Annotated in this window: 111 protein-coding genes and 3 pseudogenes (2 of these 114 cut by a window edge); 87 read left to right on the forward strand and 27 right to left on the reverse strand. The window is 69.1% G+C overall.

Going from position 1 to position 113349, the window contains the following annotated elements; all coding sequences use genetic code 11:
- Positions 1–72 (forward strand): annotated as a pseudogene (locus tag ACXYX3_RS11165) (IS110 family transposase); its annotated part reaches 399 nt to the left of the window's first position; the annotation flags it as partial.
- A gap of 350 nt (positions 73–422) precedes the next feature.
- Here ACXYX3_RS11165 and ACXYX3_RS11170 read toward each other — a convergent pair.
- On the reverse strand, positions 423–1628 hold the full coding sequence (locus ACXYX3_RS11170; RefSeq protein ID WP_458611722.1) for a serine hydrolase domain-containing protein: 1206 nt from the start codon (positions 1626–1628) through the stop codon (positions 423–425).
- 140 nt (positions 1629–1768) lie between these two features.
- Here ACXYX3_RS11170 and pyrR point away from each other — a divergent pair, with 140 nt between their 5' ends.
- From pyrR to metK, 12 genes are all read left to right on the forward strand, one after another.
- Positions 1769–2311 carry a bifunctional pyr operon transcriptional regulator/uracil phosphoribosyltransferase PyrR gene (pyrR, locus tag ACXYX3_RS11175; protein ID WP_241203875.1) on the forward strand — a complete coding sequence of 181 codons (543 nt, stop codon included), beginning with the start codon at positions 1769–1771 and terminating at the stop codon, positions 2309–2311.
- Positions 2308–3255 carry an aspartate carbamoyltransferase catalytic subunit gene (locus ACXYX3_RS11180; protein ID WP_241203769.1) on the forward strand — a complete coding sequence of 316 codons (948 nt, stop codon included), beginning with the start codon at positions 2308–2310 and terminating at the stop codon, positions 3253–3255. Before pyrR ends, ACXYX3_RS11180 begins: the two co-directional genes overlap by 4 nt.
- Positions 3252–4532, forward strand: coding sequence for a dihydroorotase (locus tag ACXYX3_RS11185; protein ID WP_458611723.1), 1281 nt, complete (start codon positions 3252–3254; stop codon positions 4530–4532). The genes ACXYX3_RS11180 and ACXYX3_RS11185 overlap by 4 nt, the downstream gene beginning before the upstream one ends.
- On the forward strand, positions 4529–5032 hold the full coding sequence (locus tag ACXYX3_RS11190; protein ID WP_458611724.1) for a PH-like domain-containing protein: 504 nt from the start codon (positions 4529–4531) through the stop codon (positions 5030–5032). The genes ACXYX3_RS11185 and ACXYX3_RS11190 overlap by 4 nt, the downstream gene beginning before the upstream one ends.
- Positions 5029–6153, forward strand: a complete 1125-nt coding sequence (gene carA, locus ACXYX3_RS11195; RefSeq protein WP_458611725.1) for a glutamine-hydrolyzing carbamoyl-phosphate synthase small subunit — start codon at positions 5029–5031, stop codon at positions 6151–6153. The genes ACXYX3_RS11190 and carA overlap by 4 nt, the downstream gene beginning before the upstream one ends.
- Positions 6154–9492, forward strand: a complete 3339-nt coding sequence (carB, locus tag ACXYX3_RS11200; protein ID WP_458611726.1) for a carbamoyl-phosphate synthase large subunit — start codon at positions 6154–6156, stop codon at positions 9490–9492. It abuts the gene before it with no gap.
- A gap of 3 nt (positions 9493–9495) precedes the next feature.
- On the forward strand, positions 9496–10311 hold the full coding sequence (gene pyrF / locus ACXYX3_RS11205; RefSeq protein ID WP_458611727.1) for an orotidine-5'-phosphate decarboxylase: 816 nt from the start codon (positions 9496–9498) through the stop codon (positions 10309–10311).
- Positions 10312–10678: 367 nt separating this feature from the next.
- Positions 10679–10996 carry an integration host factor, actinobacterial type gene (mihF, locus tag ACXYX3_RS11210; RefSeq protein ID WP_003932123.1) on the forward strand — a complete coding sequence of 106 codons (318 nt, stop codon included), beginning with the start codon at positions 10679–10681 and terminating at the stop codon, positions 10994–10996.
- Between the two features lie 9 nt (positions 10997–11005).
- Positions 11006–11617, forward strand: coding sequence for a guanylate kinase (gmk, locus tag ACXYX3_RS11215; RefSeq protein ID WP_241203763.1), 612 nt, complete (start codon positions 11006–11008; stop codon positions 11615–11617).
- 44 nt (positions 11618–11661) lie between these two features.
- Positions 11662–11976, forward strand: a complete 315-nt coding sequence (gene rpoZ / locus ACXYX3_RS11220) for a DNA-directed RNA polymerase subunit omega (RefSeq protein WP_057146494.1) — start codon at positions 11662–11664, stop codon at positions 11974–11976.
- 15 nt (positions 11977–11991) lie between these two features.
- Positions 11992–13236: a bifunctional phosphopantothenoylcysteine decarboxylase/phosphopantothenate--cysteine ligase CoaBC gene (gene coaBC, locus ACXYX3_RS11225; protein ID WP_241203762.1), complete on the forward strand. Its 1245-nt coding sequence runs from the start codon at positions 11992–11994 to the stop codon at positions 13234–13236.
- A gap of 121 nt (positions 13237–13357) precedes the next feature.
- Positions 13358–14566, forward strand: coding sequence for a methionine adenosyltransferase (metK, locus tag ACXYX3_RS11230; protein ID WP_241203761.1), 1209 nt, complete (start codon positions 13358–13360; stop codon positions 14564–14566).
- A 1-nt stretch (position 14567) separates the two neighbouring features.
- Here metK and ACXYX3_RS11235 read toward each other — a convergent pair whose 3' ends face one another.
- Positions 14568–15485 carry an alpha/beta hydrolase gene (locus ACXYX3_RS11235; RefSeq protein WP_241203760.1) on the reverse strand — a complete coding sequence of 306 codons (918 nt, stop codon included), beginning with the start codon at positions 15483–15485 and terminating at the stop codon, positions 14568–14570.
- Here ACXYX3_RS11235 and ACXYX3_RS11240 point away from each other — a divergent pair.
- From ACXYX3_RS11240 to ACXYX3_RS11280, 9 genes are all read left to right on the forward strand, one after another.
- Complete coding sequence (locus tag ACXYX3_RS11240; RefSeq protein WP_458611728.1) at positions 15484–16236, forward strand: lysoplasmalogenase; 753 nt, start codon at positions 15484–15486, stop codon at positions 16234–16236. The two genes, ACXYX3_RS11235 and ACXYX3_RS11240, sit on opposite strands and share 2 nt — an antisense overlap.
- A gap of 50 nt (positions 16237–16286) precedes the next feature.
- On the forward strand, positions 16287–18233 hold the full coding sequence (locus tag ACXYX3_RS11245) for a primosomal protein N' (protein ID WP_458612047.1): 1947 nt from the start codon (positions 16287–16289) through the stop codon (positions 18231–18233).
- Positions 18234–18238: 5 nt separating this feature from the next.
- Entirely contained in the window at positions 18239–20062 is a 1824-nt protein-coding gene (locus ACXYX3_RS11250) for a DUF2207 domain-containing protein (protein ID WP_458611729.1), read from the forward strand.
- Positions 20056–20592, forward strand: a complete 537-nt coding sequence (locus tag ACXYX3_RS11255) for a LemA family protein (protein ID WP_458611730.1) — start codon at positions 20056–20058, stop codon at positions 20590–20592. Before ACXYX3_RS11250 ends, ACXYX3_RS11255 begins: the two co-directional genes overlap by 7 nt.
- Positions 20593–20612: 20 nt before the next feature.
- On the forward strand, positions 20613–21551 hold the full coding sequence (fmt, locus tag ACXYX3_RS11260; protein ID WP_458611731.1) for a methionyl-tRNA formyltransferase: 939 nt from the start codon (positions 20613–20615) through the stop codon (positions 21549–21551).
- Entirely contained in the window at positions 21548–22960 is a 1413-nt protein-coding gene (locus ACXYX3_RS11265) for an RsmB/NOP family class I SAM-dependent RNA methyltransferase (RefSeq protein WP_458611732.1), read from the forward strand. The genes fmt and ACXYX3_RS11265 overlap by 4 nt, the downstream gene beginning before the upstream one ends.
- Before the next feature lie 4 nt (positions 22961–22964).
- Positions 22965–23651 carry a ribulose-phosphate 3-epimerase gene (gene rpe / locus ACXYX3_RS11270; RefSeq protein WP_241203753.1) on the forward strand — a complete coding sequence of 229 codons (687 nt, stop codon included), beginning with the start codon at positions 22965–22967 and terminating at the stop codon, positions 23649–23651.
- Positions 23648–24649, forward strand: a complete 1002-nt coding sequence (gene ribD / locus ACXYX3_RS11275) for a bifunctional diaminohydroxyphosphoribosylaminopyrimidine deaminase/5-amino-6-(5-phosphoribosylamino)uracil reductase RibD (protein ID WP_458611733.1) — start codon at positions 23648–23650, stop codon at positions 24647–24649. The genes rpe and ribD overlap by 4 nt, the downstream gene beginning before the upstream one ends.
- Positions 24650–24826: 177 nt before the next feature.
- Positions 24827–25009 (forward strand): hypothetical protein, encoded by a 183-nt coding sequence (locus ACXYX3_RS11280; RefSeq protein WP_241203751.1) that lies wholly within the window; start codon positions 24827–24829, stop codon positions 25007–25009.
- Here ACXYX3_RS11280 and ACXYX3_RS11285 read toward each other — a convergent pair.
- A complete protein-coding gene (locus ACXYX3_RS11285) occupies positions 24976–26565 on the reverse strand; it encodes an MFS transporter (protein WP_458611734.1) in 1590 nt (529 codons plus the stop codon). The genes ACXYX3_RS11280 and ACXYX3_RS11285 overlap by 34 nt on opposite strands.
- Positions 26565–27269 carry an LppX_LprAFG lipoprotein gene (locus ACXYX3_RS11290; protein WP_241203749.1) on the reverse strand — a complete coding sequence of 235 codons (705 nt, stop codon included), beginning with the start codon at positions 27267–27269 and terminating at the stop codon, positions 26565–26567. Before ACXYX3_RS11290 ends, ACXYX3_RS11285 begins: the two co-directional genes overlap by 1 nt.
- A 61-nt stretch (positions 27270–27330) precedes the next feature.
- Between ACXYX3_RS11290 and ACXYX3_RS11295 the strand changes: the two genes are divergently transcribed.
- The 16 genes and pseudogenes from ACXYX3_RS11295 to ACXYX3_RS11370 all read left to right on the forward strand — a co-directional run bounded on the left by ACXYX3_RS11295 (position 27331) and on the right by ACXYX3_RS11370 (position 38980).
- Positions 27331–27969, forward strand: a complete 639-nt coding sequence (locus tag ACXYX3_RS11295; protein WP_458611735.1) for a riboflavin synthase — start codon at positions 27331–27333, stop codon at positions 27967–27969.
- A 28-nt stretch (positions 27970–27997) separates the two neighbouring features.
- Positions 27998–28213, forward strand: a pseudogene (locus ACXYX3_RS11300) (phage integrase N-terminal SAM-like domain-containing protein); the annotation flags it as partial.
- A gap of 18 nt (positions 28214–28231) precedes the next feature.
- The gene (locus ACXYX3_RS11305; RefSeq protein ID WP_458612048.1) at positions 28232–28897 is read left to right on the forward strand and encodes a tyrosine-type recombinase/integrase; all 666 of its coding nucleotides are present in this window, start codon (positions 28232–28234) and stop codon (positions 28895–28897) included.
- A complete protein-coding gene (locus ACXYX3_RS11310) occupies positions 28897–29319 on the forward strand; it encodes a hypothetical protein (RefSeq protein WP_458611736.1) in 423 nt (140 codons plus the stop codon). Before ACXYX3_RS11305 ends, ACXYX3_RS11310 begins: the two co-directional genes overlap by 1 nt.
- Positions 29320–29567: 248 nt before the next feature.
- The gene (locus ACXYX3_RS11315; RefSeq protein WP_458611737.1) at positions 29568–29693 is read left to right on the forward strand and encodes a hypothetical protein; all 126 of its coding nucleotides are present in this window, start codon (positions 29568–29570) and stop codon (positions 29691–29693) included.
- Positions 29690–30244 carry a hypothetical protein gene (locus ACXYX3_RS11320; protein WP_458611738.1) on the forward strand — a complete coding sequence of 185 codons (555 nt, stop codon included), beginning with the start codon at positions 29690–29692 and terminating at the stop codon, positions 30242–30244. The genes ACXYX3_RS11315 and ACXYX3_RS11320 overlap by 4 nt, the downstream gene beginning before the upstream one ends.
- A gap of 92 nt (positions 30245–30336) precedes the next feature.
- Complete coding sequence (locus ACXYX3_RS11325) at positions 30337–31293, forward strand: AAA family ATPase (protein ID WP_458611739.1); 957 nt, start codon at positions 30337–30339, stop codon at positions 31291–31293.
- Between the two features lie 403 nt (positions 31294–31696).
- The gene (locus ACXYX3_RS11330) at positions 31697–31873 is read left to right on the forward strand and encodes a hypothetical protein (protein ID WP_458611740.1); all 177 of its coding nucleotides are present in this window, start codon (positions 31697–31699) and stop codon (positions 31871–31873) included.
- Positions 31866–32117 (forward strand): hypothetical protein, encoded by a 252-nt coding sequence (locus ACXYX3_RS11335; RefSeq protein ID WP_458611741.1) that lies wholly within the window; start codon positions 31866–31868, stop codon positions 32115–32117. Before ACXYX3_RS11330 ends, ACXYX3_RS11335 begins: the two co-directional genes overlap by 8 nt.
- A 287-nt stretch (positions 32118–32404) precedes the next feature.
- A complete protein-coding gene (locus tag ACXYX3_RS11340) occupies positions 32405–32512 on the forward strand; it encodes a hypothetical protein (protein ID WP_458612049.1) in 108 nt (35 codons plus the stop codon).
- A 2-nt stretch (positions 32513–32514) separates the two neighbouring features.
- Positions 32515–33081 carry a hypothetical protein gene (locus tag ACXYX3_RS11345; RefSeq protein WP_458612050.1) on the forward strand — a complete coding sequence of 189 codons (567 nt, stop codon included), beginning with the start codon at positions 32515–32517 and terminating at the stop codon, positions 33079–33081.
- Between the two features lie 15 nt (positions 33082–33096).
- Entirely contained in the window at positions 33097–33483 is a 387-nt protein-coding gene (locus tag ACXYX3_RS11350; protein ID WP_458611742.1) for a DUF2190 family protein, read from the forward strand.
- Between the two features lie 13 nt (positions 33484–33496).
- A complete protein-coding gene (locus tag ACXYX3_RS11355) occupies positions 33497–34381 on the forward strand; it encodes a major capsid protein (protein ID WP_458611743.1) in 885 nt (294 codons plus the stop codon).
- A 16-nt stretch (positions 34382–34397) separates the two neighbouring features.
- Positions 34398–34874, forward strand: a complete 477-nt coding sequence (locus ACXYX3_RS11360; RefSeq protein WP_458611744.1) for a hypothetical protein — start codon at positions 34398–34400, stop codon at positions 34872–34874.
- A 162-nt stretch (positions 34875–35036) separates the two neighbouring features.
- Complete coding sequence (locus tag ACXYX3_RS11365; RefSeq protein ID WP_458611745.1) at positions 35037–38591, forward strand: phage tail tape measure protein; 3555 nt, start codon at positions 35037–35039, stop codon at positions 38589–38591.
- A gap of 14 nt (positions 38592–38605) precedes the next feature.
- Positions 38606–38980, forward strand: coding sequence for a hypothetical protein (locus tag ACXYX3_RS11370; protein WP_458611746.1), 375 nt, complete (start codon positions 38606–38608; stop codon positions 38978–38980).
- Positions 38981–38984: 4 nt separating this feature from the next.
- Here the strand turns inward: ACXYX3_RS11370 and ACXYX3_RS11375 are convergent, their stop codons facing one another.
- The 3 genes from ACXYX3_RS11375 to ACXYX3_RS11385 all read right to left on the reverse strand — a co-directional run bounded on the left by ACXYX3_RS11375 (position 38985) and on the right by ACXYX3_RS11385 (position 41167).
- Positions 38985–39857 carry a tyrosine-type recombinase/integrase gene (locus tag ACXYX3_RS11375; RefSeq protein ID WP_458611747.1) on the reverse strand — a complete coding sequence of 291 codons (873 nt, stop codon included), beginning with the start codon at positions 39855–39857 and terminating at the stop codon, positions 38985–38987.
- Positions 39854–40309: a hypothetical protein gene (locus ACXYX3_RS11380; RefSeq protein ID WP_458611748.1), complete on the reverse strand. Its 456-nt coding sequence runs from the start codon at positions 40307–40309 to the stop codon at positions 39854–39856. Before ACXYX3_RS11380 ends, ACXYX3_RS11375 begins: the two co-directional genes overlap by 4 nt.
- Positions 40310–40474: 165 nt before the next feature.
- On the reverse strand, positions 40475–41167 hold the full coding sequence (locus ACXYX3_RS11385; RefSeq protein ID WP_458611749.1) for a DJ-1/PfpI family protein: 693 nt from the start codon (positions 41165–41167) through the stop codon (positions 40475–40477).
- Positions 41168–41279: 112 nt separating this feature from the next.
- On the opposite strand from ACXYX3_RS11385, the gene ACXYX3_RS11390 reads away from it, so the two are divergent.
- The 7 genes from ACXYX3_RS11390 (at position 41280) to whiA (ending at position 48557) form a co-directional block, all read left to right on the forward strand.
- Complete coding sequence (locus tag ACXYX3_RS11390; RefSeq protein WP_458611750.1) at positions 41280–42551, forward strand: bifunctional 3,4-dihydroxy-2-butanone-4-phosphate synthase/GTP cyclohydrolase II; 1272 nt, start codon at positions 41280–41282, stop codon at positions 42549–42551.
- Positions 42548–43030 carry a 6,7-dimethyl-8-ribityllumazine synthase gene (gene ribH, locus ACXYX3_RS11395; RefSeq protein ID WP_458611751.1) on the forward strand — a complete coding sequence of 161 codons (483 nt, stop codon included), beginning with the start codon at positions 42548–42550 and terminating at the stop codon, positions 43028–43030. The genes ACXYX3_RS11390 and ribH overlap by 4 nt, the downstream gene beginning before the upstream one ends.
- The gene (locus ACXYX3_RS11400) at positions 43027–43503 is read left to right on the forward strand and encodes a PH domain-containing protein (protein WP_458611752.1); all 477 of its coding nucleotides are present in this window, start codon (positions 43027–43029) and stop codon (positions 43501–43503) included. Before ribH ends, ACXYX3_RS11400 begins: the two co-directional genes overlap by 4 nt.
- A 113-nt stretch (positions 43504–43616) precedes the next feature.
- Positions 43617–45668: an excinuclease ABC subunit UvrC gene (gene uvrC / locus ACXYX3_RS11405; protein ID WP_458611753.1), complete on the forward strand. Its 2052-nt coding sequence runs from the start codon at positions 43617–43619 to the stop codon at positions 45666–45668.
- Positions 45665–46555 (forward strand): RNase adapter RapZ, encoded by an 891-nt coding sequence (gene rapZ / locus ACXYX3_RS11410; protein ID WP_241203742.1) that lies wholly within the window; start codon positions 45665–45667, stop codon positions 46553–46555. The genes uvrC and rapZ overlap by 4 nt, the downstream gene beginning before the upstream one ends.
- Positions 46552–47583 carry a uridine diphosphate-N-acetylglucosamine-binding protein YvcK gene (yvcK, locus tag ACXYX3_RS11415; RefSeq protein WP_241203741.1) on the forward strand — a complete coding sequence of 344 codons (1032 nt, stop codon included), beginning with the start codon at positions 46552–46554 and terminating at the stop codon, positions 47581–47583. Before rapZ ends, yvcK begins: the two co-directional genes overlap by 4 nt.
- On the forward strand, positions 47580–48557 hold the full coding sequence (whiA, locus tag ACXYX3_RS11420; protein ID WP_221361351.1) for a DNA-binding protein WhiA: 978 nt from the start codon (positions 47580–47582) through the stop codon (positions 48555–48557). The genes yvcK and whiA overlap by 4 nt, the downstream gene beginning before the upstream one ends.
- Before the next feature lie 2 nt (positions 48558–48559).
- Here the strand turns inward: whiA and ACXYX3_RS11425 are convergent, their stop codons facing one another.
- Positions 48560–49204 (reverse strand): hypothetical protein, encoded by a 645-nt coding sequence (locus ACXYX3_RS11425; protein ID WP_458611754.1) that lies wholly within the window; start codon positions 49202–49204, stop codon positions 48560–48562.
- On the reverse strand, positions 49201–50445 hold the full coding sequence (locus tag ACXYX3_RS11430) for a threonine/serine exporter family protein (RefSeq protein ID WP_458611755.1): 1245 nt from the start codon (positions 50443–50445) through the stop codon (positions 49201–49203). The genes ACXYX3_RS11425 and ACXYX3_RS11430 overlap by 4 nt, the downstream gene beginning before the upstream one ends.
- A 32-nt stretch (positions 50446–50477) precedes the next feature.
- On the opposite strand from ACXYX3_RS11430, the gene ACXYX3_RS11435 reads away from it, so the two are divergent.
- From ACXYX3_RS11435 to secG, 5 genes are all read left to right on the forward strand, one after another.
- Entirely contained in the window at positions 50478–51080 is a 603-nt protein-coding gene (locus tag ACXYX3_RS11435) for an ABC transporter substrate-binding protein (RefSeq protein WP_458611756.1), read from the forward strand.
- 104 nt (positions 51081–51184) lie between these two features.
- Complete coding sequence (gap, locus tag ACXYX3_RS11440; protein ID WP_458611757.1) at positions 51185–52207, forward strand: type I glyceraldehyde-3-phosphate dehydrogenase; 1023 nt, start codon at positions 51185–51187, stop codon at positions 52205–52207.
- A 4-nt stretch (positions 52208–52211) separates the two neighbouring features.
- A complete protein-coding gene (locus ACXYX3_RS11445; RefSeq protein ID WP_458611758.1) occupies positions 52212–53420 on the forward strand; it encodes a phosphoglycerate kinase in 1209 nt (402 codons plus the stop codon).
- 20 nt (positions 53421–53440) lie between these two features.
- The gene (gene tpiA / locus ACXYX3_RS11450; RefSeq protein ID WP_046361927.1) at positions 53441–54226 is read left to right on the forward strand and encodes a triose-phosphate isomerase; all 786 of its coding nucleotides are present in this window, start codon (positions 53441–53443) and stop codon (positions 54224–54226) included.
- Positions 54227–54350: 124 nt separating this feature from the next.
- Complete coding sequence (gene secG / locus ACXYX3_RS11455; RefSeq protein WP_046361928.1) at positions 54351–54584, forward strand: preprotein translocase subunit SecG; 234 nt, start codon at positions 54351–54353, stop codon at positions 54582–54584.
- On the opposite strand, the gene ACXYX3_RS11460 is transcribed toward secG, so the two are convergent.
- Complete coding sequence (locus tag ACXYX3_RS11460; RefSeq protein WP_458611759.1) at positions 54571–55815, reverse strand: NAD(P)/FAD-dependent oxidoreductase; 1245 nt, start codon at positions 55813–55815, stop codon at positions 54571–54573. The genes secG and ACXYX3_RS11460 overlap by 14 nt on opposite strands.
- A 60-nt stretch (positions 55816–55875) precedes the next feature.
- Between ACXYX3_RS11460 and ppc the strand changes: the two genes are divergently transcribed.
- Positions 55876–58680 (forward strand): phosphoenolpyruvate carboxylase, encoded by a 2805-nt coding sequence (gene ppc / locus ACXYX3_RS11465; RefSeq protein ID WP_458612051.1) that lies wholly within the window; start codon positions 55876–55878, stop codon positions 58678–58680.
- 10 nt (positions 58681–58690) lie between these two features.
- Here the strand turns inward: ppc and ACXYX3_RS11470 are convergent, their stop codons facing one another.
- On the reverse strand, positions 58691–59065 hold the full coding sequence (locus ACXYX3_RS11470; RefSeq protein WP_458611760.1) for an ATPase: 375 nt from the start codon (positions 59063–59065) through the stop codon (positions 58691–58693).
- 55 nt (positions 59066–59120) lie between these two features.
- On the opposite strand from ACXYX3_RS11470, the gene ACXYX3_RS11475 reads away from it, so the two are divergent.
- The 3 genes from ACXYX3_RS11475 to ACXYX3_RS11485 are packed head-to-tail and all read left to right on the forward strand — an operon-like array spanning position 59121 to position 61940.
- Positions 59121–59861, forward strand: a complete 741-nt coding sequence (locus ACXYX3_RS11475; protein WP_241203874.1) for a (Fe-S)-binding protein — start codon at positions 59121–59123, stop codon at positions 59859–59861.
- Positions 59858–61327, forward strand: a complete 1470-nt coding sequence (locus ACXYX3_RS11480) for a lactate utilization protein B (RefSeq protein ID WP_458611761.1) — start codon at positions 59858–59860, stop codon at positions 61325–61327. The genes ACXYX3_RS11475 and ACXYX3_RS11480 overlap by 4 nt, the downstream gene beginning before the upstream one ends.
- Positions 61320–61940, forward strand: coding sequence for a LutC/YkgG family protein (locus tag ACXYX3_RS11485; protein WP_458611762.1), 621 nt, complete (start codon positions 61320–61322; stop codon positions 61938–61940). Before ACXYX3_RS11480 ends, ACXYX3_RS11485 begins: the two co-directional genes overlap by 8 nt.
- Here ACXYX3_RS11485 and pgl read toward each other — a convergent pair.
- The 5 genes from pgl to tkt are packed head-to-tail and all read right to left on the reverse strand — an operon-like array spanning position 61937 to position 68346.
- The gene (pgl, locus tag ACXYX3_RS11490) at positions 61937–62668 is read right to left on the reverse strand and encodes a 6-phosphogluconolactonase (RefSeq protein ID WP_458611763.1); all 732 of its coding nucleotides are present in this window, start codon (positions 62666–62668) and stop codon (positions 61937–61939) included. The two genes, ACXYX3_RS11485 and pgl, sit on opposite strands and share 4 nt — an antisense overlap.
- Positions 62665–63576 carry a glucose-6-phosphate dehydrogenase assembly protein OpcA gene (opcA, locus tag ACXYX3_RS11495; protein ID WP_241203729.1) on the reverse strand — a complete coding sequence of 304 codons (912 nt, stop codon included), beginning with the start codon at positions 63574–63576 and terminating at the stop codon, positions 62665–62667. The genes pgl and opcA overlap by 4 nt, the downstream gene beginning before the upstream one ends.
- Positions 63573–65102 (reverse strand): glucose-6-phosphate dehydrogenase, encoded by a 1530-nt coding sequence (gene zwf, locus ACXYX3_RS11500; RefSeq protein ID WP_241203728.1) that lies wholly within the window; start codon positions 65100–65102, stop codon positions 63573–63575. Before zwf ends, opcA begins: the two co-directional genes overlap by 4 nt.
- 10 nt (positions 65103–65112) lie before the next feature.
- Positions 65113–66228: a transaldolase gene (gene tal, locus ACXYX3_RS11505; protein WP_458611764.1), complete on the reverse strand. Its 1116-nt coding sequence runs from the start codon at positions 66226–66228 to the stop codon at positions 65113–65115.
- Between the two features lie 24 nt (positions 66229–66252).
- Positions 66253–68346 carry a transketolase gene (gene tkt, locus ACXYX3_RS11510; RefSeq protein ID WP_458611765.1) on the reverse strand — a complete coding sequence of 698 codons (2094 nt, stop codon included), beginning with the start codon at positions 68344–68346 and terminating at the stop codon, positions 66253–66255.
- Positions 68347–68539: 193 nt separating this feature from the next.
- On the opposite strand from tkt, the gene ACXYX3_RS11515 reads away from it, so the two are divergent.
- The gene (locus tag ACXYX3_RS11515; protein WP_458612052.1) at positions 68540–69478 is read left to right on the forward strand and encodes a heme o synthase; all 939 of its coding nucleotides are present in this window, start codon (positions 68540–68542) and stop codon (positions 69476–69478) included.
- A gap of 1 nt (position 69479) precedes the next feature.
- Here the strand turns inward: ACXYX3_RS11515 and ACXYX3_RS11520 are convergent, their stop codons facing one another.
- Positions 69480–70457 carry a quinone oxidoreductase family protein gene (locus ACXYX3_RS11520; RefSeq protein WP_241203725.1) on the reverse strand — a complete coding sequence of 326 codons (978 nt, stop codon included), beginning with the start codon at positions 70455–70457 and terminating at the stop codon, positions 69480–69482.
- 19 nt (positions 70458–70476) lie between these two features.
- On the opposite strand from ACXYX3_RS11520, the gene ACXYX3_RS11525 reads away from it, so the two are divergent.
- A complete protein-coding gene (locus ACXYX3_RS11525; protein WP_458612053.1) occupies positions 70477–71421 on the forward strand; it encodes an ATP-grasp domain-containing protein in 945 nt (314 codons plus the stop codon).
- Here the strand turns inward: ACXYX3_RS11525 and ACXYX3_RS11530 are convergent.
- A complete protein-coding gene (locus ACXYX3_RS11530; protein WP_374238330.1) occupies positions 71371–72306 on the reverse strand; it encodes a COX15/CtaA family protein in 936 nt (311 codons plus the stop codon). The genes ACXYX3_RS11525 and ACXYX3_RS11530 overlap by 51 nt on opposite strands.
- A gap of 54 nt (positions 72307–72360) precedes the next feature.
- On the reverse strand, positions 72361–72948 hold the full coding sequence (locus tag ACXYX3_RS11535) for a TetR/AcrR family transcriptional regulator (protein WP_241203724.1): 588 nt from the start codon (positions 72946–72948) through the stop codon (positions 72361–72363).
- Positions 72949–73045: 97 nt separating this feature from the next.
- On the opposite strand from ACXYX3_RS11535, the gene ACXYX3_RS11540 reads away from it, so the two are divergent.
- On the forward strand, positions 73046–73687 hold the full coding sequence (locus ACXYX3_RS11540) for a hypothetical protein (protein ID WP_458611766.1): 642 nt from the start codon (positions 73046–73048) through the stop codon (positions 73685–73687).
- On the opposite strand, the gene ACXYX3_RS11545 is transcribed toward ACXYX3_RS11540, so the two are convergent.
- The 3 genes from ACXYX3_RS11545 to mptB are packed head-to-tail and all read right to left on the reverse strand — an operon-like array spanning position 73655 to position 77078.
- A complete protein-coding gene (locus ACXYX3_RS11545; RefSeq protein WP_458611767.1) occupies positions 73655–74470 on the reverse strand; it encodes an ABC transporter permease in 816 nt (271 codons plus the stop codon). The genes ACXYX3_RS11540 and ACXYX3_RS11545 overlap by 33 nt on opposite strands.
- Positions 74467–75402, reverse strand: coding sequence for an ABC transporter ATP-binding protein (locus ACXYX3_RS11550; protein WP_241203721.1), 936 nt, complete (start codon positions 75400–75402; stop codon positions 74467–74469). Before ACXYX3_RS11550 ends, ACXYX3_RS11545 begins: the two co-directional genes overlap by 4 nt.
- Positions 75399–77078, reverse strand: a complete 1680-nt coding sequence (mptB, locus tag ACXYX3_RS11555; RefSeq protein WP_241203720.1) for a polyprenol phosphomannose-dependent alpha 1,6 mannosyltransferase MptB — start codon at positions 77076–77078, stop codon at positions 75399–75401. The genes ACXYX3_RS11550 and mptB overlap by 4 nt, the downstream gene beginning before the upstream one ends.
- Positions 77079–77126: 48 nt before the next feature.
- Between mptB and ACXYX3_RS11560 the strand changes: the two genes are divergently transcribed.
- Genes ACXYX3_RS11560 through ACXYX3_RS11590 form a run of 7 tightly spaced genes read left to right on the forward strand, consistent with a single transcriptional unit; the run spans position 77127 to position 83447 of the window.
- Positions 77127–77957, forward strand: a complete 831-nt coding sequence (locus ACXYX3_RS11560; protein ID WP_458611768.1) for a helix-turn-helix transcriptional regulator — start codon at positions 77127–77129, stop codon at positions 77955–77957.
- Positions 77954–79393, forward strand: a complete 1440-nt coding sequence (gene sufB, locus ACXYX3_RS11565; protein ID WP_458611769.1) for a Fe-S cluster assembly protein SufB — start codon at positions 77954–77956, stop codon at positions 79391–79393. Before ACXYX3_RS11560 ends, sufB begins: the two co-directional genes overlap by 4 nt.
- Positions 79394–79407: 14 nt before the next feature.
- A complete protein-coding gene (gene sufD, locus ACXYX3_RS11570) occupies positions 79408–80574 on the forward strand; it encodes a Fe-S cluster assembly protein SufD (protein WP_458612054.1) in 1167 nt (388 codons plus the stop codon).
- A 2-nt stretch (positions 80575–80576) separates the two neighbouring features.
- Positions 80577–81347, forward strand: coding sequence for a Fe-S cluster assembly ATPase SufC (gene sufC / locus ACXYX3_RS11575; protein ID WP_241203717.1), 771 nt, complete (start codon positions 80577–80579; stop codon positions 81345–81347).
- A gap of 17 nt (positions 81348–81364) precedes the next feature.
- Positions 81365–82639, forward strand: coding sequence for a cysteine desulfurase (locus ACXYX3_RS11580; RefSeq protein WP_458612055.1), 1275 nt, complete (start codon positions 81365–81367; stop codon positions 82637–82639).
- Positions 82636–83106, forward strand: coding sequence for a Fe-S cluster assembly sulfur transfer protein SufU (gene sufU / locus ACXYX3_RS11585; protein ID WP_458611770.1), 471 nt, complete (start codon positions 82636–82638; stop codon positions 83104–83106). Before ACXYX3_RS11580 ends, sufU begins: the two co-directional genes overlap by 4 nt.
- Entirely contained in the window at positions 83103–83447 is a 345-nt protein-coding gene (locus ACXYX3_RS11590; protein ID WP_458611771.1) for a metal-sulfur cluster assembly factor, read from the forward strand. Before sufU ends, ACXYX3_RS11590 begins: the two co-directional genes overlap by 4 nt.
- Here the strand turns inward: ACXYX3_RS11590 and ACXYX3_RS11595 are convergent, their stop codons facing one another.
- Positions 83448–84116, reverse strand: coding sequence for a haloacid dehalogenase type II (locus ACXYX3_RS11595; RefSeq protein WP_458611772.1), 669 nt, complete (start codon positions 84114–84116; stop codon positions 83448–83450).
- A gap of 102 nt (positions 84117–84218) precedes the next feature.
- Between ACXYX3_RS11595 and ACXYX3_RS11600 the strand changes: the two genes are divergently transcribed.
- The 6 genes from ACXYX3_RS11600 (at position 84219) to ACXYX3_RS11625 (ending at position 90107) form a co-directional block, all read left to right on the forward strand.
- The gene (locus ACXYX3_RS11600; RefSeq protein WP_241203712.1) at positions 84219–84935 is read left to right on the forward strand and encodes a flavodoxin family protein; all 717 of its coding nucleotides are present in this window, start codon (positions 84219–84221) and stop codon (positions 84933–84935) included.
- Positions 84936–85384: 449 nt separating this feature from the next.
- Positions 85385–86875 carry a glycoside hydrolase family 16 protein gene (locus ACXYX3_RS11605; protein WP_458611773.1) on the forward strand — a complete coding sequence of 497 codons (1491 nt, stop codon included), beginning with the start codon at positions 85385–85387 and terminating at the stop codon, positions 86873–86875.
- A gap of 40 nt (positions 86876–86915) precedes the next feature.
- Complete coding sequence (trxA, locus tag ACXYX3_RS11610) at positions 86916–87278, forward strand: thioredoxin (RefSeq protein ID WP_241203709.1); 363 nt, start codon at positions 86916–86918, stop codon at positions 87276–87278.
- A 32-nt stretch (positions 87279–87310) separates the two neighbouring features.
- Positions 87311–88123, forward strand: a complete 813-nt coding sequence (locus tag ACXYX3_RS11615) for an enoyl-CoA hydratase (RefSeq protein ID WP_458611774.1) — start codon at positions 87311–87313, stop codon at positions 88121–88123.
- A 91-nt stretch (positions 88124–88214) separates the two neighbouring features.
- Positions 88215–89843 (forward strand): ABC-F family ATP-binding cassette domain-containing protein, encoded by a 1629-nt coding sequence (locus ACXYX3_RS11620; RefSeq protein ID WP_458611775.1) that lies wholly within the window; start codon positions 88215–88217, stop codon positions 89841–89843.
- Positions 89844–89906: 63 nt separating this feature from the next.
- Positions 89907–90107 (forward strand): helix-turn-helix domain-containing protein, encoded by a 201-nt coding sequence (locus ACXYX3_RS11625; RefSeq protein WP_255729998.1) that lies wholly within the window; start codon positions 89907–89909, stop codon positions 90105–90107.
- Here ACXYX3_RS11625 and ACXYX3_RS11630 read toward each other — a convergent pair.
- Both ACXYX3_RS11630 and ACXYX3_RS11635 read right to left on the reverse strand, forming a co-directional pair.
- A complete protein-coding gene (locus tag ACXYX3_RS11630; protein ID WP_458611776.1) occupies positions 90104–90682 on the reverse strand; it encodes a TetR/AcrR family transcriptional regulator in 579 nt (192 codons plus the stop codon). The genes ACXYX3_RS11625 and ACXYX3_RS11630 overlap by 4 nt on opposite strands.
- Before the next feature lie 11 nt (positions 90683–90693).
- Positions 90694–93513, reverse strand: a complete 2820-nt coding sequence (locus ACXYX3_RS11635) for an aconitate hydratase (RefSeq protein ID WP_458611777.1) — start codon at positions 93511–93513, stop codon at positions 90694–90696.
- Between the two features lie 167 nt (positions 93514–93680).
- Here ACXYX3_RS11635 and ACXYX3_RS11640 point away from each other — a divergent pair, with 167 nt between their 5' ends.
- The 10 genes from ACXYX3_RS11640 (at position 93681) to ACXYX3_RS11685 (ending at position 103477) form a co-directional block, all read left to right on the forward strand.
- Positions 93681–94220, forward strand: coding sequence for an Rv1476 family membrane protein (locus ACXYX3_RS11640; RefSeq protein ID WP_241203704.1), 540 nt, complete (start codon positions 93681–93683; stop codon positions 94218–94220).
- A 175-nt stretch (positions 94221–94395) separates the two neighbouring features.
- Positions 94396–95805, forward strand: coding sequence for an NlpC/P60 family peptidoglycan endopeptidase RipA (ripA, locus tag ACXYX3_RS11645; protein WP_458612056.1), 1410 nt, complete (start codon positions 94396–94398; stop codon positions 95803–95805).
- Positions 95805–96491, forward strand: a complete 687-nt coding sequence (gene ripB / locus ACXYX3_RS11650) for an NlpC/P60 family peptidoglycan endopeptidase RipB (protein ID WP_374238327.1) — start codon at positions 95805–95807, stop codon at positions 96489–96491. Before ripA ends, ripB begins: the two co-directional genes overlap by 1 nt.
- 143 nt (positions 96492–96634) lie before the next feature.
- Positions 96635–97780 (forward strand): chaperone MoxR1, encoded by a 1146-nt coding sequence (moxR1, locus tag ACXYX3_RS11655; protein ID WP_241203702.1) that lies wholly within the window; start codon positions 96635–96637, stop codon positions 97778–97780.
- Between the two features lie 46 nt (positions 97781–97826).
- Positions 97827–98744, forward strand: coding sequence for a DUF58 domain-containing protein (locus ACXYX3_RS11660; protein ID WP_241203867.1), 918 nt, complete (start codon positions 97827–97829; stop codon positions 98742–98744).
- 34 nt (positions 98745–98778) lie between these two features.
- Positions 98779–99786 (forward strand): VWA domain-containing protein, encoded by a 1008-nt coding sequence (locus ACXYX3_RS11665; protein ID WP_241203701.1) that lies wholly within the window; start codon positions 98779–98781, stop codon positions 99784–99786.
- Positions 99783–100793, forward strand: coding sequence for a VWA domain-containing protein (locus ACXYX3_RS11670; RefSeq protein WP_241203700.1), 1011 nt, complete (start codon positions 99783–99785; stop codon positions 100791–100793). The genes ACXYX3_RS11665 and ACXYX3_RS11670 overlap by 4 nt, the downstream gene beginning before the upstream one ends.
- A gap of 87 nt (positions 100794–100880) precedes the next feature.
- Complete coding sequence (fabG1, locus tag ACXYX3_RS11675; RefSeq protein ID WP_241203699.1) at positions 100881–101612, forward strand: 3-oxoacyl-ACP reductase FabG1; 732 nt, start codon at positions 100881–100883, stop codon at positions 101610–101612.
- A gap of 20 nt (positions 101613–101632) precedes the next feature.
- Positions 101633–102442, forward strand: coding sequence for an NADH-dependent enoyl-ACP reductase InhA (gene inhA, locus ACXYX3_RS11680; RefSeq protein WP_241203698.1), 810 nt, complete (start codon positions 101633–101635; stop codon positions 102440–102442).
- Positions 102443–102454: 12 nt separating this feature from the next.
- Entirely contained in the window at positions 102455–103477 is a 1023-nt protein-coding gene (locus tag ACXYX3_RS11685) for a ferrochelatase (protein ID WP_458611778.1), read from the forward strand.
- Here ACXYX3_RS11685 and ACXYX3_RS11690 read toward each other — a convergent pair.
- Positions 103474–104331: a hypothetical protein gene (locus tag ACXYX3_RS11690; RefSeq protein WP_458611779.1), complete on the reverse strand. Its 858-nt coding sequence runs from the start codon at positions 104329–104331 to the stop codon at positions 103474–103476. The two genes, ACXYX3_RS11685 and ACXYX3_RS11690, sit on opposite strands and share 4 nt — an antisense overlap.
- A 59-nt stretch (positions 104332–104390) precedes the next feature.
- Here ACXYX3_RS11690 and ACXYX3_RS11695 point away from each other — a divergent pair, with 59 nt between their 5' ends.
- The 3 genes and pseudogenes from ACXYX3_RS11695 to ACXYX3_RS11705 form a co-directional block, all read left to right on the forward strand.
- Positions 104391–104825, forward strand: a complete 435-nt coding sequence (locus ACXYX3_RS11695) for an NfeD family protein (protein ID WP_458611780.1) — start codon at positions 104391–104393, stop codon at positions 104823–104825.
- Positions 104826–104837: 12 nt separating this feature from the next.
- Positions 104838–106055 (forward strand): SPFH domain-containing protein, encoded by a 1218-nt coding sequence (locus tag ACXYX3_RS11700; protein WP_241203694.1) that lies wholly within the window; start codon positions 104838–104840, stop codon positions 106053–106055.
- Positions 106052–106405 (forward strand): annotated as a pseudogene (locus ACXYX3_RS11705) (DoxX family protein); the annotation flags it as partial. The gene ACXYX3_RS11700 and the pseudogene ACXYX3_RS11705, both read left to right, overlap by 4 nt.
- Here ACXYX3_RS11705 and ACXYX3_RS11710 read toward each other — a convergent pair.
- The gene (locus tag ACXYX3_RS11710; RefSeq protein WP_458612057.1) at positions 106299–107033 is read right to left on the reverse strand and encodes a TVP38/TMEM64 family protein; all 735 of its coding nucleotides are present in this window, start codon (positions 107031–107033) and stop codon (positions 106299–106301) included. The pseudogene ACXYX3_RS11705 and the gene ACXYX3_RS11710 overlap by 107 nt on opposite strands.
- Positions 107034–107165: 132 nt before the next feature.
- Between ACXYX3_RS11710 and mutA the strand changes: the two genes are divergently transcribed.
- The 4 genes in view from mutA to lipL are tightly spaced (at most 59 nt apart) and all read left to right on the forward strand, a layout consistent with a single transcriptional unit that may run on beyond the window.
- Positions 107166–109028 carry a methylmalonyl-CoA mutase small subunit gene (gene mutA / locus ACXYX3_RS11715; RefSeq protein ID WP_458611781.1) on the forward strand — a complete coding sequence of 621 codons (1863 nt, stop codon included), beginning with the start codon at positions 107166–107168 and terminating at the stop codon, positions 109026–109028.
- Positions 109025–111289: a methylmalonyl-CoA mutase gene (gene scpA, locus ACXYX3_RS11720; protein ID WP_458611782.1), complete on the forward strand. Its 2265-nt coding sequence runs from the start codon at positions 109025–109027 to the stop codon at positions 111287–111289. The genes mutA and scpA overlap by 4 nt, the downstream gene beginning before the upstream one ends.
- The gene (gene meaB, locus ACXYX3_RS11725; protein ID WP_458611783.1) at positions 111290–112276 is read left to right on the forward strand and encodes a methylmalonyl Co-A mutase-associated GTPase MeaB; all 987 of its coding nucleotides are present in this window, start codon (positions 111290–111292) and stop codon (positions 112274–112276) included. It abuts the gene before it with no gap.
- A 59-nt stretch (positions 112277–112335) separates the two neighbouring features.
- Positions 112336–113349: the 5' portion of an esterase/beta-lactamase LipL gene (gene lipL / locus ACXYX3_RS11730; protein WP_458611784.1), read on the forward strand. 255 nt of this gene lie beyond the right edge of the window; only the first 1014 of its 1269 coding nucleotides appear in the window; the start codon lies at positions 112336–112338; the stop codon falls past the right edge of the window.

The following is a 113349-nucleotide window of genomic DNA, read 5'->3' on the forward strand; positions in this document are numbered from 1 at the left end:
GTGTTGGCCGGCCACAGCCTAGCCGTGCCCAAAGACCCCCACACCGGGGCGCTCAAAGCTCTATTGGTCGCCCGCCGCGGCGCGATCAAAGCCCGCACTGCAGCGATCAATCAGATCAAAGACCTCCTGGTCACCGCTCCGGCCGAGCTCCGCGAGCGTTATCGCCGCTACCCCACGACGCTGCGCCTGATCGACGCGCTGGCGCGGTGTCGCCCCACCGCGCACGAGGACCCTACCGCCGTATCGGTGCTGATCGCCTGCAAAGCACTGGCACAGCGCATCGAGTTCCTCGAGCGCCAAGACCGCGACCTGGCCGCCGAGCTCGATTCCCTGACCACAGCGCTCAACCCCGCCCTGCGGGCGGCCTACGGCGTCGGGCCCGATACTGCCGCCCAACTGCTTATCACCGCCGGCAAGTGGCCCTACAGTTCGAACGCCTCGTATGTCCGTCGCACGAACTTCGGCTGCGCGCTGGCGAGCTTGGCCAGCGACGTGTTGCCCGCGACAGCGGCTGCCGCATCCGTCGATAGGCTCGGCATGTTCTGGATCAGATAGATCAGGATGGCATCGGACGTCGGGTCAGCCTGCCACCACGTGCCGTACGCGCCGGGCCACGAGAACGTGCCCTCCCCGCCCGGCCCGAACAGCTGTCGTGACTTGGCAGGATCCGTCACCACCGACAGGTTCAGGCCGAATCCACGGCCGATCCAGAACGGGGCCCCGAGGAAGTCGTAGCGCTTCTGCTCGTCGGTCAGTCGGTCGGTGCGCATCGACCGCACGGATTCCTCCGACAGCACCCGCACCCCTTCCACCGTCCCACCGGCCAGCAGCATCCGAGCGAACGCCAGGTAGTCGTCGACGGTCGACCACAGGCCCGCCCCGCCCATACAGAACGGTGGGTCCACGATCGGCGCCGGACCCATCACGTCGTGGCGCAGCTCGTTGTCCGGCGTCAGCTGGTACATCGTCGCCGCGCGCCGACGACCCGTGGGTCCGACGTGAAAGGCGGTGTCCGACATGCCCAATGGCTCCAGGATGCGCTCGGCGAGCACCTGGCTCAGCGGCTTGCCCGTCAGGCGGGACAGCACGATCCCGAGAACATCGGTGGCGTGGCTGTAGGTCAGCCGATCGCCGGGTTGATGAACCAGCGGCAGCGCCGCCAGCTCGGCCAGCCAGCGATCCTGATCCTGGCGGGCGGGAAGTTTGCGGTAGGCGTCGGCCAGCGGCCCGCGGATCGAGAACATGTACGCCAACCCGCTGCGGTGGGTCATCAGATCCTCGATCGTGATCGGCCGCTGAGCCGGCACCGTGCGATCCAGCGGCCCGCCGGGGTCGGTGAGCACCCGCATGTCGGCCATCTCCGGCAGCCACGTCGCTACCCGATCGGACAGGGCCAGGGCCCCCTCCTCGACGAGCGTCATCGCCGCGGCCACGGTCACCGGCTTGGTCATCGATGCGATGCGGAAGAGCGTGTCGCGCTGCATCGGCAGCTTGGCGTCGACGTCGCGGTAGCCCAACTCGTTGACCTGCAGGATGTCGCCCGCCCGCCACACCAGCGTGACGGCTCCGGCCAGCAGTCCTGCGTCGATCGCCTCGACGATGGAGGTCTGATTACGGTCGAGGTTCATCGCGCCAGAGTAGGTCAGCGGTGCCGAGGGCAGCGCACAGTGATAGCCTTGCCGCGATTTGACCGTCCTTTAACGACCGTCCCGTGAGGCGGAGAAGGAGGTCCGGGTTACCCGTGGCTGCCACCAGTGACCGGGAGTTGATGTCCGCGGCGGACGTGAGTCGAACGATCGCCCGCATCGCCCACCAGATCATCGAGAAGACCGCGTTGGACGCGCCCGACGCTCCGCAGGTAGTCCTTCTCGGAATCCCCACCCGCGGCGTGACACTCGCCACGCGGCTGGCCTCCAACATCGCCGAATTCAGCGGAACCGACGTCGCGCACGGTGCACTCGACACCACCCTCTACCGCGACGACCTGATGTCGAAGCCGCCCAGGGCACTGGCTCCGACGTCGATCCCGCAGGGCGGCATCGACGGCGCCCTGGTGATCCTGGTCGACGACGTGCTCTACACCGGGAGGTCCGTGCGGTCGGCGCTGGATGCGCTGCGCGACCTCGGCCGGCCCCGCGCCGTGCAGCTGGCCGTCCTGGTGGACCGCGGTCACCGCGAACTGCCGATCCGCGCCGACTATGTCGGCAAGAACGTGCCGACCTCGCGCAGCGAGAACGTCAAGGTGCGGCTCACCGAGAACGACGGCCACGACGGCGTTTCCATCGCACCGCAGGGAGGTCCGCAACGGTGAAACATCTTCTGACGGCGGCAGACCTGAGCCGCGACGACGCGACCGCGATCCTCGACGATGCCGACCGGTTCCGTGAGGCCCTGCTCGGCCGCGAGGTCAAGAAGCTGCCGACGCTGCGCGGCCGCACGATCATCACGATGTTCTACGAGAACTCCACCCGCACCCGGGTCTCGTTCGAGGTCGCGGGCAAGTGGATGAGCGCCGACGTGATCAACGTCAGCGCCTCGGGATCGTCGGTGGCCAAGGGGGAGTCGCTGCGCGACACCGCTCTGACGCTGCGCGCGGCCGGGGCCGACGCTCTGATCGTCCGCCATCCCGCCTCGGGCGCCGCCCAGCAGCTCGCCGCGTGGACCCTCGACGAGGCCGGCGGACCCAGCGTCATCAACGCCGGCGACGGCACCCATGAGCACCCCACCCAGGCGCTGCTCGACGCGCTGACCATCCGGCAGCGGCTCGGCTCCGTCGACGGCAAGCGCGTCGTGATCGTCGGCGACGTCCTGCACAGCCGGGTCGCCCGATCGAATGTCGCGCTGCTGCACACACTCGGCGCAGAGGTGGTACTCATTGCTCCGCCGACCCTGCTGCCCGTCGGGGTCGACGGGTGGCCCGTCACCGTCTCCCATGAGCTCGACGCCGAACTGCCGCTCGCCGATGCCGTGCTGATGCTGCGCGTGCAGGCCGAGCGGATGAACGGCGGCTTCTTCCCGTCGTCGCGGGAGTATTCGGTGCGCTACGGCCTGTCGGAGAAGCGGCAGGCGCAGCTGGCCGAGCACGCCGTCGTCCTGCACCCCGGTCCCATGCTGCGCGGCATGGAAATCGCACACTCGGTCGCTGACTCGTCGCAATCGGCTGTGCTGCAACAGGTTTCCAACGGCGTGCATGTGCGCATGGCGGTGCTGTTCCATCTGCTCGTCGGTACCGAAGTGGAGGCGATCAGCGCATGACGGTTCTCAAAGGTGTGCTGCTGTACGGCGAGGGTGACCCGGTCGACGTGCGCGTCGACGACGGCCAGATCGCCGAGATCGGTACGGGTCTCACCGGTGACGACACCATCGACGCGCCGGGTCAGATCCTCCTGCCCGGCTTCGTCGACCTGCACACGCATTTGCGCGAACCAGGCCGCGAGTACGCCGAGGACATCGAGACCGGTTCGGCGGCAGCGGCACTGGGCGGGTACACCGCGGTGTTCGCGATGGCCAACACCGACCCGGTCGCCGACTCCGCAGTCGTCACCGACCACGTGTGGCACCGCGGGCAGCAGGTCGGGCTGGTCGACGTGCATCCCGTCGGCGCGGTCACCGTCGGGCTGAAGGGCAAGCAGCTCACCGAGATGGGGCTGATGGCCGCAGGTGTGGGCAAGGTCCGGATGTTCTCCGACGACGGGGTGTGCGTCGACGATCCGCTGGTGATGCGCCGCGCGCTCGAATACGCCTCGGGGCTCGGCGTGTTGATCGCCCAACACGCCGAGGAGCCGCGGTTGACGGTCGGTGCGGTGGCGCATGAAGGACCCACCGCGGCGCTGCTCGGCCTGGCCGGCTGGCCCCGCGCCGCCGAGGAATCCATCGTGGCCCGCGACGCCTTGCTCGCCCGCGACGCCGGCGCCCGGGTGCACATCTGCCACGCCTCGACGGCGGGCACCGTGGAGCTGATCCGGTGGGCCAAGGAGCAGGGCATCGCGATCACCGCGGAGGTGACTCCGCACCACCTGCTGCTCGACGACAGCCGGCTGTCCTCCTACGACGGCCGCGACCGGGTCAACCCGCCGCTGCGCGAGGCCGCCGACGCCGTCGCACTGCGTCAGGCGCTGGCCGACGGCGTGATCGACTGTGTGGCAACCGATCACGCCCCGCACGCCGAACACGAGAAGATGTGCGAGTTCGCCCACGCGCGGCCGGGCATGCTCGGACTGCAGACCGCGCTGTCGGTGGTCGTCGACACGATGGTGCGGCCCGGCCTGCTGACCTGGCGCGACGTCGCCCGGGTGATGAGCGAGGCGCCCGCCCGCATCGTCGGCCTGCCCGACCAGGGCCGCCCGCTCGAGGTGGGCGAGCCCGCGAACCTGACCGTCGTCGACCCCGATGCGCGCTGGACGGTCACCGGTGCCGCACTGGCCAGCCGCTCCGACAACACCCCGTACGAGGCAATGGAGTTGCCGGCCGTCGTGACGGCGACCCTGCTGCGCGGCACCGTCACCGCCCGTGACGGGAAGGCGGGCGCATGAACACCGCGACGCTGGTGGCCTCGCTGATCATGGCCGCGACCCTGGCGCTGCTGATCGCGGTGCTGATCGGCGTGATGCTGCGCGGCTGGCGGCGCCGCGCCGAACGGCAGGCGCAACTGCTCGGCACGCTGCCGCAGCTCCCCGACACCGTCGGAGCGGCGATCGTCTCACCCACCAAGGGCCTCTACGTCGGGTCCACCCTGGTGCCGAACTGGAACGACCGGGTCGCCGCGGCGGACTTGGGCTTTCGCGCCAAGGCCGTGTTGACCCGGTATCCCGAGGGAATCATGATGCAGCGCACGGGCGCCGGCCCGATCTGGATTCCGGACGAGATGATCACGGACATCCGCGCCGAGAAGAGTCTCGCCGGCAAAGCTCTCACCCACGACGGCATCCTGGCGATCCGGTGGCGGCTGCCCACCGGGGTCGAGATCGACACCGGCTTCCGCGCCGACAACCGGCGCGACTATTCGAAATGGCTCCCCGAGGAGGTGGCATGACGGCGAACGTGGCCGTGCTCGTGCTCGAAGACGGCCGGGTTTTCACCGGCACACCGTTCGGTGCGGAGGGTGAGACGCTCGGCGAGGCGGTGTTCTCCACCGGCATGTCGGGATATCAGGAAACCCTGACCGACCCCAGCTACCACCGCCAGATCGTGGTCGCCACGGCGCCGCAGATCGGCAACACCGGCTGGAACGACGAGGACGGCGAGAGCCGCGGCGACAAGATCTGGGTCGCGGGCTACGCGGTCAGGGATCCCTCGCCGCGGGCCTCGAACTGGCGGGCCACCGGCACCCTCGACGACGAACTGCGCCGCCAGGGAATCGTGGGCATCGCCGGCATCGACACCCGCGCGGTGGTGCGACATCTGCGCAGCCGCGGGTCGATGAAGGCCGGGGTGTTCTCCGGCGACGCGCTGGCGGACACCGAGGAACTGCTGGCCCGGGTGCGCGGCCAGGCCGCGATGCTCGGCGCCGATCTGGCCGGCGAGGTCAGTACCGACGACCGCTACGTCGTGGAACCTGCCGGCGCGCAACGGTTCACGGTGGTGGCGCTGGATCTGGGTATCAAGACCAACACCCCCCGCAACTTCTCCGAGCGTGGCATCCGCACCCACGTGCTGCCGTCGTCGGCCGGTTTCGCCGAGATCGCCGATCTGCGCCCCGACGGGGTGTTCCTGTCCAACGGACCGGGCGACCCCGCCACCGCTGACCACCTGGTCGAAGTCACCAAACAGGTGATCGACGCCGGCACACCGCTGTTCGGGATCTGCTTCGGCAACCAGATCCTCGGCCGGGCGCTGGGCCGGGGGACCTACAAGATGACGTTCGGGCACCGCGGCATCAACATCCCGGTGATGGACCACGCCACCGGCCGCGTGTCGATCACCGCGCAGAACCACGGTTTCGCCCTCGAGGGGGAGGCCGGCGAAGAGTTCGACACACCGTTCGGCGCCGCGGTGGTCACCCACACCTGCGCCAACGACGGGGTGGTCGAAGGCGTGGCGCTGGCCAACGGTCGGGCGTTCTCCGTGCAGTACCACCCGGAGGCCGCCGCGGGCCCCCGCGATGCGAACTACCTGTTCGACCAGTTCATCGACTTGATGGCGGGAGAGAAATAGATGCCGCGCCGTACCGACCTCAACCACATCCTGGTCATCGGGTCCGGGCCGATCCTGATCGGTCAGGCCGCCGAGTTCGACTATTCGGGCACTCAGGCCTGCCGCGTGCTGCGCGCCGAGGGGCTGCAGGTCACCCTGATCAACTCCAACCCGGCGACGATCATGACCGACCCCGAGTACGCCGACAACACCTATGTCGAGCCCATCACCCCCGCGTTCGTCGAGAAGGTCATCGCCCAGCAGGCCGAGCGCGGCAACAAGATCGACGCCGTGCTGGCCACCCTCGGCGGTCAGACCGCGCTGAACACCGCGGTCTCGCTGTACGAGAGCGGCGCGCTGGAGCGCTACGACGTCGAGATGATCGGTGCCGACTTCGACGCCATCCAGCGCGGTGAGGACCGGCAGAAGTTCAAGGACATCGTGGCCAAGGTGGGCGGTGAATCCGCCCGCAGCCGAGTCTGTTTCACGATGAACGAGGTGCGCGAGACCGTCGCCGACCTCGGGCTGCCCGTGGTGGTGCGGCCCAGCTTCACGATGGGCGGGCTGGGCTCGGGGATGGCGTACTCGGCCGAGGACGTCGAGCGGATGGCGGGCGACGGCCTGGCGGCGTCCCCGTCGGCGAACGTGCTGATCGAGGAATCGATTTACGGCTGGAAGGAATACGAGCTCGAGCTGATGCGCGATCACCACGACAACGTGGTGGTGGTGTGCTCGATCGAGAACTTCGACCCGATGGGCGTGCACACCGGCGACTCGGTGACCGTCGCGCCGGCGATGACGCTGACAGACCGCGAATACCAGACCATGCGCACCCTGGGCATCGAGATCCTGCGCGAGGTCGGCGTCGACACCGGCGGGTGCAACATCCAGTTCGCGGTCAACCCGAAAGACGGCCGCCTGATCGTCATCGAGATGAACCCGCGCGTGTCTCGCTCGAGTGCGCTCGCGTCGAAGGCCACCGGCTTCCCGATCGCCAAGATCGCTGCGAAGCTGGCCATCGGCTACACGCTCGACGAGATCGTCAACGACATAACCAAGGAGACGCCGGCCTGCTTCGAGCCGACCTTGGACTACGTCGTGGTCAAAGCTCCCCGCTTCGCGTTCGAGAAGTTCCCCGGCGCCGACGCCACGCTGACCACCACGATGAAGTCGGTGGGTGAGGCGATGTCGTTGGGCCGCAACTTCGTCGAGGCCCTCGGCAAGGTGATGCGATCGCTGGAGACCACCAGGCTCGGGTTCTGGACCGGCCCTGACGACGACGCCGACGTGGATGAGGTGCTCGAGCGCCTCCGCACCCCGACCGACGGGCGGCTCTACGACATCGAATACGCGCTGCGACTGGGCGCCGACGTCGAACAGGTCGCCGAGGCCTCCGGCGTCGACCCCTGGTTCGTCGACCAGATCAGCGGACTGGTCGAGCTGCGCGCCGAGATCATCGATGCGCCGGTGCTCGGCGAGGAGCTGCTGCGGCGCAGCAAGCACAACGGGCTCTCGGATCGCCAGATCGCCGCGTTGCGACCGGAATTGGCGGGCGAGGTGGGCGTGCGCGCGCTGCGGCGGCGCCTCGGCATCCATCCGGTGTACAAGACCGTCGACACGTGCGCCGCGGAGTTCGAGGCCAAGACGCCCTATCACTACAGCAGCTACGAGCTCGACCCCGCCGCCGAGACAGAGGTCGCGCCGCAGGCCGAGAAGCCCAAGGTGCTGATCCTCGGCTCCGGGCCCAACCGCATCGGCCAGGGCATCGAGTTCGACTACAGCTGCGTACACGCCGCGACCACGCTGAGCCAGGCCGGCTTCGAGACCGTCATGGTGAACTGCAACCCGGAGACGGTCTCGACCGACTACGACACCGCCGACCGGCTCTACTTCGAGCCGCTGACGTTCGAAGACGTGCTCGAGGTCTACTTCGCCGAGCAGTACTCCGGGCGCGGCGGCCCCGGCGTGGTCGGGGTCATCGTGCAGCTCGGCGGCCAGACCCCGCTGGGGCTCGCGGAGCGTTTGGAGAAGGCCGGGGTGCCAATCGTCGGCACGCTGCCCGAGGCGATCGACCTGGCCGAGGACCGCGGCCGCTTCGGCGAGGTCCTCACCAACGCCGGACTGCCCGCGCCGCGCTTCGGCATGGCGACCAGCTTCGAGCAGGCCCGCCGCATCGCGGCCGAGATCGGCTACCCCGTGCTGGTGCGGCCGTCCTACGTGCTCGGCGGGCGCGGCATGGAGATCGTCTACGACGAGGACACGCTCGAGGGCTACATCACCCGGGCCACGCAGCTCTCACCCGAGCATCCCGTGCTGGTGGACCGCTTCCTCGAAGACGCCATCGAGATCGACGTCGACGCGCTGTGCGACGGCACCGAGGTCTACATCGGCGGCATCATGGAGCACATCGAGGAGGCCGGCATCCACTCCGGCGACTCCGCCTGTGCTTTGCCGCCGGTGACGTTGGGCCGCAGCGACATCGAGGCGGTTCGGCGCGCCACCGAGGCGATCGCGTTCGGCGTCGGCGTGGTCGGTTTGCTCAACGTGCAGTACGCCCTCAAGGACGATGTGCTCTACGTGTTGGAGGCCAACCCGCGCGCCAGCCGCACCGTTCCGTTCGTCTCCAAGGCCACGGCGGTGCCGTTGGCCAAGGCGTGCGCACGGATCATGCTGGGCGCCACGATCGCCGGGCTGCGCGACGAGGGTCTGCTGGTCGCCGAGGGCGACGGTGCGACAGTGCCGCGCAACGCCCCGGTGGCGGTCAAGGAAGCGGTCCTGCCGTTCCACCGCTTCCGCAAGCACGACGGCAGCCAGATCGATTCACTGCTGGGCCCGGAGATGAAGTCCACCGGCGAGGTGATGGGCATCGCCCACGACTTCGGGAGTTCGTTCGCCAAGAGCCAGACCGCCGCCTACGGCTCGCTGCCCGCCCAGGGCACCGTGTTCGTGTCGGTGGCCAACCGCGACAAGCGGTCCCTGGTGTTCCCGGTGAAACGTCTCGCCGATCTCGGCTTCCACATCCTGGCCACCGAGGGCACCGCGGAGATGTTGCGCCGCAACGGCATTCCGTGCGATGAGGTGCGCAAGCACTTCGAGGAGCCCAGCCCGGACCGGCCCGCGGTGTCGGCCGTCGACGCGATCAAGGCCGGTGACGTGCAGATGGTGATCAACACCCCCTACGGCAACTCCGGCCCCCGCATCGACGGCTACGAGATCCGCTCGGCGGCGGTGGCGATGAACATCCCATGCGTCACCACGGTGCAGGGCGCATCGGCGGCCGTGCAGGGCATCGAGGCGAGCATCCGCGGAGACATCGGTGTGATGTCGCTGCAGGAGCTGCACAGCGCGCTGGGGTCCTGACCGGTGGGCGGGTTCGGCGACCGGCTGTCCGAGGCGATGGCGCGTCGCGGACCGCTGTGTCCGGGCATCGACCCGCACCCGCAACTGCTCGAGGCCTGGGGGCTGAGCACCGACGCCGACGGCCTGGCCCGATTCAGCGACATCTGTGTGCGGGCGTTCGCCGGCTTCGCGGTGGTCAAGCCGCAGGTGGCCTTCTTCGAGGCCTACGGATCGGCGGGCTTCGCCGTGCTCGAGCGCACGATCGCGGCTCTGCGCGCCGAGGGCGTGCTGGTGCTCGCCGACGCCAAGCGGGGCGACATCGGGTCGACGATGGCGGCGTACGCCGCCGCGTGGGCGGGGGAGTCGCCGCTGGCCGCCGACGCCGTCACGGCCTCGCCCTACCTGGGGTTCGGATCCCTGCAGCCGCTGGTGGACACCGCCCTGGCCCACGGCCGGGGCGTGTTCGTCCTCGCGGCCACCTCCAACCCCGAAGGCGCCTCGGTGCAGCGCGCCGATGCGGGCGGGGGGACGGTCGCGCAGTCGATCGTCGACGCTGCCGCCGCGGCCAACGCGGACACCGGGGCGGGTTCGATCGGGGTGGTCGTCGGCGCCACGGTGGCCGATCCGCCGGATGTGAGCGCGCTGGGCGGGCCAGTCCTGGTGCCGGGGGTCGGCGCGCAGGGTGGCCGTCCCGACGCGCTGGCGGGCCTGGGAGGGGCCAGGCCGGGGCAACTGCTGCCCGCGGTCTCCCGGGAGGTGCTGCGGGCGGGCCCGGACTGCGTGGCGGTCCGCGCGGCGGCCGAACGCATGCGCGACGCGGTCGCCCATCTGCAGGGTTGAGCGCCTCCGCGCGACACGCCCGACAGCGATTGACCTGCGAAAATTTCTCGAGACACCCGGGTGTGGCGGGTGTGACGGGCGCCCATCGACGGCGCAGCGACGACCGTCATGCCCGCGTGGCGGGAAAACCGCCGATATGCAGGGCTTTCCGTCGCAGGACACGATTTCGGCAAGCGCGGGCCCAGTGGGCGCGCCGATCGCGCCGCGCGCCCCTCCCGCGCCCTACACGCTGGGCTTTTGGCCGCAGAACTCGGGGGTGGGGTTAGCTTTCGTCAGCCCGCGTGGGTACGGTCGTCCACGCTGGCTGGTTCGCGATCCACCACGACCGGCCGAGAGAAAAACAGATGGTGACGATACGGAGGAACCCGTGGCCCTTCCCCAGTTGACCGACGAACAGCGCGCGGCAGCGTTGGAGAAGGCTGCTGCCGCACGTCGAGCGCGTGCCGAACTCAAGGATCGGCTCAAGCGCGGCGGCACCAACCTCAAGCAGGTCCTCAAGGACGCCGAGACCGACGAGGTCCTGGGCAAGATGAAGGTCTCCGCGCTGCTGGAGGCCCTGCCCAAGGTCGGCAAGGTCAAGGCCCAGGAGATCATGACCGAGCTCGAGATCGCCCCGACCCGCAGACTGCGTGGCCTCGGTGATCGCCAGCGCAAGGCCCTGCTGGAAAAGTTCGACTTCTCGTAAGGGAGGTCGGTGAGCGAAGGCGGCCGGCCGGATACGCACCCACGGGCTCCGGTCCTGGTGCTGTCCGGCCCGTCTGCCGTCGGTAAGTCGACCGTGGTCAGGTGCCTGCGGGACCGGGTCGCCGACCTGTACTTCAGCGTCTCGGTGACCACCCGGGCGCCCCGACCGGGTGAGATCGACGGCATCGACTACTCGTTCGTCACGCCCGAGCGCTTCCAACGCCTCATCGATGACGGTGAGCTGTTGGAGTGGGCGGAGATCCACGGCGGTCTGCACCGCTCCGGCACACCGGCCGCCCCGGTCCGGGCCGCGACAGCCGAGGGTCGTCCGGTGCTCATCGAGGTCGATCTCGCCGGGGCGCGGGCGGTGAAGGCGGCCATGCCGGAGGCGCTGACCGTGTTCCTCGCGCCGCCCAACTGGGAGGCCCTCGAACACCGACTGACCGGCCGCGGCACCGAGAGCGCCGAGGTGATGGCCCGCCGGCTGGCGACGGCCCGCACCGAATTGGCCGCCCAGGGTGACTTCGACGAGGTCGTCGTCAACACGGAAGTGGAATCGGCGTGCGCTGCGTTGGTATCCTTGCTGGTGGCCCACACACCGGTGCGGCCCGATCAGTCTTGATCAGACGTGAACTTCTCGATTCGAATCGCCAGGAGACCTTTTTCGTGAGCACCCCGCACGCCGACACGCGGCTGGCTGCCGTGGACCTCGATCCGTCCGCCGCCAGCTCCTACGACACGCCGTTGGGCATCACCAATCCGCCCATCGACGAGTTGCTGGACCGCGCGTCGAGCAAGTACGCGCTGGTGATCTACGCCGCCAAACGTGCACGTCAGATCAACGACTACTACAACCAGCTCGGTGACGGAATCCTCGAGTACGTCGGTCCGCTCGTCGAGCCCGGTCTGCAGGAGAAGCCTCTGTCGATCGCGATGCGCGAGATCCACGAGGACCTGCTCGAGCACACCGAGGGCGAGTAGAAGCGGCTGCGGCCCATGGCCGATCGCAAACGGATCATCGTCGGGGTCGCCGGCGGCATCGCCGCCTACAAGGCGGCGACGGTGGTCCGTCAGCTCACCGAGGCGGGCCACTCCGTGCGGGTGGTTCCCACCGAATCGGCTCTGAAGTTCGTCGGCGCGGCCACCTTCGAGGCGCTGTCGGGTAATCCCGTCCACACCGGCGTCTTCGACGACGTCCACGAGGTTCCGCACGTTCGCATCGGCCAGGGCGCCGACCTCGTCGTCGTGGCGCCGGCCACCGCGGACCTGCTGGCACGCGCCACCATCGGACGCGCGGACGACCTGCTGACCGCCACCCTGCTGACCGCCCGCTGCCCGGTGCTCTACGCACCGGCGATGCACACCGAGATGTGGTTCCATCCGGCGACGGTCGACAACGTCGCGACCCTGCGCCGGCGCGGGTCGGTGGTGATGGAACCCGCGTCGGGCCGGCTCACCGGCGCCGACACCGGTCCCGGGCGGTTGCCCGAGGCCGAGGAGATCAGCACCCTGGCCCAACTGCTGCTGGCGCGCGGCGACGCGCTGCCCTACGACATGGCCGGGGTGAAAGTGCTGGTCACCGCCGGCGGCACTCGCGAACCCATCGATCCGGTGCGGTTCATCGGCAACCGCAGCTCGGGTAAACAGGGCTACGCGCTGGCCAGGGTGATGGCGCAACGCGGCGCCGATGTCACGCTCATCGCCGGACACACCGCCGGGCTGATCGACCCGGCCGGCGTGCACGTCGAGCACGTCGGGTCGGCCACTGCGCTGCGCGACGCGGTGTCCAAGCACGCCGCGGCGGCCAACGTGCTGGTGATGGCCGCTGCGGTCGCCGATTTCCGGCCCGCCAACCCGGTGCTCACCAAGATCAAGAAGGGCCCGGCGGGCGAGGGCGAGCCGACCATCGAGCTGGTCCGTAACGACGACGTGCTGGCCGGCGCGGTGCGGTCCCGCGCCGACGGGCAGCTGCCCAACATGCGGGCCATCGTGGGTTTCGCGGCGGAGACCGGCGACGCCAACGGCGACGTGCTGTTCCACGCGCGGGCCAAGCTCGCCCGCAAAGGGTGCGATCTGCTCGTCGTCAATGCGGTGGGGGAGAACCGGGCTTTCGAGGTCGACCACAACGACGGCTGGCTGCTGTCCGCCGACGGCAAGGAGGCCGCACTGGAGCACGGTTCGAAGACCGTGATGGCGAGCCGTATTGTGGACGCGATCGTCGGCTTCCTGCAGAGCAGGTGAGCGGCGAACGACGGAGGTACGACGCGTGCGCGTAAAGGTTGCGCGCCGCAGGGGGACACGCTTGGGTGCCAGTGGCGCCGCCGTGTGCCGGCACAGACAGTGGAAGTGAAAGGGATCGCACGTGAGTGATGCTCGGCTGTTTACCAGTGAGTCGGTGACCGAAGGGCACCCGGACAAGATCTGCGACGCGATCAGCGATTCGGTGCTCGACGCCCTGCTGGCCGGCGATCCGAAGTCCCGTGTGGCGGTCGAGACCCTGGTCACGACCGGCCAGGTGCACGTGGTGGGCGAGGTGACCACCACGGCCAAGGAAGCGTTCGCCGACATCACCAACACCGTGCGTGCGCGCATCCTCGACATCGGCTACGACCATTCCGACAAGGGCTTCGACGGCCTGACGTGCGGCGTCAACATCGGCATCGGTGCGCAGTCGCCCGACATCGCCCAGGGCGTGGACACCGCCCACGAGACGCGCGTCGAGGGTGCGGCCGACCCGCTGGATTCGCAGGGCGCCGGCGACCAGGGCCTGATGTTCGGCTACGCGATCGCCGACACGCCTGAGCTGATGCCGCTGCCGATCGCGCTGGCGCACCGCCTGTCGCGCAAGCTGACCGAGGTCCGCAAGAACGGCACGCTCGACTACCTGCGTCCCGACGGCAAGACCCAGGTCACGGTGCAGTACGACGGCACCACCCCGGTGCGCCTGGACACCGTGGTGCTGTCCACCCAGCACGCCGACGGCATCGACCTGGACAGTCAGCTGACTCCCGAGATCAAGCAGCACGTCATCGACGCCGTGCTCACCGAGCTCGGCCACGACACCCTCGACACGTCCAATCCGCGCATCCTGGTCAACCCGACCGGTAAGTTCGTGCTCGGCGGCCCGATGGGCGACGCGGGCCTGACCGGCCGCAAGATCATCGTCGACACCTACGGCGGCTGGGCGCGCCACGGTGGCGGCGCGTTCTCGGGCAAGGACCCGTCCAAGGTGGACCGCTCGGCCGCCTACGCGATGCGCTGGGTCGCCAAGAACGTGGTCGCCGCCGGCCTCGCCGAGCGCGTCGAGGTCCAGATCGCCTACGCGATCGGCAAGGCGGCCCCGGTGGGTCTGTTCGTGGAGACGTTCGGCTCCGAGACCGTCGACCCGGTGAAGATCGAAAAGGCCATTCTCGAGGTGTTCGACCTGCGTCCCGGCGCGATCGTTCGCGACCTCGACCTGCTGCGGCCGATCTATGCGCCGACCGCGGCGTACGGCCACTTCGGTCGCACGGACATCGAGCTGCCGTGGGAGCAGCTGAACAAGGTCGACGACCTGAAGAGCGCCGTCTGACCTATTTCAGCGCGTCGCGCAGCGCGTCCAGCGCCCGGTCGGTGACCTCCGTCGCGGCAGGTACGACGCCGTAGTAGCCGAGGAATCCGTGCACGAGCGTGTCGGCGGTGTGCAGCGCGGCGTCCACCCCGGCGCTGCTCAACAGCTGCGCGTAGCGGGCGCCGTCGTCACGCAACGGGTCGTGGCCGGCGACCACGATGTGGGCGGGCGCCACGCCGGTGAGGTCTCCGACTGCGGGCACCAGCGTGGCAGGCGGCTGCGTCAGATCGGTGTCGCCGACGTACCAGCGGGTGAACGCCTTGCACTCCGCCACACCGAGGATCGGCGCCTCGGCGTTCTCCGTGAACGACGGTAGCGACGTGTCGAACGTCGTCGACGGATACCACAGCAGCTGCAGCCGCAGCGGGATGCCGGCGTCGCGGGCCTGCTGGGCGACCACCGCGGCGAGATTGCCACCCGCCGAATCACCGGCCACTGCGACGCGCGCGGCGTCGCCGCCGATCTCGTCGGCGCGCTCGGCCACCCACTGCGTCACCGCCCACACGTCCTCGACGGCCGCCGGGTACGGGTGCTCGGGGGCCAGCCGGTAGTCGACCGACACCACCAGGGCCTCGGCGCGCACGGCGTGCAGGCGCGCCGCCGCGTCGTAGGTGTCGAGGTCACCCACCGACCACCCGCCGCCGTGGATGAAGACCACCACTGGAAGCGCCGATGCCTCGGCAGGGGGCCGGTAGATGCGCACGGGCACCGGGCCGGCCGGACCGGAGACGCTCTGCTCGGCGGTCGTCACCTCCGGGAACACCTCCGCCCGCGGGAGCTCGGCGAAGCGTTGCCGGGCGAGCTCGGGCCCGCCGTCGGTGGTCAGTCGGAACGGCACCGCGTCGAGCACCTTCGCCAGCACGGGATCGAGGTCAGCCATGGCCCACACGGTAGCGTCCGCGGGTTTTAGTAGGTTCGCCCCTGTGATCACCCGCCGGATTGCACTGTGGGCAGCCGCGGCCGCCGTGGCCGCGACCTACGGGGTGTTTCTGATCGTCACCGCGACGCACGTGCCTGCAGGCGCCGAGCTCACCGGCCGCTTCGGCGCCCAGCCCGCGGTCAAGGCGCTCGCGGCCGTGCTCCTCGCCGCGGCGGCGTGGGCGCACCCGATCGCTCGCGAGCGCCGTTGGCTGGTGGGCGCGCTGCTGTTCTCCGCCGCCGGCGACTTCCTCCTCGCGATGCCGTGGTGGGAGCCGTCGTTCGTGCTGGGTTTGGCGGCGTTCCTGGTGGCCCACGTGTGCTTCCTGGTCACGCTGTGGCCTCTCGTGCGGCCGACTCCGGCACGGCTGCTGGCCGCCGCGGTGACCGTGCTGGCGTGCGCGGGTCTGCTGGTGTGGTTCTGGCCGCGGCTGGTCGCCGACGGGATGGCGGTTCCGGTCACGGCCTACATCGCCGTGCTGGGCGCGATGGTGTGCACGGCACTGCTGGCCGACCTGCCGACGCCGTGGACCGCGCTGGGTGCGGTCTGTTTCGCGGTGTCCGACGCGATGATCGGCATCGGCCGGTTCGTTCTCGGCGACGAGACGTTGGCGGTGCCGATCTGGTGGGTCTACGCGGCATCGCTGCTGCTGATCACCGCGGGCGTGCTGTTCGGCCGGTCGTCTGAGCCCTCTGCTAGACCTGCGGGGTGACCGTCGGACGGGAGGCTGCCGAACACGAGCCCATCGCGCGGGTGCTGCCGATGCTGACGGTGCCGCACCTGGATCGGGAGTTCGACTACCTGGTCGCGTCCGAGATGTCCGACGACGCGCAACCCGGGGTCCGCGTCAAGGTGAGGTTCAACGGCCGGTTGGTCGACGCGTTCGTTCTCGAACGGCGTTCGGAGACCGATCACGGCGGCCGCCTGGGGTGGCTGGAGAAGGTGGTCTCCGCGCAGCCGGTGTTGACGCACGATGTGCGCCGGCTCGTCGACGCCGTCGCCGCGCGCTACGCCGGCACACGTGCCGACGTGCTGCGGCTGGCGATCCCGCCGCGGCACGCGACCGTCGAGAAACGGCCTGCGGTCCCGCTCGACCCGCACGTCCCTGCCGATATCGATGCCGCCGCGTGGTCGGCCTACAGCGGCGGAACACAGTTCATCGCCGCGCTGCGCGACGGTCGCGCCGCCCGCGCGGTCTGGCAGGCGCTGCCAGGCGATGACTGGCCGGCCCGGCTGGCCGAAGCCGCGGCGGTGACCGTGCGCGCCGGCCGCTCGGTGCTCGCCGTGGTGCCCGACCAGCGCGACGTCGACCGGCTCTCGGCGGCATGCGGTGCGCTCGTCGACACCACGCGAGTGGTGGCGCTCTCCGCGGGGTTGGGGCCTGCGGAGCGCTACCGCCGGTGGCTCGCGGTGCTGCGCGGAGACGCCCGCGTGGTAATAGGCACCCGCAGCGCCGTGTTCGCCCCGGTCGCCGACCTCGGTCTCGTGCTCATGTGGGACGACGGCGACGATTCGCTGGCCGAACCCCGCGCCCCTTATCCCCATGCCCGCGAGGTCGCGATGCTGCGTGCCCACCAGGTGCGCTGCGCCGCGGTGATCGGCGGCCACGCGCGCACCGCCGAAGCGCAGGCGCTGGTACGTAGCGGGTGGGCTCACGACCTGACCGCCCCGCGGCAGACGGTCCGGGCGGCCGCTCCGCGGATGATCGCGCTGGAGGACAGCGCCTATGCCCAGGAGCGCGACCCGGCCGCGCGGACCGCGCGGTTGCCGTCGGTGGCGCTGGACGCCGCCCGCGCCGCGCTGACCGCCGGCGCCCCGGTTCTGGTGCAGGTGCCGCGGCGCGGCTATGTGCCCGCGCTGTCCTGCGCCCGCTGCCGCACCGTCGCCCGCTGCCGGCACTGCACCGGGCCGCTGTCATTGGCCAGCCGCGACGCGGCCGGGGCGGTCTGCCGATGGTGCGGACGCGAGGAGCTCGCACTGCGCTGCGCCCGGTGCGGCTCGGACGCGGTGCGCGCGGTCGTCGTCGGGGCCCGGCGAACCGCCGAGGAACTCGGCCGGGCCTTTCCGGGCGTCGCGGTGGTCACCTCGGGCGGCGAGGCCGTGGTGGAGTCCGTACCGCAGCGCGCCGCAGTGGTGGTCGCCACCCCGGGCGTCGAACCCGTCGCCGACGGAGGCTACGGGGCGGCGCTGCTGCTCGACAGCTGGGCACTGCTCGGGCGGCAGGACCTGCGCGCGGCCGAGGACACGCTGCGCCGGTGGATGTCGGCGGCGGCCCTGGTTCGCCGCCGCGACGACGGGGGAGCGGTGGTGGTGGTCGCCGAGTCGGCGATCCCGACCGTGCAGGCGCTCATCCGGTGGGACCCCGTCGGCCACGCCGACGCCGAATTCGAGGCGCGCGCGGAGGTGGGGCTCCCGCCGGCCGTGCACATGGCTGCCGTCGACGGCACCGCCGACGCCGTGCACGCGCTGCTCGACGATGCGGCCCTGCCCGCCGGCACCGACCTGCTGGGGCCGGTCGACCTGCCGGTGGGTGTGCGCCGCCCGCCCGGCGTCGCGCCCGAACACCCGGTGATCCGCATGCTGGCGCGGGCAGCGCGATCCGACGGCCTGGCGCTGGCCGCGGCACTGCGCAAAGCGACCGCCGTGCACAGTGCCCGCCACGACCACGAGCCGGTGCGTGTCCAGATCGACCCATTGCACATAGGGTGATGCCCATGTCCGTGCGGCGGGTGGCCAAGGCGTCGATCCCGCTGCTGCTCATCGCATTCGGACTGCTGTGGCCGCTGCTGTTCACCGGCGGCGGCGCCGGCGGACCCGTGCCCGAAGATCCCGTGGTGATCAGCGACTACCGGATGACCGCCACGGTCGACCCGGCGGGGGACATGACCGCGGTCGAGACCATCACCGCGCAGGTCTACACCACCGATCGTCACGGCATCTTCCGGTACTGGGATGTCGCCAACCGCAACGACTCTCACGTCCGCCAGCTGCCCGAGATCACCTCCATCCAGCTGGATGGAGCACCGGTGCCCTACCAGATGCTGTGGGAAGACGGCAGACGCTTCCGCGTCGCGAAGATCGGTGACCCCGACCGAACACTGTCCGACGGAGGGCACGTGTTCGAGATCGCCTACCGCATCCGCGGGGTGCTGGATCCCGGCTCCACCGGGGCCGACCGCCGGTTTGCCCAGACCGTGGGAGCACCGGCCGACTCACCGTCGGTGTTCTTCTGGAACGTCATCGCCCCGTCGTGGAACAACCGCATCGACCGCGCGGAGATCGACGTGACGCTGCCCGGCGCCGTCGGAGCGGTGCAGTGCTCGGTCGGTGCGGGCGTCGGACGCGCATGCGATGAGCTGCGCGCGAGCGGCAACAGCGTGGCGGCGACGGCGTCGCAGCTGCCGCCCCGTACACCGGTGACCCTGCGCGCGGGTGTGGACGTGCCGACGCCTGCGCGCGCCACGCTGCCGTGGCCCTACACGTGGGACCGCATCCTCGGCCAGTCGGTCACCGGCGTGCTGTGGCTGCTCGGGCTCACCCTCGCCGCCGGCGCAGGCGCCGTGCTGTGGCTGCGCAGCGTGACCGAACCGTCGCCGGGATTCCCGCTGCAGTACGCCCCGCCGCCGGGCCTCGGGCCGGTGCAGGTCGAATACATCCGCACCGAGGCGGTCCCCAAGAACGGGCTGACCGCGACGCTGTTCTACCTCGCCGAGCGCAAACTCATCACGCTGCAGCAGCTCGGCGACAAGGAATGGAAGCTGCGCAGCATCGCCCAGCCGGGCCAGTGGGCGGGCCTCGACCCGGTCACCCTGGCCGTTGCCTCCCGGCTGAAGCTGATGAGCACCGGCAGCGAGTTCACGGCCAAGAAGACCAAGACGTCGGGACAGAAGCTGAGCAAGGCCAAGGAAGACATGACCAAGGCCGTGCAGGCGTGGGCGCGCGATGAGGCACTGGTGGAGCCCCGCAAGAAAGAACTGTGGCTGCGCGCGGCGAACGCGGTCGCGTTCCTGTTGATGGTCTGCGGATTCTTCCGTTGGGGCTTCCCGATCACGCTGTGGGCGTTGCCCTTCGCGGTGTTCTTCCTGCTGACGGCAATGTCATGGCGGGACGGGGTGGGTTCGCGGCGCACCGCAGCGGGGCGTGACCTGTGGTCTCGGGCCGGCGGATTCCACCGTGTGCTCGCGACGGACTCGGCGGAGACCCGCTTCGACTTCTCTGCCCGCCGGGATCTCTACACGGCGTACGTTCCGTTCGCGGTGGCCGGTGGAGTCGCCGCGGCCTGGGCTGCGAAGTATCAGACCTCCATGAACGTTGCAGCGCCGCAACCCGATTGGTACGTCACGTCGGGGCCGGCGACGTCGCGGGCGGTGGACAGCGGGGGCGGGGCGGACTTCGACAGTTTCGAATCGGCGTTGTCGTCGTCGATCGGCGCGTACACCGCCTCGCAGTCGTCGTCCTCCTCGTCCTCGTCGAGTGGCGGCGGCTTCAGTGGCGGTGGCGGCGGCGGTGGCGGCGGCGGAGGAGGCGGATCGTGGTGAGCGTCGTGCTGGCCATCGTGCTGGTCGTGGTGCTGCTGATCGGTGCCGGATATGTGGTCGGCTACAACAAGATCCGATCGGCCGACGTGCGGGTCGCCGAGGCGCTGGCCGGTATCGACGTGGAACTGACCCGGCGTGCATCGCTCATCCCCAGCCTGGTCCACGCCGTGGCCACCTTCGCCGCCCACGAGAAGGATGTGCTGGACCGCGTCACCGACGCCACGCAGGCGCTGACCGCGGCGACGGCGGGTCGCTCGGTGGCACAACGCAGCGACGCCGAGCGGCAACTCGACGCCGCGCTGACACCGCTGCTGACCCTCGGACAGGGCTCGCCGCAACTGAGTTCGTCCGCGAACTTCCTGGATCTGCAGCGCAACCTCGCCGACACCGAGGACAAGCTCGCCTTCGCGCGCCAGTACTACAACGACTCCGTGGCCACCCTGAATCGGCTGATCGGCACGATTCCGTGGATGTTCGTCGCACCGTTGAGCGGCGTCAGCGAGAAGGAGTACTACCGCCAGCCCCAGTAGGCGGTTCCTAGACTGGCCCGGTGCGTCTCGTCTTCGCCGGTACCCCGGAGCCGGCCCTTCCGTCCCTGCGTCGCCTCCTCTCGTCGCCGCGCCACGAGGTGATCGCCGTCCTGACGCGCCCCGATGCCGCCGTCGGCCGGCGCGGCACCCCGATCCCGTCCCCGGTGGCTGCGCTGGCCCTCGACGCCGGCATCCCGGTGCTGCGGCCAGCGCGCCCCAATTCGCCGGAATTCGTCGCCGAACTCGCTGCGCTGGGGCCGGAGTGCTGCGCCGTCGTGGCCTACGGCGCCCTGCTCGGCGACGGCCTGCTCGACGTGCCGGCGCACGGCTGGGTCAACCTGCACTTCTCGCTACTGCCCGCATGGCGCGGTGCGGCACCGGTGCAGGCCGCGATCGCCGCCGGGGACACCGTCACCGGGGCGACGACCTTTGAGATCGAGCCGAGCCTGGACTCGGGTCCGGTGTACGGCGTCGTCACCGAGACCATCACGCCCCGTGACACCGCGGGTGAGCTCCTGGCGCGGTTGGCCGACTCCGGCGCCGGTCTGCTGGAAGCCACCATGGACGGGATCGCCGACGGCACGCTCACCCCGGTGCCGCAGCCGACCGAGGGCGTCAGCGTCGCCCCGAAGATCACCGTCGAGGACGCCCGCGTCCGATGGGACCTCCCCGCCCACGTGGTCGACCGGCGGGTCCGCGCCGTCACGCCGAACCCGGGAGCATGGACGATGCTCGGCGAGCAGCGCGTCAAGATCGGGCCGGTGTCCGTGGTCGACGGTGACTCGGGCCGCAGCGACCTGGAACCGGGCCGGCTCGGTGTCGAGAAGAAGCGGGTGCTGGTGGGTACCGGCACCGACGCCGTCGAACTGCACACCGTGCAACCGCCGGGCAAGAAACCGATGAACGCCGCCGACTGGGCGCGCGGTGCGCGCCTCGCCGAGATCGGCTCACTGCAGTGACGCGCCCGCACCGACCCCGGCGACCCCAGGGGGCCCGGCGGCCCCAGCGGCGCACCCCACTGGATCCGGCCCGCCGGGCCGCGTTCGACGTGCTGCGGGCGGTGTCGGAGCGCGACGCGTATGCCAACCTCGCGCTGCCCGCGATGCTGCGTGACCGCGGGATCACCGGCCGCGACGCCGCGTTCGCCACCGAGCTGACCTACGGCGCCTGCCGCGCGCAAGGGTTGCTCGACGCGATCATCGGTGCCGCGGCGGGTCGCCCGGTCGAGCGCATCGACCCCGTGCTGCTCGACCTACTGCGGCTGGGCGCCTACCAGATTCTGCGCACCCGGGTCGAAGACCACGCTGCGGTGTCCACGACGGTGGAGCAGGCAGGCATCGAATTCGACACGGCGCGAGCCGGTTTCGTCAACGGCGTGCTACGCACCATCGCCCGCCGTGACGAGGCGTCGTGGGTGGCAGAACTCGCCCCGCCCGCCGCCACCGACCCGATCGGCCACCTCGCCTTCGTGCACGCCCACCCCCGGTGGGTCGCGCAGGCCTTCGCCGACGCGCTGGGTGCCCGCGCCCACGAACTGGGAGCGCTGCTGGCCAGCGACGACGCCCGGCCCGAGGTGCATCTGGTCGCGCGCCCAGGCGAGATCACCGCCGGCGAGCTGGCCGCGGAGGTCGGCGGGACCGTCGGCCCGTTCTCGCCGTACGCGGTCCACCTGACCGAGGGGGACCCGGGCGCGTTCGCCGCGGTGCGCGACGGTCGCGCCCTCGTGCAGGACGAGGGCAGCCAGCTTGTCGCGCGGGCTCTGACGATGGCCGAGCTCGACGGTCCCGACGGTGGCCGGTGGCTGGATCTGTGCTCGGGCCCCGGGGGCAAGACCGCGCTGCTCGCGGCTCTGGGCCGACCCGTCGGCGCCCAGGTCACGGCGGTGGAGCCCGCGCCTCGCCGCGCGGAACTGGTCGAGCAGAACACCGCGGGGCTGCCCGTCGAGGTGCTCCGGGTGGACGGTCGCGACCCCGGCCTGACCCCGGGCTTCGACCGGGTGCTGGTCGACGCCCCCTGCACCGGGCTGGGCGCGCTGCGCCGCAGACCCGAGGCGCGGTGGCGGCGCCGGCCCGGTGACGTGGCTCCGCTGGCCAAGCTGCAGCGAGAGTTGCTGGCCTCGGCGATCCGGCTGACGCGGCCCGGCGGGGTCGTGCTGTACGCCACCTGCTCCCCGCATCTGGCCGAGACCACCGGCGTGGTGGCCGACGCGTTGCGCCGCCACCCGGTCGAAGCGCTGGACACCCGTGCTCTTTTCGCCCCGGCCACCGACGCGGGCGAGGCGTCATCGGTGCAGCTGTGGCCGCACCGGCACGGAACCGATGCGATGTTCGCCGCCGCCCTTCGCGTCACCGCGGCCCCGATAGGCTGACCCCATGCCAGGAGAGTCCGCCCGCACCGCCCCGATGATCGCGCCGTCGATTCTGGCCGCCGACTTCGCCCGGCTCGCCGACGAGGTGGCCGCGATCGAGGGTGCCGACTGGGTGCACGTCGACGTGATGGACAACCACTTCGTGCCGAATCTCACGCTCGGCTTGCCGGTGGTCGAGTCGCTGCTCGAGGTCACCGCCATTCCGATGGACTGCCACCTGATGATCGAGGACCCGGCGCGCTGGGCCCCGCCCTACGCCGAGGCCGGTGCGCACAACGTCACCATCCACGCCGAGGCCACGGACGACCCCCGCGCCGTGGCACGCGACATCCGGGCTGCCGGTGCGAAGGCCGGGCTCGCGATCAAGCCCGGCACACCCGTCGACCCCTATCTCGAGATCCTGCGTGATTTCGACACGCTGCTGGTGATGTCGGTCGAACCCGGGTTCGGCGGGCAGAAATTCATCGCCGAGGTGCTGCCCAAAGTCGGCATCGTGCGCCGCCTGGTCGACTCCGGTGAACTCACCGTGCTCATCGAGATCGATGGCGGCATCAGCGCCGACACGATCGACGCGGCGGCCGAGGCCGGCGTGGACTGCTTCGTCGCGGGTTCGGCCGTCTACGGTGCCGAGGATCCCGCGCGCGCTGTCGCGGCGCTGCGCGCTCAGGCGGCCAGCCACCTCGCACCGTGAATCTCGACGCCGCGATGGCCGCGGCTCTCGAGCAGGCCGAAAAGGTCAAGGGCACAACGTATCCGAACCCGCCCGTAGGTGCGGTGATCCTGGACGCCGACGGTGAGATCGCCGGCGTGGGTGCCACCGAACCGCCCGGCGGCCCGCACGCCGAGGTGCTGGCACTGCGGCGGGCGGGGGAGCGCGCCGTCGGCGGCACCGCGGTGGTGACACTCGAGCCGTGCAATCACGTCGGCCGCACACCACCGTGTGTGGACGCCCTTCTCGCCGCGCGGGTGGCGAATGTCGTCTTCGCCGTCGCGGATCCGAATCCCGTCGCCGCAGGCGGCGCCGCCCGACTGGCTCGCGCGGGCGTCACGGTGACCGCGGGGGTCGGTGCCGACGCTGCGGCGGGTGGTCCGCTTCGGGAGTGGCTGCACAAACAGCGCACTGGAATGCCGCACGTGACATGGAAGTCCGCGACGAGCGTGGACGGTCGCAGTGCGGCAGCGGACGGCACGAGTCGGTGGATCACCGGAGAAGCGGCCCGCGCCGACGTGCACCGGCGACGTGCGATCGCCGATGCCATCGTGGTGGGCACCGGCACGGTGTTCGCCGACGATCCCGCGTTGACCGCGCGCCGCCCCGACGGCACCCTGACCGCTCAGCAGCCGCTGCGCGTGGTGGTCGGCATGCGTGAGATCTCCCCTGATGCAACGGTTCTCAATGACGACTCGCGCACCATGGTCATCCGGACCCGAGACCCGCACGAAGTGGTCCAGGCGCTGTCGGACCGCACCGACGTGTTGGTGGAAGGCGGTCCAACCCTGGCCGGAGCGTTCCTGCGGGCCGGCGTGGTCGATCGAATCCTGGCCTACGTGGCGCCGATTCTGCTCGGCGGGCCGATCACTGCGGTCGACGACGTCGGCGTGTCCAGCATCGGTCAGGCGCAGCGGTGGCGCTACGACGGCATCCATCCGGTCGGTCCGGATGTGTTACTCAGCCTCATCAAAGCCTGATCGTCGTCGTTATCGGATCGTTACCCATTGTCCATCAAGGGTTTCCACAGGCGCCTGCGAGCGGCGCGCCCGGAGAAGGTGCGGACCCCACCCCGTGGATCCCTCGTTAGACTGACGGGGAATATCGCGCTTTCACCGACGAGTTGCGCATGGTGAGCACGAACAAAGGAACAGAGCATGACTGCACTGCAGGACTGGCTCAGCTACAGCCCGGTCACCCCGGAGACGATCAAAGCGGTGATCCGCGATGCGTGGCGGGGCCTGACCATGGATGAGACCTCCCGGATCGACGACGTCCCCGACCTCGACGACCTCTCCGCCGCGCCTCAGCTGATGGGCCGCGGGCTCGAGCGCTGCTGAGGCGCCGCATCGGAGCGCTCGGCGGGGTCGTCGGCGCGCTCGTGCCTGGCGCTGATCAACAACCCCAGAAGCGCCCCGACGACACACACCACCGCGGTGATGACGAAGATCTCGCCGTACTGCAGCACGTAGGCTTCGCGTGTCGCCTGGAGTTGGCGCCGACCCTGCTCGAGGAGCATCTGGCCGGGTGACACCCCGGTGGGCGCAGGGATCGCGGCCAGGCGCTCCTGGAAGTACTGGTTGAACCGGTACAGCCCCCACGCCGACAGCGACGCGATGCCGATCAGCATGCCGACCATTCGCGCCACGACCACCGCGGCCGAGGCGATGCCGTGCTGTGCCGCCGGCACCACCCGCAGGGTGGCCGAGGTCAGCGGCCCGATCACGAGCCCCAGGCCGATACCGGCGATCGCGAGGTCGGTGTCGAAGGTCGGCAGCCGCACGAATCCGAGGTCGTGGTGGGCGCTCAGCACGTCGACCGTCCACGTCGAGATCAGCCAGTACCCGCCTGCGGCGATGAGCAGCCCGAGGAAGGCGACGATCCGATCGCCGACCTTCGTGGCGAGCCATCCGCCCGCCAGCGCGCCGATAGGCAGTGCACCGAGGAACCAGACCAGCAGGAACACCGCCTCCTGCTGCTCTTTGCCCAGCACGCCCTGTGCGAACAGCTCGATGTTGACCAGCGTCACCATGAGCGCGGCGCCGGCGCACAGTGACGCGCCGAGACCCGCCAGGAACGGCCGGAAATGCACTCCGGCGGGGTCGATCAGCCGTGTGGTGGCCAACCTCTCCCAGACGAAGAACGCGGCCGCCACGACCGCCGCGGCGATCAGCACGGGCAGGCCATAGCTCGGCAACACCTGCTTGCCGTCCGGAGCCTGGTTGTACAGACCGACCACGGCGAGTCCGAGGGCGACGGCGAGCAGCAACCCGCCCACGACGTCGACCTTCTCCTTCACCCGGTCCTTGTCCGCGGCAGGCAGGCTGAAATGGATCATCACCATCGCCACCGCAGCCAGCGGCACATTCACCCAGAACACTGCCTGCCAGTGACTGAAGGCGGCCACCAGGGCCACCCCGTAGAGCGGTCCGAGGACGCTGCCTAGCTCCTGGGCCGCGCCGACACCGCCGAGGACGGCGGCGCGATTGCGGCTGGCCCACAGATCCGCCGCCAGCGCCAGCGTCACGGGTAGCAGGGCCCCGCTGGCGGCGCCCTGGATGGCGCGGCCGATCACCATCATCGTCAGATCGGTCGAGAGCGCGGTGACTACCGAGCCGACGGCGAAGCCCGCCAGACTCACCTGGAGCAGCAGCTTGCGCCCGAACCGGTCCGAGGCCCGGCCCAGCAGCGGCATCGCCGCGATGTAGCCCAGCAGGTAGCCGGTGATGATCGGGGTGACGCGCTGGATCTGGTTGATGGCGATCCCGACGTCGGCCATGATGTCGCGGATCACCGAGACGACGACGTAGGTGTCGAGCGCTCCCAGCAGGACCGCGAGGCCACCGGCGGCGATCGCGATGCTGCGGTTCGCCGCGGGGGCGGGTGCGTTGTGCATCACACCGCCGGTTTGTCGACCGTCACCGGCTCGCCCCACTTCGACAGCGTCATCGTCACGCTGTTGCCGGGGGTGGGCTCCAGGCGGGCCTGCATCAGCTCGTGGTTGCCGTCCTCGGCGACCCACGCGGTGCCCGGGACGGGCCCCTTCGCGGCGATCTGCGGCGCGATCTTGTTGACCGCGTCGGCCCGCACGTTGCCGGTGATGCGGATCGTCTTGACACCCTCGATCGTCTCCCGGCCCTCGGACTTCGCATCGGAGAAGTTCTCCAGCACGTTGGCCAGGCCGCTGTCGGGGCTCAGGATCGCGGCGACGTCGTAGATGTCGGCCGCCGGGCCGAAGTTCGACAGGCTGCCCCCGGCGGTGATCGCGGCATACAGGTCGCCGTCGGCCACCACGAACTCGACGCCCTCCAGCTTCTGGCCCAGGAACACGATGTCGGCGGTGCCCTTGGCGGCCACCGTCGGCTTCTGGGTGAGGTCGCCCTCGAGGGACTCCACCGGTAGCTCGGCGATCTGCCCCTGCACGGCGAGCTTCAGATGTGCGCTGGTCTGGGCTTTCGTGGTGTCGGCGGACTCCCGCAGCAACGTGGTGGCATCGGGCAGGTCGGTCCCGGAATCCTGGGACGACGAGCCGGAGCACCCCGCGATGAGGGTGACGACAGCGAAGAGGGCGGCGACGAGCGCCAAGAGGCGGGTCTGCATGCCTGCATCGTAGAGGGTGCGCCGGGGGAGGACCGTCCGCCGGTGGGCCTAGGCTGGACAGGTGTTCACCGGAATCGTCGAAGAACTGGGCGAGATCGTCGGCAGGGAAAACCTCGGCGATGCCGCACGTTTGGTCATTCGTGGCCCGATCGTGACTTCAGATGCCGGGCACGGAGATTCGATCGCCGTGAACGGGGTGTGCCTGACCGTGGTCGACGTGCTGGCCGACGGATCGTTCTCCGCCGATGTGATGGCCGAGACGCTGAACAGGTCCAGCCTGACCGGAGCCGACGTCGGCACCCGGGTGAATCTCGAGCGTGCGGCGGCGGTCAGCAGCCGGCTGGGCGGCCACATCGTGCAGGGGCACGTCGACGGCACCGGCCGCATCGTCTCCCGCACTCCCTCGGAGCACTGGACGGTGGTGCGCATCGGTCTGCCCGAGGCACTGTCGCGCTACATCGTCGAGAAGGGGTCGATCACCGTCGACGGGGTGTCGCTGACGGTGTCGGCGCTGGGCCCTGACTGGTTCGAGGTGTCGCTGATCCCCACCACGCTCGACATGACGACACTGGGGCGTGCCGAGGTCGGTGCGCCGGTGAATCTCGAGGTCGACGTCATCGCTAAGTATGTTGAACGGCTACTATCGCCGAATCTGGGTGTGAACAGCAGAAACGCTGAACAGATCGAAGATAACACATAAGCACAGCGCTGTATGTCAAAATAACTGCGTGCCGCCGAGTTTGCCCGATCTTGCCGATCTGCTGACGTCCTGGGAGCTCTCCCTCAAGGCGGAGCGCAAGTCGCCGCAGACTATCGAGGCCTACACCCGGGGCGTCATCCTGTTTCTTCGCTGGTGTGATCAATCGCACACCCGACCTGAACTGAAGCGGCAGACAGTCCAAGCCTTCATCGCGTCCCTGCTCGACAGCGGAGCCGAGCCCGCCACCGCGCGATCTCGACACATGGCACTGCGCCGCTTCGCCGCCTGGCTGGTCGACGAGGGCGAGATCGACGCGAACCCGCTGATCGACCTGAAGCCGCCCAAGCTCGACACCAAGGTCACCGACGCGCTGACCGATGAACAGCTCAAGCGGCTCATCGCGGCGTGCAAAGGCAAGGAACTCATCGACCGCCGCGACGAGGCGATCGTCCGGCTGATGAGCGAGACCGGGCTGCGGGCCGGCGAAGTCCTCGGCATGGGCACCGATGACGTCGACCTCGGCCGCGGGCTCGCGACCGTGCGTCGCGGCAAGGGTGGCAAGGGGCGCGTGGTGCCGTTTGGCCCGCAGACCGCCAGCGCGATCGACCGCTACACCCGGGCGCGCCGCACACATCGGCTTGCCGCGACCGGTGCACTGTGGCTCGGCGGGGGCGGCCAGCAGTTCGGCTATCACGGCCTCAATACGGCGCTCAAGCGGCGTGCGCAGGCGGCCGGCATCGAAAAGTTCCATCTGCACCTGATGCGCCACACTGCTGCGACGCGCTGGCTGCGGGCCGGGGGCTCCGAGCAAGGACTGATGTCCGTTGCGGGCTGGTCAACCCGGTCCATGCTCGATCGATACACCGGCGCCTCTGCGGCCGAGCGAGCGGCCGATGAAGCACGGAAGCTCGGACTGGGGGAGTTGTGATGGCGGCGGCCGGATGGCTGGAACGCGGGTGCTTCGATGCCAATCTCGACCAGATCAGCGTCGAAGTGCGGGCCATTTTGCAAGCTAAAGGACTGAGCCGCAAGCGGTTTCGAGTCCTTGCCCTCTATGAGGTGGGCACGAGCTTCCTGCTCGGCGAAGTTCTCCGGACAAGCTTCGGGCCGGTTTTCGTCTACAGAACGCACACCAGGAACATCGACGGCCGGATCAGCAACTTCCGCTTGCGGGATGAGCCGTTGATGCGTCCGCTGACCGGTAACGCCGACGAGTGGTTCCGTCTCGGATCCGAATCGACGCAGTACCTCTTGCGTGGACGCGATCTGACCGGCCCGATTTCACGGGGTGATACCAAACTGCTAATCGACGGAGCGTTCGCCTCGCGGCGTGTCACGCCGTCGACCTAGCACAATGCTTGTTACGTTGTGCTTGGTCATTCCGCTGGGCCGGAAAACGCTCGCCACGACTGGGCCGCGAGCCGTCACCCGAAGGGGGACGGCCCATCATGCCCGAACTCTCACCGGAGCTCCGATCGCTCCGATCCCAAATTGCGGCTCACGAATCGTGGGCACGCACCCCTGACCGAGCTGCGCGCACAGCGAAGGCCCGCAGAGCTCTTGAGGACAAGTGGCTCGCTGAAGCCAACGGCGATCCGGTGGCTGCGGAGCATCTCCGCAAGGCGCACTACGCCAGGATGGCGCTGAAGAGCGCCCAGGCTCGTCGGCGTCGGTCTGCGGTCAAATCGCGACTGGCCGAGCTCGACAGCGGTGAGGCCTCGTGAACGGCGAAAGGCCGGCCCCGCCACAGGACCGGCCCTCACACAACAACACCGATGCCGCCATCATAAGCCAGATCCCGCCGGTCGGTCCGCATGTCAACGCTGACGCGCTGTTCGTCGGCGCACTTCTGTGGTCCGCGCCTGCCGACGCTGCGGCGGTCCTCGCGCTGGTGCACGACGATGACGTCGAAAGCGTTGCCCTGGCAGAAGTTCTCGGCGCCATCCGCCGTCTGAACGGCGCACGCAAGCCGCATGGACCGGCGCTGGTGCTCGACGAACTCGAGCGCACCGGCCGCCTCCGAGCGCACAACGGGGTCGCCGGTCAGCTCCAGGCGGCAACGACGTCGGGCGCCGATGCGGCCGCGGCGTGGGCGTATGCCGGCGCGGTTGTCGCTCGCTCACTGCGTAGGCGCATCGAATCCGCCGGAATCGCCCTCCAGTCGGCGGCGCGAGAGGCGGCCGAACCCGAGCTGTCATCGCACGTCTCGCTGCTGACGCGGGTGCTCGGCGACTGTGCGACGAGGCTTGAACAGCTGCGGGGCGTCAGCGGGTGAGCGCTCAACTATTCGACGACCGGGTGTTCGAGCCACCTCCTGATGACGAACACGACGACATCCGCCAGACGGACACCAGGGGTGTCCAGGAGGTGGACACCCCTGGTCGCCTCAAGTCGGCCTTGCTGTCGCGGGCTGCGCTGCGCGATCTGCCCGACCCCGAGGCGCTGATCGACAACGTCTTGGATCGGGGCACCATCGCTCTGCTCTACGGGCGGTGGGGGACCGGCAAGTCGTTCATCGCCCTCGACTGGGCGGCCAGCGTGGCCACAGGCAGGCAGTGGCAGGGTCGGCCAGCCGAGCGGGCCCGGGTGCTGTACGTCGCCGCTGAGGGCGCACACGGCATGAAGCAGCGCATCGACGCATGGGAGACGGGTTGGCAGAGGACGATTCCCGATCGCGAGGCCCTCGATGTGCTGCCCGAGCCGGTCAACCTCACCCGACCAGCAGACGTGCACGAGCTACAGGATCTCGTCGCCGACAACGGTTATGGCCTCGTGGTCGTCGACACGCTTGCGCGCTGCATGGTCGGCGGCGACGAGAACAGTGCCCAGGACTGCGGCCTCGTGGTCGACGTCCTGCATCGACTTCGACGCCACACAGCGGATGGCCGCGGTGTTGTCCTCGGCGTGCACCACACTGGCAAGGACGGCAAGACCTTCCGGGGGTCGTCAGTGTTCGAGGCCGGCGCGGACACGGTCTACTCCGTCACGGCCGACGGCGCGGTTATCACGCTCAACCGTGAAAAGCGCAAGGACGGACCGAAACAGGACGCTCACGAGCTGCGAATCGACCCGGTCAAGGGCTCGGAAAGCTGCGTGATTTCTGTCCACCGAGGGGGTGGACAATCCGAGCGCGGCGACAAGCTGATGTCCACCTTCGTCCAGTATTTCGAGGCAACCGGAGCTACGAGGGCGCAGCTAGAGAAGGTCGCCGGGATGGCGCACGCAACCTTCATCCGCGCCTTCAATGACCTCGTCAAATGCGGAGACCTGGTGCCCGACAACCCCGATCACCGATTCCCCCTCTACAAGGCGGCTAGCAAATGACCACTGTCCATTGTTCACCTCTGTCCACATCGGCCCGTCCATTGTCCAGTCCACCTCCCTCTCTTAGGAGGTGGACAGGTGGACAGGAGCTTGATCTGACTCCGTTGCGCCGAAGGGTGTCATTTCAGATGACACCCTTCGAGGCTTGGCCGGATCTCAAATCTGAGCAATGGTCGCGTTTCAAACGCGACCCTTCTTGCCGGTGCCGACAAGAAGCCCGCCGTCGGTTCTTCGTGACCGCACGAAGAAGGATCGAAGGGATGGGCACTCAGCGAGTACCCCTTGTCCACGCAGGGTGCGATCCGGAATCCGACCCCGTCCTGACGCCGCTGTGCTGGCAGTGTGTCCGCGATCTCCCAGACGGGCCGGACGGTCTGTGCGCGTTCTGCCGGGTGGTGACGCCGTGAGGATCAACGCAGCGCGCGACGTTGCGGCCCGGGCCTGGCCGCGGTTCAGTCCGCACACCGTGCAGATCGCGATCGGTGTGGTCCGCGTGACGGCCAGCCCCGAGGAAGCTCTTGATTTCGCCCGTCAGCTGACCGAGGCGGCCACTGCGACGGTGAGGCCTACCGATGAGTGACTCGATCGAGAAGCGCCAGAGCGCAGCGGTTCTGCTGGTGCACGGGCTCACCGGAGACAGCTGGGGCATCCAAGAGGCCCTGATCGAATCCGACGTCTCGATGACCGCCGGGTGGCCGCTGTTCTGGGAGGCGGGAAACCTGCTGCGCACCTACCTTCCCGACGACATGCGCGAGCATCTGCTCGAGCGCCTGCGGCAGGAGATCGTCAGCCAGCGGCTCTCTGACGAGGACGCCGGACAGTGATCAAACGGGTCAGCGGCCTTGTGCTTGATCACGAGTCCGCAGATTTCCTCGTTCGCGCCCTCGAGCTGCTCGCCGAGCTGCTCGCGGCCCGCGGTAGTCAGCCCACGGCGAATCTCGTTGACGTCACCGAAGTGCTTCGCACTGGCGTGAATACTGGCGCAACACGCCCAAAATCTGGCGCTGACGCCAGATTCGTTGACGGCGAACATGATTCGGCACACACTCCGTGGCATGCGATCCTCGACACCAAGCGGGCAGCCGACATCCTCGGCTGCACCGAGAACAACGTGCGGGATCTTGCGCGCCGGGGGTCGATACCAGCTCGTCGCGCCGGCCGCGGGTGGCTACTTGACGCGGCGGCCGTTATCCGAAGGGCCGAATCCTCAAGCCGGTGAGCATGGCTGACGTCCGCACGATCGCGGGCGTCGAGCTCGTCAAGGTCGGCCGCTGGGAGATCAGCACCGGCGTCTTCCGCGTCACCCCCGCCGACCTGGTATCGGCGGTCGAGGCCCACAAGGCCGGCGTCCGGCGCAAGCCCGTGCTCAAGATCGGGCACGGCGACGAAGACGACCGAGCACCGGCCATGGGCTACGTCGACAACCTGCGACTCTCCAGCGACGGCAACACCCTGCTCGGCGACTTCGTGAACGTCCCAGCGCGATTGGCCGAGGTGATTCCGCTGGCCTACCCCGATCGCTCGGTCGAGGGTTTCGCCGACTACTACCACCAGGCAAGTGGCACCACCTGGCCCCTAGTGCTCGATGCCGTCGCGCTACTCGGCGCGGTTGGACCCGGAGTCGCCGACCTCGCGAGCCTGCAGGCCGCAGACCTCTACGGCATCGCAGCAAGGGTGTCCACGGCCACCGACACCCTTGTCTTTCTGCGCTGCCCGAACGCTGACCGTCAACGCACTGTCGCCGTCGCGGCCGCACGCCGACGCCGCGCACAACGAATCCCCACCTAGAAAGGCTGAGCCACAATGGCATCCACACCTCTGATCTCTCCGTCGGTCTACGACCCCGGCGCCGACATCACCGGCGAAGCATCCTCGGCCATCACCGTCCGACGCTTCCTCACCATCACCGGCAATCGCGCGGCCGGCGGGAACATCGCCGTCGCGCACGCCACCGCAGCCGGCCGAATCTGCGGTGTCGCAGGCAACGACGCCGCCAGCGGCGCACTGGTCCGCGTGGTCCGCGGCAACTCCCGAGTCGTCAAGGTCGACGCCGGCGGAAGCATCGCCGCCTTCGCCGAGGTCGAGGTCGGCTCTGCGGGCAAGGCGGTGGCGAAGTCCAGCGGCGTGGCCGTCGGATACGCGCTGACCGCCGCATCGAACAACACCGTCGCCGAGATCTCGCTGTACTGAGAGGAACTGACCCGTGCCTACCGTATCCACGCTGCTGCCCGAGCTGAGCGGCCGTAACCTCACCGTCGACATCGCGCTCAAGCAGCCGAGCATCCTTCGTGCCCGCATCGCCGAACTCGCCGACAGCCAGCTCCTGGCGCCGCAGTTCTACCACCCGCTCGGCGGGCCAGTGCAGGGCGGCGGCATCCTCTACGCCATCCTCAAGGCCTCCGACCTCTACACCACGGACGTCGAAAAGCGCTCTCCCGGCGCCGAGTACAAGGTGGTGGAGGGCGTCGACCCCGAGACCTACCTGGCCACCGTCAACGACTGGGGCGGCAAGTTCCAGGTCACGGCCGAGCAGATCAAGCGCAACGTGGTCAGCTATCTCGACCAGCAGACCACCCAGCTCGCGAACACCATCGCCCGCAAGCTCGACGCCGCGGCCATGGCCGCCATTGAGGCAGCGATCGACAGCTCCAACACCGTCACCGGGCACTCGTGGGAGAGCCTGGTGTTCGTCGGCGCCCTGTCCAGCATCACCGCATCGAGTGATCGGCCGACCGCCGACTTCTCGGCCGCCCAGCTGGCCAGCGACCTGCAAGAGCTCGGCGTCAAGCACAACCTGCTCGTCGTCCACCCCAACCAGGCACACCGACTGCGCACCGCCTACGGCGACCAGCTGCAGGCCATGCTCGACAGCGCCGGGCTCTCGATGTTCTCCAACCCACGCGCCACCCCAGGCGCGGCCTACGTGCTGGAGAAGGGCGGTGTCGGCACCGTGGGCTTCGAGGAACCGCTCACCGTCAAGGCGTGGGAGGACAACGCGACACGCTCCTGGTGGGTCCAAGCGTTCGCAGTCCCGGCCTTCGCGGTCGAACGGCCGTACGCCATGAAGAAGATCACCGGACTCGCCTAGGAAGGGCAACAGACCAATGGCACTGACATTCGATGACGACCAGGCCTCGGCACTGCTCGAAGCACTGGGCCTGCCCACCGACACCACCGACGTCGAGACCATCGCTGCCACCGTGAGGGACGCCGCGACTGCCTCCACGGCTGAGACAGCACAGCCCTCAGCTGTGGCGGCCGCAGCCCGACGTGTGGGCCTCGGCGTGATGGACAACGACAGTCTCGAGGCACTCAAGCGAGACGCGGCCGAGGGCCGGCGCATCAAGGCCGCCGAGGCCAAGCAGCGCATCGAGGCTTCGGTCGACGACGCGATCAGCAAGGGCAAGATCACCCCGGGACGCAAGAAGCACTGGGTCACGCTGATCGAGGCCGACCCCGAGATGGCCAACGTGCTGGCCTCCACGCCCAACGAGACTGCAGTGCCGCTGAGTGAGATAGGGCACGGACTGGGCAGCGACGAGCCGCACGACAAGGCTGTGGACGGCCAGTGGTTCTACTGACCGTTTCCCCCGGGGGAGAGAGAAGATGACTGGCGGTCCGACCTGCGCAGGGTGGGCGGGGCCAAGATTCTCAGGGGTGCCCCCATACCCGCAGGCCAGACCCGGAGTCAGGAGCCTTTTTTACACGGGCCGAAAATTGACCGAGAGCGGTGGTGATTGCCCGTGCCATTGACACTCAGGATCGAGTCTGAGCTCGACGAGCGATCAGCCGCCGCAGCAGCCAGTCGGGCGCAGCGCATCTACAGCGACGCCGCCCGCGACATGTCGCGAGACATGTCCGAGGGGATCACGCGCGGTGCTCGCGAGGGTGGTCGTGCGGTCGAGCGGATGGCCGACGAGGCACGCTCGGCCTACAAGCGTGTGGGTGATGCCACTGACGACCTGCGCGAGCAGGAGCGACAGCTCAAGGCAATGCGTGACGAGGGTGCCCGCGGGGTTGAAGTGCAGGCAGAGCGAGTACGCCGCGCACGCAAGGCCGAGAAAGACGCGATCCGCGAGGCCACGGACGCGCTAGAGCAGTACGAGCGGGCCGCTCGGGGCGCTAGCCAGGCCGGTGAACAGGCCGGCGGGTCGATCGTCTCGGGGCTGCGTGGCGCGTCTGCGGGTGTGCGCCAGTCCGGTCAGGGCATGGCCGAGGACTTCGTCGGGGGCTTCGCCGGGTCGTCAGCCCTGTTGCGGATCGGGGCCGCCGGCGGTCCGGTGGGGATCGCGATCGCCGGGCTCGGCGCTCTCGGGTTCGCCGGGGGCAAGGCCTTGGCCGACCAGATCAGCGCCGGCCTGGCGACGCTGCAGACCCAGGACCTTTTCCAGGCTCGCATGGGACTCGATCCGCAGACGATGGCTCGCTACGGCGAGAACGCCGCCAACGCCTACGTCAACGCGGTCGGCAACTCGATGCCCGACAACCTACAGACAATCCAATTCGCCGTGCAGGGTGGAGTTCTCGATCCCCGCGCCACTGACGAGCAGATCAAGGCGACCCTTGCCCAGATCAACACGCTCACTCAGGTGGGCGGCGTCGGCGCCCAGGAGGCCGCGAGAGCCACCGGCCAGCTGATGCGCAGCGGACTGGCGCAGGACAGCACCCAAGCCGCCGACATCATCGCCTCCGGATTCCAGAACGGCCTCGACATCTCAGGCGATTGGCTCGACACGATCACCGAGTACTCAACGCAATTCCGCAAGCTCGGCCTCGACGGGTCCGATGCGCTGGGCCTGATCAAGCAGGGCCTCGACGGCGCGGCTCGAGACACCGACGTGGTGGCCGACTCGCTGAAAGAATTCTCGATCCGCGCGGTCGACGGATCGAAGCAGACGGCCGAGGGGTTTGCCTCGCTCGGCTTCAACGCCGATGACATGGCCCGGCGCATCCTGGCCGGCGGTGACTCGGCCAGAAGCGCGTTCGGCGCCACGCTACAGGCGATACGCAGCATCGACGACCCGATTCAGCAGGCCTTGACGTGGCAGGCGCTATTCGGCACCCAGTGGGAGGACATGGGCGACGCCATCAACAAGATGGATCTGTCGACCGCTCGCACGCAGTTCGCCGACACCGAGGGTGCGATCGACCGGGCCACTCAGACCCTCTCGGCGCACGTCAACGAGTGGGATGTGCTCAATCGCAGCATCGATCAGACGTTCTCCAATCTGCAGACCAAGCTTGCGAATTCGCAGCTGGGGCAGTTCTTCGGGAGCGCGCTGCCCAGGACTCTCAACAACCTTCTGACGGGCGAACAGATTGGACCGGGCTCCGGAAACATCGGGCCGGCAACGGCTCCAGGCTGGACACCGGAGACGGGCGCACCGATGCCCCCCGGGGCGCCGTTGACCATCGACACACCGGCCGGGGTTAGCCCGCTGCTCGACCAGGCGCGTGCGGCGCTGGGTCTCGCGCCAGGCCAGATGCCCGGCGCATTACCGACAGGGGCCGCGCCGACGGCCGGCGCGGGTGCGGCGGGCGGTCCTCCAGCGGCGCCGCCACCTCCACCGCCGGGGCCGCCAGGCCCAACGCCGGGGCCGCGCACGCCGATGCTCACCGACTTGCAGCAAGAGGCTGCGGGCGGTGGCTCGTCTCGAGCGTCGCTGCCCGACGCGCCGGTGCTCCCAATGACGTACAGCTCGACTGCGGGACTGCCGGCCTCGCTCGCGAGCGCGACGACGCGGCTCGACGAAGCACGCCACGAGGTCGCCGAGAAAGAAGCTCGAGTCAACCAGCTGCAGCAGTCGAATGTGGCCACCGCCGACGAGATCCAGAAGGCGAAGAACGACCTCGCCAAAGCCGAGCAAGATCGCCTGCAGGCTGATCGGGCGCTCAACGACGCGAAGATCAACGCGACAGAGAAGCAGACCAAGCAACTACAGGGGACAACCGACTCACTGAAAGACCTTGGCGCGGGCCTGGATTCGGACTTTGGCATCAGCAAGGGACTCGCCGGTATCGCTGACAACATTGTGCGCTTCGTGGGGAGCCTCGCGCTCGCGGGGCCGATGGCTCAATTGTCGGCCATCTCGGCAGCCAACCCGAATCAGGGGTCAGGGCTGATGGGCATGCTCGCCAGCTCGGGCGCGCTCGGCTCCCAGTACCTGCCGGCGGCGAGCACCGGCGGCGCGGTTCTTCCCGGCGCCGGGAACTACGTCGGGAGCAGCGGCAACCCGAACCTCGACGCCATGTTCGCCCTCGCGCAGGGCAGCTCGGGCAGGACCGAGTACGGGCCCGCATCGGATCTGATCAACGGGCTCGCCGACTGCTCGGGCTCAATCTCTGATCTCTACGAGGTGCTCACCACTGGCGCGGCGTCGCCTGCGCGCATGTTCACCACCACGAACTTCGCCAGCGACGCCGAGGCCGCGAAACTCGGTTTCAGGCCGGGATACATGCCTGGCGCGCTGAATGTCGGTGTCAATCCCTACCCTGGACAGTCCGGCCACATGGCGGCGACCCTGCCCAACGGAGTGAACTTCGAGGGCGGCGGCGGCACGGGCGGCGGGGCGCAGTACGGCGGGTCGGCGTCCGGCGCACTGGACCCACAGTTCGAGAAGCAGTACTACTTCCCGGTCGGCAGCGGCCCAGCGAGCATGAGCTACGCGACCCCAGGCCTCTACTCGCCCGCGAACACTAGTCCCGGGCTCAACAATCCCGCCGCGGCCGGCACGTCACCGGCCGGACTCCCGCCCGTGGGCAGCGTCAGCGGTGGTGAGTCAGCGCCCCTGGGGCTGACCGGCCAGTCCTACCCGTCCCAGGGTGGCGGGGGAGGCGGAATCGGCATCAGCGAGGGCGCGATGGGTGCCCTGTCGACCGCCGCATCGGTGTTCCCAGGCGGTGGCGCGCTGGCGTCGATGGGGATGCAGCTAGCCAACCGGACGATCAAGTACGCGGGGCAGGTCGCCGGCATCGGTGTGGAGGGTCTGGCTCAGACGTTCCTCCCGTCGGGTGATAAGCCGAAAGCCTCGATCGGGAACTCTTGGCTGGGCAAGATCGCCGGTGGCATAGCGGGCGCAAAGCCAGCCGTGCCCAACGCAGCCGGAGGCAAGAGCGCACAGCCACCCGGCCCCATGGATCAAGCGGGCGGTGCACAGGCTAGCGGGCAGGCTGGCGCACGCGGTGACACCACCATCACGCTCAACCAGACGAACAACCACCCGACGACCGGCGACATGGCCGCCAACTCGGCCGTGCGCGAAATGGGCGCGGTGTACGCGCCTCCGGGGAGAGTGTGACGCAGACTCAAGTCATGACCTGCGAACACTGCGCAAAGCACGCACAGGCCGATGACGAGAGCGTTGGCGAGGCCGACAACTTGCGTTTCGCCAGGATCGTTCTGAGCATGCTCAACGGTGCAGCGGACGCCGTCATTCTCGCCGTCGAGGAAGTGCAAGGCTGTCATAGCTGCATGGCGCGACTCCTCGGAGCAGCCGCAGGCATGTGCACCGGGCAGATGATGATGCTGGGAGCAGTGGAGGTCGAGTCTTACCTGCGCGAGAACCCGCCGCCGACACCACTGTCGGAAGAGGACAAGTGGGAAGAGATCCATCGCTGCGCAATCGCGGCGATGGAACACACAGTTGCGGACATCGCCGACCTCGAGGCTGGCCCACCAGAACAATGAACCATCACAGCGCCGCCGCCATCGCCGCGGCACGGATCTCGTCGTCGTCGACGGCCAGATACCGTTCCGTCGTGGCTATCGAGGCGTGGCCGAGGAGCTGCTGCACTGCCCGCAGGTTGCGGGTACCGCGATAGGCGCGCGACGAAAAGCGGTGCCTCAGGGTGTGCAACGTCCACGGCGCCGGAAGCATCCGCTGAGCAAGCTGGGCAACGTACTTCGGTGTCAGGTGTCCCCCCAGCATGTTGGGGAACAGCCAGCCGCCGGCCGGTGCGCCGGGGGTGTGGTGACTGGGGCCCCGCCGAATGAGCTCGGCCAGCGACTCGTTGAGCGGCACGATGCGCCGCTTGCCGCCTTTCCCATGAACCAGAAGCTGCGCGCCGCCTGCGGCCTCGATCAGATCGCGGGTGTGCACCTGCGCGATCTCGGCTCGTCGGAGACCGGCTTCGCCAGCCAGTCGCAGAATAAGCGTGGTGCGCAGATCGGCCACCTGCAGCGCCTGCCGCCAGACCACCTCGGGCGCCGGACGTGGCACCGCGACCGCGGTCTTGATCTGCGGGAGATCGTCGGCGATGTGCACAGGTATGTGACCCGCCTTGTACGCCCATAGGAAGAACAGTCGCGCGGCGTTGCGGTTGCTCCGTCGGTGCTCGACAGACCAGTCGGCGTGCCGGCTCAGCCAGCGGATGAAATGAACGCCGGTCACGTCGCGCGGTGCGCACCCGAGCTCACGGGAGAGCGCGGACAGTTGCTGCTGGCGCAGGGCAATTGTGTGGACGGATCGCCCAGCCGCGGCCAGCGTCATCAGGTAGGCATCGATCAGTGGGGCCCATGTCGAGGTCGCCGTCGCCCTCGCTTTGGGTCCGCGTCGTTGCGTCACTGCAGCCGCTCCAGCTCGTCAGCGGCCTCGACGATCGCGGCCGCCACCTGCCGTGCCGCCGAGGGGCCGAGGCTCTCCGTCTCGCCGTCGATGCAGATTGTTCGCGTGATCGAGCCGTCGGAGTGCTGCATCCCGTTGATCATCACCGTGGTGCTGCCGACCTTGCGGTCGGTGCCGGTGAAGTAGCGGGCCCATCCGCCGTCACCGTCCGGCTGCCACGGGTAATGCACCCCGTCGTCGGGCGGCGGCGCCACGTCAGCGAACAGGACCGCTGCTGCGTTCTGGCTGAGAAACTCACGAGCGGCGAACCGCAACGCCCGTGCATGGTCCTCGGGAGACGGGCTGGAACCGTCGGCCCGCGGGGGGATGTCGGGATGTGCTTCCCAGTACTCAAGATCGGCGATCTGGTGCGGGGTCAAGGCGTCGGCGAGATCTCTCCAGGTCGTGGTCATTGGCTACCCTTCGCGTAGGCGGTGTGTTCCGGCGCGGGTAGCCAGGTCAAACATATTTAGGCCTATAGCGCTCACACGCTCAGCTCTGACTTCCTGGTCAGGCACAGCGCTGGGTCGCTCCTAGTCGCTAAGTACGTCGAGCGGCTGATGGGGCAGGGCAGGTAGTCATTCCCAGCGGGCGGCGATGCGCCGCGCCGTGTCGATGCGGGCCTGCCGCATGGCGGCCAGGCGGTCGGTGACGGTGCGCAGCACCGCTTCGGGTGCGGACTCCGGCGAGCCCGCGCCGAACGGCGGCTCGGGGGCGTACTGCATGGTCAGCTGCGCGGCCTTGGCCTCGTCCTCGCCGTACAGCATCGCGGCGACCACGAGGGCGGCGTCGATCCCGGCGGTGACGCCGGCACCGAACACGAATGTGCCATCGGTCACCACCCGTTCGGTGCGCGCGGTCGCGCCGAGGATCGGCAACACGTCCAGCGCGGCCCAGTGGGTGGTCGCCTGACGGCCCCGCAGCAGTCCGGCCGCGCCGAGCAGTAACGCGCCGGTGCACACCGACAGCACGCACCGGGCGCCGGTGGCCTGCGCGCGCAACCAGTCCAGTAGCCGCTCGTCCTCCATCACCGCCTGCTGGCCGGGCCCACCCGGCACATGCAGCACGTCGAGCTGGGGGGCGTCGTCGATCACGGCGTCGGGCAGCAGTCGCAGGCCGCGGTAGTCCCGAACCGGCGCATCGGTGAGCCCGTACGTGGTGAACGTCACGTTCGGCAACGACGCGAGGACCTCATAGGGCCCGGTGACATCGATCTGGTCCACGTCGTCGAAGACGACGGCTCCGATCGTGAGAGCGTCGGTGTGCGTCATGACAGGAAGTATCGTGGCCCCACTCAGGCGGGCAATAACGTGGGCTGTCGCGTGGTTCATACTGAACGGGACATACGTGGTTTCCCGCACGGGGACCGGCAAGGTGGTGAGGATGACGAGGCTGGATTCGGTCGAGCGGGCGGTGGCCGATATCGCCGCAGGCAAAGCCGTGGTCGTCATCGACGACGAAGACCGCGAGAACGAAGGCGATCTGATCTTCGCCGCGGAGAAGGCCACTCCCGAGTTGGTGGCGTTCATGGTGCGCTACACCTCCGGCTACCTCTGTGTGCCCCTGGACGGGGAGATCTGCGACCGCCTGGGCCTTCTGCCCATGTACGCGGTCAACCAGGACAAGCACGGCACCGCCTACACCGTCACCGTCGATGCGAAACACGGTGTGGGAACAGGCATCTCGGCATCTGATCGGGCGACGACGATGCGCCTGCTCGCCGATCCGACCGCGGTGGCCGATGACTTCACCAAGCCCGGACACGTCGTTCCGTTGCGCGCCAAGGACGGTGGCGTGCTGCGCCGCCCCGGGCACACCGAGGCCGCCGTCGACCTGGCCCGACTGGCCGGCCTGCAGCCCGCGGGCACGATCTGCGAGATCGTCAGCCAGAAGGACGAGGGCGCGATGGCCCAGACCGACGAGCTGCGGATCTTCGCCGACGAACACGATCTCGCCCTGATCTCGATCGCCGACCTCATCGAGTGGCGCCGCAAGCATGAGAAGCACATCGAGCGGGTCGCCGAGGCCCGCATCCCGACCCGGCACGGCGAGTTCCGTGCCGTCGGTTACACGAGCATCTACGAAGACGTCGAGCACGTCGCCCTGGTCAAAGGCGAGATCGCCGGTCCCCACGAAGACGGGCACGATGTTCTGGTTCGCGTGCACTCGGAGTGCCTGACCGGTGACGTGTTCGGCTCGCGTCGGTGCGACTGCGGCCCCCAGCTCGACGCCGCACTCGCGATGGTGGCCCGGGAAGGCCGCGGCGTGGTGCTCTACATGCGGGGCCACGAGGGCCGCGGCATCGGCCTGATGCACAAACTCCAGGCCTACCAGCTGCAGGACGCCGGTGACGACACCGTCGACGCGAACCTGAAGCTGGGTCTGCCGGCCGACGCCCGCGACTACGGCACCGGCGCGCAGATCCTCGTCGACCTCGGCGTGCGGTCGATGCGCCTGCTGACCAACAACCCGGCCAAGCGCGTCGGCCTGGACGGCTACGGCCTGCACATCATCGAACGGGTGCCGCTGCCGGTGCGGGCCAACTCCGAGAACATTCGCTATCTGATGACCAAGCGGGACCGGATGGGCCACGACCTCGTCGGCCTGGAGGACTACGACGAGGCGCTGCCCGGCGACCTGGGCGGCACGAAATGAGCCCTGCCGCAGGCGTTCCCGACATGCCGGAGCTGGACGCATCCGGGCTGTCCCTGGCGATCGTCGCGAGCACGTGGCACGAGACGATCTGCGACGCGCTTCTCGACGGTGCGCGCCGCACCGCCGCCGAGGCCGGGGTCGCCGATCCGACCGTGGTCCGCGTGCTCGGGGCGATCGAGATCCCGGTGGTCGCCCAGGCGCTGGCCAGGACCCATGACGCGGTGGTCGCGCTCGGCGTCGTGATCCGCGGGGAGACACCGCATTTCGACTATGTGTGCGACGCGGTGACCCAGGGCCTGACCCGGGTGTCGCTCGACGAGTCCACCCCGGTCGCCAACGGCGTGCTCACCACCAACACCGAACACCAGGCCCTCGATCGGGCCGGGTTGCCCGAGTCGGCCGAGGACAAGGGCGCCCAGGCCGCCGCCGCGGCGCTGTCGACGGCGTTGACGCTGCGCGGGCTCGCTTCACCGTCATGAGCGGCCAGGATCGGGAGTGGGATGTGGAGGTCAAGCCACACCTGACCCCGAGATTCGCCTACGCGGCCGCCGTCGTGATCGTCGCCGCCCACGTGATCGTGGGGGTGTTGCTCAAAGTCGGCACCACCGGGGTGATATTCCAGACCTCCGACCAGGTCGCCATCGCCGCGCTCGGCGTGGTCTTCGGCGCGGCGGTCTGCCTGTTCGCCCGGCCACGACTGCGCGTCGGCGCCGCCGGTGTCGCGGTCCGGAACCTGTTCGGCTACCGGCTGTTCGACTGGGAGCTGGTGCGCGGCCTGTCGTTCCATCCGGGGGCGCGGTGGGCCCGGCTGGATCTGCCCGACGACGAGTACGTGCCGGTGATGGCGATCCAGGCCGTCGACAAAGCGCGGGCCGTCGACGCGATGGATCGCGTGCGCGCCGCGATGGAGCGTTATCAGGGTGCCGACGGGATCAACCGCCGGCACCCGTGAGCGCGCCGTCTGCCGTGTCGTTCGTCACGATCTCCCGCGGCTCCGCACGGCCGATCGGCGCATCCGCCACCGGCTCGCTCGGCCCCGTCGGGGCGTCGCAGTAACCTGGGTCCGTGCCGGATCCTGCGACATACCGACCTGCTCCCGGGTCGATCCCCGTGGAGCCGGGCGTCTACCGATTCCGCGATGCGCATCGCCGGGTCATCTACGTCGGCAAGGCCAAGAGCCTGCGCAGCCGGCTCAACTCCTACTTCGCCGATCTGTCGGGGCTGGCGCCCCGCACGCGGCAGATGGTGACGACCGCGGCGAGTGTCGAGTGGACGGTGGTCACCACAGAAGTCGAGGCGCTGCAGCTCGAATACAACTGGATCAAGGAATTCGATCCGCGGTTCAACATCCGCTACCGCGACGACAAGTCCTATCCGGTGCTCGCGGTCACGCTCAACGAGGAGTATCCGCGGCTCAAGGTCTACCGCGGACCGCGGCGCAAGGGAGTCCGGTACTTCGGGCCGTACTCCCATGCGTGGGCCATCCGCGAGACCCTCGATCTGCTCACCCGCGTGTTCCCGGCCCGCACCTGCTCCAACGGAGTGTTCAAGCGGCACAGCCAGATCGGGCGACCCTGCCTGCTCGGCTACATCGACAAGTGTTCGGCGCCCTGCGTCGGTAGGGTCAGCGCCGACGAGCACCGCCGGATCGTGGGGGACTTCTGCGACTTCCTGGCCGGTAAGACCGATCGGCTGATCCGCGAGATGGAACAGCAGATGAACGCCGCGTCCGAGGACCTGGACTTCGAGCGCGCGGCCCGGTTGCGCGACAACATCGGCGCGATGCGCCGGGCGATGGAGAAACAGGCGGTCGTGTTCGGCGACGGCACCGACGCCGATGTGGTCGCATTCGCCGATGACGATCTCGAAGCAGCCGTGCAGGTGTTCCACGTGCGGGGTGGCCGAGTGCGGGGCCAACGCGGGTGGGTGATCGAAAAGTCCGGTGAGCCAGGGGAATCCACGCTCGAATACCTGGTCGAGCAGTTCCTCACCCAGTTCTACGGCGACCAGGCCGCGCTCGGTGGCGCCGCCGACGAGGGCGGTGACGAAACCACCAACCCGGTGCCCAAGCAGGTGCTGGTGCCGGTCCTGCCCGAGACGGCCCCCGAACTGGAGACCTGGTTGTGCCAGCTGCGCGGGTCGCGGGTGTCGCTGCGGGTCGCCCAGCGGGGTGACAAGCGCGCGTTGGCCGAGACGGTGCAGCGCAACGCCGAGCAGGCACTGAACCAGCACAAGCTCAAGCGTGCCGGCGACTTCACCGCGAGAAGCGCTGCGCTGCAGAGCATCCAAGAAGCCCTGGGGCTCGAGGATGCGCCGTTGCGCATCGAGTGCGTGGACATCAGCCACGTGCAGGGCACCGACGTGGTCGCGTCGCTGGTGGTGTTCGAGGACGGGCTGCCCCGCAAGTCCGACTACCGGCACTATGCGATTCGCGAGGCTGCCGGGGACGGACGCTCCGACGACGTCGCCTCCATCGCCGAGGTCACCCGCCGCCGGTTCCACCGCCATCTGCGCGACACCCAGCAGCCCGTGCAGCATGACCGAGAGGCCGCCGGTGCTCGACGTTTTGCATACCCGCCCAACCTGTTCGTCGTCGACGGCGGCGCCCCGCAGGTCAACGCGGCCGCGGCGGTGCTCGACGACCTCGGCGTCACCGATGTGGCGGTGATCGGGCTGGCCAAGCGGCTCGAAGAGGTGTGGGTGCCGTCCGAAGCGGACCCGGTGATCATGCCCCGCAACAGCGACGGGCTGTATCTTCTGCAGCGGGTCCGCGACGAGGCCCACCGGTTCGCGATCAGCTATCACCGCAGCAAGCGGTCGAAGCGGATGACCGCCTCGGCGCTGGATTCGGTGCGGGGACTGGGGGAGCACCGGCGCAAGGCGCTGGTGACGCACTTCGGTTCGTTGGCGCGGCTGCGTCAGGCGTCGGTGGAGGAGATCACCGCCGTGCCCGGCATCGGCGTGGCCACGGCCACGGCCGTGCTGGAGGCGCTGGGGGTGACGGTCGACGAGGCACCTTCAGCCGACCCGGTTGTTGAACCCGATGCGCAACAGCACACCGAACACGGGGCGGGGGCGTCGCAGATCGGCGATGATCGGAGCACGGTGACGGGATGACAGAAGCGGACATGCACAGCGAATCGGGCGGAATCGACGTGGTCCTGGTGACCGGTCTGTCGGGAGCCGGTCGCGGCACCGCGGCCAAGGTCCTCGAAGACCTGGGATGGTACGTCGCCGACAACCTGCCGCCGGAGCTGATCGCGCGGATGGTCGACCTCGGGCTGGCCGCGGGTTCGCGGATCACCCAGCTGGCCGTGGTGATGGACGTGCGCTCTCGCGGCTTCACCGGCGACCTGGACGGCGTGCGCAGCGAGTTGGCGGCGCGCGACATCACCCCCCGTGTGGTCTTCCTCGAAGCGTCCGACGACATGCTGGTACGCCGCTACGAGCAGAATCGACGAAGCCATCCGCTGCAGGGCAATCAGACGCTGGCCGAGGGGATCGCCGCCGAGCGGGCACTGCTCGCCCCGGTGCGGGCCGCCGCGGACCTGGTGATCGACACGTCGTCTCTGTCGGTGCACGGTCTCCGGGAGAGCGTCGAGCGCGCGTTCGCGGCCGAAACCGTGGCCAACACCAACGTCACCGTCGAGTCGTTCGGGTACAAGTACGGGCTCCCCATGGACGCCGACACGGTGATGGACGTGCGCTTCCTGCCCAATCCGCACTGGATCGACGAGCTGCGCCCGCACACCGGGCAACATCCCCGGGTTCGTGACTACGTCCTCGGCCAACCCGGTGCCGTGGAGTTCATCGACTCCTACCATCACCTGTTGGACGTCGTGATCGACGGATACCGGCGGGAGGGGAAGCGCTACATGACCGTGGCCATCGGCTGCACCGGGGGCAAACACCGCAGCGTCGCCATGGCCGAGGCACTGGCCGACCGGCTCCAGGACGCCGCGCTCACGGTGCGCGTCCTGCACCGGGACCTGGGGCGCGAATGAGTGTGCGCATCGTCGCCCTCGGCGGTGGGCACGGCCTGTACGCCACCCTGTCGGCGGCGCGGCGCCTCACCCCGCACGTCACCGCCATCGTGACGGTCGCCGACGACGGCGGCTCGTCGGGCCGGCTGCGCAGCGAACTGGACATCGTGCCGCCGGGTGATCTGCGAATGGCATTGGCGGCGTTGGCATCCGACAGCCCGCACGGTCGGCTGTGGGCCACCATCATCCAGCACCGCTTCGGGGGCAGCGGCGCACTCGCCGGCCATCCCATCGGGAATCTGATGCTCGCCGGCCTCAACGAGGTGCTCGCCGATCCGGTGGCCGCGCTCGACGAACTGGGTCGCATCCTGGGCGTCAAGGGCCGGGTGTTGCCGATGTGCCCGATGGGATTGAGCATCGAGGCCGACGTCGCCGGCCTGGAGTCCGACCCGCGGGTCAGCCGCGCCATCCGCGGTCAGGTCGCCATCGCCACGACCGTCGGGAAGGTGCGCAGGGTGCGGTTGCTGCCGGGCGATCCGCCGGCCACCCACCAGGCCGTCGACGCGATCATGGACGCCGATCTGGTGGTCCTCGGGCCGGGCTCGTGGTTCACCAGCGTCATCCCGCACGTGCTCGTGCCCCAACTGGTCGCGGCCCTGCAGAGCACCACCGCACGGCGCGCGCTGGTGCTCAACCTGGTCGCCGAACCCGGCGAGACGTCCGGGTTCTCCGTCGAGCGCCACATCCACGTGCTGGCCCAGCACGCGCCCACCTTCACGGTCAACGACATCATCGTCGACTCGTCGCGGGTCCCCAGCGAGCGTGAGCGGGACCAACTGCGCCGCACTGCGACGATGCTCGAGGCCCGCGTCGAATTCGCCGACGTGTGCCGACCTGGTACACCTTTACATGACCCCGCGAGGTTGGCGGCGGCGCTGGAAGGCGTGCTCCGACGGGGCACGCCAGGGGGAGCAGCACCCCCCGGCACACCGCAGACGGTGCCCACACCGACAGTGAACCGACCGAGAGGTGACGACCCGTGGCGATGACAGCCGAGGTCAAAGACGAGCTCAGCAGGCTCGTGGTGAATTCGGTCAGCGCTCGCCGCGCCGAGGTGGCCGCGCTGTTGCGGTTCGCCGGCGGCTTGCACATCGTGTCGGGGCGGGTCGTCGTCGAGGCCGAGGTGGACCTCGGCATCATCGCGCGCCGGCTGCGCAAGGACATCTACGACCTGTACGGCTACCACGCCGTCGTGCACGTGCTCTCGGCCAGCGGTATCCGCAAGAGCACCCGCTACGTGGTGCGGGTGGCCAAGGACGGCGAGGCGCTGGCGCGCCAGACCGGGCTGCTGGATCTGCGTGGCCGTCCGGTGCGCGGCCTGCCCGCCCAGGTGGTAGGCGGCAGCGTGGCCGACGCGGAAGCCGCTTGGCGGGGAGCATTTCTCGCGCACGGGTCGCTGACCGAACCGGGCCGTTCCTCGGCGCTGGAGGTGAGTTGCCCGGGCCCGGAAGCTGCGCTGGCGCTCGTCGGCGCCGCCCGCCGGCTGGGCGTGAGCGCCAAGGCGCGCGAGGTGCGCGGCGCCGACCGGGTGGTGGTCCGCGACGGCGAGGCCATCGGCGCGCTGCTGACCCGCATGGGTGCCCAGGACACGCGGTTGACCTGGGAGGAGCGCCGGATGCGGCGCGAGGTGCGTGCGACGGCCAACCGGCTCGCCAACTTCGACGACGCGAACCTGCGCCGGTCCGCCCGCGCTGCCGTGGCCGCGGCCGCACGGGTCGAGCGGGCACTGGAGATCCTGGGCGACACGGTGCCCGACCATCTGGCCGCCGCGGGCAGCCTGCGTGTCGCGCACCGGCAGGCGTCGTTGGAGGAGCTGGGCCGGCTCGCCGACCCGCCGATGACCAAAGATGCTGTGGCAGGACGTATTCGGCGACTGCTGTCGATGGCCGACCGCAAGGCCAAGATCGACGGCATCCCCGACACCGAGTCGGCGGTGACGCCGGATCTGCTCGAGGACGCCTGAATCTAGCGTTCGAGCAGGTGCTCGAGCGTGTCCCGGTCGATCGCGTCGAACTCGTGGTCCTCGACGTGCATGTAGTGGCGCACCCGGTTGACGAAGTCGTTGATCGAGGAGTTGAACGCGTCGGTGGCCGCGTTGCGCTGCTCCAGTGACAGGGCACTGGTGATCTCCTGGGCGAACGCGGTGTAGATGACGCGCTGCGCACTGTCGGCGATGTCGCTCGGCGCGACCAGGCGCAGTTCGGTCAGCAGCGTGATGGCGCGCTTGACGTCGTCCTCGAGCACCCCGGTGGCGCGCACCACCCGGAACAGCACGGCCAGCCGATCCATGCTCTCGGGGATCGACGGGTCGGACTCGCGCGCCAGCGCCAGGAATTCCTCGCGGTCGGTGGTGCGGGCCAGCTTCTTGGTCATCTCCGCCCACTCCGCGGACAGCTGTGTGAGCCCGGTACTGGCCACCGAGATCTCCGTCATCGCTGCGACGAACCGGATCGTCGTATCCCGCAACAGGTCGAACCGTTGCCGTTCCTCGTCGACCACGCTCTGGCGCTCGTGCGTCTTCTTCGCCGTCCAGTACGTCGCGATCCCGCCCACCATGGTGCCGAGCAGGCTGGCTGAGGCGGTGATCGTCGGGATCACCCAATCGGTCATGGACGGCAGTATCGCGCTCCGCGCCCGAGCGCGGCAGGCAACTGCCGACACGCACTCCACACCAGCAGCCCTGCCTGGATGCCGAGGGCGATCGAGATCATCGAGATCACCGTGACCCCGACGGCGTCGGAGCTGTCGTTGCCGATCAACTCCGTGACGCCGATGAACCCCAGCGAGCCGGGCACGAGCAGCCAGAACCCGGGCAGCAGCAGTGTCGCGGCCGACGGCGTGTTCGGCCGGCGCGCCACGAACAGCGCGCACAGCGCCAGCGCCAGTCCGCCGCCGAAACCACTGGCGTAACTCCCCAGCGTCGCGTTGCCGGCGAGCTGACCGGCGTAGGAGACGAACAGGATCACCAGCATCCAGCCCATGAAGCGGGTCGGCGGACCGTGGTACAGGAAGAGGCCGACGGCGTAGAGCGCGCAGCCCACCCACGGCGCCCACGGCCCGAACCGGTCCACCACCGCCACGCTGAGTTCGCTCGCGGTGAGACCGACCAGCTGGGCGGCGATGAGGATGCCGAAGGCCAACTGCGCCAACCGCATTGCGCCGGCGATCAGACGGGCCGAGCCCGAGATCATGTCGCGGGTGCTGAGCTCGATGACCGCCAGCGTGATCGCGGTGCCGGGCAGGAACATCACCAGTGCAGGGGCCAGTGCCCTCAGACTGCCCTCGCCCAGATGCAGCAGGCGGCCCAGGCTGAACGAGCACAACGCGACCGTGAACGCCGCGAGCACGGGAAGGAGCTGGGTCAGCGGTTCGCTGCGGCGGGCCAGCACGCCGGCCACCCCGACACCGAACCCGAACAGCGTGGCCGCGCCGAGTGCCACCAGGTTGGGCTGCAGGATGAGGGCGAACGCTGCGCTCTGCAGCGTGTAGCCGAGCACGAATGCCCACGAGCCGAAGCGGGCGTCCATCGCGTCGATGCGGGCCAACTCGGCGATGCCGTCCACCGGGCTGATCTCGCCGCGACGGGCCCGCCCGACCAGGGTGGCCAGCGGAAAGGTCTGGTCGAAGCGCACCTCGACCTCGGCGCTTTTCATCTCCAGCGAGTCGCCGCCGCTCAACTGGATGTGGTTGGGCAACACCAGCATCTCGCCCGTGACGCCGTAACTGCCGGCGCAGGTGGACAGCGTCGTACGCACGGTCCCGATCGGATATCCGGCGGCGATCATCGCCGCGCCCAGACGGGTGAGGAACAGCGTCGGGCCGGCCTGCAGGTCTGTCGATTCGTCTCCCACCGGGCGCACAGTAAACCCCTTACGGTGGGGTCATGGGCACATTGCGGGCGGGGCTGGTCGGGCCGTACCCACCCTTCACTGCCGAGGACGGCGGTCTGGACGTCGACCTGATCGCCGCGTTGGGCGAGCGCCTCGGCGACGACGTCGTCACCACGCCCGTCGAGAGCGTCGCCGCTGCGGGGGAGTTCGACTGCATCCTCGGCGGGCTGACGACCGGCAGCGAGGGTCTGGCCTTCCTGCCTCCGTACGTGATCACCGGCGACGGGCTCGCGGTGAACACCCGCCGCCTGCCGCACGTGCACTCGGCAGCCGACCTCGACGGGCTGACGGTGCGCCGCTGTGACCGCGGCGGGCTCGTCGCCGCGGTCGCCGACCTGGCCTCGGGCGCCTGTGACGCGCTGATCGACCTCGCGCCGGTCCTCGGTGAACTGGTCCGTGACGTGCCCGACGTCGAGGTGGTGGCGCGGGGGCTGTCGGTCGACGAGATCGCGATCGCGGTGGCGGGGGAGGACACCGCGCTGCTGGCGCGTCTGCAGGTGGGGCAGGCAGAGCTGGAGGAGGACGGCACGCTGCAACGGCTGCGCCGGAAGTGGCTCGGCAATCCCTTCGTCGACCAGGCCGCGGCGGTGCACTAGAGCAGTCCCGGGGCAACCGCGCGCATGTACAACGCCACGCACTAGGCTGGCTGCGAGTGTTTCAACGACTGCGAGAAGTTCAACGAACCGAGTAGGAGACTGACGTGACGATCCGGGTAGGCGTGAACGGTTTCGGCCGTATCGGGCGCAACTTCTTCCGCGCCCTGGACGCGCAGAAGCAGGCGGGCAAGAACACGGACATCGAGATCATCGCGGTCAACGACCTCACCGACAACGCGTCGCTGGCCCACCTGCTGAAGTTCGACTCGATCCTGGGCCGGCTCCCGTACGAGGTCAGCCTCGAGGGCGACGACACGATCGTCGTCGGCGACACGAAGATCAAAGCGCTCGAGGTCAAGGAAGGGCCGTCCGCGCTGCCGTGGGGTGACCTCGGAGTCGACGTCGTCGTCGAGTCCACCGGCATCTTCACCGCCCGCGCCAAGGCGCAGGGCCACCTCGACGCCGGCGCCAAGAAGGTGATCATCTCCGCGCCCGCGAGCGACGAGGACATCACGATCGTGCTCGGCGTCAACGACGACAAGTACGACGGTAGCCAGAACATCATCTCCAACGCCTCCTGCACCACGAACTGCCTCGGCCCGCTGGCCAAGGTGCTCAACGACGAGTTCGGCATCGTCAAGGGCCTGATGACCACGGTGCACGCCTACACCCAGGACCAGAACCTGCAGGACGGCCCGCACAAGGATCTGCGCCGTGCCCGCGCTGCCGCGCTGAACATCGTGCCGACCTCGACCGGTGCCGCCAAGGCCATCGGCCTGGTGCTGCCCGAGCTCAAGGGCAAGCTCGACGGCTACGCGCTGCGCGTGCCGATCCCGACCGGGTCGTGCACCGACCTGACCGCCGAGCTGTCGAAGGCCGCGTCGGCCGACGAGATCAACGCGGCGATGAAGGCCGCCGCCGACGGCCCGCTCAAGGGCATCCTCAAGTACTACGACGCGCCGATCGTGTCCAGCGACATCGTCACCGACCCGCACAGCTCGATCTTCGACGCCGGGCTGACCAAGGTCATCGACAACCAGGCCAAGGTCGTGTCCTGGTACGACAACGAGTGGGGCTACTCCAACCGGCTGGTCGACCTCGTCGGCCTGGTCGGCAAGTCGCTGTAGCCCGATGGCGATCAAATCTCTCGAAGACCTGCTCGCAGAGGGAGTTTCGGGGCGGGGCGTGCTCGTGCGCTCCGACCTGAACGTCCCCCTCGACGGCGACACCATCACCGATCCGGGCCGGATCATCGCGTCCGTGCCGACATTGAAGGCACTCAGCGACGCGGGCGCCAAGGTCGTCGTGACCGCGCACCTGGGCCGGCCCAAAGGTGAACCCGACCCGAAGTTCTCGCTGAAGCCGGTGGCCGCGGCGCTGGCCGACAAGCTCGGTCGGCACGTCCAGCTCGCCGGTGACGTGGTCGGTAGCGACGCCCTGGCCCGCGCCGAGGGCCTGACCGACGGCGACATCCTGCTGCTCGAGAACATCCGCTTCGATCCGCGGGAGACCAGCAAGGACGACGCCGAGCGGCTGGCGTTGGCCAAGGCGCTCGTCGAGCTCGTCGGCGAGGATGGTGCTTTCGTTTCCGACGGCTTCGGTGTGGTGCACCGCAAGCAGGCGTCGGTGTACGACGTCGCGACGCTGCTGCCCCATTACGCGGGCACGCTGGTCGACACCGAGGTCAAGGTGCTCGCCCAGCTCACCGAATCGACGCAGCGGCCCTACGCCGTGGTGCTGGGCGGGTCGAAGGTCTCGGACAAGCTCGCCGTGATCGAGAACCTCGCCACCAAGGCCGACAGCCTGATCATCGGCGGTGGCATGTGCTTCACTTTCCTTGCCGCGCAGGGGCTTTCGGTCGGTAGCTCGCTGCTCGAAGAGTCCATGATCGACACGTGCCGAAAGCTGCTCGACGATTACGGCGACGTGCTGCACCTGCCGGTCGACATCGTCGTCGCCGAGAAGTTCGCAGCCGATTCGCCGGCGGAGACGGTGGCGGCCGACGCGATCCCCGACGGCAAGATGGGCCTGGACATCGGACCGGAGTCGGTGAAGCGGTTCGCGGCGCTGCTGTCGAACGCCAAGACGATCTTCTGGAACGGCCCGATGGGTGTGTTCGAGTTCCCGGCGTTCGCCGCCGGCACCAAGGGTGTGGCCGAGGCCATCATCGGGGCGACCGGCAAGGGCGCGTTCAGCGTCGTCGGCGGCGGTGACTCGGCGGCCGCGGTGCGCCAACTCGGCCTGCCCGAGGACGGTTTCTCGCATATTTCCACCGGTGGCGGTGCGTCGCTGGAATACCTTGAGGGCAAACAACTGCCCGGTATCGAAGTTCTTCAGTAGTACTTGATTAGGAGACGCACGTGTCCCGTAAGCCGCTGATCGCCGGCAACTGGAAGATGAACCTGAACCACTTCGAGGCGATCGCGCTGGTGCAGAAGATCGCATTCTCGTTGCCGGACAAGTACTTCGACCGGGTCGACGTGACGGTGATCCCGCCGTTCACGGACCTGCGCAGCGTGCAGACGCTCGTCGACGGCGACAAGCTCCGGCTCACCTATGGAGCCCAAGACGTCTCGCAGCACGACTCGGGCGCCTACACCGGTGAGATCAGCGGTGCGTTCCTGGCCAAGCTGGGGTGCAGCTTCGCCGTCGTCGGACACTCGGAGCGCCGCACCTATCACCACGAGGACGACGCGTTGGTGGCCGCCAAGGCCGCGGCCGCACTCAAGCACGGGCTGACCCCGATCGTCTGCATCGGTGAGCCGCTCGAGGTGCGTGAGGCGGGCGATCACGTCGAGTTCAACGTGACGTCGCTGCGCGGTTCACTGGCCGGGCTGTCCGCCGAGCAGATCAGCAAGACCGTCATCGCGTACGAGCCGGTGTGGGCGATCGGTACCGGCCGGGTCGCGAGCGCCGCCGACGCGCAGGAGGTGTGTGCCGCCATCCGCAAGGAACTGGGGGAGCTCGCGTCTGCGGAGATCGCGGCGGGGGTGCGCGTGCTCTACGGCGGCTCGGTGAACGCCAAGAACATCGGCGAGCTCATCGGGCAGGGCGATGTGGACGGTGCGCTGGTCGGCGGGGCCTCACTGGACGGCGAGCAGTTCGCCACGCTGTCGGCGATCGCCGCGGGCGGCCCGCTGCCCTGACCTGAACGGCGCCCAAACCGACGTTCGGGCGTAGATTTTCGAGACGGGCACGCCCTTTCGTCGATCTCGGCGCTACCGGGACGGGATTGGCTGCCGGTGATCAGCGCCCTGTAGTCTGGCGGCCATGGAATTGGCCCTGCAGATCATCCTGGTCGTGACCAGCGTGCTGGTCGTGCTCTTGGTTCTGCTGCACCGTGCCAAGGGTGGCGGTCTGTCCAGCCTCTTCGGTGGCGGCGTCCAATCCAGCCTGTCGGGCTCCACCGTGGTCGAGAAGAACCTGGACCGGTTGACGCTGTTCATCACCGGCATCTGGGTGGTCTCGATCATCGGCATGGCGCTGCAGATCAAGTACAGCTGAGCACCGCCTCGGCGGCTCGCCGCCCGCTGACCAGCGCTCCCTGAATCGAGGCCGTGTCGCGGTGGTCGCCGCACACCCACAGGCCCGACGGGTCGCGTACCGGTTTGCGCACCACCAGTGGCGGCAGCTGGGGCGGCAGTGCGTCGCGCACCACGTGCCGAATCACCGGCTGCCAATCCGTCCCGGTCACCCCGAGGATCGTCGCCGCATGCGCGCGCATCTGCTCTTCACGGGGCTCGGGATGTCGCGGCCCCAGCAGCGCTGACGCGGCGATCAGGTGCCGGCCCGGCGGCGCATAGCTGGGTGCTGCGGCGCTGATGACGGCGGTGTTCACCACCGGTCCCGTCGCGCCCGGCCTGCCGTCCACCCACAGCATGGGCGGACCGTGCCACGGCTGGTCGGTGGCCCACCAGTCGGTGACGACGCCGTGCATCGCGGCGGGGGTGCCGTCGATCCACTGCGCGGCCCGGGGCGCGTCCGTCGCGACCACCACCTCGCGCGCGTCCACCGTGCTGCCGTCCTCGGCGCGCACCAGCCACCCGGCGCCCGCCCGCGTGATCTCGACGACCCGGCGGTGCAGGACCACACGATCGCCGAGCGGTGCGGCGAGCTGGCGGGGAAGCGCCGCCATGCCCTCTGCCGGCAGCGACGGCACGCCGAGCGCGAACGTGCGCACCAGCAGCAGCGCGAACGCGTTCGACGTGTCCCCCGAATCGTCGAGCACGACCCCGGACAGGAACGTGTCGATCACGCGGCGCAGCTCACCGGAGACGCCGCTGCGGTCCAGCGCCGCCGAGAGCGAGGTGTCGCCGCCTCGCTTGAGATGCCCCGGCCGCAGTGCGTCATGGGCCCAGCGCGCCACCGCCAGCACGTCCTTGGGGGAGACCGCTCGGCGCGCCAGCATCGCCGGTACGCGCGACGGCGCCCGCAGCGGGTGCGCCAGCACGACGTCGCCGCGCTCCCGGCGCACCCCCACCCCCGCGCCGAACGGTTGCAGCTGCAGCGCCGCGAGGTCGATGCAGCGGTCCAGTTCCGGATAGGCGGGATTGAGCACCTGGAAACCGCGGTCGCAGCGGAAGCCGTCGACGACATCGGTTCGGATGCGGCCGCCCACGTCGTCGGCGGCCTCCCACACCTGCACTTCGCGCCCCGCGTCGGCCAGCATCGATGCGCACCGCAACCCGGCCAGACCGGCGCCGACCACCAGGACCTCAGCTTCGGTGACGCTCATCCGGCCACGCTACCGTGGCTCGCCGTGCGTCCCCTTCTGGCTGCGTCGATACTGGGCACCATGCCGCCGACAACCGACAGCCTGCTCGAACCCATCGGAGCCGTCCAACGCACGCAGGTGGGGCGCGAAGCCACCGAACCGATGCGGGAGGACATCCGCCTGCTGGGCGCGATCCTCGGCGACACCGTGCGCGAACAGAACGGCGACGAGACGTTCGGACTGATCGAGCAGGCCCGGGTCGAGTCGTTCCGGGTGCGCCGCTCGGAGATCGACCGCTCGGAGCTCGCGCAGCTGTTCGACGGCATCGACGCCCGTCGGGCGATCCCGGTGATCCGCGCGTTCACCCATTTCGCGCTGCTGGCCAACGTCGCCGAGGACATCCACCGCGAACGCCGTCGCGCCGTGCACGAGGCGGCCGGGGAACCGCCGCAGGACAGCACCCTGGCCGCGACCTACCGCAAGCTCGACGACGCCGACCTCGACAGCACGGAGGTGGCGGACGCGCTCGCGGGCGCGCTGGTCGCCCCGGTCATCACGGCGCACCCCACCGAGACGCGGCGCCGCACCGTGTTCGACACCCAGCACCGCATCACCGAGTTGATGCGGATGCGCCTGCGCGGGCTCACCCACACCGAAGACGGCCGCGACATCGAGCGCGAGCTGCGTCGCCACATCCTCACACTGTGGCAGACCGCGCTGATCCGGTTGTCGCGCTTGAAGATCTCCGACGAGATCGAGACAGGTCTGCGGTATTACCCGGCGGCGTTCCTCGACGTCATTCCGCGGGTCAACGCCGAGGTGCGCGCGGCGCTGCAGAGCCGCTGGCCCGACGCGGACCTGCTGGCCGAGCCGATCCTGCGCCCAGGGTCGTGGATCGGCGGGGACCGCGACGGCAACCCGAACGTCACGGCCGAGATCGTGCGGATGGCGACCGGGAGCGCGGCGTACACCGCGTTCGCGCACTACTTCGCCGAGCTCAGCACTCTCGAGCAGGAACTGTCGATGTCCGTCCGGCTGGTCCACGTCAGCGAGGAGCTGGCCGCCCTGGCCGATGCGTGCACCGAGCCGGCCCGCGCCGACGAGCCCTACCGGCGCGCGCTGCGCGTCGTGCACGCGCGGTTGACCGCCACCGCCGGTCAGATCCTGGACCGGCAACCCGAACACCAACTCGACCTCGGCATGGCGCCCTATGACACGCCCGCCGAGCTGTCCGCCGACCTCGACATCGTCGATGCGTCGCTGCGGGCCAACGGCAGCGCGGTGGTCGCCGATGATCGCCTGGCTCGGCTGCGGGAAGCGGTGCGCGTCTTCGGTTTTCACCTCAGCGGTCTGGACATGCGGCAGAACTCCGACATGCACGAGGAGGTGGTCGCCGAGCTGCTGGCCTGGGCCGGCGTGCACGCCGACTACGCGTCAATGGGCGAGGACGAGCGGGTCGAGTTGCTCGCCGCCGAGCTCGCCACCCGCCGCCCGCTGATCGGCCCGGGTGCACAGCTGTCGGATCTGGCCCGCAAGGAACTCGACATCGTGATCGCCGCCGCGCGCGCAGTGCGCGTGTTCGGGCCCGCCGCGGTGCCCAACTACATCATCTCGATGTGCCAGTCGGTGTCGGACATGCTCGAGGCGGCGCTGCTGCTCAAAGAGGCTGGGCTGCTCGACGCGTCGGGGGAGCACCCCTATGCGCCGGTCGGCATCGTGCCGCTGTTCGAGACGATCGACGACCTGCAGCGCGGCTCGGCGATCCTGCAGGCTGCCCTGGACCTTCCGCTGTACCGGGCCGTCGTCGCCGCACGCGGGGACAGCCAGGAGGTGATGCTCGGCTACTCCGACTCGAACAAGGACGGCGGGTACCTCGCCGCGAACTGGGCGCTGTACCGGGCCGAGCTGGACCTCGTGGAGACGGCGCGCACCGCGGGAATCCGGTTGCGGCTCTTCCACGGACGCGGTGGCACTGTCGGACGCGGCGGGGGTCCGAGCTACGACGCGATCCTGGCCCAGCCGCCGGGCGCGGTGAACGGGTCACTGCGCATCACCGAGCAGGGCGAGGTGATCGGCGCGAAGTACGCCGAACCCCGTCTCGCGCACCGCAACCTGGAGACGCTGCTGGCCGCCACGCTGGAGGCCACCCTGCTCGACGTCGAAGGTCTGGGCGACGAGGCAGAACCGGCCTACGCCGTTCTCGACGACCTGGCGGCGCGTGCGCAGCGCGCCTACGCCGAATTGGTCCACGAGACACCGGGTTTCGTCGAGTACTTCAAGGCCTCGACGCCGGTCAGCGAGATCGGCGCCCTGAACATCGGGAGCAGGCCGACCTCGCGCAAGCCCACCACGTCGATCTCCGACCTGCGGGCCATTCCGTGGGTGCTGGCCTGGAGCCAGTCACGGGTCATGCTGCCCGGCTGGTACGGCACCGGCACCGCGTTCGAGGACTACATCGGCGACGGCCCCGACAGCGAGGCGCGGCTGGAGGTGCTGCAGGACCTGTACCGGCGGTGGCCCTTCTTCGCGACGGTGCTGTCGAACATGGCGCAGGTGCTGGCGAAGTCGGACCTGGGGTTGGCGGCGCGCTACGCCGAACTGGTCGACGACGTCGAGCTGCGACACCGGGTGTTCGACAAGATCGTCGACGAGCACGCCCGCACCATCAGGATGCACGAGCTCATTACCGGTCACGACGATCTGCTCGCCGACAACCCGGCGCTGGCGCGGTCGGTGTTCAACCGCTTCCCCTACCTGGAGCCGCTGAACCACCTGCAGGTCGAACTGCTGCGTCGCTACCGCTCCGGCGACGAGGACGAGCTGGTCCAGCGGGGCATCCTGCTCACGATGAGCGGGCTGGCCACCGCGCTGCGCAACAGCGGCTAGGCCCACCGGATCAACGGAGTCCCGAGCCGCGCCTCACTCGATCCATCACGCCGCGGACGACCTGATCGGTGATGGCCAGCGGGGCGACCAGCGATTCGCCCACCCCGACGATCCGCTCGACCCGTGTCACGATCCCCTCGAGTCGGTCGACCACTGCGATCAGGCGGGGAGCCAGCTCGTCGATGCTGCTGATGGTGTCGTTGAAGCGGGCCAGGGTCGCATCCAGGTTGCCCGTGGACTTGTCCAGGTCCTCCAGCGTCTCGCTCAACCCCTCCAGGATGGTGTCGACCTGTTCGACGGTGACGTCGGCGTTCATCGCGGCCTGCGCCAGCTTGCGGATGCGCTCGGACCCGGTGCGCACGGGCCTACCGCTTCGATCTGCCATGTCGGCCAGTATGACCCGCCCGGTCGGATACGGTGGTCAAGATGTCCGTATGAGCATGCGGGTGGGGCTGTTCGCCGCCTGCTACAACGACCTGATGTGGCCGGAGACGCCGAAAGCCGTTGTCCGGCTTCTGCGCCGGCTGGGCTGCGAGGTGGACTTCCCACGCGCCCAGACCTGTTGTGGGCAGATGTTCACCAACACCGGGTACGCACTCGAGGCCGTACCCGCCGTCCGTGCGTTCACCTCGGCCTTCGCCGACCACGACGTCGTCGTCGCACCCTCGGGATCCTGTGTCGGATCGGTGCGGCACCAACACCGCGAGATCGCCGCCCGGTCGGGCGACGAGGAGTTGGCGGCGCGGGTGGCCGCCGTCGCGCCGCGGGTCTACGAGCTCTCCGAGTTCCTCGTCGACGTGCTCGGTGTCACCGACGTCGGGGCGTACTTCCCGCATCGGGTCACCTACCACCCGACGTGCCACTCGCTGCGTCTGTTGGGGGTGGGGGACCGGCCCCGCCGGCTGCTCGAGGCGGTCCGCGGCCTCGAGCTCATCGAGCTGGAACAAGCCGATCAGTGTTGCGGGTTCGGTGGCACGTTCGCGACGAAGAACGCCGACACGTCTGTCGCGATGGGTTCGGACAAAGCCCGCGCGGTCCGCAACACCGGCGCCGAAGTGCTTGTCGCCGGCGACAATTCGTGTCTCGCCCACATCGGTGGGCTGCTGTCGCGCCAGCGGTCCGGCGTACGGGTCCTGCACCTGGCGCAGGTGCTCGCCGGCACCGAGGAGCATCCGACATGACCGAAGCTCCCGGGTTCCTCGGTTTCCCCTCCTTCCCCGTCGCGGCCAAGGCCGCCCTGGACGATTCGGTGCTGCGCCGCAACCTGACCCACGCGACCGGCACGATCCGCGCCAAACGCGCCAACGTCGTCGCGGAGATCGCGAACTGGGAGGACCTGCGGCTGGCGGCAGCCGCGATCAAAGACGCGGCGCTGCACCGGCTCGACGAACACCTGCAGGCGTTCGAGGCCAACGCCACCGCGGCGGGGGCCACCGTGCACTGGGCGCGCGACGCTGCCGAGGCCAACCGCATCGTCGTCGAGCTGGTGCGGGCGCAGGGCGCCTCCGAGGTCGTCAAGGTCAAGTCGATGGCCACTCAGGAGATCGAGTTGAACGAGGCGCTGGCCGAGGCCGGCATCGATGCCTGGGAAACCGATTTGGCCGAACTCATCGTCCAGCTCGGCGACGACCGGCCGAGTCACATCCTCGTCCCGGCGATCCACCGCAATCGAGCCGAGGTGCGCGAGATCTTCCTGCGCGAGATGGGCCGGGTGGGCCGGCCCGCGCCCGCGGATCTCACCGACGAGCCGCGTCGCCTCGCCGAGGCGGCACGGCTGCATCTGCGGGAGAAGTTCCTGCGGGCGCGGGTGGCCGTCTCGGGTGCCAATTTCGCGATCGCCGACACCGGCAGCCTGGTGGTGGTGGAGTCGGAGGGCAACGGGAGGATGTGCCTGACGCTGCCCGACACGCTGATCTCCGTGGTGGGAATCGAAAAGGTGCTGCCGTCGTGGCGCGACCTCGAGGTGATGTTGCAGGTGCTGCCGCGCAGCAGTACCGGGGAGCGGGAGAACCCGTACACATCGATCTGGACGGGCTCCGCTGCGGGCGACGGGCCCACCACCGTGCACATCGTGCTGCTCGACAACGGCCGCACCGACGTGCTGGCCGATCCGGCCGGCCGCGACGCGCTGCGATGCATCCGATGCTCGGCCTGCCTCAACGTGTGCCCCGTCTACGAACGCACGGGTGGGCACTCCTATGGCTCGGTGTATCCCGGGCCGATCGGCGCCGTGCTGACCCCGCAACTGCGCGGCACCGCGAGCGCGATCGACAGATCGCTGCCCTACGCGTCGAGTCTGTGCGGTGCCTGCTTCGACGTCTGCCCGGTGCGCATCGACATTCCGTCGATGCTGGTGCACCTGCGGACCCGCGTGGTCGACGAGCACCGCGACGGGCTGCCGTCGACAGAGCAGGCGGCCATGACGGCGGCGAGTTGGTTGCTGGCCGACCACCGGCGCCTCGAGGCTCTCGAGAAGACCGCCGCCGTCGGGGCGAAGATGGTGCGCAGCAAGCTGTTCGGCGGTAAGGATCGACTGCGCTGGCTGCCATGGCCCGCCAGCGCGTGGTCGGGGGCGCGCGACGCGCCGGTGCCGCCGACGGAGTCGTTCCGGTCGTGGTGGCAGCGCACCGGTGGCGGCCATGAGTGAGGCACGCGAAGCGATCCTCGCCCGGATCCGCGCTGCGCTGGCCGATCGGCCGGCGCCGGCCGACATCCCGTGGCGGTACGGCGCTGATGTCGGGACCGGCGAACAGGAGCTGGTGGCGCGGTTCTGCGACAGGGTGGCCGACTACCGGGCCCGTGTCGACCGGGTCGCCGAGGCCGATGTCGACGCGGTTGTCGCCGCCGCGCTGCACGGCGCCCGAAGTGTGGTCGCCGACGCCGTGGTCCAGGCGGCGTGGCCGGACGCCGCGTCGTGGGTCTCCGACACCGAGCTGAGCGCCGATGAACTCGACGCCGTCGACGCCGTGGTCACCACCGCGACCGTGGCGATCGCCAACACCGGGACGCTCGTGCTCGACCACGGCCCGGGCCAGGGCCGGCGGGCGGTGAGCCTGGTGCCCGACCTGCACGTGTGCGTGGTCCGCGTCTCCCAGATCGTCGACGACGTGCCGAACGCCGTTGCGCGACTCATCGATTCGGGTGTGCACACTCGACCGTTGACGTGGATCAGCGGACCGAGCGCCACCAGCGACATCGAGCTCGACCGGGTCGAGGGCGTGCACGGTCCGCGCACGCTGCACGTGATCGTCGTCGACTAGAGTTTGCTCGCCGCGTCCTCGTCGAGCAGCCACACCGTCGCTTCGCGGCCGACGGCGCCCGCGGCGGGCAGGTCGACCGGCGCGGCCCCGCCCAGTGCGGCCGCCACCGCATCGGCCTTGCCCTCGCCGGAGACCACCAACCACACCTCGCGGGAACGCGCAACGGCGGGCAGGGTCAACGTGATCCGGCGCGGCGGTGGTTTGGGGGAGTCGGTCACGCCGACCACCGTGCGCTCGGTCTCCTTGACCGCGTCGGTGTCGGGGAACAGTGAGTTGATGTGTCCTTCGGGCCCCATGCCCAACAGATGGACGTCGAACTCGCGGTCGGGGGCGACGAACGTCTCGTTCAGCAATTGCTCGTAGCCTGCCGCCGCCGCGTCGAGGTCGTCGCCGAACTCGCCGTCGCTGGCGGCCATCGCGTGCACGTTGACCGTAGGGATGTCGATGTCGTCCAACAACGCCTCGCGGGCCTGCTTGTCGTTGCGCTCGTCGTCGTCGGCGGGAACGAACCGCTCGTCGCCCCAGTAGAGATGCACCTTCGACCAGTCGATCTCGCCGCTGCGCTCCTTGACCCGCTCGAGCAGTCCGATGCCGGTGCCGCCGCCGGTCAGCACCACGCTGGCCTGTCCTCGAGCCGCGACGGCCGCGGTGATCGTGTCCACCAGACGGTCCCCGGCGGCTTTGACCAGTGCGTCTTTGTCGGCGTAGCGCTCCACGGTCGCGTTCACACGTACTGCACTTTCTCGATACCCTGCAGGGCCTCGTGGTAGATCTCGTCGGCGTCGAGGCGCCGCATGTCCTCTGCGAGGCACTCGCGAGTTTCCCTGCGCGCCAACGGCACCAGTGCTTCCGGTTGGGACGTGCGGGTGAGTTTCGCGGTGACTCCGTCCTGGGGTCGGCTCAGCGAGATCGTCTCGCCGTCGCGGACCAGCTCCACCTTCAGCTCACCCACCGCGCGGCGCACCGGCCCGTCGATGCGGTAGGCCAACCACCCGGCCAGCACGTCGAGCGCCGGCTCGGTGGCCAGCCCGGAGACCAGCGCCGAGGTGATCGGCTCGTGCGGGGGAAGGTCGACCGCCGAGGTGAGCAGCGCCCGCCAGTACGTGATCCGGCTCCATGCCAAGTCGGTATCACCCGGCGTGTAACCCTTGAGACGCCCCTTGATCGATGCCAGCGGGTCGGTGCCGTTGGTGGCATCGGTGATACGCCGGATGGCGAGTTTGCCCAGCGGATCCTCGGCGGGCACATCGGGAGCGACGTCGGGCCACCACGTCACCACCGGGGTGTCGGGGAGCAGGAACGGCATCACCACACTGCTCGCGTGGTTGGCCAGCGGACCGGAAAGGCGAAGGCACACGACCTCGTTCGCGCCTGCGTCCCGTCCCACGCGTAACTGTGCGTCGAGCCTGGCCTTGTCGGCGAGGCGGTCACCGGGCGCGACGACGACGACGCGACAGGGATGCTCGCGGCTCGCCGCGTTCGCCGCCTCGATCGAGTCCTCGAGCAGTGCCTCGGTGGTGGGGGCGATGACCAGGGTCAGCACCCGACCCAGCGTGATCGCGCCGCCCTCTTCGCGCAGCGCGATGATCTTCTTGTTGATGACGTCGGTCGTGGTGTCCGGCAGATCGAGGATCACGGCCTCCTCCATTCCCGGCCGGTGCGCCGCAACATCTCGAAGGCGGATTCAGGACCCCACCCGCCCGCTTCGTAGGGGTCCGGCTTCCCATGCGAGGCCCAGTACTCGAGGGCGGGATCGAGGATGCGCCAGGCCAATTCGACCTCCTGGTTGACCGGGAACAGCGACGGCTCGCCGAGTAGGACGTCGAGGATCAGGCGCTCGTAGGCTTCCGGCGATTCCTCGGCGAACGCCGATCCGTAGGAGAAGTCCATGCTGACATCGCGGACTTCCATCATGTTGCCCGGCACCTTGGACCCGAAGCGCAACGTGATGCCCTCGTCCGGCTGGACTCGGATCACCAGCGCGTTCTGCCCCAGCTCTTCGGTCATGGTGGCGTCGAACGGCAGGTGCGGGGCGCGCTTGAAGATCAGCGCGATCTCGGTGACCCTGCGGCCCAACCTCTTTCCGGTCCGCAGGTAGAACGGCACACCGGCCCAGCGGCGGGTGTCGACGTCGACGGTGATCGCGGCGAACGTCTCGGTGGTCGAGGTCTTCGAGAATCCCTCTTCCTCCAGCAACCCGACCACCCGCTCGCCGCCCTGCCAGCCCGCGGTGTACTGACCCCGCGAGGTGGTCTCGTCGAGGGGCTCGGCCAGCTTGCTCGCCGAGAGCACCTTGATCTTCTCCGCCTGCAGCTCGTCGGGGGAGAAGCTGACGGGTTCCTCCATGGCTGTCAGCGCCAGCAGCTGCAGCAGATGGTTCTGGATCACGTCACGGGCGGCGCCGACGCCGTCGTAGTACCCGCCACGTCCGCCGAGCCCGATGTCCTCGGCCATCGTGATCTGCACGCTGTCGACGTAATGCGAGTTCCACACCGGCTCGAACAGCTCGTTGGCGAACCGCAACGCCAGGATGTTCTGCACCGTCTCCTTGCCGAGGTAGTGGTCGATGCGGAACACCGACGACTCCGGGAAGACGTTGTTGACGATCGCGTTGAGCTCTTCGGCGCTCTTCAGGTCGTGACCGAACGGCTTCTCGATGACGACGCGGCTCCAACTGCCCTCGGGCTTCTTGGCCAGGCCGGTACGGGAGAGCTGTTCGAGCACCTGAGGAAACGCCTTCGGCGGAATCGACAGGTAGAACGCGTGATTGCCGCCGGTTCCGCGTTCGGCGTCGAGCTTGCCCAGCGTCTCGGCCAGGCTCTCGAAGGCCTTCTCGTCGTCGAAGGTGCCCTGCACGAAGCGCACCCCTTCGGACAAGCGGTCCCAGACCTCCTGGCGGAACGGCGTGCGGGCGTGCTGCTTGACCGCGTCGAGGACGACCTGGGAGAAGTCCTGGTCGGCCCAGTCTCGCCGCGCGAAACCGACCAGGGCGAACGACGGCGGCAGCAGCCCCCGGTTGGCCAGGTCGTAGATCGCGGGCATCAGCTTCTTGCGGGCGAGATCCCCGGTGACACCGAAGATCACCACACAGCACGGGCCCGCGATGCGGGGCATGCGTTTGTCGCGCTTGTCCCGCAGCGGGTTCTGCCAGGCTTCGCTCATCTCGCCCGGATCACTTCTTCTCGTCGAGCTGGCCCTGCGTGGCTTCGATGAGCTCCTGCCACGACTTCTCGAATTTCTCCACGCCCTCGTTCTCCAGCACCAGGAACACGTCGGTGAGGTCGATGCCCACACCCGAGAGTTCGTCGAAGATCTCCTGCGATTCCGCGCCCTTGCCGGTGACCGTGTCGCCGGTGACCACGCCGTGGTCGGCGACCGCGTCCATCGTCTTCTCCGGCATGGTGTTCACGGTGTTGGGGGCCACCAGCTCGGTGACGTAGAGGGTGTCGGAGTAATCGGGGTTCTTCACGCCCGTCGACGCCCAAAGCGGCCGCTGCACGCGTGCGCCGTCGTTCTCGAGCTTCTCGAAGCGCTCCCCGCCGAGGAACACCTCTTCGTAGGCGGCGTAGGCCAGTCGGGCGTTGGCGACGCCGGCCTTGCCGCGCAGCGCCAGCGCCTCGTCGGAACCGATGTCCTCGAGCCTCTTGTCGATCTCGGTGTCCACGCGGGAGACGAAGAACGACGCCACCGAATGGATGCGGGACAGATCGTGGCCCGCTTCCTTGGCCTTCTCGAGGCCCTTCAGGTAGGCGTCCATCACCAGGCGATAGCGCTCGACGGAGAAGATCAGAGTCACGTTCACCGAGATTCCCTCGGCGAGAACGGAAGCGATCGCGGGAACACCGGCCTCGGTGGCGGGGATCTTGATCAGCAGGTTGGGCCGGTCGACGATCTTCCACAGCTCGATCGCCTGCAGGATCGTCTTGTCCGTGTCATGGGCCAGCCGCGGGTCCACCTCGATGGACACCCGGCCGTCGACGCCGTCGGACTGCTCGTAGATCTTGGCGAACACGTCGCACGCGTTGCGCACGTCGTCGGTGGTGACGGTCCGGATGGTGGCGTCGACATCGGCGCCACGCTCGGCGAGTTCTTTGATCTGGTCGTCGTAGGCGTCACCCTTGGACAGTGCCGCCTGGAAGATCGACGGGTTGGTGGTCACGCCCACCACCGACTTCGTGTCGATGAGCGACTGCAGGTTGCCCGTCTGCAGCCGTTCGCGGGACAGGTCGTCGAGCCATACGGAAACGCCTGCGGCCGAGAGGGCCGCCAAATTCTCGTTCTGGGTCATGTCAATTCCTCGATTGTTCGCTGGCTAGTTCGCAATGCTGCGTTCCGCGGCGGCCACCACTGCCTCTGGGGTGAAACCGAATTCGCGGAACAGCGTCTTGTCGTCGGCCGACTCGCCGAAGTGCTCGATCGAGATGATCTCGCCGGTGTCGCCGACGATCTTCCACCAACTCTGCGCGACCGCTGCCTCGATGGCGACCCGAGCCGACACCTGCGGAGGCAGCACGCTGTCCCGGTACTCCTTGGGCTGGGACTCGAACCACTCCAGGCACGGCATCGACACCACGTAGGCGTTGATGTTCTTCTCCCGCAACGCTTTCTGCGCTTCGACTGCGATCTGCAGTTCGGAGCCCGTGCCGATCAGGATGACGTCGGCGTCGTCGGCGGGGGAGCCGCCACCGAGCACGTACCCGCCCCGGGCGACGCCCTCGGCGTCGGTGCCCTCCAGCACGGGGATGCCCTGACGGGTCAGGATGAAACCGACCGGGCCGCTGCCGTTACCGCGGGCGAGGATGCTCTTCCACGCGTACGCCGTCTCGTTCGGGTCACCCGGGCGCACCACCGACAGGTTCGGGATGGCCCGCAGCGCCGCCAGGTGCTCGATGGGCTGGTGGGTGGGCCCGTCCTCGCCCAGGCCGATCGAATCGTGGGTCCAGATGTAGATGGTGTCGATGTCCATCAGCGAGGCCAACCGCACCGCGGGACGCATGTAGTCGGAGAACTGCAGGAACGTCCCGCCGAACGCGCGCGTCGGGCCGTGCAGCACGATGCCCGACAGGATCGAGCCCATCGCGTGCTCGCGGATACCGAAGTGCAGCACCCGGCCGTACCAGTCGGCCTCGAAGTCCGACGTCGAGATCGACGGCGGGCCGAACGACTTGACGCCCTTGATCGTGGTGTTGTTGCTGCCCGCCAGGTCGGCCGAGCCGCCCCACAGTTCGGGCAGCTTCGGCGCGACATCGTTGAGCACCTGCCCGAACGCCGCGCGGGTGGCGACGGCCTTGGAACCGGGCTCCCAGTAGGTGATGTCGGAGTCCCACCCGTCGGGCAATTCCTCGGCGGTCAGGCGGTCCAGCAGCTTCTTGCGCTCGGGCTCACGTTCGGCCCAGGCGTCGAAGCCCGGCTGCCACTTCTCGTGCGCCTCGCGTCCGCGGTCGACCAACTTGCGGGTGTGCTCGAACACCTCGTCGCTGACCTCGAAGGTCTTGTCCGGGTCGAAGCCCAGGATCTTCTTGGTGGCCGCGACCTCGTCGTCGCCGAGAGCCGACCCGTGCACACCGCCGGTGTTCATCTTGTTCGGCGCCGGATATCCGATGATCGTGCGCAACGCGATGAACGACGGCTTGTCGGTCACCTTTTTCGCTTCCGCGATCGCCTGTTCGATGGCAACCACGTTCTCGCCGCCCTCGATCTCCTGCACATGCCAGCCGTAGGCCCGGTAACGCGCGGCGACGTCCTCGCTCAGCGCGATATTGGTGTCGTGCTCGATGGAGATCTGGTTCTTGTCGTAGAACACGATCAGGTTGCCGAGCTGCTGGGTGCCGGCGAGCGAGGACGCCTCGCTGGTGACGCCTTCTTCGATGTCTCCGTCGGAGGCGATCACGTAGATGTAGTGGTCGAACGGGCTTTCACCGGCCGGGGCGTCGGGGTCGAACAAGCCACGCTCGTAGCGTGACGCCATCGCCATGCCGACCGCCGAGGCCAGCCCCTGCCCCAGCGGGCCGGTGGTGATCTCCACGCCCCTGGTGTGGCGGAACTCGGGGTGGCCGGGCGTCTTGGACTTGAACGTCCGCAGCGCCTCGATGTCGGACAGTTCGAGCCCGAAGCCACCCAGGTAGAGCTGAAGGTAGAGCGTCAGGCTGGAATGCCCGCAGGACAGGATGAACCGGTCGCGGCCCAACCAGTCCGTGTCGCTGGGATCGTGGCGCATCTGGCGCTGGAACAGCGTGTAGGCCAGGGGCGCCAGGCTCATCGCCGTCCCGGGGTGACCGTTGCCCACCTTCTGGACGGCGTCGGCGGCCAGCACGCGGACGGTGTCCACCGCGCGGGTGTCCAGCTCGGTCCAGTCGTCGGGATGGTTCGGTCGGGTCAGCGAAGAGATCTCTTCGAGCGTGGTCACGAGGCGCACTCCTTGGACTTGGTGGGGCGTGTCGATCCGCACCAACCACCCTAGTGCTCACCGACGCCGGGACGCAGGGGTGATACCCACGGTGCCGGGAACCATCCGTGACACCCCGAGATTTCGGCGACGGCCCCGAGCGGTCTACCATCGCCTGTAGTAGACGCGGCGTGAAGGAGTTGGTTGGGTGAGGATCCGCGAAGGCGACCTCGTCGGGGATTCGGCCGACGCCGCCCCGCGCGGTTTCCGCACCACCCTGCTCGGCTACCTGGCTCTGACGAAGCCGCGCGTCATCGAACTCCTGCTGGTCACCACGATTCCGGCGATGCTGTTGGCCCACCGCGGCAGCGTGGACCCGTTGCTGATCCTCAACACGATGTTCGGCGGACTGCTGGCCGCCGCCGGCGCCAACACCCTCAACTGCGTCGCCGATGCCGACATCGACAAGGTGATGAAGCGCACCGAGCGCCGTCCGCTGGCGCGCGCCACGGTGCCCCGCAGCCACGCCCTGGTGTTCGGCTTGGCGCTCTCGGTCGGGTCGTTCTTCTGGCTGTGGTGGACCACCAACATGCTCTCGGCGCACCTGGCCGGCGCCACGATCGCGTTCTACGTGCTGGTGTACACGCTGCTGCTCAAGCGGCGGACCTCGCAGAACGTCGTGTGGGGCGGAGCCGCCGGCTGCATGCCGGTGATGATCGGTTGGTCGGCGGTGACCGGCACGATCAGCTGGCCCGCGATCGTGATGTTCTTGATCATCTTCTTCTGGACGCCGCCGCACACCTGGGCGCTCGCCATGCGCTACAAGGAGGACTACAAGGCGGCGGGCGTGCCGATGCTGCCGGTGGTCGCGACCGAGGTGCAGGTCACCAGGCAGATCCTCGTCTACACCTGGTTGACCGTGATCGCGACGCTGGCGCTGGCCATGGCCACCGGCTGGCTGTACGCCTCGGTGGCCATCCTGGCCGGCGCCTGGTTCCTGGTGATGGCCCATCAGCTCTACGCCGGCGTGCGGCGCGGGGAACCGGTCAAGCCGCTGCGGCTGTTCCTCCAGTCGAACAACTACCTCGCGGTGGTGTTCTGCGCGCTGGCCGTCGACTCGGCTCTGAACCTGCCCACTCTGCTGCACCTCTGAGTCAGCCGGGCAGCAGCACCACCGATCCGACGGTCTTGCGGCCCTGCAGGTCGCGGTGTGCCTGCTCCGCATCGGCGAGCGCATAACGGTTGCTGACGGTCACGGTCAGCGTGCCGTCGGCGATGGCGCTGAGCAGTTCGCCCGCCCGCCACGAGAATTCGTCGGCCGTGCGGGTGTGGTGGGCGAGATTCGGTCGCGTCAGGAACACCGAACCGGCGGCGTTGAGGCGCTGCGGATCGAACGGCGGCACCGGCCCGCTCGCCGCTCCGAACAGCGCCAACGTGCCGCGCACCGCGAGGCTTGCCAGGCTCGCCTCGAACGTCGAGGCACCCACCCCGTCGTAGACCGCCTGCACGCCCTGGCCGTCGGTCAGCTCCCGGATGTGCGCGCCGAACGTCTGCGGATCGTCCGGATAGTCGAGCACCTCGACCGCACCGGCCTGGCGGGACAACTCGGCCTTGTCGGACGTCGAGACCGTCGTGATCACCTTGGTCGCGAGGCTGGTGGCCCATTGGGTCAGGATCAGACCGACGCCGCCGGCGCCGGCGTGCACCAGCACGGTGTCGCCCTGCTGGATCGGGTAGGTGGACTTGATCAGGTAATGCGCCGTCATACCCTTCAACAGCGCCGAGGCGGCCACGTCGGGTGCCACGCCCTCGGGCACGTAGGCGACGAAGTCGGCGGGGGCCAGGCAGTAGTCGGCGTAGGCGCCGAGAGCCTGGGCGGTCACCACTCGGTCGCCGACGTTGAGCGCGGCGACATCGTCGCCGACGGCCTCGATCGTGCCGCACACCTCGGTGCCGACGACGAACGGCAGCTCCCGCGGATACAGCCCCGAACGGAAGTACGTGTCGATGAAGTTGACGCCGATCGCCTCGGCCTTGATCAGCACCTGATCGGGTCCGGGTGCGGGCCGGGACTTCTCGACGTAGGACAGAACTTCCGGCCCGCCGGTCTCGGCGACTTCGATCGCGTACATAGGTGACATCATGCCCGTCATGAAGCTCGCCCGCCCCGAGGTGTTCCATCCGCGCATCGTGCTGGCGGGATGCCCCGCGCTGCCCGAGGGCGACGGTGACGATGCCGGCTTGGTGGGGGCGCTGCGGACGCGCGGACTTCACGCCCGGTGGCTCTCCTGGGACGATCCCGCAACGCTCGATGCCGACGTGGTGATCCTGCGCGCGACGTGGGACTACACCGAACGGCTCGCCGAGTTCATGGCCTGGACCTCTCGGGTACGCAGGCTGCTCAACGGGCGCGATGTGGTCGCGTGGAACACCGACAAGCGGTATCTGGCCGACCTCGCGGCCGCCGGCGTGCCGACCGTACCCAGCGCGTTCTTCGCGCCGGGGGAGCCGGTCGTCATCGGGGAGGTCGGTAGGGAGATCGTGGTGAAACCAGCGGTCGGCGCCGGATCGGTGGGGGCGATGCGGTTCCGCGACGCGGACGCGGCGTACGCGCATGCCGTGGCCTTGCAGGCCGACGGACGGACGGCGCTGGTACAGCCCTACGACGCTCGGGTGGCCGCCGGCGAGACCGCGATGGTGTTCCTGCGCGGTGAGCCGTCACACGCCTTCATGAAGGGTCCGATGCTGCCCGAGGCGGGCCGGGGGCCGGTGCTCGATCCGTCCGGCACCTACGCCGAGGAGCGTCTGCAGCGCGCGGACCCGGCGGACGAGCTGTGGGAGGTCGGCCACGCCGCCCTCGCCGCCGCGGCGGCGCATCTGCGCATCCGGGTCACCGATCTGCTGTACGCGCGCGTCGATGTGTTGGGTGGACCGGATGCGCCGGCGCTGCTGGAACTCGAGCTCGTCGAGCCGTCACTGGGGTGGCGGCAGCTCGATCAGGCGGCCCGGGACCGGCAGCAGCGCCGATTCGCGCTGGCGCTGGAGTCAGCCCTCGACGAGCTCGGGCTGGGTCCGTTCGCGCATCGCGGCCCATAGCGCGGCCGTCGCGGCGGTACACGCCGCGGCCCCCGCGACGTGGAACGCCACCAGCACCGCCGGCACCCCGGTCGCGAACTGGACCGCACCGAGCAGCCCCTGTGCGGCGATCAGGACCACCAGCACCCGCAATCGCCTCAGCACCGGAGGCGCCGTGCGGGTCGCCAGCAGCCCGAAGCCCAGCCCTATCACCAGCGACAGGTAGGCCACGAGCAACGACGAGTGCAGGTGGACGAGCGTGGTGATCTCGACCTCCAGCCGTGGCACCGGGCGCTCGATGCTCTTGTCGCCGGCGTGGGGTCCCGCCCCGGTGACCATCGTGCCGGTGACGAGCACCGCGGCGAGGGTCAGTGCGCTCAGTGCGGTCAGCTGGCGCAACGCTCGCGGCGCGCGTGAGACCGTCACGCCCTGATCGGGTTGACCGATCTTGACGAACAGCAGGACCGAGAGCCACACCATCAGCATCGAGGCGAGCAGGTGCACCGCCACGGTCCACCACAGCAGGCCGGTGAGAACCGTGATGCCGCCGATCACGGCCTGCAGCACGGTCGAGGCCGGCATCAGCCAGGCGTAGATGAGCACCTCGCGGCGGCGCCGGGCCCGGGTCACCACGATGACGGCCGCGGCCGCGGTCAGCACGACCAGGAACGTGATCAACCGGTTGCCGAACTCGACGGCTTGATGGATGCCCGGAACCTCGGCATGGGGGACGGGCGTGAAGCTGCCGGGGAAGCACTGCGGCCAAGTCGGGCAGCCCAGTCCCGACGCGGTGACACGCACGATGGCGCCGGTCACGGCGATGCCGCCCTGGGTCAGGATCACCGCGGCGGCGACGATGCGCTGCACGCGCAGGCTCGGCTCCGGGAAGAGATCGACGAGCCGCACGAAGAGCCGTGGCAGGAGTCGTCGGCTGGGCACGGTGTCGATGGTAGAGCCCGGCTAACTACGGGTCGTAGTAGGGGCGGTGAGCGGCACCAGCACCTCGTCGACGAGCGTGAGCACCAGGTCGTCGTCGATGGGGTCGCCGGTGATCAGGAGGTGGTGCCACAGCACGCTCTGGCCGAGTTCCCTGACGACGCCGATCGGGATGTCGGCCCGCACGTCCCCGCGGTCGATCCCGCGCTGCACCAGGGCGGTCACGTCGGCCTTGCGGCTGCCGATGACGTCGGCGTGGAACGTCTCGGCCAGTTCGGGGTCGGCCGCCACCGCCATCACGATCGAGCGCATCAACGGTCCGCGTGGGCCGGCGAACAGCTCGGCCCACCCGCGCAGCACGGCCAGCATGTCGGTGCGGAACCCGCCGGTGTCCGCGGTGGGGATCGCCGCCGAGGCGACCTCGATGAGGGTGTCGCGCAGGAGGGCGCGGCGGTCGGACCACCGCCGGTAGAGCACGGGCTTGCTGGTGTGGGCGGCCGCGGCGACCGCCTCCATCGTGACGCCGTCGGGTCCGTGCGCGGCCAGCAGATCCATGACGGCCGACTTGATCGCCGCATCGAGCTCTGGACCGCGTCGACGGGTGGTGGGCATGATCACACTCTTTTCCGAATAGAAACGCTTGCGTATCTTATCACGGTCATCGTACCGTCTCTGTTAAGAAACGCAAACGTATCTTCTAAGGACGGACATGTACCACCCGCCACTTCCCGTGCTGTACCCGATGCGGCCGATCGACTCGGCATCGGTGCAGGTGACCGAGTGTGCCCACGGCCGGCGCCGGATCACGATCGACCACCGACCCCTGGCCGGGATCACCCCGGCGATGCTGCTCGACTGGTTCACCCACCTGGACGGCACGATGCAGTACGGCGGACGGATCGTCGATCGCTATCTGGCCTGGCACCCGACCGATCACATCCGGTGGGAGCTGTGGCGGCCCGCGCCCGGTGGCGGAGCGGGCGAAGGTGCCCGGTTCCACATCGTCGAGGCGTTCGGCGGTGATCCCAGGTTCGGCGTCGACGTCGTCGACCGGGTCGAGAAACTCGACGTCACCGGCATCCGGTTGGTGCAGCGGCTCGCCGGGGTGCCGATCGTCGCCCTCGAGCACACGTGGTCGGCGGGCGTCGAGGGCGCCCACTACGTGTCCGTGCTGGACATCGGCGCGCGCAGCGCGGTGATGGCCCCGGTCAATGCCCTGCTGCGACGCCGGTTCCCGCCGACGATGGCCGAAGCATGGGTCCGGCACAACATCGAGGAGGTCGGTCGGCTGGAGTATCTGCTGCCTCAGGTGGCGAGCTCAGGTGAAGCGGAACCAGCGCAGCGCGCATAGCGCGGCGGCCGCGCCCCAGATCGCCATCACCGCAAGGCCGAACCAGTCGACCGACAGCGTCATGGCCTGCGTCAGCGCCTCGGTCAGCGCCCCCGACGGCGTCAACCGCGCGATCCACTGCACAGCGGCCGGCACGATGCCCCCGTCGGTACCACCCTCGACGGTCAGCGCGCCCACCCCGGCGAAGACGAACCACATCAGGTTCGCCACCGCGAGCACGATCTCGGCGCGCAGGGTGCCGCCGAGCAGCAGCCCCAGCGCGGCGAAGACCGCGGTGCCGAGCGCGATGATCACCGCGCCCAGCGCGAGGCCGGCCGGCGCGGGCCGCCAGCCCAGGCCGAGGCCGATGGCGCCCAGCAGGATCGACTGCAGGAACACCACGGTCACCACTGCCAGCGATTTTCCGGCGATGATGCCCCACACCGGCAACGCGGTGGCTCCGAGCCGCTTGAGGGCGCCGTACCGGCGATCGAAGGCCACCGCGATGGCCTGCCCGGTGAATGCGGTCGAGATGACCGCCAGCGCCATGATCGCGGGGGTGAACGTCCCGGCGCGATCCGGACCGAACGAGCCCAACGGAAGCAGGGTCAACCCGATCAGCAGCGTGATCGGGATGAACATCGTCAGCAGCAGCTGCTCGCCGTTGCGCAGCAGCAGCCGCAGTTCCAGTCCGTACTGCGCGGCCAGCATCCGCGGCACGGGGGCCGGCCGCGGATCGGGGGAGAAGGTGCCCTCGGCGAAACGGTTCGAGGTGTGCTTCGGTGTGTTCCTCGGCGTGCTCATTGCCGCAACTCCCGCCCGGTGACGTCGAGGAACACGTCCTCGAGGCTGCGCTGCTCGACACGCATGTCGGTGGCGAGCACGTCGAGCCGGGCGCACCACGCCGTGACCGTCGCCAGCACCTGCGGATCGATGCGTCCCTCGATGAGGTACTCACCGGGCGAGGGCTCGGTGGCCCGGTAGCTCTCGGGCAGCGCCGCGATCAGCAGCGAGAGGTCCAGCATGCGCGGCGCCCGGAATCGCAGCTGGTTCTCGGCGCCACTGCGCATCAGCTCGGCGGGCGTGCCGCCGGCCACGGCCTGGCCCCGGTCGATGATCAGGATGTGGTCGGCCAGTTCCTCGGCCTCGGTGAGCTGATGGGTGGTCAGCACCACCGTCACGCCGTCGCGCCGCAGCGCGTCGATCAGCTCCCACACCACCAGGCGGGCGTGCGCGTCCATCCCTGCCGTCGGCTCGTCCAGGAACACCAGCTCGGGCCGGCCGACCACCGCGCAGGCCAGGGCCAGCCGCTGCTGCTGGCCACCGGAGAGCCGCCGGTAGGCGGTGCGCGCCGAATCGGTCAGGCCCAGGGTGTCCAGCAGCCACGCCGGGTCCAGCGGATTGGCCGCGTACGAGGCCACCAGCGCCAGCATCTCGCCGGCGCGTGCGGCCGGGTAGGCGCCGCCACCCTGCAGCATCACCCCGGTCCGTGCCCGCACCTCGGCGTTGTCGGCCACCGGGTCGAGCCCGAGAATCTCGATGCTGCCGTCGTCGGGACGGACGAAACCCTCGCACATCTCGACCGTGGTCGTCTTACCGGCGCCGTTGGGTCCCAGCAGCGCGAAGATCTCCGCCGCTCCCACCTCGAGGTCCAACGTGGACACCGCCACGGTGTCGCCGTACCGCTTGGTCACGCCACGCAGTCGCACGGGCGCGTCGCCGGAACGGGAGGTCACGGAGATTCAGCGTAGGCGTCGGCCTTGGGATCGGCCGTGGGGGCCGCTCCTACCGGCTCGTCGAGGCGACCTGTCGCGGCTGCCGGCACCGCGCGCCACGGCAGCCACCGGTAGGTCAGCGCGATCAGGGTGGCCACGATCACGGTGCTGGCCAGTGTCGCGAGCACGATCTGGAACAGGGCGAAGCGGTCGCCGTTGGCGGTGGGGCCGAAGATCCCGACGATGAGGGTGACGGCGATGACCGCGGCGCGGAACCCCGGCCGGGTGGCCCAGGCGGCCAGCGGGATGATCGGCCACAGCAGATACCACGGTTGCACCACCGGGAACAGCAGCACGGTGACGCCGAGCGCGACGCCCAGGCCGCCGACCGGATGCAGGCGGTTACGCAGCACGGCGAACAGCAGCCAGGTGACGATCATCGCGATCAGGGTCACGCCGATCGCGCGGGTCAGACCGAGAACGGCGGTGGTGTGGTCGCCCAGGCCCAGCAGGATGCCCACCTGACCGGTGCCCAGCGCCAGCAGCGTCGGCGGGGACATCCAGCTGCGGACGACGTTGGCAGTGCCGAGGGTGAACAGCCAGCCGAAGCCCAGCCCGCTGGCCCACCCGATCAGCGCCATCACCGCCAGGGACACCGCGCCCAGCGCGCTGCCGGCCATCAGGAACGCCTTGACAGTGCCGCCCCACCGCGCGGCCAGCGCCATCGCTACGAAACCGAGCGCCAACAACCCCGGCAGCTTGACCTGCGAGGACATCGTGATCAACACCGTCCCGGCCAGCAGCATGGCCGGCGCGTACCCGCGGTGCCGGACGGCGTCGCCCACCGCGGTGCCCCTGGGAAAAGCGGAGATACCGCGCAGCGCGAACTCGGTGCCGGCCAGCATCAGACCCAGCATCAGCGCCTCGTTGTGGATACCGGCGATCAGATGCATGAACAGCAGCGGGTTGGTCGCGCCCAGCCAGAGTGCGCTGACCTCGGCGACGCCGCAGCGGCGTGCCAGCCGGGGCGTCGCCCACACGATCAGGCCGACGCCCAACAACACCATCAGCCGGTGGAACAGCACCGCTTCGACGATGTTCTCGCCCGTGATCCGCGAGATGCCGCGCCCGATCCACAAAAACAGCGGCCCGTACGGGGCGGGCGTCTCGCGCCACAGGCTGGGTACCGACAGCGTGAAGACGTGATCGAGCCCCAGGCCGGGGGCCGGCCCGACGCGGTAGGGGTCGTTGCCCTGCAGGGAGATCTCGCTCTGGGCCAGGTAGGAGTAGACGTCCTTGCTGTACATCGGCGGGGCGATCAGCAGCGGTAGCGCCCACAGCAGCAACGTGCGGTCGACCTGGCTGCGGGTCATGCGGCGCTTGCCCAGCGCGAACCGGCCGAGCATCAGCCAGGCCAGTGCCATCATCACCGCGCCGGTGGTGGTCATGGTCAGTGACACCGTCTGGATCCGCGATGGCAGATTGAGCAGGCGCACGCCGAAGGTGGGGTCCTGCACGACGGGGCGCGCACCGGCGCCCAGCGCGCCGATCGCCATCAGCACGGTGCCGGTCGCGCCGAACAGGCGGGTGCGGTGCAGCGCGACCAATTCGGCGGGGTCCAGGGGGCTGCCGACGGTGCGCTCGTCGCCGTGGAGACCGGCGATGGAGGTGCTGAGCGAGTGTCGGCGGGCTGCCACTCAGGCAGCGTAGCGGGCGGCTATTCCCGGTTCGGCCGCCCAGACGGTGTGAGAAGTATGACGACGTCGCTAAGGGTGGCCTTGGTGGACCCGGTCTGGCAATTGCGTCACACTGGTGTTGTGAAATTCCGTCCGGAGGGCACTGTCGTGCCGACTGAGGGGGCCCCGGCGCTGTCGGCGTCACCCTCGGCTGCCGACGGTGACACCAGGACGGCGATCGTGCGTCTGCTGCTGGAGTCCGGTTCGACGACGGCAAGCAGCATCGGCGAGCGACTCGGCCTCTCGGCGGCCGGGGTGCGCCGACATCTCGACGCACTGATCGAGGCGGGCGACGCGCAGGCCAAGTCCGCTGCCGCCTGGCAGCAGGAAGGCCGCGGCCGGCCCGCCAAGCGCTACCAGCTCACCGCCGCCGGACGCGCGAAACTCGAGCACACCTACGACGATCTGGCGTCGGCGGCCATGCGGGCGCTGCGCGAGATCGGCGGGGACGACGCGGTGCACACGTTCGCCCGGCGGCGCATCGACACGATCCTGTCCGGCGTCGCGCCGGCGGCGTCCGAGCGCGCCGAGGACGTCGAGGCCGCCGCAGAGCGCGTCGCCGACGCGCTGAGCCGGGCCGGCTACGCCACGACGACCACGCAGGTGCGCGGTCCGCTGGGCGGGGTGCAGATCTGCCAGCACCACTGCCCGGTGTCCCACGTCGCCGAGGAGTTCCCCGAACTCTGCGAGGCCGAACAGCAGGCGATGTCCGAGGTACTGGGTACTCACGTCCAGCGGCTCGCCACGATCGTCAACGGGGATTGTGCCTGCACCACCCACGTTCCGGCGCACAGCCCGCGCCGGAGCCCGTCAGCTAGCAAAAGGAGTGTGTCGCAATGACACTCACACCTGAGGTCAAGCCCGAAACGCTGACCCAGGAGGAGACCATCGCCTCCCTGGGCAAGTACGGGTACGGCTGGGCCGACTCCGACGTCGCCGGTGCCAGCGCACAGCGCGGCCTGTCCGAGGCGGTGGTGCGCGACATCTCGGCGAAGAAGAGCGAGCCGGAGTGGATGCTCGACATCCGCCTGAAGGCGTTGCGCACCTTCGACAAGAAGCCGATGCCGAACTGGGGGTCCAACCTCGAGGGCATCGACTTCGACAACATCAAGTACTTCGTGCGCTCCAGCGAGAAGCAAGCCGCCACCTGGGACGATCTGCCCGCGGACATCAAGAACACCTACGACAAGCTCGGCATCCCCGAAGCCGAGAAGCAGCGCCTGGTCTCGGGCGTGGCCGCCCAGTACGAGTCGGAGGTCGTCTACCACTCCATCCGCGAAGACCTCGAGGCCCAGGGCGTCATCTTCCTCGACACCGATTCCGGTCTGCGCGAGCATCCCGAACTGTTCCGGGAGTACTTCGGCACCGTGATCCCGGCCGGGGACAACAAGTTCTCCGCGCTGAACACCGCGGTGTGGTCCGGCGGGTCGTTCATCTACGTCCCCAAGGGTGTGCACGTCGACATCCCGCTGCAGGCCTACTTCCGGATCAACACCGAGAACATGGGTCAGTTCGAGCGGACGCTGATCATCGTCGACGAGGACGCCTACGTGCACTACGTCGAAGGCTGCACGGCGCCGATCTACAAGAGCGACTCGCTGCACAGCGCGGTCGTCGAGATCGTCGTCAAGCCCGGCGGGCGGTGCCGGTACACGACCATCCAGAACTGGTCGAACAACGTGTTCAACCTGGTCACCAAGCGGGCCCGCGCCGAGGCCGGCGCCACGATGGAGTGGGTCGACGGCAACATCGGCTCTAAGGTCACCATGAAGTACCCGGCGGTGTGGATGACCGGTGAGCACGCCAAGGGCGAGGTCCTCTCCGTCGCGTTCGCCGGCGAGGGACAGCACCAGGACACCGGCGCCAAGATGCTGCACCTGGCGCCGAACACGTCGTCCAACATCGTGTCCAAGTCCGTCGCCCGCGGCGGCGGCCGCGCGTCCTATCGCGGCCTGGTGCAGGTCAACAAGGGTGCCCACGGATCGCGTTCGAGCGTGAAATGCGATGCGCTGCTGGTGGATACGATCAGCCGCTCCGACACCTATCCCTACGTCGACATCCGCGAGGACGACGTCACGATGGGCCACGAGGCCACCGTGTCGAAGGTCAGCGATGATCAGATGTTCTACCTGATGAGCCGCGGCCTGACCGAGGACGAGGCGATGGCGATGGTGGTCCGCGGTTTCGTCGAGCCGATCGCCAAGGAGCTCCCGATGGAGTACGCGCTGGAGCTCAACCGGCTGATCGAATTGCAGATGGAAGGCGCGGTCGGCTAGTGGCAGAGTCTGATGTGACGACGAATGTGACGGCAGCCCTCGAGGGTGCCAACAAAGGCGAGCTGTTCACCTCGTTCGACGTCGACGCCTTCGAGGTGCCCGGCGGCCGTGACGAGATCTGGCGTTTCACCCCGCTCAAGCGGCTGCGCGGTCTGCACGACGGCTCGGCGGTCGCCACCGCGGAGGCCACCGTCGAGGTGGCCGGTGCCGATGCCGTGCGGGTCGAGAAGGTGTCCCGCACCGACGATCGCCTGGGTGACGCCGGCGTTCCCGCCGATCGGGTTGCCGCCCAAGCCTATTCGGCATTCGGCGCGGCCACGCTGATCGAGGTGCCCGCCCAGGCCGTCGTCCCCGACCCGATCGAGGTGACGATCACCGGTCCCGGCGAGGGGGCGACCGCCTACGGGCACACCCAGATCCGCGTCGGTGAATTGGCCGAAGCGGTCGTCGTGCTCGACCACCGCGGCAGCGGAACCTACGCCGACAACATCGAATTCGTGATCGGTGACGGTGCGACACTGCGTGTGGTGTCCATCGCCGACTGGGCCGACGACGCGGTGCACGTCAGCATGCATCACGCGACGTTGGGCCGGGACGCGGTGTTGCGCCACGCGGCCGTCACGCTCGGCGGCGACGTGGTCCGGTCGACGGGCCGGGTGCGCTACACCGCGCCGGGCGGGGACGCCGAACTGCTCGGCCTCTACTTCGCCGACGACGGTCAGCACTTCGAGTCCCGGCTGCTGGTCGACCACGCACAACCGAACTGCCGCTCCAACGTGACGTACAAGGGTGCACTGCAAGGAGATCCGGCCTCGCGGCGCCCCGACACCCACACCGTCTGGGTGGGCGATGTGCTGATCCGCGCCGAAGCCACCGGCACCGACACCTTCGAGGTGAACCGGAACCTGGTGCTCACCGACGGCGCGCGCGCCGACTCGGTGCCCAACCTGGAGATCGAGACCGGCGAGATCGTCGGCGCCGGCCATGCGAGCGCCACCGGCCGATTCGACGACGAGCAGCTGTTCTATCTGCGCGCCCGCGGCATTCCGGAGGAGCAGGCCCGCCGTCTGGTGGTCCGCGGCTTCTTCGGCGAGATCATCGCCAAGATCTCCGTACCCACCGTCCGGGAGCGCCTGACCGACGCCATCGAACGCGAACTAGCGATTACCGAGAAGAGTTGACCATGACCACACTGGACATCAAAGATCTGCACGTCTCGGTGAACACCCCCGAGGGTGAAGAGATCCCGATCCTCAAAGGCGTTGACCTGACCGTGAAGTCGGGGGAGACCCACGCCGTGATGGGCCCCAACGGGTCCGGCAAGTCGACGCTGTCCTACGCCATCGCGGGGCATCCGAAGTACACCGTCACGGGCGGCTCGATCACGCTGGACGGCGACGATGTCCTCGAGATGAGTGTCGACGAGCGTGCCCGGGCCGGCCTCTTCCTGGCCATGCAGTACCCGGTCGAGGTACCGGGTGTGTCGATGTCGAACTTCCTGCGCACCGCCGCGACCGCAGTCCGCGGCGAGGCCCCCAAGCTGCGCCACTGGGTCAAAGAGGTCAAGGGTGCGATGACCGACCTCGGCATCGACCCGTCCTTCGGCGAGCGCAGCGTCAACGAGGGGTTCTCCGGCGGCGAGAAGAAACGTCACGAGATCCTGCAGCTCGGCCTGCTCAAGCCGAAGATCGCGATCCTCGACGAGACCGATTCCGGTCTGGACGTCGACGCGCTGCGCGTAGTCAGCGAGGGTGTGAACCGCTACGCCGAGGCCGAGCACGGCGGCGTGCTGCTGATCACGCACTACACCCGCATTCTGCGCTACATCCAGCCACAGTTCGTCCACGTCTTCGTGGCCGGGCGGATCGTCGAATCGGGCGGCCCCGAACTCGCCGACGAGCTGGAGGCCAACGGCTACGAGCGCTTCACTCAGGCTGCCGCCGCGGGGGCCTGACCGTGACGGCTGCGCGCGTGCTCGATGCGGCCGAGGTGGCCCGGGTCAGGGCGGATTTCCCGATTCTGTCCCGGGTGATGCGCGGTGGTAACCAGCTGGCTTATCTGGACTCCGGAGCGACGTCGCAGAAGCCGCTGACCGTGCTCGACGCCGAGCGGGAATTCCTGCTCACCTCCAACGGGGCGGTGCACCGCGGCGCCCACCAGTTGATGGAGGAAGCGACCGACGCCTACGAACAGGGCCGCGAGGACATCGCGTCGTTCGTCGGCGCCGACACCGATGAGCTGGTGTTCACCAAGAACGCCACGGAGGCCATCAACGTGGTGGCCTTCGCCCTGGGCGACAAGCGGTTCGAGCACGCCGTCGGCCCCGGAGACGTCATCGTCACCACTGAGCTCGAACACCACGCGAACCTGGTTCCCTGGCAGGAGCTGGCGCAGCGCACCGGAGCGACGCTGCGCTGGTACGGGATCACCGACGACGGCCGGATCGACCTCGACTCGCTCGAGCTCAACGAGCGCGTGAAAATCGTTGCCTTCAGCCATCATTCGAACGTCACCGGAGCCGTCGCGCCGGTCGAGGAGTTGGTGGCCCGCGCCCGCGCGGTGGGCGCGCTGGTGCTGCTCGATGCCTGCCAGTCGGTGCCGCACCAGCCGGTCGATCTGCATGGTCTCGACGTCGACTTCGCAGCGTTCTCCGGACACAAGATGCTCGGCCCCACCGGCATCGGCGTGCTGTACGGCAAGCGGGCACTGCTCGATGCGATGCCGCCGGTGCTGACCGGCGGGTCGATGATCGAGACGGTCACGATGGAGGCCACCACGTTCGCGCCCGCGCCGCAGCGCTTCGAGGCGGGCACCCCGATGACGTCCCAGGTGGTGGGATTGGCGGCGGCCGCCCGCTACCTCGACGCGCTCGGCATGCCGGCCGTCGAGGAGCACGAGCGCGACCTCGTGGCTGCCGCGCTGGCCGGGCTGTCACAGATCGAGGGCGTGCGGGTGATCGGTCCGACGTCGATGACCGACCGCGGGTCGCCGGTGTCGTTCGTCGTCGACGGGGTGCACGCGCACGACGTCGGCCAGGTGCTCGACGACGACGGCGTGGCGGTGCGGGTGGGCCACCACTGCGCGTGGCCGCTGCACCGCCGGTTCGGCATCGCCGCGACGGCCCGCGCCTCGTTCGCCGTCTACAACACCATCGACGAGGTGGACCGGCTGGTGGCCGGGGTGCGGCGCGCCGTGGAGTTCTTCGATCCGGCGGGCAGGAGCCAAGCGACCCGGGGTCGTTCATGAGGCTTGAGCAGATCTACCAGGAGGTGATCCTGGACCACTACAAGCACCCGCATCACCGCGGGCTGCGGGAGCCGTTCGCCGCCGAGGTGCACCATGTCAATCCGACCTGCGGCGACGAGGTGACGCTGCGGGTGGCGCTGTCCGAGGACGGCGAGACCGTCGCCGACATCTCCTACGACGGACAGGGCTGTTCCATCAGCCAGGCCTCGACGTCGGTGCTGACCGATCAAGTGATCGGTCAGACCGTCGGGGATGCGCTCAAGACCGTGGCGGCGTTCTCGGAAATGGTGTCGTCGCGGGGCACGATCGACGGGGACGAGGATGTGCTCGGCGACGGCGTCGCGTTCGCCGGCGTGGCGAAGTACCCGGCGCGGGTGAAATGCGCGCTGCTGGGCTGGACGGCTTTCAAAGCAGCTTTGGCGCAGGCGCACGGGCCAGACGAGACTTCTGTGGAGGAGAACCGATGAGTGAGACCGCACCGAGTGAAGAACAACTCGCCGACATCGAAGAGGCGATGCGTGACGTCGTCGACCCCGAGCTGGGCATCAACGTCGTGGACCTCGGGCTGGTCTACGGCGTCAACGTCGAGAAGGGCGAGCAGGGCGACATCGCGCTGATCGACATGACGCTGACCTCGGCGGCGTGCCCCTTGACCGACGTGATCGAAGACCAGTCCCGCACTGCCCTCGTAGGCGCCGGACTGGTCAACGAGTTGCGCATCAACTGGGTGTGGAACCCGCCGTGGGGCCCGGACAAGATCACCGAGGACGGCCGCGAGCAGCTGCGCGCGCTGGGCTTCACCGTCTGATCACTCGAGCAGGCGAGCCAGCTCGAGGAGGTCGCCGGCGACGACGGTCGGTGGCGGCAGGGTCGGAACGACCGCGTTGCCCGGCCGGGCCAGGAACGCGCCGGACATCCCGGCGCTCTGCGCGCCGATCGTGTCCCAGACGTGTGCGGCAACCAGCATGCAATCGGTGGGTGCGACGCCGAGGTCCTGCGCCACGTGCTGGTAGAGCCGGGTGGCCGGTTTGAACACCCGGTACGTGTCGACACTGAATTGCCGCTCGATGTAGTCGCCCAGACCAGCCCGCTCCAGCGGGGTGGGCGTACCGCTGACCGGGGGCGAATTCGTCAGCGTGACGAGCCGGTAGCCGCGGCCGCGCAGCTCGGCGAGGCCGTCGGCGACGTCGGGATGGGCCGGCATCGAACGCAGCGCCTCGGCGACTCGCTGGAAGTCGTCGTCGGCGATCGGGACGCCGTGGGTGTCGCCGACCATCTTCAAGACCCCGCGGGCGAGCTCGAAGAAGTCGGCGTAGCCGCCGGCGAGACTCGCCGTCATCGAATAAAGGATCAACTGCGCGAACCACTCCCGCAGTACCCGCCGGTCGCCGAAGATGTCCTCGAATGCGGGCGCCAGCGTCTCGATGTCGAGCAGCGTCTCGTTGACGTCGAAGATCAGCACAGGGGGAGAGGGCACGGGTCTCATCATCTGCCCATAGCCGTTGTCCGCGTCACGTAACGCGCAGGCGCGCGGGGCGCACTGTACTGGGACACCCTCATTCGACGGCGGGAGCGCACGATGGCCGACATCGACCCCGATTTCAGTGCCCTACGCGCGCTGTTCATCAACTGCACGCTCAAGCGGTCCCCGGAGGTGAGCAACACCGACGGCCTGATCCGGATCAGCACCGCCATCATGGCCGGCCACGGCGTCGCGGTCGACGTCGTGCGGGCCGTGGATCATGACATCGCGACCGGCGTCTGGCCCGACATGCGGGAGCACGGCTGGGCCACGGACGACTGGCCGGCGATCTTCGAGAAGGTGCTCGCCGCCGACATCTTGGTGCTGGCAGGTCCGATCTGGTTGGGCGACAACAGCTCCGTGATGAAAAGGGTGCACGAGCGGCTCTACGGCGGCTCGCATCTGCTCAACGATGCCGGTCAGTACCTCTTCTACGGCCGTGTCGGCGGATGCCTGATCACCGGTAACGAGGACGGCGTCAAACACTGCGCCCAGAACGTTCTCTACACGCTGCAACACATCGGTTACACCATTCCTCCGCAGGCCGATGCCGGCTGGATAGGCGAGGCGGGTCCGGGACCGTCGTATCTCGATCCCGGTTCCGGTGGACCCGAGAACGACTTCACGAACCGCAACACGACGTTCATGACGTGGAACCTGATGCACCTCGCCCGATTGCTGAAGTCGGCCGGCGGGGTGCCCGCCCACGGCAACATCCGTTCGGGGTGGGATGCCGGTTGCCGGTACGACTTCGTCAATCCCGAATACCGCTGAGGACATGACGGCGGCGTCGGCCGTGCTCTGAGCAGGGTGCGTCGCCGGCCGGGGCCTGACGGCAGCCAATGGTCAGGCGCGGGTACCGGTGTTCTTGCCGCCGTGGATGCGGCTACGGCGGGGTTCCGCAGCGGCGACGCGCCGACCACGGCAATTCGTCGAGCGGTTGAGGGTCAGCGAATCGTCTCCGGTGCGCTGCAAATGCATTTCGGCGAATACCCGGTGCGTGTCGAATATGACGATCCGAGACCGCGGAAGAAATTGCCGAGAAAGCGCCGAACATCCGCTCCCAGTGTGTATAACGTTTGCTGAGCATCCGGACTTCGGTGATCACGACGCTCTGAACTGCAGTTATCACGTAACTGTTGTTCGGCACCGATTACTGATCTACGGTGTTCAGTTTGCTTCGCCTTTCGTTAAATGTCTCGGCAAGAGAAATGGATTCGGTGATGCAATCCACCCAGCGTTCAGGTACGTCAGCCCTCAGCGGCAAACACATTCTGGCCGGCGGCATCGTCGCGGCCGGTCTGCTGGCGGCGGGGGTGGCGGGGGCGGGCACCGCCGTCGCAGCCCCCGACGATGCGGGCTCGGCGACTCCGCACTCGGTCTCGGCGCCCGACGCGACGTCAGCGGGTGTGGTGAGCAGACCGTCGCGCCTGTCCCCGCGGAGGCAGGTCAGGGAATCCGAGGAACGCAGCACCGATACGCACCAGCGCCGTGTCATCCGCCCGCGCGCCGACACCGACGAGACGGCGGCGGAGGACAGCCGCCCGCACCGGCGCGACCGCGGCCGCCGCGCCGAGCGTGCGGCGACGCTCGAGACGGCGCGTCCGGCGCGCATCGTGACGTCGCCGGCTCGAGAACCGGCCCCGGAAACGAGCAGGGTCAGCGTCGCCCCGGCCGCGCTCACGTCGGCCCGCACCTCGGCGGTGGCCCCGAGCAGCGGCACCCCCGACGCCACGCTGCTGGCCGCGGCGACCAGCACCCGGGTCACCATCGGCTCGATGATCGTCGACTCGCTCTATTCGATGGGCATTCGCAGTCGGCGGATGGGTACGGACTGGCTCGACATCCCGGTGTCGGCGGCCAAGGCCCAGCGCTGGCTGGTGCGCCGCCAGGACATCTACCGCGATGTGCTCAACAGCCAGCCCCCTGCGCAGCCCGGCTCTTCCGATCCGAAACTGTTGTGGGAGACGAACTTCAGCAGCCGGGAGGAGGCGCTCAAGTACTGGGGCTCGCAGACCGGGCGGTGGGGGCAGTCGGCCGGGGAGAACCAGTACTACACCGACGGCGACAACATCACCGTCGACGGCGACGGGAACCTCGTCATCCAGGTGCGTCGGGAGAAGGCGCCGGACGGCCTCGGCGCCCCCTACAACTACACCTCGGCGCGCGTGGTCACCTACGGCAAGCAGTCGATCGGCGTCGGCACCCGGGTCGAGGCACGCATCCAGGTGCCGCCCGATCAGGGTCTGCTGCCGGCGTTCTGGACGGTCGGTCTGGAACCCGGCCACGAGTTCGACTGGCCGCGCCAGGGCGAGATCGACATCATGGAGATCCCCGGATTCGGCACCCCGGCCTCGCGGCGTACCTGGACCGGCAACATCCGCGGCCCGGCCAAGGGCAACAAGAACGTCGACGTCAAGATGGACGACATCGATGCCGATCTCGGGCTCGACCTGTCAGCCGGCTTCCACACCTACGGGATGGACTGGTACGCCGACCGCATCGTCTGGCGGGTCGACGGCGTGCAGGTGGGGCAGGTGACCAAGGCGGACTACGAGGCGCGCGGAGGCGACTGGACCCCGTTCTCCGGCGAGTGGGAGCACTACCTGATCCTCAACGTCGCCGTCGGCAACCCGTGGACGGGGGATCCGAGCGCATCGGTGCCGATGAACTCCGAGATGAAGGTCGATTGGGTCCGGGCGTATCAGCTCTGACGCGGGGAACACAGGCCCGCGGCTCGACGTTGACGTCAACATGGCTACGAAAGACATCACCGCCGAAGAGTTCAACGCCACCATCACCGAGAACGAGATCGTTCTCGTCGATTTCTGGGCGTCTTGGTGCGGGCCGTGTCGTGCCTTCGCCCCGACGTTCAAGGCGTCGTCGGAGAAGCATCCCGACGTCGTCTACGCCAAGGTCGACACGGAGGCCGAGCAGCAGCTCGCGGCGGCTGCCGACATCCGCTCGATCCCGACGCTGATGGCATTCAAGAAGGGCAAGCTGGTGTTCAACCAGGCGGGTGCGCTGCCGGCCGCCGCGCTGGAAGACCTGGTCCAGAAGGTCAAGGAGTTCGACATCGACGCGGCGATGGCCGCCCAGGACGACAACCAGGGCTGACCTGGCCCGAGCGCGCCGGATAGCCTGCTGGCGTGCCCCCGTTCGTTCTCGTCGACACCCCCCGCCCGCACGTCGCGCTGGTCACGCTGAACCGGCCTGAGCGGATGAACTCGATGGCGTTCGACGTCATGGTGCCGTTGAAGGCGGTGCTCGAGAACCTGACCCACGACAACGACGTCCGCGTCGTGGTGCTGACAGGAGCAGGCCGGGGGTTCTCCTCCGGCGCGGATCACAAGTCGGCCGGTTCGGTGCCGCACGTCGACGGGCTCACCCGGCCCAGCTTCGGCCTCCGGTCGATGGAGCTGCTCGACGACGTCATCCTGGGCATGCGCAAGCTGCACCAACCCGTGATCGCCGCGGTCAACGGCGCAGCGATCGGCGGCGGCCTGTGCCTGGCGCTGGCCGCCGACATCCGCGTGGCCTCGACCGAGGCCTACTTCCGCGCAGCGGGCATCAACAACGGCCTGACCGCCAGCGAGCTGGGCCTGAGCTACCTCCTCCCGCGGGCCATCGGCTCGTCGCGCGCGTTCGAGATCATGCTGACCGGCCGCGACGTCACCGCCGAGGAGGCGGAGCGAATCGGTCTGGTGTCCCGGCAGGTCGCCCCTGCCGACCTGCTCGACACCTGCTTCGACCTGGCCGAGCGGATCGCCGCGTTCTCCCGGCCCGGCACCGAACTCACCAAACGCACCCTGTGGAGCGGACTCGACGCCGGCTCGCTCGAAGCCCACATGCAGGCCGAAGGCCTCGGCCAGCTCTACATCCGGCTGCTTACCAACAACTTCGAGGAAGCCGTCGCGGCGCGCAAGCAGAACCGCGCGGCCGTCTTCACCGACGACAAGTAACGATTGGCGGCAGGACCGCCGCTGCCATTAGCCTGGTGAGGCAATCGCAGCAGCGGTCTCACGCTGCCCATTCACATTCAGGAGCCTCAGCGTGATCACCGCAACGGACCTCGAGGTCCGCGCCGGAGCGCGCACGCTGCTCGCCATCGAGGGATCGGCTCTGCGTGTCCAGCCGGGCGACCGGATCGGTCTGGTCGGCCGCAACGGGGCGGGCAAGACCACCACGATGCGCATCCTGGCCGGTGAAGGGGAGCCCTACGCCGGGACGATCACCCGCACCGGTGAGATCGGATACCTGCCCCAGGACCCCAAAGAGGGTGACCTCGATCAGCTCGCCCGCGACCGGGTGCTCTCGGCACGCGGCCTGGACACGCTGCTGTCCGACTTGGAGAAGCAGCAGGCGCTGATGGCCGAGGTGGCCGACGACAAGGCCCGCGACAAGGCGGTGCGCCGCTACGGCGAACTCGAGGAACGCTTCGCCGCGCTCGGCGGCTACGCCGCCGAAAGCGAAGCGGGCCGCATCTGTGCGAGCCTCGGCCTTCCCGACCGTGTGCTGACACAACCGCTGCGCACGCTCTCCGGTGGGCAGCGACGCCGCGTCGAACTCGCGCGGATTCTGTTCGCCGCCTCCGACACCGGTTCCGGCTCGGCGACGACGCTCCTGCTCGACGAACCCACCAACCACCTCGACGCCGACTCGATCAGCTGGCTGCGGTCATTCCTGCAGAACCACGCCGGCGGACTCGTGGTGATCAGCCACGACGTCGGCCTGCTCGCCGATGTGGTGAACCGTGTGTGGTTCCTCGACGCGGTGCGCGGCGAGGCCGACGTCTACAACATGGGTTGGCAGAAATACCTCGACGCCCGCGCGACCGACGAGCAGCGCAGGCGCCGGGAACGCGCGAACGCCGAGAAGAAGGCGAGTGCGTTGCGCGCCCAGGCCGCCAAGATGGGTGCCAAGGCCACCAAGGCCGTCGCCGCCCAGAACATGCTCAAACGTGCCGACCGGATGTTGGCCGCCCTCGACGAGGAGCGGGTGGCCGACAAGGTGGCGCGCATCAAGTTCCCGACGCCGGCGCCGTGCGGCAAAACGCCGTTGATCGCCAAGGGGCTCACCAAGACCTACGGCTCGCTGGAGATCTTCACCGGTCTGGACCTGGCCATCGACCGCGGCTCGCGCGTCGTCGTGCTGGGGCTCAACGGCGCAGGTAAGACCACGCTGCTGCGGCTGCTGGCGGGCGTGGAGAAGCCCGACGCGGGCGTGTTCGAACCGGGCCACGGGCTCAAGATCGGCTACTTCGCCCAGGAGCACGACACCCTCGACAACATGGCGTCGGTGTGGGAGAACATCCGCCACGCCGCCCCGGACACCGGTGAGCAGGATCTGCGCGGCCTGCTCGGAGCGTTCATGTTCACCGGTCCGCAGCTCGAACAGCCGGCCGGCACGTTGTCCGGCGGTGAGAAGACCCGGCTGGCCCTGGCCGGCCTGGTCGCCTCCACCGCCAACGTGCTGCTTCTCGACGAGCCGACCAACAACCTGGACCCGGCCTCGCGCGAGCAGGTGCTCGACGCGCTGCGCAGCTACGAGGGCTCCGTGGTGCTGGTGACCCACGATCCCGGGGCCGCGGAGGCGCTGGATCCGCAGCGGGTGCTGCTCCTGCCCGACGGGACCGAGGACTTCTGGTCCGACGACTACCGGGAGCTCATCGAACTCGCCTGATCGTCAGATTCAAGCCCCCCGGGCCCGGGTATGCGTGTGCCGCAGATCACTGGAGGGGCATCGATGAAGAAGAACGTGAAGGACATTCAGGAGAACAGGGAGCAGCTCATCAGCGAGCTGCGCACCGCCTACGAAGGGGGAGCCAGCATCCGGACCCTCGTGGCCTCGACCGGTCGCTCCTACGGTTCGGTGCACAGCATGCTGCGTGAGGCCGGTGCAACCATGCGCAGCAGGGGCGGGCCCAACCACCGCGGCCGACGCTAGGGCGACTGGCCGGCCTGCTGGCGCACCGACTCCTCGACCATGTCCAGGACGGCGCCCAGCCGTTGCGGATCGTCACCGGAGGCCAAGCGCGCCACCAGTCCGTCGAGTACCAACTCCAGATAGGTGCGTAGCACCTCACCCGGCACGTCGTCGCGCAGGCGGCCCGCCTGCTTCTGTCTGCGCAGCCGCTCGGTGGTCGCCGCGGACAGCTCGGCAGACCGCTCGGCCCAGCCCCGGCTGAACGCGGGATCGTTGCGCAGCTTCCTCGCGATCTCCAACCGCGTTGCCAGCCAGTCGAACTGATCCGGCGCAGCCAGCATGTCCCGCATCACCTGGATCAAGCCCTCGCGCGCCGCCACCTCGGCCATCCGCTCCGCGTCCTCACGCGCCAGTTCGAAGAACAGCGTGTCCTTGTCGCGGAAGTGGTGGAAGATGGCGCCGCGCGAGAGCCCGATCGTCTGCTCGAGCCGCCGCACCGTCGCACGGTCGTAGCCGTACTCGGCGAAGCATCGCCGGGCGCCGTCGAGGATCTGGCGACGGCGCGCCGCCAGATGATCGTCGGTCACCCTCGGCATCGGTTACGACTTCAGTTCGACGACTTCAGCATGTTGCGCAGCACGTACTGCAGGATGCCGCCGTTGCGGTAGTAGTCGGCCTCACCGGGGGTGTCGATGCGCACCACCGCGTCGAACTCGATCGCGTCGCCACCCTCTTTGGTTGCCGTGACGTGCACCGTCTTCGGCGTCTTGCCCTCGTTGAGCTCCTCGATGCCGGTGACGTCGAAGGTCTCGGTGCCGTCGAGCTTCAACGACGCGGCCGACTCGCCCTCGGGGAACTGCAGCGGGATCACCCCCATGCCGATCAGGTTCGAGCGGTGGATGCGCTCGAACGACTCGGCGATCACCACCCGCACGCCCAGTAGGCGCGTGCCCTTGGCCGCCCAGTCGCGCGAGCTGCCGGAGCCGTACTCCTTGCCGCCGAGCACCACCAGCGGGATGTCCTGTGCGGCGTAGTTCTGTGCCGCGTCGTAGATGAACGCCTGCTCGCCGCCGTTGGTGAAGTCCCGGGTGTAGCCGCCGGACACGTCGTCGAGCAGCTGGTTGCGCAGCCGGATGTTGGCGAAGGTCCCGCGGATCATCACCTCGTGGTTGCCGCGGCGCGACCCGTAGGAGTTGTAGTCCTTCTTCTCCACCCCGTGGGAATCGAGGTACTGCGCGGCCGGGGTGCCCGGCTTGATGCTGCCGGCCGGTGAGATGTGGTCGGTCGTGACTGAATCGCCCAGCAGCGCAAGCACTCTGGCGCCGTGGATGTCACTGACCGGCTCCGGCTCGGCGGGCATGCCGTCGAAATACGGAGGCTTGCGCACGTACGTCGAGTCCTGGTCCCACTCGAAGGTGTCGCCGCTGGGCGTGGGCAGGTTGCGCCACCGCTCGTCGCCGGCGAACACATCGGCGTAGTTCTTGACGAACATCTCGGTGTTGATCGCCTCGGCGATGGTGTTGTCGATGTCCTTCTGCGTGGGCCAGATGTCTTTCAGGAACACATCGTTGCCGTCGTTGTCCTTGCCGAGGGGCTCGGTGTTGAAGTCGAAGTCCATCGTGCCCGCGAGCGCGTAGGCGATGACCAGCGGCGGGGACGCGAGGTAGTTCATCTTCACGTCGGGGTTGATCCGGCCTTCGAAGTTGCGGTTGCCCGAGAGCACCGCAGTCACCGACAGGTCGTTGTCGTTGATCGCCTTGCTGATCTCCTCGGGCAGCGGCCCGCTGTTGCCGATGCAGGTGGTGCAGCCGTAGCCGACCAGGAAGAAGCCCAGCTTCTCCAGGTAGGGCCACAGTCCGGCCTTGTCGTAGTAGTCGGTGACCACCTGCGAGCCCGGGGCCATCGTCGTCTTGACCCACGGCTTGGTCACCAGGCCCTTGTCGACGGCGTTCTTGGCCAACAGGGCGGCGCCGAGCATGACCTCCGGGTTGGAGGTGTTGGTGCACGACGTGATCGCGGCGATGACGACGGCGCCGTGGTCGATGACGCAGTCGCCGCGCTCCTCGGAGCGCACGGTGACCGGGTTGGTCGGCCGGCCCTCAGCACCGTTGGCGGCCGACGGCGTCGCGTCGACCGCGTCTTCCTCGGCGAACGACAGCGACACGGGGTCGCTGCCGGGGAACGTCTCCTCGACGGCCTCGTCGACGTTCGAGTGCGCCGGTGAGTCCCCGTTCTCCACGTAGTTGTGGATGTCCTTGCGGAACGCCGACTTCGCGTCGTCGAGCGCGATGCGGTCCTGCGGACGCTTCGGGCCGGCGATCGAGGGCACCACGTCGGCCAGGTCGAGCTCGAGGTACTCGGAGAACTTCGGCTCGCGGCTCGGGTCGTGCCACATGCCCTGGGCCTTGGCGTAGGCCTCCACCAGGGCGAGCTGCTTATCGCTGCGGCCGGTCATCCGCAGGTAGTCGATCGTGACGTCGTCGATCGGGAAAATGGCTGCGGTGGAACCGAACTCGGGGCTCATGTTGCCCAGCGTGGCGCGGTTGGCCAGCGGCACCTCGGCGACACCGTCGCCGTAGAACTCGACGAACTTGCCGACCACGCCGTGCTTGCGCAGCATCTCGGTGACGGTGAGCACGACATCGGTGGCGGTCACACCGGCGCGGCGCTCGCCGGTCAGCTTGAAGCCGACGACGCGGGGGATGAGCATCGACACGGGCTGGCCGAGCATCGCGGCTTCGGCCTCGATGCCGCCGACGCCCCAGCCGAGCACGCCCAGGCCGTTCTCCATCGTGGTGTGGCTGTCGGTGCCCACACAGGTGTCGGGGTAGGCGAGCCCGTCGCGGTCCATCACGACGCTGGCCAGGTATTCGATGTTGACCTGGTGCACGATGCCGGTGCCCGGCGGGACGACCTTGAAGTCGTCGAACGCGCCCTGGCCCCACCGCAGGAACTGGTAGCGCTCGCCGTTGCGCTCGTATTCGATCTCGACGTTGCGTTCGAAGGCGTTGGCGGTGCCGAAGAGGTCGGCGATCACCGAGTGGTCGATCACCAGATCGGCGGGGGCGAGCGGGTTCACCTTCTGCCGGTCGCCGCCGAGGTCGCCGACGGCCTCGCGCATGGTGGCGAGGTCGACGATGCAGGGCACTCCGGTGAAGTCCTGCATGATCACCCGGGCCGGGGTGAACTGGATCTCGATGCTGGGATCGGCGGACGGATCCCAGTTCGCGATCGCCTCGATGTGGTCTTTGGTGATGTTGGCGCCGTCTTCGGTGCGCAGCAGGTTCTCGGCGAGCACCTTGAGGCTGTAGGGAAGTTTCTCGGTGCCCGGCACCGCGTCCAGACGGTAGATCTCGTAGCTGCTGTCCCCGACCTCGAGCGTGTCCTTGGCTCCGAACGAGTTCACGGATGAATTCTTGCTGCTCACATCAACTCCCGGCTTGAATCATCGCCGCGACGGGCTGTGTCGACGGCGTTTGTCACCCTAACAGTACGCTTGTCCTGTATGTAATCCCAGGGTGCTGCCCAGTCTTGTCGTCCGCGGCCCGGCACGCCACCCACTGCTGCGTACCGGCGTTCGGTTACGGTGCTCGTGTGACCGGACCGCACGTGATTCCGTTCCTGCCGGCCTACATCCCGCCGTCGATCGACATGGACCGCGTGCAGGCCGACGTCAAAGACGACGGCATCAGTGTGCCGCCCGCCGATCAGGCCGAGGTGCCGGCGCTGCGCGAGATCGTCGCACAGGCCCAGCAGCAGGGGATCGACCTCAAGGTCGTGGTCATCGCCGAGAACCCGCCGATCGACACACCGCTGCGCGACATCGCCACCGAGGTCGGCGCCGCCAACCCGGGTTCGACGGTGCTGGCGCTCAGTCCGTCGTTCGCCGGCACGTTCAGCACTCGCTTCGATCGGACCACGCTGGAAGCGGGCCAGGACATCGCCCGCACCGGAGATCCGGTCCAGTCGACGAAGAATTTCGTGGGGGAGTTGACGACCCCGCACTTTCCCTGGACCGCATTCACGATTGTGCTCGTTTTCGCGGTGCTGATCGCCGCCATCGGGACGCGTGTGCTGCAGAAATGCAGCAAACGGTCGACCGTCCCCAACGCAGCGTCCACCAGCGACGATTAAGTAATTGCCGCGCACTGCGCGAATGCAAACATCACCGTTTGATAACGGCAATTGCAATTACATTGTTGTAATTCGTGACTAAAGTTTCTTTAGCGTCAGATGTGACGTACGGTGCAATCGGTGCCTGTAGTTGCAGTTGTGCTTGATGTGACTTCTGCGCGGAGCCTGAGGAGACCTGAGTCGAATGAGACGCCCCCTTGGCGGCGCGCCCGCCACCCGGTTGTGCGCCGTATCGCTCGCGTTCGGCATGGTGCTCACGACACCACAGCTGGCCCACGCGCAGCCCGGCGACAACCTCGCTGAACTGGTGACCGAGGTCGCCAACGTCAACCAGAAGCTGCAGGACCTCGGGGCGGCCATCCAGAGCCAGCAGGAGAGCGTCAACAAGGCGATCCTGGACGTGCAGACCGCCCGCGACACCGCCTCCGCCGCGCAACGCGACGTCGACGCCAGTGCGCGCAGCGTCAAGGACGCCGATGCGGCGATCTCCGCCGCCCAGAACCGGTTCGACCAGTTCGCGGCCGCGATGTACGTGCACGGCCCGTCGAGTTCGTACCTGACGGCCAAGGACCCGATCGACATCCTCGGTACCGCGGCCACCGGCCAGGCGCTGTCGCTGTCCACGCAGAAGGTGATGTCCGATCTGGCGCGCGCCCGCACCGAGCAGGTGAACCGGGAGTCCGCCGCCCGGCTGGCCAAGCAGCAGGCCGACGATGCGGTCAAGGCCGCCGAGACCAGCCAGCAGACCGCCGTCGAGGCGCTGACCAACGCCCAGCAGACGTTCAAGGCCCAGCAGGCCGATCTGGACCGGCTCACCGCCGAGCGGGCCGAGGCTCAGACGAAACTGCAAGCCGCACAGGCGCTCTCGGCCCCGACCGGGCGTTCCGGTGGGTCAGCCGCGCCGGCCGGTCCGGGCGCCAAACCGGCCCCCGCGGGCGTCAACCCCGACTGGGATGCGGATCCGTCCACCGGCAACCGCAACACCGCCTGGGACATGACGCTGCCCCAGATCCCGAGCGCCTTCGTCAGCGGCGACCCGGTCCAGATCATCAACGCCGTCCTCAAGATCATCACCACCTCGCTGCAGGTGACCCAGGACCTGGGTCGGAAGTTCCTGCAGAGCATCGGCCTGCTGCCCACACCGACGGGGATCACCAACGGCGCCATCCCGACGCTGTACGGCCGGCAGGCCACCGAGTACGTGATCAAACGCGGCATGTCACAGATGGGTGTGCCCTACTCGTGGGGCGGCGGAAACGCCTCGGGGCCCAGTCGGGGCATCGACTCCGGCGCCGGCACCGTCGGCTTCGACTGCTCGGGCCTGATGCTGTACATGTTCGCCGGCGTCGGGATCAAGCTCGACCATTACTCGGGCTCGCAGTACAACGCCGGTCGCAAGGTGCCCTCGTCGCAGATGCGCCGCGGAGACATGATCTTCTACGGTCCCAACGCCAGCCAGCACGTCGCGATGTACCTCGGTGACGGGCAGATGCTCGAGGCGCCCTACACCGGTTCGGTGGTCAAGATCTCGCCGGTGCGGACCAGCGGTATGACGCCGTACGTCACCCGAATGATCGAGTGGTGATCGCCCTGCGCCGCCTCCTCCTGTCCCTGACGGTCGTGGTCGGGGTCCTGCTCGGTGCCGCCACTCCCGCCGCGGCCCAACCCGAGGCCGGTCAGTGGGACCCGACGCTGCCCAAGCTCATCAGCGCGGGCGCCCCCGGCGATCCGTTGGCGATCGCGAACGCCTCGTTGGCCGCGACCGCGCAGGCCACCCAGGTCACGATGAACCTCGGGCACAAGTTCCTGCAGAGCCTCGGCCTCGCGCCGGCCGACCCGACCAGCGTCGCGCCGGGCGTCGTGCGCGGGCCCGCGGCCATCGAGTACGCGATCCGTCGCGGCGGCAGTCAGATGGGGGTGCCCTACTCCTGGGGCGGCGGCAAGCCGACCGGACCCACACGGGGCATCGAGTCCGGCGCCAACACTGTCGGGTTCGACTGTTCGGGCCTCACTCAGTTCTCGTACGCCGGCGTCGGGGTGCTGATCCCGAAGTACTCCGGCGATCAGTACAACACCGGGCGCAAGGTGCCCATCGCCCAGGCCAAGCGCGGCGACCTCCTGTTCTGGGGTCCCGGTGGCAGCCAGCACGTCGCGATGTATCTCGGCGGAGGCCGGATGCTGGAGGCATCCGGCAGCGCCGGCAAGGTCACCGTCAGCCCGGTGCGTACCTCGGGTCTGCAGCCGTACGCGGCGCGCATCATCGAATCCTGAGTAGCGGCTGAGTTAATTCGGGCGGCGTCGACGGATTCTGACCCGCCTGGAATAGTTGACGGCGGGTGTCGTGACGGCGCCCGTGTCAGTCGAGGTGTGCGCCGCACAGACCATCAGGTACTGCGCATGTGGAAGGAATGTTGATGACCTCACCGAGTGGTCCGCCGCAGGGCTCTGGAGGATTCCCCGGACAGGCTCCCGGCCCCGGCTACCCCACGGGTGCGCATGCCGCGCCCGCCCCGTCGGCCGCCGCGCAGTCCAACGGTGGCCTGCAGAGCGAGGTGCACACCCTGGAGCGGGCGATCTTCGAGGTCAAGCGCATCATCGTCGGCCAGGATCAGCTGGTCGAGCGCATGCTCGTCGGGCTGCTGGCCAAGGGTCACGTGCTGCTCGAAGGTGTGCCCGGCGTGGCGAAGACCCTGGCGGTCGAGACGTTCGCGAAGGTCGTCGGCGGCACGTTCGCACGTATCCAGTTCACACCCGACCTGGTGCCCACCGACATCGTCGGTACCCGCATCTACCGCGCGGGCAAGGAAGAATTCGACATCGAGCTCGGTCCGGTCGTGGTCAACTTCCTGCTCGCCGACGAGATCAACCGCGCACCGGCCAAGGTGCAGTCCGCGCTCCTCGAGATCATGGCCGAGCGTAAGATCTCCATCGGCGGCAAGACCTTCCCCCTGCCCAGTCCCTTCCTGGTGATGGCGACGCAGAACCCGATCGAGCAGGAAGGCGTGTACCAGCTTCCCGAAGCGCAGCGCGACCGCTTCCTGTTCAAGCTGAACGTCGACTACCCCTCCCCGGAGGAGGAGCGCGAGATCATCTACCGGATGGGCGTCAAGCCCCCGGAGCCCAAGCAGATCCTCAACACCGGGGATCTGCAGCGGCTCCAGGATGTCGCGGCCAACAACTTCGTGCACCACGCTCTGGTCGACTACGTCGTGCGCGTCGTGACCGCCACCCGCGAGCCGGACCGATTCGGGATGCCCGACGCGAAGGCGTGGATCGCCTACGGCGCCTCCCCGCGTGCCTCGCTCGGCATCATCGCCGCGTCGCGGGCGCTGGCCCTGGTCCGCGGCCGCGACTACGTGATCCCGCAGGACGTCGTCGAGGTGATCCCGGACGTGCTGCGGCACCGCCTCGTGCTCACCTACGACGCGCTGGCCGACGAGATCTCCTCCGAGACAGTGATCAACCGCATCCTGCAGACCGTGGCGCTGCCGCAGGTCAATGCCATCCCGCAGCAGGGGCACTCGGTTCCGGCCGCGGCGGCCGCGGCGAACGGCCGCTGACCTGGTGGCGTCCACTCCTGGTCCCGGCCCTGGCCGAACGGTCGATCTGCCGTCTCTGCAGCGCGGAGAGATCCGCGACCCGGCGCTGACGGCCGCGCTGCGCAAGCTCGAACTGACGGTGCGCCGCAAGCTCGACGGCGTGCTGCACGGCGATCACCTGGGTCTGCTGCCCGGTCCCGGTTCCGAGCCGGGGGAGTCGCGCGTCTACCAGCCCGGCGACGACGTGCGCCGGATGGACTGGTCGGTGACGGCCAGGACCACCCAGCCGCACGTACGGCAGATGATCGCCGACCGCGAGCTGGAGACCTGGCTGGTCGTCGACGTGTCGGCCAGCCTGGACTTCGGGACCACCGGATGCGAGAAGCGTGATCTGGCGGTCGCCGCCGCGGCGGCCATCGCGTTCCTCAACAGCGGTGGCGGCAACCGGCTCGGCGCGGTCATCAGCAACGGTGACACCCTGCGCCGCGTGCCCGCGCTGTCCGGCCGGATGCACGAGCAGGAGCTGCTGCGCGCCATCGCGACGACGCCCCGAGCCCCGGTGGGGGTGCGCGGTGATCTCGCTGCGGCCATCGACGCGCTGCGCCGGCCGGAGCGGCGCCGCGGCATGGCCGTGATCATCAGCGACTTTCTGGGGCCGATCAACTGGATGCGGCCGCTGCGTGCCATCGCGGGGCGCCACGAGGTGCTCGGCGTGGAGATTCTCGACCCTCGCGATGTCGAGCTCCCGCCCGTCGGAGACGTGGTGCTGCAGGACGCCGAGACGGGCCGGACCCGGGAATTCACCATCGACGAGCAGTTGCGCGCCGACTTCGAGAGGGCCGCCGCGGCGCACCGCGCCGACGTCGCGCGCACGCTGCGTCGGTGCGACGCACCGCTGCTGAGCTTGCGGACGGACCGCGACTGGATCGCCGACGTCGTGCGGTTCGTCGCGAGCCGGCGCCGCGGCGCGCTCGCGGCGCGGTGAGCCCGAGCCGAGACGACCGAAAGCCCCGCCTCGTATGACTCTGCCCCTGCTCGGTCCGACCTCGCTGTCGGGCTTCAAGCACCCGTGGTTCTTCCTGTTCCTGATCGCGGTCGCTGCGCTCGTCGCGCTCTACGTCGTCGTGCAGCGCCGCCGGCAGCGGCGGATGCTGCGGTTCGCCAACATGGAACTGCTCGAGACCGTGGCGCCCGCCAAGCCGCGGCGGTGGCGACACCTACCCGCGATCCTGCTGGTTCTCGCGCTGGTGTCGTTGACGACCGCGATGGCCGCGCCGACCAACGACGTGCGGATCCCCCGCAACCGGGCCGTGGTCATGCTGGTGATCGACGTGTCGCAGTCCATGCGCGCCACCGATGTGGCGCCCAGCCGCCTGATCGCCGCGCAGGAGGCGGCCAAGCAGTTCGCCGACCAGCTCACGCCAGGCATCAATCTCGGTCTGATCGCGTACGCGGGCACCGCGACTGTCCTGGTGTCGCCGTCGGTCAACCGGGAGGCGGCCAAGAGCGCGATCGACCGGCTGCAGCTCGCCGATCGCACCGCGACCGGTGAGGGCATCTTCACCGCGCTGCAGGCCATTGCGACCGTCGGCGCGGTCCTCGGCGGTGGGGACGGCCCGCCGCCGGCGCGGATCGTGCTGATGTCGGACGGCAAGGAGACCGTGCCGTCGAACCCGGATGCGCCCAAGGGCGCCTACACGGCTGCGCGCACCGCCAAGGACCAGGGTGTCCCGATCTCGACGGTGTCGTTCGGCACCCCGTACGGCTACGTCGAGATCAACGATCAGCGCCAGCCCGTTCCGGTCGACGACGAGATGCTGGCCAAGATCGGTGAGCTCTCCGGGGGCGACTCCTACACCGCATCCACGCTGGAGCAGCTCAAGGGCGTGTTCACCAACCTCCAGGAACAGATCGGCTACGAGACCGTCAAGGGCGACGCGAGTGTCGGCTGGCTCCGGATCGGGGCGCTGATCCTGGCCGTCGCCGCGCTGGCGGCGCTGCTGCTGAATCGGAGGCTGCCGGGATGACCCTTCCCCTCCTGGGCCCCTTGTCGTTGACGGGTTTCCAGCACCTGTGGTGGTTGGTGTTCTTCCTGATCGTCGCCGCCGCCCTCGTCGGGCTGTACGTGCTGATGCAGATGTCGGCGCGCAAGCGGCTGGAGCGGTTCGCCAACACCGATCTGCTCGACAGCGTGTCCCCGCGGCGCCTGGGCCGCCGCCGACACGTGGCGCCCGCGCTGATGGCGGTCGCGCTGCTGGTGTTCGCGATCGCGCTGGCGGGCCCCACCCAGGACGAACGGATCCCGCGCAACCGTGCGGTGGTGATGCTGGTGATCGACGTGTCCCAGTCGATGATGGCCAACGACGTCGAACCCAACCGCCTGGCCGCCGCGCAGGCGGCATCGAAGAAGTTCGTCGACGAGCTCACCCCCGGCATCAACCTCGGCGTGATCTCCTACGCGGGCACCGCGACGGTGCTGGTCTCGCCGACGACCAACCGGGACGCCAGCAAGCGGGCGATCGACAGCCTCCAGGTGGCCGACCGGACCGCTACGGGCGAGGCCATCCTCACGGCGCTGACGGCGATCAACACCGTCGGCGCGGTGATCGGTGGCGGCGACGCGCCGCCGCCGGCCCACATCGTGTTGTTCTCCGACGGCAAGGAGACGGTGCCGGCGAACCCGGACAATCCGAAGGGCGCCTTCACCGCCGCCCGTGCCTCCAAGGATCAGGGCGTGCCGATCTCCACGATCGCGTTCGGCACGCCCAGCGGTTCGGTCGAGGTCAACGGCGAGCGCGTCGACGTCCCCGTCGACGACGACATGCTCAAGAAGATCGCCTCGCTCTCCGGCGGCGACTCCTACACCGCGTCGAATCTGGACGAGCTGAACCGGGTGTACACCACGCTGCAGGAGCAGATCGGCTACGAAACCACCCGCGGCGACGCCTCGGCCGGATGGCTCCGGCTGGGCACGTTGCTGGCGGCCGCCGCCGCGGTGTGCGCGCTGCTGATCAACCGCAGGATGCCTCTCTGAGCGACGCGCGGCGCCGGAGCCGATTTCGAGGTCGAGCCGGCCAGGCACTAGGTTGACGATCATGGCGAGCACTCGAGGAGCGAACAGGTGAGCGACAACGGCCGTCCCGCATTCGTGTCCCGCTCGGTCCTCGTGACCGGCGGAAACCGGGGGATCGGTCTGGCCATCGCGCAGCGGCTTGCCGCCGACGGGCACAAGGTCGCGGTCACCCATCGCGGCTCCGGCGCACCCGAGGGCCTGTTCGCCGTCGAGTGCGACGTCACCGACAGCGCGGCCGTCGACCGGGCCTTCACCGAGGTCGAGGAGCATCAGGGGCCGGTCGAGGTCCTCGTCTCCAATGCGGGCATCTCCAAGGACGCGTTCCTGATGCGGATGACCGAGGAGCGGTTCACCGAGGTCATCGACGCGAACCTGACCGGAGCGTTCCGGGTGGTGCAGCGCGCGTCGCGAAGCATGCAGCGCAACCGATTCGGACGCATCATCTTCATCGGGTCGGTGTCGGGTATGTGGGGGATCGGCAACCAGGCCAACTATGCGGCCGCCAAAGCCGGCCTGATCGGTATGGCGCGGTCGATCTCCCGGGAGCTGTCCAAGGCCGGCGTCACGGCCAACGTCGTCGCGCCCGGCTTCATCGACACCGACATGACACGCGCGCTCGACGACCGCATCCAGAAAGGCGCGCTGGAGTTCGTGCCGGCCAAACGGATCGGCACCGCCGCCGAGGTCGCCGGCGCCGTGAGCTTCCTGGCGTCCGAGGACGCGAGCTACATCGCCGGCGCGGTGATCCCGGTCGACGGCGGCATGGGTATGGGCCACTAGAACAGAAGAGGAAGACAACCATGGCAGGACTTCTAGAGGGCAAGCGGATCCTCGTCACCGGCATCATCACCGACAGCTCGATTGCGTTCTACATCGCCAAGGTCGCCCAGGAGGCGGGCGCGGAACTGGTGCTCACCGGCTTCGACCGGATGAAGCTGATCCGCCGCATCGCCGACCGGCTGCCGAACCCGGCGCCCTTGATCGAGCTCGACGTGCAGAACTCCGAGCATCTCGACACGCTCGCCGACCGGATCACCGCCGAGATCGGTGACGGCAACAAGATCGACGGCGTGGTGCACTCCATCGGCTTCATGCCGCAGACCGGCATGGGCATCAACCCGTTCTTCGACGCGCCCTACGAAGACGTCGCCAAGGGCATCCACATCTCCGCGTACTCGTATGCGTCGCTCGCCAAGGCCGTGTTGCCGATCATGAATCCGGGCGGCGGCATCGTGGGCATGGACTTCGACCCGACTCGGGCGATGCCGGCCTACAACTGGATGACGGTCGCCAAGAGTGCGCTGGAATCGGTGAACCGCTTCGTCGCCCGCGAGGCCGGCAAGGTCGGCGTGCGCTCCAATCTGGTTGCCGCAGGCCCGATCCGGACCCTGGCGATGAGCGCGATCGTCGGCGGCGCGCTCGGCGAGGAGGCCGGCGCGCAGATGCAGCTCCTCGAGGAGGGCTGGGATCAGCGGGCGCCGCTGGGCTGGAACATGAAGGACCCGACGCCGGTCGCCAAAACGGTGTGCGCGCTGCTGTCCGACTGGTTGCCGGCGACGACGGGGACGATCATCTTCGCCGACGGCGGGGCGAGCACCCAGCTGCTGTGACGGGACACCGCCATGTTTGACGCGCTGCTCCTGCTCTCCTTCGGGGGTCCGGAAGGCCCCGACCAGGTGATGCCGTTCCTGGAGAACGTCACTCGGGGCCGCGGCATCCCGCGGGGGCGGCTGGCCAGCGTCGCCGAGCACTACCTGCATTTCGGTGGGGTGTCGCCGATCAACGGCATCAACCGGGATCTGATCACCGCGATCGAGGCCGAGCTCGCCCGGCGCGGCACGGACGTCCCGGTCTACTTCGGCAACCGCAACTGGCACCCGTTCGTCGAAGACACCGTTGCACAGATGCGCGACAACGGAATTCGCCGTGCTGCGGTGTTCTCCACCTCGGCTTGGGGTGGCTACTCCGGCTGCACCCAGTACCAGGAGGACATCGCCCGCGCCCGCGCCGCCGCCGGCCCGGAAGCGCCGCAGCTGACCAAGCTGCGTCAGTACTTCGACCATCCGCTGCTGGTCGAGATGTTCGCCGACGCGATCCGCGACGCCGCCGCCACGCTGCCCGGGGAACTGCGGGACGACGCGCGTCTGGTGTTCACCGCGCACTCGATTCCGCTGCGCGCGGCCAACCGATGCGGCCCGGATCTCTACGAACGCCAGGTCGATTACGCCTCTCGGTTGATCGCGGCCGCCGCCGGCTACGCCGATTTCGACCAGGTGTGGCAGTCGCGCTCGGGCCCACCGCAGGTGCCGTGGCTGGAACCCGATGTCGGCGACCACCTCGACAGCCTGGCGCAGGCCGGCACGAAGGCCGTGATTGTCTGCCCGGTCGGCTTCGTCGCCGATCACATCGAGGTCGTGTGGGACCTCGACAGCGAACTGGCGGAGCAGGCCGACGCGGCCGGGATCGCGCTGGCGCGGGCCACGACACCCAACAGCAGTCCGCGATTCGCGCGCCTGGCGGTCGATCTGATGGACGAGGTGGTTCGCGGCCTGCCTGCCGCACGTGTCGAGGGGCCCGACCCGGTGCCGGGGTACGGGTGCAGCGTCAACGGCGCACTGTGCACGCCGAACTGCAGTAGTTCCTAGGGTCGCCAGGCCGACTGCAGGATCGCGTCGACGGCGGCCAGTCGCGCCGAGCGGACCACCGCGGTCAGCGGACGCAGGGCATCGGTGGCCAACTGGACCTCCGACGAACTCTGCCCGATGGGAAGCAACCCGGAGCTGACGGTGATGATCGCATCGACGTGTGCCGCATTCTCCAGCACCCGGACCGCCCGCTCGGGTGCGTGGTCCGGAATACGGTGCGCGCGTGTGGATTCGAGCACCTGCTCGACGAGGCGACGCGGATCGGCGACGTCGGCGCCCGTCGCTCCGGCGCGGAGCGACACAAGGGCGTCGGCGGCCGACCGGACGGCGTCACGCAGGGTGTACTCGGCCTCGCCGAGGTCGGTGTGCGAGCTCATCGGCGCACGGTCGAGCGAGTAGACGGTCCAGGACAGGCCGCACAACTCGGGCTCGAACTCGTCCTCGTCGACCGAGTCGGTGTACTCGTCGAGGTACTCGAAGTCGGGCACCACACCGATCGCAGCGCGGGCGTCACCGACGATGATCGCCTCGCCGACGGCGATGGCGTCGCGGCCGAACTGGGTGCCCGGCGGCAAGCCCCGGACGTCCCCGGGCACCGGCAGGGCCAGCGCTATCGCGGGCTGAGCGCTCGCGGGCCGGGCCACCGTCCGCATCGTCTGCAGCAGCGACATGACGCCCGCATTGTCCAGATCCGGCCACGGCAGCCCGGTGCGATCGGCGGCCACGGAATCGTAGGCGGTGACCGAATGGGATTGCGTCCATTGGGATAACGCGTCCAACACGTCGTCGGGCGCGGCGACACCGGCCAGCCAGGAGTTGGCCCACACGGACAGCGAAACACTGGGACACCACATGATGGCTGCAGTGTAGTTGTTAGCAGCTTCTGTAGCCGGTTGCGCGTTAGTCTTTTGGTATGCCCGTACCGCTGATCTGGCTGATCGCAGCACTGGCGTTGGCCGGCGCCGAAGCGCTGACGGGTGATCTGTTCCTGTTGATGCTCAGCGGCGGCGCGCTGGCCGCCGCGGGGTCGAGCTGGCTGCTGGACTGGCCGGTGTGGGCCGACGGGCTGGTTTTCCTCGTGGTGTCGGTGCTGCTGCTGGTGGGGGTCCGCCCGGCGCTGCGCCGCCGCATGCACGCGGGCACGGGACTGCCGGAACCGGTCAGGGCTCTCGAGGGCAGGAGCGCGCTGGTGCTCGACCGGGTCGCTCGGGACGCCGGGCAGGTGAAGCTGGCCGGCGAGGTCTGGACGGCCCGGCCCTACAACGAGAACGATGTCTATGAACCCGGCGACCAGGTGACCGTCGTGCACATCGACGGCGCCACCGCGGTCGTGTCCAAGATCGCTTGAGAAGGAGTCACAGTGGACGGTGCGATTGCAGGTCTGGTTCTCCTCGCGGTGCTGGTGGTGTTCGCGATCATCATCGTCGCGAAGTCGGTCGCGCTGATCCCGCAGGCCGAGGCCGCGGTGATCGAGCGATTGGGCCGATACAGCAAGACGGTGTCGGGGCAGCTGACGTTGCTGCTGCCGTTCGTGGACAAGATCCGCGCCCGGGTCGATCTGCGGGAGCGCGTCGTCTCGTTCCCGCCGCAGCCGGTGATCACCGAGGACAACTTGACGGTCAACATCGACACGGTGGTGTACTTCCAGGTCACCAACCCCCAGGCCGCCGTCTATCAGATCAGCAACTACATCGTCGGCGTCGAGCAGCTGACCACGACGACACTGCGTAACGTCGTCGGCGGGATGACGCTGGAGCAGACGCTGACCTCGCGTGACTCGATCAACGGTCAGTTGCGCGGCGTTCTCGACGAGGCCACCGGCCGGTGGGGGCTGCGCGTCGCCCGCGTCGAACTGCGCAGCATCGATCCGCCGCCGTCGATCCAGGACTCGATGGAGAAGCAGATGCGCGCCGACCGGGAGAAGCGCGCGATGATCCTGACCGCCGAGGGCAATCGGGAGGCGTCGATCAAGCAGGCCGAAGGGCAGAAGCAGGCGCAGATCCTCGCCGCCGAGGGTGCCAAGCAGGCCGCGATCCTGGCCGCCGAGGCCGACCGGCAGTCCCGCATGCTGCGCGCGCAGGGTGAACGCGCCGCGCAGTACCTGCAGGCGCAGGGTCAGGCCAAGGCAATCGAGAAGACGTTCGCCGCGATCAAGGCGGGCCGGCCCACCCCCGAGCTGCTGGCCTACCAGTACCTGCAGACGCTGCCGCTGATGGCCAAGGGGGAGGCGAACAAGGTCTGGGTGGTGCCCAGCGACTTCGGGTCGGCGCTGCAAGGGTTCACGAAGCTGCTCGGCGCCCCCGGCGACGACGGTGTGTTCCGCTACCAGCCCTCGCCGGTGGAGGACGACCTGGCCAAGCCGGAGGATGACTCTGCCGAGGTGGCGGAGTGGTTCAACACCCAGACCGACCCGGAGATCGCGCAGGCGGTGGCCCAGGCGGTCGCCGAGGCGCGCACCCCGGTCGCGGGCTCGCTCGGCGCCGGGCCGCAGTATCCGCCGCTGTCGCAACAGACGCAGCCCCCGGCCACCGATTACACCCAGCAGGCGGCGCCGCGGCACGGCGCGGGCGACCAGTGACCGCGGCGGCGGTGCTGCACTCGCGGCGGGCCTATGCCGTCCTGGCGGCGCTGCAGGCCGGTGACGCCGTGGCCTGCATCGGCCCGATCGCGCCCGTGCGTGCGGCCCTCGACGCGGTGGGCCTGCCCGAGAACGTGCGGCCCGTGCTGCCGATCGTCAAGGCCGCGTCCGCGGTGGGGCTGCTGTCGGTGTACCGGTTCCCTGCGCTGGCCAGGCTGACGACGTTCATGTTGACGGTGTACTTCACGCTGGCGGTCGGTGCCCACGTCCGGGCGAAGGACTGGAGTCCGGGGCTGGCGGCGGCGTCGTCGTTTCTCGTGCTGTTCGGGGCGATGACGGTGCAGGGTCCGCCGCCCGCCGATGGGACCGCACCTCGAAGATGAGGCCGGCCACCCCGAGTGCGGCCGTACTCAACGACACCACGAACAGCAGCGGGCTGACGTTGCCGGTCAACGCGTCGCCGAGCACGACGACCGCGGCGGTGCCTGGCAGCAGGCCTGCGATGGTGGCCAGGGTGTAGGGCAGCAGGCGCACCGCGGAGGCTCCCGCTGCGTAGTTCAGCACCGAGAACGGCACGGCCGGGATCATCCGCATGGCCATCACTGCGACCCAGCCGCGCTCGCGCAGCCGCGCGTCGAGCGCGTCGACCTTCGGGTGGCTGACCAGCGTGGCCAGCTGCCAGCCGGCGGCACGTACCAGCGCCACGGCGAGTACGGCGCTGAGCGTGCTCGCCACGACGGCCAACGGGATGCCGAGATAGGGCCCGAACAGCAGGCCTGCGGCGAGGGTGAACGCCGTGCGGGGGAACGGGAACACCGTCACCACCACGTGGGCGGCCAGAAACGCCAGCGGGAACCAGGCGCCGAGGGAGGTGGCCCAGTCGCGCAGTTGCACGGCGGTGGGTAGCGGTACCAGCAGCACGACTGCGACGAGGATCACACCGGTGCCGATCATCGCCAGCAGCCGGGTCCGAGGCATCGCCCGCAGCGTGGCGAGCACGGTCGCCGGCACGGTGCGCAGCGCGCTGACGACGGGTTTCACGGCTTTCCACCCTACGGGTAGGGCGGTGATCACCTCTCGGCACCGACGTGAGGAACATCATTTAGCCTGATGGCTGTGCAGACAACGGGCGATGTCGACCGATGGCGTTCTGCGGTGGCGAGTGTGCTGGCGAAGTCCAGCGGCCGCGATCCGGCCGAGTTGGGTGCTGAGCCGGAGCGGGTGCTCGACTCGGACACCTACGAGGGCTTCCCGATCCGTCCGCTCTACACCGAGGCCGACGAGCTGCCCGAACCCGCGCTGCCGGGGCGCTGGCCGTACGTCCGAGGCGGTGACGCGCTGCGCGACGTCAAGTCGGGCTGGAAGGTCGCCGAGGTGTTCCCGGCTGACGGATCCAGTGACGACGAGGTCAACGGTGCGATCCTGCTCGCGTTGACCGAAGGCGTCAGCGCGCTGTCGCTGCGCGTGGGCCGCGCAGACTCAGGCCAGGGGGGAATCGACCCGGCCGATCTGGCCCGCGTGCTCGCCGGCGTCTACCTGGATCTGGTGCCGATCGTCGTGGAGGTCGCCGGCGCCGGGCCGGTGTACCGCACCACCGCCGAGACGCTGCTCGGGATGCTGGCCGACCTCGACGAGGACCAGCGGTCCCGCCTGTCGGTGGACCTCGGTGGTGATCCGCTGCTCGCGCCGCTGGCTGATCGCGCGGCGCCCACCCTGGCGGAGGTGACCGCTGTCGCGCAGGCCGCGGCACAGGATTTCGACGGGCACGTGCGCGCGGTCACCGTCGACGGACCGGCCCTGCACGACCTCGGCGCCAACGCGTCCTGGGAGCTCGGTGCCGCGATCGGTGCGGGCGTGGCCTACCTGCGGGCACTGCTCGACGCCGGCCTGCCCGTCGCGACCGCGCTGCGCCAGATCTCCTTCCGTGTCGCCGCCGACGACGACCAGTTCATGACGATCGCCAAACTCCGTGCGGTGCGGCAACTCTGGGCTCGCGTGGCCGCGGTGGCCGGCGCGCCCGAGGCCGGGGCCGCCACGGTCCACGCGATCACCTCGCTGCCGATGATGGCGCAGCGTGACCCCTGGGTGAACATGTTGCGCACCACGGTCGCGGCGTTCGGAGCCGGCGTCGGGGGAGCGGACACCGTGCTGGTGCACCCGTTCGACGTCGCGATCGACGGCGGATACCCCGGTACGGCGCGGACGTTCGCACGGCGCATCGCCCGCAACACCCAGTTGCTGTTGCTCGAGGAATCACACCTCGGGCGCGTCCTCGACCCGGCCGGCGGCTCGTGGTTCGTGGAGGACCTCACCCGAAGCGTGGCCGAGTCGGCCTGGCGCGCCTTCCAGGAGATCGAAGCCGGTGGCGGTTTCGAGGCGGCACGCGACCACGTGCGCGCCCGCATCGCCGAGGTCGCCCAGCGGCGTGACGTCGACATCGCCCATCGGCGCACCGCGGTCACCGGCGTCAACGAGTTCCCCAATCTCGCCGAAATGCCGCTCCCGCAAGGCAATCCGTTGCCGACCGTGCACCGCTACGCAGCGCACTTCGAGGCGCTGCGGGACCGCTCCGATGCGTTCCTGGCTCGCACCGGGGCCCGGCCCGCCGCAGTGCTGCTCCCGCTGGGCCCGCTGGCCGAACACAACATCCGCACCACGTTCGCGGCGAACCTGCTCGCAGCCGGCGGCATCGACGCAGTGAATCCCGGGCCGGTCACCGCCGATGGGGTGGCCGCCGCGATCGCCGCGGCGGGCTCCACCGAGGTCGCGATTCTGTGCGGTACCGACGCCCGATACGGGCAGGAGGTGGCCGACGCGGTGGCCGCCGCTCGCGCCGCTGGGGTGCGCCACATTCTGATGGCGGGCCCGGAGAAGGCGGTCGCCGATGCCGACATCAAACCCGACGGCTACGTCACGGCCAAGATCGACGCGGTGTCCGTTCTGTCGGATCTGCTGACCCGATTGGGGGCATGAAGGTGACCGCTACTGAACCCCGCACAGCCATCGAGAGTTTCGCCGATGTTCCCTTGCACGCCGACGGTGACGCCGCCGCGCCGACGCGCGACCAGGTGACCGAAGCGGCTGTCGCGGCGGCGCAGGCGCACGGGTACACGGCCGATCAACTGGACTGGGCCACCCCGGAGGGCATCGACGTCAAGCCCGTCTACATCGCCGCCGACCGAGATGACGTCGTCGCTGCGGGATACCCGCTCGGCAGCCTGCCGGGCCTGCCGCCGTTCGTCCGCGGTCCTTACCCGACGATGTATGTCAACCAGCCCTGGACCATACGGCAGTACGCAGGGTTCTCCACCGCCGCCGAATCGAACGCGTTCTATCGCCGCAACCTCGCCGCGGGCCAGAAGGGTCTGTCGGTGGCCTTCGACCTGGCCACCCACCGCGGGTACGACTCCGACCACCCGCGGGTGGCCGGTGACGTCGGGATGGCCGGCGTGGCCATCGATTCCATCCTCGACATGCGCCAGCTGTTCGACGGCATCGACCTGGGTTCGGTGTCGGTGTCGATGACGATGAACGGCGCTGTGTTGCCGATCCTCGCCCTCTATGTGGTGGCCGCCGAAGAGCAGGGTGTGCCGCCGGAGAAGCTCGCCGGGACCATCCAGAACGACATCCTCAAGGAGTTCATGGTCCGCAACACCTACATCTACCCGCCGAAGCCGTCGATGCGGATCATCTCCGACATCTTCGGCTACACCAGCGTGAAAATGCCCAAGTTCAACAGCATTTCGATCTCGGGCTACCACATCCAGGAAGCGGGTGCCACCGCCGATCTCGAGCTGGCCTACACCTTGGCCGACGGCGTCGAGTACATCAAGGCGGGCCTCGACGCCGGGCTGGACATCGACTCCTTCGCGCCGCGGCTGTCCTTCTTCTGGGGCATCGGAATGAACTTCTTCATGGAGGTCGCCAAGCTGCGCGCCGGGCGGCTGCTGTGGAGCGAGCTGGTCGCCCAGTTCGAACCTCGGAACCCGAAATCCCTGTCGCTGCGTACTCATTCGCAGACCTCCGGCTGGTCGCTGACCGCCCAGGATCCGTTCAACAACGTCGCCCGCACCTGCGTGGAGGCGATGGCGGCCACCCAGGGACACACCCAGTCGCTGCACACCAACGCCCTCGACGAGGCACTGGCGCTGCCCACCGACTTCTCGGCCCGCATCGCGCGCAACACCCAGCTGCTGCTGGCCCAGGAGTCGGGAACCACCCGGCCGATCGATCCCTGGGGCGGCTCGTACTACGTGGAGTGGCTCACCCACCAGCTCGCCGAGAAGGCTCGCGAGCACATCCGCGAGGTCGCCGAGCATGGCGGCATGGCGCAGGCGATCGACGAGGGCATCCCGAAATTGCGCATCGAGGAGGCCGCCGCGCGTACCCAGGCCCGCATCGACTCGGGTCAGCAGACGGTGATCGGGGTCAACCGCTACCAGGTCGACGAGGACCACGAGATCGAGGTCCTCAAGGTCGAGAACAGCAGGGTGCGCGCGGAGCAGATCGCCAAACTCGAGTCGTTGCGCGCCGAACGCGACAACGCGGCCACGCAGGCTGCGCTCGACGAATTGTCCCGGGCCGCAGCGGCTTCCGGTCGCGCCGGCGAGGACGGGTTGGGCAACAACCTGATGGCGCTGGCGATCGCCGCCGCGCGCGCCAAGGCGACGGTCGGGGAGATCTCCGATGCGCTGGAGAAGGTGTACGGGCGGCACCAGGCCGAGATCCGGACGATCGCCGGGGTGTACCGGGACGAGGTGGGCATGGCCAGCAATGTCAGCAGCGCCACCGAGCTGGTGACCAGGTTCGCCGAGGCCGACGGCCGCCGGCCCCGCATCCTGGTGGCGAAGATGGGCCAGGACGGTCACGACCGCGGGCAGAAGGTGATCGCGACGGCGTTCGCCGACATCGGTTTCGACGTCGACGTCGGGTCGCTGTTCTCCACGCCGGACGAGGTGGCACGCCAGGCTGCCGACAACGACGTGCACGTGGTCGGAGTGTCGTCGCTGGCGGCGGGACATCTCACGCTGGTGCCCGCCCTGCGCGATGCGCTGGCCGAGGTCGGTCGGCCCGACATCATGATCGTCGTCGGCGGCGTCATCCCGCCCGGCGATTTCGACGAGCTCTACGCCGCCGGTGCCACGGCGATCTTCCCGCCGGGCACCGTGATCGCCGACGCCGCGATCGGGTTGTTGACCAAGCTCGCCGAGCGCCTCGGGTACGACCTCTCGTAGATGAGCTCACCCGTCGAACTCGCTGCGGCGCTGCGCGGCGGTGACCGCTCCGCACTCGCGCGGGCGATCACGCTGGTCGAGTCGACCCGCGCCGATCATCGCGAGCGCGCCCAGGAGCTGCTGCTCGAGCTGATGCCCGATGCCGGCAGCGCTCTGCACGTCGGCATCACCGGTGTGCCCGGCGTGGGCAAGTCGACGACCATCGAAGCGCTGGGCATGTACCTGATCGAGCAGGGCCATCGCGTCGCGGTGCTGGCCGTCGATCCGTCGTCGACCCGGACGGGCGGCTCGATTCTCGGCGACAAGACCCGGATGGCGCGGCTGGCTGTGCACCCGGACGCCTACATCCGCCCGTCGCCGACCTCAGGAACGCTCGGCGGCGTCGCGAAGGCCACCCGCGAGACCATCGTGCTGCTGGAGGCGGCCGGCTACGACGTGATCCTGGTGGAGACCGTCGGCGTCGGGCAGTCCGAGGTGACCGTCGCCAACATGGTGGATACGTTCGTGTTCCTGACGCTGGCCCGCACCGGCGATTCGCTACAGGGCATCAAGAAGGGGGTTCTGGAGCTCGCCGACGTCGTCGTGGTGAACAAGGCCGACGGCGAACACGCGGTCGAGGCGAAAGCCGCCGCGCGTGAGCTCGCAGGCGCGATCCGTCTGCTCTACCCCCGCGAAACCCTGTGGCGACCGCCGGTTCTCACCATGAGCGCACTGGAAGGCACAGGGCTGCAGGAGATGTGGGCGACGGTGCTGCGGCACCGGGATGTGCTGACCGAGGCGGGGGAGTTCGAGGCCCGGCGGCGCACTCAGCAGGTGGAATGGACCTGGTCGATGGTGCGCGACGCCGTACTCGACCGGGTGTTGTCGCACCCCGGGGTGCGCGAGATCCGGGCCGACGTGGAGCGCGCCGTGCGCGACGGCGAGCTGACGCCGACGCTTGCTGCCCAGCAGATCCTGGACGCCGCAGAGCGCCCGGCAAATCCTTAGCCTAACGAATCGGTAACTCTGCACCGCTTTGCCGCGGCGAGGCGTATGTTCGTTGCATTGTGACGGGCGTCAATTCCGACGAGCGCGACGGCGCGCTTCCCCACGGGGTGCAGGGAGCTGCAGACCCCGCGTTCTCCTGGGCTGTCAGGGCCTTCAAACAGATGTTCCCGCACCGCAGGTTCGGTGGTGGCGCGCTGGCGGTGTACCTGAACGGCGAGCCCGTCGTCGACGTCTGGACCGGCTGGTCCGACCGTAGGGGCAGACGGCACTGGACCGCCGACACGGCGCCCATGGTGTTCTCCGCGACCAAGGGCGTGGCGGCCACGGTCATCCACCGGCTCGCCGATCGCGGCCTCATCGATTACGACGCGCCGGTGTCGGAGTACTGGCGGGAATTCGGCGCGAACGGCAAGGCGAAGATCACGGTGCGCGACGCGATGCGCCACCGGGCCGGGCTGTCGCAACTGAACGGGGCCGCGGGTCCCGACCTGATGGACCACATGGTGATGGAGGATCGTCTCGCCGCGGCGCCGGCGAGTTGGCTGGTGGGCCGCCCGGCCTACCACGCGTTCACCTTCGGTTGGCTGCTGTCCGGGTTGGCTCGGTCGGTGACGGGCACCGGGATGCGTGAGCTGATCCGCAGCGAGGTGGCCGCACCGCTGAACACCGACGGGTTGCATCTCGGGCGTCCGCCGGTGCACGCCCCGACGCAGCCGGCGCGCATCATCGGTCCGCAGAGCAAACTCCAGAACCCGTTGTTCAACCTGGTCGCGCCGCACCTGGCCGCGCTGCCGATCTCGGCGGGCTTCGGCGCCATGTATTTTCCGGGCGTCAAGGCGTTCGTCCAGGGTGACACCCCTCTGCTCGACGGCGAGATCCCGGCGGCCAACGGCGTCGCCACCGCCCGGGCGCTGGCCCGCATGTACGGCGCGATCGCCAACGAGGGCCGCATCGACGGCACCCAGTTCCTGTCCCGGGAGACGGCCGCGGCACTCGTGGGCAGGCGGAGCCTGCGCCCCGATCACAGCCTGATCATGCCGCTGTCGTTCCATCTCGGCTATCACGGGCTTCCG

The organism is Mycobacterium sp. Panama NTM2, from assembly GCF_054355555.1.

Excerpts from the sequence above, each read along its gene's own strand:
- carB (WP_458611726.1), top strand. The coding sequence starts at position 6,154 with ATGCCGCGCCGTACCGACCTCAACCACATCCTGGTCATCGGGTCCGGG.
- ACXYX3_RS11445 (WP_458611758.1), top strand. The coding sequence starts at position 52,212 with ATGGCGATCAAATCTCTCGAAGACCTGCTCGCAGAGGGAGTTTCGGGG.
- ACXYX3_RS11690 (WP_458611779.1), bottom strand. The coding sequence starts at position 104,331 with ATGTGGTGTCCCAGTGTTTCGCTGTCCGTGTGGGCCAACTCCTGGCTG.
- ribH (WP_458611751.1), top strand. The coding sequence starts at position 42,548 with ATGAGCCCTGCCGCAGGCGTTCCCGACATGCCGGAGCTGGACGCATCC.
- ACXYX3_RS11185 (WP_458611723.1), top strand. The coding sequence starts at position 3,252 with ATGACGGTTCTCAAAGGTGTGCTGCTGTACGGCGAGGGTGACCCGGTC.
- coaBC (WP_241203762.1), top strand. The coding sequence starts at position 11,992 with ATGGCCGATCGCAAACGGATCATCGTCGGGGTCGCCGGCGGCATCGCC.
- ACXYX3_RS11435 (WP_458611756.1), top strand. The coding sequence starts at position 50,478 with ATGGGCACATTGCGGGCGGGGCTGGTCGGGCCGTACCCACCCTTCACT.
- ACXYX3_RS11540 (WP_458611766.1), top strand. The coding sequence starts at position 73,046 with ATGTACCACCCGCCACTTCCCGTGCTGTACCCGATGCGGCCGATCGAC.
- ACXYX3_RS11475 (WP_241203874.1), top strand. The coding sequence starts at position 59,121 with ATGCGGGTGGGGCTGTTCGCCGCCTGCTACAACGACCTGATGTGGCCG.
- ACXYX3_RS11535 (WP_241203724.1), bottom strand. The coding sequence starts at position 72,948 with ATGCCCACCACCCGTCGACGCGGTCCAGAGCTCGATGCGGCGATCAAG.
- sufB (WP_458611769.1), top strand. The coding sequence starts at position 77,954 with ATGACACTCACACCTGAGGTCAAGCCCGAAACGCTGACCCAGGAGGAG.
- ACXYX3_RS11235 (WP_241203760.1), bottom strand. The coding sequence starts at position 15,485 with ATGGCTGACCTCGATCCCGTGCTGGCGAAGGTGCTCGACGCGGTGCCG.
- ACXYX3_RS11590 (WP_458611771.1), top strand. The coding sequence starts at position 83,103 with ATGAGTGAGACCGCACCGAGTGAAGAACAACTCGCCGACATCGAAGAG.
- ACXYX3_RS11400 (WP_458611752.1), top strand. The coding sequence starts at position 43,027 with ATGAGCGGCCAGGATCGGGAGTGGGATGTGGAGGTCAAGCCACACCTG.
- ACXYX3_RS11170 (WP_458611722.1), bottom strand. The coding sequence starts at position 1,628 with ATGAACCTCGACCGTAATCAGACCTCCATCGTCGAGGCGATCGACGCA.
- ACXYX3_RS11470 (WP_458611760.1), bottom strand. The coding sequence starts at position 59,065 with ATGGCAGATCGAAGCGGTAGGCCCGTGCGCACCGGGTCCGAGCGCATC.
- ACXYX3_RS11350 (WP_458611742.1), top strand. The coding sequence starts at position 33,097 with ATGGCATCCACACCTCTGATCTCTCCGTCGGTCTACGACCCCGGCGCC.
- ACXYX3_RS11685 (WP_458611778.1), top strand. The coding sequence starts at position 102,455 with ATGTTTGACGCGCTGCTCCTGCTCTCCTTCGGGGGTCCGGAAGGCCCC.
- ACXYX3_RS11390 (WP_458611750.1), top strand. The coding sequence starts at position 41,280 with ATGACGAGGCTGGATTCGGTCGAGCGGGCGGTGGCCGATATCGCCGCA.
- ACXYX3_RS11305 (WP_458612048.1), top strand. The coding sequence starts at position 28,232 with ATGGCACTGCGCCGCTTCGCCGCCTGGCTGGTCGACGAGGGCGAGATC.
- ACXYX3_RS11425 (WP_458611754.1), bottom strand. The coding sequence starts at position 49,204 with ATGACCGATTGGGTGATCCCGACGATCACCGCCTCAGCCAGCCTGCTC.
- yvcK (WP_241203741.1), top strand. The coding sequence starts at position 46,552 with ATGAGTGTGCGCATCGTCGCCCTCGGCGGTGGGCACGGCCTGTACGCC.
- ACXYX3_RS11370 (WP_458611746.1), top strand. The coding sequence starts at position 38,606 with ATGACCTGCGAACACTGCGCAAAGCACGCACAGGCCGATGACGAGAGC.
- whiA (WP_221361351.1), top strand. The coding sequence starts at position 47,580 with ATGACAGCCGAGGTCAAAGACGAGCTCAGCAGGCTCGTGGTGAATTCG.
- ACXYX3_RS11245 (WP_458612047.1), top strand. The coding sequence starts at position 16,287 with ATGCTGACGGTGCCGCACCTGGATCGGGAGTTCGACTACCTGGTCGCG.
- ACXYX3_RS11280 (WP_241203751.1), top strand. The coding sequence starts at position 24,827 with ATGACTGCACTGCAGGACTGGCTCAGCTACAGCCCGGTCACCCCGGAG.
- ACXYX3_RS11520 (WP_241203725.1), bottom strand. The coding sequence starts at position 70,457 with ATGTACGCGATCGAAGTCGCCGAGACCGGCGGGCCGGAAGTTCTGTCC.
- ACXYX3_RS11360 (WP_458611744.1), top strand. The coding sequence starts at position 34,398 with ATGGCACTGACATTCGATGACGACCAGGCCTCGGCACTGCTCGAAGCA.
- sufC (WP_241203717.1), top strand. The coding sequence starts at position 80,577 with ATGACCACACTGGACATCAAAGATCTGCACGTCTCGGTGAACACCCCC.
- ACXYX3_RS11525 (WP_458612053.1), top strand. The coding sequence starts at position 70,477 with ATGAAGCTCGCCCGCCCCGAGGTGTTCCATCCGCGCATCGTGCTGGCG.
- zwf (WP_241203728.1), bottom strand. The coding sequence starts at position 65,102 with ATGAGCGAAGCCTGGCAGAACCCGCTGCGGGACAAGCGCGACAAACGC.
- tal (WP_458611764.1), bottom strand. The coding sequence starts at position 66,228 with ATGACCCAGAACGAGAATTTGGCGGCCCTCTCGGCCGCAGGCGTTTCC.
- ACXYX3_RS11670 (WP_241203700.1), top strand. The coding sequence starts at position 99,783 with ATGACCCTTCCCCTCCTGGGCCCCTTGTCGTTGACGGGTTTCCAGCAC.
- rpe (WP_241203753.1), top strand. The coding sequence starts at position 22,965 with ATGCCAGGAGAGTCCGCCCGCACCGCCCCGATGATCGCGCCGTCGATT.
- ACXYX3_RS11625 (WP_255729998.1), top strand. The coding sequence starts at position 89,907 with ATGAAGAAGAACGTGAAGGACATTCAGGAGAACAGGGAGCAGCTCATC.
- ppc (WP_458612051.1), top strand. The coding sequence starts at position 55,876 with ATGCCGCCGACAACCGACAGCCTGCTCGAACCCATCGGAGCCGTCCAA.
- ACXYX3_RS11665 (WP_241203701.1), top strand. The coding sequence starts at position 98,779 with ATGACTCTGCCCCTGCTCGGTCCGACCTCGCTGTCGGGCTTCAAGCAC.
- ACXYX3_RS11710 (WP_458612057.1), bottom strand. The coding sequence starts at position 107,033 with ATGCCTCGGACCCGGCTGCTGGCGATGATCGGCACCGGTGTGATCCTC.
- ACXYX3_RS11380 (WP_458611748.1), bottom strand. The coding sequence starts at position 40,309 with ATGACCACGACCTGGAGAGATCTCGCCGACGCCTTGACCCCGCACCAG.
- ACXYX3_RS11335 (WP_458611741.1), top strand. The coding sequence starts at position 31,866 with ATGAGTGACTCGATCGAGAAGCGCCAGAGCGCAGCGGTTCTGCTGGTG.
- mutA (WP_458611781.1), top strand. The coding sequence starts at position 107,166 with ATGGCTGTGCAGACAACGGGCGATGTCGACCGATGGCGTTCTGCGGTG.
- ACXYX3_RS11250 (WP_458611729.1), top strand. The coding sequence starts at position 18,239 with ATGTCCGTGCGGCGGGTGGCCAAGGCGTCGATCCCGCTGCTGCTCATC.
- ACXYX3_RS11385 (WP_458611749.1), bottom strand. The coding sequence starts at position 41,167 with ATGACGCACACCGACGCTCTCACGATCGGAGCCGTCGTCTTCGACGAC.
- ACXYX3_RS11630 (WP_458611776.1), bottom strand. The coding sequence starts at position 90,682 with ATGCCGAGGGTGACCGACGATCATCTGGCGGCGCGCCGTCGCCAGATC.
- ACXYX3_RS11190 (WP_458611724.1), top strand. The coding sequence starts at position 4,529 with ATGAACACCGCGACGCTGGTGGCCTCGCTGATCATGGCCGCGACCCTG.
- ACXYX3_RS11600 (WP_241203712.1), top strand. The coding sequence starts at position 84,219 with ATGGCCGACATCGACCCCGATTTCAGTGCCCTACGCGCGCTGTTCATC.
- ACXYX3_RS11695 (WP_458611780.1), top strand. The coding sequence starts at position 104,391 with ATGCCCGTACCGCTGATCTGGCTGATCGCAGCACTGGCGTTGGCCGGC.
- pyrR (WP_241203875.1), top strand. The coding sequence starts at position 1,769 with ATGTCCGCGGCGGACGTGAGTCGAACGATCGCCCGCATCGCCCACCAG.
- secG (WP_046361928.1), top strand. The coding sequence starts at position 54,351 with ATGGAATTGGCCCTGCAGATCATCCTGGTCGTGACCAGCGTGCTGGTC.
- scpA (WP_458611782.1), top strand. The coding sequence starts at position 109,025 with ATGAAGGTGACCGCTACTGAACCCCGCACAGCCATCGAGAGTTTCGCC.
- moxR1 (WP_241203702.1), top strand. The coding sequence starts at position 96,635 with ATGACCTCACCGAGTGGTCCGCCGCAGGGCTCTGGAGGATTCCCCGGA.
- meaB (WP_458611783.1), top strand. The coding sequence starts at position 111,290 with ATGAGCTCACCCGTCGAACTCGCTGCGGCGCTGCGCGGCGGTGACCGC.
- sufU (WP_458611770.1), top strand. The coding sequence starts at position 82,636 with ATGAGGCTTGAGCAGATCTACCAGGAGGTGATCCTGGACCACTACAAG.
- ACXYX3_RS11290 (WP_241203749.1), bottom strand. The coding sequence starts at position 27,269 with ATGCAGACCCGCCTCTTGGCGCTCGTCGCCGCCCTCTTCGCTGTCGTC.
- ACXYX3_RS11485 (WP_458611762.1), top strand. The coding sequence starts at position 61,320 with ATGAGTGAGGCACGCGAAGCGATCCTCGCCCGGATCCGCGCTGCGCTG.
- inhA (WP_241203698.1), top strand. The coding sequence starts at position 101,633 with ATGGCAGGACTTCTAGAGGGCAAGCGGATCCTCGTCACCGGCATCATC.
- ACXYX3_RS11460 (WP_458611759.1), bottom strand. The coding sequence starts at position 55,815 with ATGAGCGTCACCGAAGCTGAGGTCCTGGTGGTCGGCGCCGGTCTGGCC.
- ACXYX3_RS11605 (WP_458611773.1), top strand. The coding sequence starts at position 85,385 with ATGCAATCCACCCAGCGTTCAGGTACGTCAGCCCTCAGCGGCAAACAC.
- ACXYX3_RS11480 (WP_458611761.1), top strand. The coding sequence starts at position 59,858 with ATGACCGAAGCTCCCGGGTTCCTCGGTTTCCCCTCCTTCCCCGTCGCG.
- ACXYX3_RS11545 (WP_458611767.1), bottom strand. The coding sequence starts at position 74,470 with ATGAGCACGCCGAGGAACACACCGAAGCACACCTCGAACCGTTTCGCC.
- trxA (WP_241203709.1), top strand. The coding sequence starts at position 86,916 with ATGGCTACGAAAGACATCACCGCCGAAGAGTTCAACGCCACCATCACC.
- ACXYX3_RS11285 (WP_458611734.1), bottom strand. The coding sequence starts at position 26,565 with ATGCACAACGCACCCGCCCCCGCGGCGAACCGCAGCATCGCGATCGCC.
- ACXYX3_RS11310 (WP_458611736.1), top strand. The coding sequence starts at position 28,897 with ATGGCGGCGGCCGGATGGCTGGAACGCGGGTGCTTCGATGCCAATCTC.
- carA (WP_458611725.1), top strand. The coding sequence starts at position 5,029 with ATGACGGCGAACGTGGCCGTGCTCGTGCTCGAAGACGGCCGGGTTTTC.
- ACXYX3_RS11240 (WP_458611728.1), top strand. The coding sequence starts at position 15,484 with ATGGCCCACACGGTAGCGTCCGCGGGTTTTAGTAGGTTCGCCCCTGTG.
- ACXYX3_RS11345 (WP_458612050.1), top strand. The coding sequence starts at position 32,515 with ATGGCTGACGTCCGCACGATCGCGGGCGTCGAGCTCGTCAAGGTCGGC.
- rapZ (WP_241203742.1), top strand. The coding sequence starts at position 45,665 with ATGACAGAAGCGGACATGCACAGCGAATCGGGCGGAATCGACGTGGTC.